Origin of the sequence: Huaxiibacter chinensis, from assembly GCF_022171985.1 — a bacterium.
In the GTDB taxonomy this organism is placed as follows: domain Bacteria; phylum Pseudomonadota; class Gammaproteobacteria; order Enterobacterales; family Enterobacteriaceae; genus Enterobacter; species Enterobacter chinensis_A.
On the sequence record NZ_JAJVHF010000009.1, the window covers coordinates 52,066 to 143,037 of the forward strand.

General features: G+C 54.2%; 79 protein-coding genes (1 of these 79 only partly in view). 32 read left to right on the forward strand and 47 right to left on the reverse strand.

All coding sequences use genetic code 11. The features are described from left to right. Positions 1–1,307, forward strand: partial view of a YccS/YhfK family putative transporter gene (locus LZP96_RS18015; protein WP_258926206.1) — the 3' portion only. It extends 781 nt beyond the left edge of the window; only the last 1,307 of its 2,088 coding nucleotides appear in the window; its start codon lies off the left edge, out of view; its stop codon occupies positions 1,305–1,307. Here LZP96_RS18015 and argD read toward each other — a convergent pair. The 5 genes from argD to ppiA all read right to left on the reverse strand — a co-directional run bounded on the left by argD (position 1,304) and on the right by ppiA (position 4,642). After that, positions 1,304–2,524: a bifunctional acetylornithine/succinyldiaminopimelate transaminase gene (argD, locus tag LZP96_RS18020; RefSeq protein ID WP_064327715.1), complete on the reverse strand. Its 1,221-nt coding sequence runs from the start codon at positions 2,522–2,524 to the stop codon at positions 1,304–1,306. The genes LZP96_RS18015 and argD overlap by 4 nt on opposite strands. An 86-nt stretch (positions 2,525–2,610) precedes the next feature. Next, positions 2,611–3,174 carry an aminodeoxychorismate synthase component 2 gene (pabA, locus tag LZP96_RS18025; protein ID WP_258926207.1) on the reverse strand — a complete coding sequence of 188 codons (564 nt, stop codon included), beginning with the start codon at positions 3,172–3,174 and terminating at the stop codon, positions 2,611–2,613. A 29-nt stretch (positions 3,175–3,203) separates the two neighbouring features. Next, the gene (locus LZP96_RS18030) at positions 3,204–3,806 is read right to left on the reverse strand and encodes a putative adenosine monophosphate-protein transferase Fic (protein ID WP_064327717.1); all 603 of its coding nucleotides are present in this window, start codon (positions 3,804–3,806) and stop codon (positions 3,204–3,206) included. Next, the gene (ficA, locus tag LZP96_RS18035) at positions 3,796–3,963 is read right to left on the reverse strand and encodes a FicA/YhfG family antitoxin (protein ID WP_064497023.1); all 168 of its coding nucleotides are present in this window, start codon (positions 3,961–3,963) and stop codon (positions 3,796–3,798) included. Before ficA ends, LZP96_RS18030 begins: the two co-directional genes overlap by 11 nt. A 106-nt stretch (positions 3,964–4,069) precedes the next feature. After that, positions 4,070–4,642 carry a peptidylprolyl isomerase A gene (gene ppiA / locus LZP96_RS18040; RefSeq protein WP_064327718.1) on the reverse strand — a complete coding sequence of 191 codons (573 nt, stop codon included), beginning with the start codon at positions 4,640–4,642 and terminating at the stop codon, positions 4,070–4,072. A 278-nt stretch (positions 4,643–4,920) separates the two neighbouring features. Here ppiA and tsgA point away from each other — a divergent pair, with 278 nt between their 5' ends. Then, a complete protein-coding gene (gene tsgA, locus LZP96_RS18045) occupies positions 4,921–6,105 on the forward strand; it encodes an MFS transporter TsgA (protein ID WP_258926208.1) in 1,185 nt (394 codons plus the stop codon). 4 nt (positions 6,106–6,109) lie between these two features. Here tsgA and LZP96_RS18050 read toward each other — a convergent pair whose 3' ends face one another. After that, positions 6,110–7,429: a cytosine deaminase gene (locus LZP96_RS18050; protein WP_258926209.1), complete on the reverse strand. Its 1,320-nt coding sequence runs from the start codon at positions 7,427–7,429 to the stop codon at positions 6,110–6,112. 240 nt (positions 7,430–7,669) lie between these two features. Here LZP96_RS18050 and nirB point away from each other — a divergent pair, with 240 nt between their 5' ends. The 5 genes from nirB to LZP96_RS18075 all read left to right on the forward strand — a co-directional run bounded on the left by nirB (position 7,670) and on the right by LZP96_RS18075 (position 13,123). Then, positions 7,670–10,213, forward strand: a complete 2,544-nt coding sequence (gene nirB / locus LZP96_RS18055; RefSeq protein ID WP_064327721.1) for a nitrite reductase large subunit NirB — start codon at positions 7,670–7,672, stop codon at positions 10,211–10,213. After that, complete coding sequence (gene nirD / locus LZP96_RS18060; RefSeq protein WP_064327722.1) at positions 10,210–10,536, forward strand: nitrite reductase small subunit NirD; 327 nt, start codon at positions 10,210–10,212, stop codon at positions 10,534–10,536. The genes nirB and nirD overlap by 4 nt, the downstream gene beginning before the upstream one ends. A 68-nt stretch (positions 10,537–10,604) precedes the next feature. After that, the gene (gene nirC / locus LZP96_RS18065; protein ID WP_258926210.1) at positions 10,605–11,414 is read left to right on the forward strand and encodes a nitrite transporter NirC; all 810 of its coding nucleotides are present in this window, start codon (positions 10,605–10,607) and stop codon (positions 11,412–11,414) included. A gap of 11 nt (positions 11,415–11,425) precedes the next feature. After that, positions 11,426–12,799: a siroheme synthase CysG gene (gene cysG / locus LZP96_RS18070; protein WP_258926211.1), complete on the forward strand. Its 1,374-nt coding sequence runs from the start codon at positions 11,426–11,428 to the stop codon at positions 12,797–12,799. A gap of 153 nt (positions 12,800–12,952) precedes the next feature. Continuing rightward, positions 12,953–13,123 carry a YhfL family protein gene (locus tag LZP96_RS18075; RefSeq protein WP_064327725.1) on the forward strand — a complete coding sequence of 57 codons (171 nt, stop codon included), beginning with the start codon at positions 12,953–12,955 and terminating at the stop codon, positions 13,121–13,123. A gap of 100 nt (positions 13,124–13,223) precedes the next feature. Here the strand turns inward: LZP96_RS18075 and trpS are convergent, their stop codons facing one another. The 12 genes from trpS to LZP96_RS18135 all read right to left on the reverse strand — a co-directional run bounded on the left by trpS (position 13,224) and on the right by LZP96_RS18135 (position 23,235). After that, on the reverse strand, positions 13,224–14,228 hold the full coding sequence (trpS, locus tag LZP96_RS18080) for a tryptophan--tRNA ligase (protein WP_064327726.1): 1,005 nt from the start codon (positions 14,226–14,228) through the stop codon (positions 13,224–13,226). Next, positions 14,221–14,982, reverse strand: coding sequence for a phosphoglycolate phosphatase (gph, locus tag LZP96_RS18085; protein ID WP_064327727.1), 762 nt, complete (start codon positions 14,980–14,982; stop codon positions 14,221–14,223). The genes trpS and gph overlap by 8 nt, the downstream gene beginning before the upstream one ends. Beyond that, on the reverse strand, positions 14,975–15,652 hold the full coding sequence (gene rpe, locus LZP96_RS18090) for a ribulose-phosphate 3-epimerase (protein ID WP_064327728.1): 678 nt from the start codon (positions 15,650–15,652) through the stop codon (positions 14,975–14,977). Before rpe ends, gph begins: the two co-directional genes overlap by 8 nt. Before the next feature lie 41 nt (positions 15,653–15,693). Beyond that, positions 15,694–16,509 (reverse strand): adenine-specific DNA-methyltransferase, encoded by an 816-nt coding sequence (gene dam / locus LZP96_RS18095; protein ID WP_064327729.1) that lies wholly within the window; start codon positions 16,507–16,509, stop codon positions 15,694–15,696. Between the two features lie 67 nt (positions 16,510–16,576). Beyond that, positions 16,577–17,878 carry a cell division protein DamX gene (gene damX, locus LZP96_RS18100; RefSeq protein ID WP_064327730.1) on the reverse strand — a complete coding sequence of 434 codons (1,302 nt, stop codon included), beginning with the start codon at positions 17,876–17,878 and terminating at the stop codon, positions 16,577–16,579. A gap of 92 nt (positions 17,879–17,970) precedes the next feature. Further along, entirely contained in the window at positions 17,971–19,059 is a 1,089-nt protein-coding gene (gene aroB, locus LZP96_RS18105) for a 3-dehydroquinate synthase (RefSeq protein ID WP_064327731.1), read from the reverse strand. Between the two features lie 55 nt (positions 19,060–19,114). After that, on the reverse strand, positions 19,115–19,636 hold the full coding sequence (aroK, locus tag LZP96_RS18110) for a shikimate kinase AroK (protein ID WP_064327732.1): 522 nt from the start codon (positions 19,634–19,636) through the stop codon (positions 19,115–19,117). A gap of 296 nt (positions 19,637–19,932) precedes the next feature. Next, on the reverse strand, positions 19,933–21,150 hold the full coding sequence (hofQ, locus tag LZP96_RS18115; RefSeq protein WP_064327733.1) for a DNA uptake porin HofQ: 1,218 nt from the start codon (positions 21,148–21,150) through the stop codon (positions 19,933–19,935). Next, complete coding sequence (locus LZP96_RS18120; protein ID WP_064327734.1) at positions 21,083–21,487, reverse strand: HofP DNA utilization family protein; 405 nt, start codon at positions 21,485–21,487, stop codon at positions 21,083–21,085. The genes hofQ and LZP96_RS18120 overlap by 68 nt, the downstream gene beginning before the upstream one ends. Further along, entirely contained in the window at positions 21,477–21,944 is a 468-nt protein-coding gene (locus LZP96_RS18125) for a HofO family protein (protein ID WP_064327735.1), read from the reverse strand. The genes LZP96_RS18120 and LZP96_RS18125 overlap by 11 nt, the downstream gene beginning before the upstream one ends. Further along, positions 21,941–22,456, reverse strand: a complete 516-nt coding sequence (locus LZP96_RS18130) for a PilN domain-containing protein (RefSeq protein WP_064327736.1) — start codon at positions 22,454–22,456, stop codon at positions 21,941–21,943. Before LZP96_RS18130 ends, LZP96_RS18125 begins: the two co-directional genes overlap by 4 nt. Next, complete coding sequence (locus LZP96_RS18135) at positions 22,453–23,235, reverse strand: hypothetical protein (protein ID WP_064327737.1); 783 nt, start codon at positions 23,233–23,235, stop codon at positions 22,453–22,455. Before LZP96_RS18135 ends, LZP96_RS18130 begins: the two co-directional genes overlap by 4 nt. Positions 23,236–23,354: 119 nt before the next feature. On the opposite strand from LZP96_RS18135, the gene mrcA reads away from it, so the two are divergent. Beyond that, positions 23,355–25,907: a peptidoglycan glycosyltransferase/peptidoglycan DD-transpeptidase MrcA gene (gene mrcA / locus LZP96_RS18140; protein WP_258926212.1), complete on the forward strand. Its 2,553-nt coding sequence runs from the start codon at positions 23,355–23,357 to the stop codon at positions 25,905–25,907. Between the two features lie 54 nt (positions 25,908–25,961). Here the strand turns inward: mrcA and nudE are convergent, their stop codons facing one another. Then, positions 25,962–26,522 (reverse strand): ADP compounds hydrolase NudE, encoded by a 561-nt coding sequence (gene nudE, locus LZP96_RS18145; protein WP_064327739.1) that lies wholly within the window; start codon positions 26,520–26,522, stop codon positions 25,962–25,964. 319 nt (positions 26,523–26,841) lie between these two features. On the opposite strand from nudE, the gene LZP96_RS18150 reads away from it, so the two are divergent. The 4 genes from LZP96_RS18150 to hslO all read left to right on the forward strand — a co-directional run bounded on the left by LZP96_RS18150 (position 26,842) and on the right by hslO (position 31,033). Then, positions 26,842–28,983, forward strand: coding sequence for an intracellular growth attenuator family protein (locus LZP96_RS18150; protein WP_064327740.1), 2,142 nt, complete (start codon positions 26,842–26,844; stop codon positions 28,981–28,983). Positions 28,984–29,049: 66 nt separating this feature from the next. Continuing rightward, on the forward strand, positions 29,050–29,733 hold the full coding sequence (gene yrfG / locus LZP96_RS18155; RefSeq protein WP_064327741.1) for a GMP/IMP nucleotidase: 684 nt from the start codon (positions 29,050–29,052) through the stop codon (positions 29,731–29,733). Beyond that, complete coding sequence (hslR, locus tag LZP96_RS18160) at positions 29,730–30,131, forward strand: ribosome-associated heat shock protein Hsp15 (RefSeq protein ID WP_064327742.1); 402 nt, start codon at positions 29,730–29,732, stop codon at positions 30,129–30,131. The genes yrfG and hslR overlap by 4 nt, the downstream gene beginning before the upstream one ends. A gap of 23 nt (positions 30,132–30,154) precedes the next feature. Next, complete coding sequence (gene hslO, locus LZP96_RS18165; protein ID WP_064327743.1) at positions 30,155–31,033, forward strand: Hsp33 family molecular chaperone HslO; 879 nt, start codon at positions 30,155–30,157, stop codon at positions 31,031–31,033. A gap of 39 nt (positions 31,034–31,072) precedes the next feature. Here hslO and LZP96_RS18170 read toward each other — a convergent pair whose 3' ends face one another. Then, on the reverse strand, positions 31,073–32,824 hold the full coding sequence (locus LZP96_RS18170; protein ID WP_064327744.1) for a DUF4153 domain-containing protein: 1,752 nt from the start codon (positions 32,822–32,824) through the stop codon (positions 31,073–31,075). Positions 32,825–33,203: 379 nt separating this feature from the next. Here LZP96_RS18170 and pckA point away from each other — a divergent pair, with 379 nt between their 5' ends. Then, entirely contained in the window at positions 33,204–34,823 is a 1,620-nt protein-coding gene (gene pckA / locus LZP96_RS18175; protein ID WP_064327745.1) for a phosphoenolpyruvate carboxykinase (ATP), read from the forward strand. Positions 34,824–34,917: 94 nt separating this feature from the next. Here pckA and envZ read toward each other — a convergent pair whose 3' ends face one another. Next, on the reverse strand, positions 34,918–36,264 hold the full coding sequence (envZ, locus tag LZP96_RS18180) for a two-component system sensor histidine kinase EnvZ (protein ID WP_064327746.1): 1,347 nt from the start codon (positions 36,262–36,264) through the stop codon (positions 34,918–34,920). Further along, positions 36,261–36,980, reverse strand: a complete 720-nt coding sequence (gene ompR, locus LZP96_RS18185) for an osmolarity response regulator transcription factor OmpR (protein WP_001157751.1) — start codon at positions 36,978–36,980, stop codon at positions 36,261–36,263. Before ompR ends, envZ begins: the two co-directional genes overlap by 4 nt. A 231-nt stretch (positions 36,981–37,211) precedes the next feature. On the opposite strand from ompR, the gene greB reads away from it, so the two are divergent. From greB to feoC, 5 genes are all read left to right on the forward strand, one after another. After that, a complete protein-coding gene (gene greB, locus LZP96_RS18190) occupies positions 37,212–37,685 on the forward strand; it encodes a transcription elongation factor GreB (RefSeq protein ID WP_064327747.1) in 474 nt (157 codons plus the stop codon). 87 nt (positions 37,686–37,772) lie between these two features. Beyond that, a complete protein-coding gene (locus tag LZP96_RS18195) occupies positions 37,773–40,103 on the forward strand; it encodes a Tex family protein (RefSeq protein WP_258926213.1) in 2,331 nt (776 codons plus the stop codon). Positions 40,104–40,439: 336 nt separating this feature from the next. After that, positions 40,440–40,667, forward strand: coding sequence for a ferrous iron transporter A (gene feoA, locus LZP96_RS18200; protein ID WP_064327749.1), 228 nt, complete (start codon positions 40,440–40,442; stop codon positions 40,665–40,667). A 30-nt stretch (positions 40,668–40,697) separates the two neighbouring features. After that, the gene (feoB, locus tag LZP96_RS18205) at positions 40,698–43,016 is read left to right on the forward strand and encodes a Fe(2+) transporter permease subunit FeoB (RefSeq protein ID WP_258926214.1); all 2,319 of its coding nucleotides are present in this window, start codon (positions 40,698–40,700) and stop codon (positions 43,014–43,016) included. Between the two features lie 13 nt (positions 43,017–43,029). After that, a complete protein-coding gene (gene feoC / locus LZP96_RS18210; RefSeq protein WP_064327751.1) occupies positions 43,030–43,266 on the forward strand; it encodes a [Fe-S]-dependent transcriptional repressor FeoC in 237 nt (78 codons plus the stop codon). Between the two features lie 31 nt (positions 43,267–43,297). Here feoC and LZP96_RS18215 read toward each other — a convergent pair whose 3' ends face one another. Then, positions 43,298–43,567, reverse strand: coding sequence for a YdgH/BhsA/McbA-like domain containing protein (locus tag LZP96_RS18215; protein WP_064328200.1), 270 nt, complete (start codon positions 43,565–43,567; stop codon positions 43,298–43,300). A 109-nt stretch (positions 43,568–43,676) separates the two neighbouring features. Continuing rightward, on the reverse strand, positions 43,677–44,450 hold the full coding sequence (gene bioH / locus LZP96_RS18220; RefSeq protein ID WP_258926215.1) for a pimeloyl-ACP methyl ester esterase BioH: 774 nt from the start codon (positions 44,448–44,450) through the stop codon (positions 43,677–43,679). A gap of 36 nt (positions 44,451–44,486) precedes the next feature. Between bioH and gntX the strand changes: the two genes are divergently transcribed. From gntX to gntT, 3 genes are all read left to right on the forward strand, one after another. After that, positions 44,487–45,170, forward strand: a complete 684-nt coding sequence (gene gntX, locus LZP96_RS18225; RefSeq protein WP_258926216.1) for a DNA utilization protein GntX — start codon at positions 44,487–44,489, stop codon at positions 45,168–45,170. A 60-nt stretch (positions 45,171–45,230) separates the two neighbouring features. Beyond that, positions 45,231–45,806 carry a Fe-S biogenesis protein NfuA gene (gene nfuA, locus LZP96_RS18230; protein WP_064327754.1) on the forward strand — a complete coding sequence of 192 codons (576 nt, stop codon included), beginning with the start codon at positions 45,231–45,233 and terminating at the stop codon, positions 45,804–45,806. 347 nt (positions 45,807–46,153) lie between these two features. Then, positions 46,154–47,470 (forward strand): gluconate transporter, encoded by a 1,317-nt coding sequence (gntT, locus tag LZP96_RS18235; RefSeq protein WP_064327755.1) that lies wholly within the window; start codon positions 46,154–46,156, stop codon positions 47,468–47,470. Between the two features lie 69 nt (positions 47,471–47,539). On the opposite strand, the gene malQ is transcribed toward gntT, so the two are convergent. Together malQ and malP are read right to left on the reverse strand one after the other, a co-directional pair. Beyond that, the gene (malQ, locus tag LZP96_RS18240; protein ID WP_258926217.1) at positions 47,540–49,627 is read right to left on the reverse strand and encodes a 4-alpha-glucanotransferase; all 2,088 of its coding nucleotides are present in this window, start codon (positions 49,625–49,627) and stop codon (positions 47,540–47,542) included. 9 nt (positions 49,628–49,636) lie between these two features. Next, positions 49,637–52,030, reverse strand: coding sequence for a maltodextrin phosphorylase (gene malP, locus LZP96_RS18245; protein WP_064327757.1), 2,394 nt, complete (start codon positions 52,028–52,030; stop codon positions 49,637–49,639). A gap of 584 nt (positions 52,031–52,614) precedes the next feature. Between malP and malT the strand changes: the two genes are divergently transcribed. After that, complete coding sequence (malT, locus tag LZP96_RS18250) at positions 52,615–55,320, forward strand: HTH-type transcriptional regulator MalT (protein ID WP_064327758.1); 2,706 nt, start codon at positions 52,615–52,617, stop codon at positions 55,318–55,320. A 41-nt stretch (positions 55,321–55,361) separates the two neighbouring features. On the opposite strand, the gene LZP96_RS18255 is transcribed toward malT, so the two are convergent. Genes LZP96_RS18255 through glpE form a run of 3 tightly spaced genes read right to left on the reverse strand, consistent with a single transcriptional unit; the run spans position 55,362 to position 57,347 of the window. Further along, a complete protein-coding gene (locus tag LZP96_RS18255) occupies positions 55,362–56,120 on the reverse strand; it encodes a DeoR/GlpR family transcriptional regulator (RefSeq protein WP_064328201.1) in 759 nt (252 codons plus the stop codon). 16 nt (positions 56,121–56,136) lie between these two features. After that, a complete protein-coding gene (glpG, locus tag LZP96_RS18260) occupies positions 56,137–56,967 on the reverse strand; it encodes a rhomboid family intramembrane serine protease GlpG (RefSeq protein ID WP_064327759.1) in 831 nt (276 codons plus the stop codon). Positions 56,968–57,014: 47 nt separating this feature from the next. Continuing rightward, on the reverse strand, positions 57,015–57,347 hold the full coding sequence (gene glpE, locus LZP96_RS18265) for a thiosulfate sulfurtransferase GlpE (protein WP_064327760.1): 333 nt from the start codon (positions 57,345–57,347) through the stop codon (positions 57,015–57,017). A gap of 750 nt (positions 57,348–58,097) precedes the next feature. Between glpE and glpD the strand changes: the two genes are divergently transcribed. After that, on the forward strand, positions 58,098–59,606 hold the full coding sequence (gene glpD / locus LZP96_RS18270) for a glycerol-3-phosphate dehydrogenase (protein WP_064327762.1): 1,509 nt from the start codon (positions 58,098–58,100) through the stop codon (positions 59,604–59,606). A gap of 253 nt (positions 59,607–59,859) precedes the next feature. Here the strand turns inward: glpD and glgP are convergent, their stop codons facing one another. The 6 genes from glgP to asd all read right to left on the reverse strand — a co-directional run bounded on the left by glgP (position 59,860) and on the right by asd (position 70,581). Further along, the gene (gene glgP, locus LZP96_RS18275) at positions 59,860–62,307 is read right to left on the reverse strand and encodes a glycogen phosphorylase (RefSeq protein WP_064327763.1); all 2,448 of its coding nucleotides are present in this window, start codon (positions 62,305–62,307) and stop codon (positions 59,860–59,862) included. Between the two features lie 19 nt (positions 62,308–62,326). Beyond that, complete coding sequence (glgA, locus tag LZP96_RS18280) at positions 62,327–63,760, reverse strand: glycogen synthase GlgA (protein ID WP_064327764.1); 1,434 nt, start codon at positions 63,758–63,760, stop codon at positions 62,327–62,329. Continuing rightward, positions 63,760–65,055 (reverse strand): glucose-1-phosphate adenylyltransferase, encoded by a 1,296-nt coding sequence (gene glgC / locus LZP96_RS18285; protein ID WP_064327765.1) that lies wholly within the window; start codon positions 65,053–65,055, stop codon positions 63,760–63,762. The genes glgA and glgC overlap by 1 nt, the downstream gene beginning before the upstream one ends. Continuing rightward, complete coding sequence (glgX, locus tag LZP96_RS18290) at positions 65,048–67,042, reverse strand: glycogen debranching protein GlgX (RefSeq protein ID WP_064327766.1); 1,995 nt, start codon at positions 67,040–67,042, stop codon at positions 65,048–65,050. Before glgX ends, glgC begins: the two co-directional genes overlap by 8 nt. Beyond that, positions 67,039–69,228, reverse strand: a complete 2,190-nt coding sequence (glgB, locus tag LZP96_RS18295; RefSeq protein WP_064327767.1) for a 1,4-alpha-glucan branching enzyme — start codon at positions 69,226–69,228, stop codon at positions 67,039–67,041. The genes glgX and glgB overlap by 4 nt, the downstream gene beginning before the upstream one ends. A 249-nt stretch (positions 69,229–69,477) precedes the next feature. Next, complete coding sequence (gene asd, locus LZP96_RS18300; protein ID WP_064327768.1) at positions 69,478–70,581, reverse strand: aspartate-semialdehyde dehydrogenase; 1,104 nt, start codon at positions 70,579–70,581, stop codon at positions 69,478–69,480. A gap of 178 nt (positions 70,582–70,759) precedes the next feature. Between asd and yhgN the strand changes: the two genes are divergently transcribed. The 7 genes from yhgN to LZP96_RS18335 all read left to right on the forward strand — a co-directional run bounded on the left by yhgN (position 70,760) and on the right by LZP96_RS18335 (position 76,340). Further along, on the forward strand, positions 70,760–71,353 hold the full coding sequence (yhgN, locus tag LZP96_RS18305) for an NAAT family transporter YhgN (RefSeq protein WP_003861574.1): 594 nt from the start codon (positions 70,760–70,762) through the stop codon (positions 71,351–71,353). A gap of 385 nt (positions 71,354–71,738) precedes the next feature. Beyond that, a complete protein-coding gene (locus tag LZP96_RS18310) occupies positions 71,739–72,212 on the forward strand; it encodes a hypothetical protein (RefSeq protein WP_064327770.1) in 474 nt (157 codons plus the stop codon). Between the two features lie 170 nt (positions 72,213–72,382). Then, positions 72,383–73,063, forward strand: coding sequence for a site-specific integrase family protein (locus tag LZP96_RS18315; RefSeq protein WP_064327771.1), 681 nt, complete (start codon positions 72,383–72,385; stop codon positions 73,061–73,063). A 91-nt stretch (positions 73,064–73,154) separates the two neighbouring features. Then, a complete protein-coding gene (locus tag LZP96_RS18320) occupies positions 73,155–73,673 on the forward strand; it encodes a site-specific integrase (RefSeq protein WP_064327772.1) in 519 nt (172 codons plus the stop codon). Positions 73,674–73,866: 193 nt separating this feature from the next. Next, positions 73,867–75,318: a PAAR domain-containing protein gene (locus tag LZP96_RS18325; protein WP_232462951.1), complete on the forward strand. Its 1,452-nt coding sequence runs from the start codon at positions 73,867–73,869 to the stop codon at positions 75,316–75,318. An 11-nt stretch (positions 75,319–75,329) separates the two neighbouring features. Continuing rightward, positions 75,330–75,737, forward strand: coding sequence for a hypothetical protein (locus LZP96_RS18330; protein WP_064327773.1), 408 nt, complete (start codon positions 75,330–75,332; stop codon positions 75,735–75,737). 201 nt (positions 75,738–75,938) lie between these two features. Continuing rightward, entirely contained in the window at positions 75,939–76,340 is a 402-nt protein-coding gene (locus LZP96_RS18335) for a hypothetical protein (protein WP_064327774.1), read from the forward strand. A 36-nt stretch (positions 76,341–76,376) separates the two neighbouring features. Here the strand turns inward: LZP96_RS18335 and LZP96_RS18340 are convergent, their stop codons facing one another. The 6 genes from LZP96_RS18340 to LZP96_RS18365 form a co-directional block, all read right to left on the reverse strand. Then, positions 76,377–76,721, reverse strand: coding sequence for an NAD(P)-dependent oxidoreductase (locus tag LZP96_RS18340; protein ID WP_082904955.1), 345 nt, complete (start codon positions 76,719–76,721; stop codon positions 76,377–76,379). A 643-nt stretch (positions 76,722–77,364) separates the two neighbouring features. Beyond that, positions 77,365–78,705 carry a gluconate transporter gene (gene gntU / locus LZP96_RS18345; protein ID WP_064327775.1) on the reverse strand — a complete coding sequence of 447 codons (1,341 nt, stop codon included), beginning with the start codon at positions 78,703–78,705 and terminating at the stop codon, positions 77,365–77,367. A gap of 3 nt (positions 78,706–78,708) precedes the next feature. Continuing rightward, positions 78,709–79,236, reverse strand: a complete 528-nt coding sequence (gntK, locus tag LZP96_RS18350) for a gluconokinase (protein WP_064327776.1) — start codon at positions 79,234–79,236, stop codon at positions 78,709–78,711. 126 nt (positions 79,237–79,362) lie between these two features. Then, complete coding sequence (gntR, locus tag LZP96_RS18355) at positions 79,363–80,358, reverse strand: gluconate operon transcriptional repressor GntR (protein WP_064327777.1); 996 nt, start codon at positions 80,356–80,358, stop codon at positions 79,363–79,365. Positions 80,359–80,458: 100 nt separating this feature from the next. Next, positions 80,459–81,154: a pirin family protein gene (locus LZP96_RS18360; protein ID WP_064327778.1), complete on the reverse strand. Its 696-nt coding sequence runs from the start codon at positions 81,152–81,154 to the stop codon at positions 80,459–80,461. 123 nt (positions 81,155–81,277) lie between these two features. Beyond that, a complete protein-coding gene (locus LZP96_RS18365) occupies positions 81,278–82,315 on the reverse strand; it encodes an oxidoreductase (protein ID WP_064327779.1) in 1,038 nt (345 codons plus the stop codon). Positions 82,316–82,738: 423 nt separating this feature from the next. Between LZP96_RS18365 and yhhY the strand changes: the two genes are divergently transcribed. Then, positions 82,739–83,227: an N-acetyltransferase gene (gene yhhY / locus LZP96_RS18370; protein ID WP_064327780.1), complete on the forward strand. Its 489-nt coding sequence runs from the start codon at positions 82,739–82,741 to the stop codon at positions 83,225–83,227. Positions 83,228–83,309: 82 nt separating this feature from the next. On the opposite strand, the gene ggt is transcribed toward yhhY, so the two are convergent. Continuing rightward, positions 83,310–85,055 (reverse strand): gamma-glutamyltransferase, encoded by a 1,746-nt coding sequence (gene ggt / locus LZP96_RS18375; protein WP_064327781.1) that lies wholly within the window; start codon positions 85,053–85,055, stop codon positions 83,310–83,312. A 122-nt stretch (positions 85,056–85,177) separates the two neighbouring features. Between ggt and LZP96_RS18380 the strand changes: the two genes are divergently transcribed. Continuing rightward, complete coding sequence (locus tag LZP96_RS18380; RefSeq protein WP_064327782.1) at positions 85,178–85,558, forward strand: DUF2756 family protein; 381 nt, start codon at positions 85,178–85,180, stop codon at positions 85,556–85,558. Here the strand turns inward: LZP96_RS18380 and ugpQ are convergent. From ugpQ to ugpB, 5 genes are all read right to left on the reverse strand, one after another. Next, the gene (gene ugpQ / locus LZP96_RS18385) at positions 85,539–86,288 is read right to left on the reverse strand and encodes a glycerophosphodiester phosphodiesterase (protein ID WP_064327783.1); all 750 of its coding nucleotides are present in this window, start codon (positions 86,286–86,288) and stop codon (positions 85,539–85,541) included. The genes LZP96_RS18380 and ugpQ overlap by 20 nt on opposite strands. Then, complete coding sequence (locus tag LZP96_RS18390) at positions 86,285–87,355, reverse strand: sn-glycerol-3-phosphate import ATP-binding protein UgpC (protein ID WP_064327784.1); 1,071 nt, start codon at positions 87,353–87,355, stop codon at positions 86,285–86,287. The genes ugpQ and LZP96_RS18390 overlap by 4 nt, the downstream gene beginning before the upstream one ends. Position 87,356: 1 nt before the next feature. Then, on the reverse strand, positions 87,357–88,202 hold the full coding sequence (ugpE, locus tag LZP96_RS18395; RefSeq protein ID WP_064327785.1) for a sn-glycerol-3-phosphate ABC transporter permease UgpE: 846 nt from the start codon (positions 88,200–88,202) through the stop codon (positions 87,357–87,359). Next, positions 88,199–89,086, reverse strand: a complete 888-nt coding sequence (gene ugpA / locus LZP96_RS18400) for a sn-glycerol-3-phosphate ABC transporter permease UgpA (RefSeq protein WP_064327786.1) — start codon at positions 89,084–89,086, stop codon at positions 88,199–88,201. The genes ugpE and ugpA overlap by 4 nt, the downstream gene beginning before the upstream one ends. A 139-nt stretch (positions 89,087–89,225) precedes the next feature. Beyond that, a complete protein-coding gene (gene ugpB, locus LZP96_RS18405) occupies positions 89,226–90,542 on the reverse strand; it encodes a sn-glycerol-3-phosphate ABC transporter substrate-binding protein UgpB (protein WP_064327787.1) in 1,317 nt (438 codons plus the stop codon). Positions 90,543–90,972: the final 430 nt, after the last annotated feature.

Here is a 90,972-nt window from a genome sequence, read left to right on the forward strand (position 1 = left end):
CCGAAGCCGTGATTCGCTGGAATGCCCAGACCGTCGCAAGCCGCCTGCGCGTGCTGGCGGATGACATTCTTTACCATCGCTATCCGACGCGTTTTAACATGGACAAACCACTCGGCGCGCTGGAAAAAATTGCCCGCCAGCATCCGGATAACCCTGTCGGCCAGTTCTGCGCATGGCACTTTAGCCGCATTGCCCGCGTACTCCTCACCCAGCGCCCTCTCTATCCCCGCGACCTGATGGCCGATAAGCAAAAACGCCTGCCGCTGTTGCCCGCACTGAAGAGCTATCTGTCGTTTAAATCCTCCGCGCTACGAAATGCGGCGCGAATAAGCGTGATGTTAAGCATCGCAAGCCTGATGGGAATGGCCCTCAATCTGCCTAAACCTTACTGGATTTTAATGACCATCCTCTTTGTGACCCAGAACGGTTACGGCGCAACGCGGGTGCGCATTCTTCATCGTTCCGGCGGAACCCTCGCGGGACTGGTGATCGCTGGCATCACGCTGCACTTCCACGTCCCGGACGGCTATACGCTGGCAGGGATGCTCGTGATTACGCTGGTCAGCTATTTGATTATCCGGAAAAACTACGGCTGGGCGACGGTCGGGTTCACGGTCACGGCGGTGTACACCCTGCAGTTGCTCACCCTCAACGGAGAACAATTTATTGTCGCCCGATTGATTGATACGCTGATCGGCTGCCTGATCGCATTTGGTGGCATGGTCTGGCTATGGCCGCAGTGGCAGAGCGGATTATTACGGCAAAACGCCCACGATGCGCTGGAAGCCGATCAGCAGGCGATTCGCCTGATTCTGAGCGACGACCCACAGCCATCTCCGCTGGCCTATCAACGTATGAAGGTGAACCAGGCGCACAACGCGCTGTTTAACTCCCTCAATCAGGCAATGCAGGAGCCGGGTTTTAATGCGCATTATCTGGCGGACATGAAACTGTGGGTCACGCACAGTCAGTTTATCGTTGAGCATATCAACGCGATGACAACGCTGGCGCGTGAGCACACGATGCTGACGCCGGATCTGGCCCAGCGTTATTTGCAGTCCTGTGAAATCGCCCTGCAACGCTGCCAGCAGCGACTGGAATATGACGCGCCTGGCGAGTCGGGGGATATAAACATTATGGAAGGACCAGAGACACTCACCTACGGGCCTATGAGCACGCTGGAGCAGCATTTGCAGCGTATACTGGGGCACCTGAACACCATGCACACTATTTCGTCGGTGGCATGGCGTCAGCGTCCGCATCACGGAATTTGGTTAACCCGTCGCTTAAAGCGCACGGCGTATTAGGCCTTAACGATCGTCGCGACCGCAGCGGCAAAACGGTTTAACCCCTCTTCGATATCCTTCTCTTCCACCACCAGCGACGGGGCAAAGCGCATGACATCTGGCCCCGCATTCAGCACCATCACCCCTTCATGGGCAGCGGCATGCAGGAAATCACGCGCCCGGCCTTTGTACTGAGGTTTCAGTTCTGCCCCCACCAGCAAGCCCAGGCCCCGCACCTCGGTAAAGACATCGAACTGCGCGTCAATCTGCTGAAGATGCTGCACAAACTGCTCGCGTTTCGCCGTCACGCCATTCAGCACTTCAGGCGTATTAATAATATCGAATGCTGCCCCGGCCACCGCGCAGGCCAGCGGATTACCGCCATAGGTGGAACCGTGAGAGCCAACGTGGAATGCCGAGGCGATATCCTGCGTGGTCAACACCGCACTCACCGGGAAACCGCCGCCGAGCGCTTTGGCGCTGGTCAGGATGTCCGGCGTGACGCCATAGTGCATATAGGCAAAGAGATCGCCGGTCCGCCCCATGCCGCTTTGCACTTCATCAAAGACCAGCAATGCCTGATGGGCATCACACAGCTCGCGCAAACCTTGCAGGAAGGCTGGCGTTGCGGCCGTTACGCCGCCTTCACCCTGAATAGGCTCAACCACCACGGCGCAGGTGTGATCGTCCATCACCGCTTTTACGGCGTGCAGATCGTTGAAAGGAACGTGAATGATATCCGCCGGTTTGGGGCCAAAGCCGTCGGAATATTTTGGCTGCCCGCCCACCGACACGGTAAACAGCGAGCGACCGTGGAAGGCGTTGTGGAAGGCGATAATTTTTGTTTTATACGGGCTGTGACGCGTGGAGGCATAGAAACGCGCCAGTTTGAACGCGGTTTCGTTCGCTTCCGTGCCCGAGTTCATAAACAGCACGCGTTCGGCAAAGGTGGCATCAATGATTTTACGGCCCAGGCGCAGCGCTGGTTCGTTCGTAAAGACGTTGCTGGTGTGCCAGAGGGTTTCCCCCTGCGTTTTTAACGCGTCCACCAGCGCAGGATGGCAGTGCCCGAGCGCCGTCACTGCAATCCCCCCCGCAAAATCGATGTACTCTTTACCCTGCTGATCCCAGACCCGGCTGCCTTTCCCTTTTACCGGGATAAACTCGGCCGGTGCATAAATCGGCAGAATGACTTCATCGAAAGTTGCGCGTGTGATTGCAGATTGTTCAGTAGCCATGTCATGCCCATCCATTTTATGTCACAAAGATTGTGAAAATATAATCACAAAATATGCATAAAAAATCAAAGCAAGGCAATTAAAATTCAGCGATGAAGAAAATTAGCCAGCAGCGCATGTCCCTGTTCGCTCAGAATACTCTCCGGATGAAACTGCACGCCCTCCAGATCCCACTCCCGATGACGGATCCCCATGATCTCTTGTGTTTCGCTCCAGGCGGTGACTTCAAAGCATGCGGGCAGGGTGGACGGGTCAATTATCAGGGAATGGTAGCGTGTCACCGTCAGGGGTTGATTAAGCCCGGCGAAAACGCCGGTACTGGTATGGGTCACCGGGGACGTTTTGCCATGCATCACGCGCGCCGCGCGGACGATGGTCGCACCAAAAACCTGTGCAATCGCCTGGTGACCCAGGCAGACACCGAGGATCGGCAGCCTCCCTGCGTAATGGCGAATGACCTCCAGAGAAACACCGGATTCAGACGGGGTGCAGGGGCCGGGAGAGATAACGATTTTTTGCGGCGCTAATGTTTCGATATCCTCCAGCGTTAACGCGTCGTTACGCCGAACCACCACCTCAACACCAAGTTCACAAAAGTACTGGTAAAGGTTCCAGGTAAAGGAATCGTAGTTATCAATCAGCAAAATCATGGCGGCTCCCGAAAATTAGCCGCCCTATTCTACTCAGTTTCCCGCGCTTCGCTCACTACTTTGGCAAAGATGGCATTCAGTGCCGACAGGTCGCCCATCGCGCCATTTTGATTGGCGGCCGCCCACTGATCCGGCGCAATATCCCGCCAGCTGAGCTGATAGCCGGCGTGGATCGCCAGTTGTTCAAAGAAGATGCGCTGAGCAATCCCATTCCCAATGCGGAACGGGTGCAGGACGTTAATCTCACAATAGTAATGGCTCAGTCGGGCAATGAACTCACTCTTCTCAAGCCCGACGAGATACCCCTCCTCTTCGAGATCCTGCATCAGGCTGTTGCCCTCTTTCTCGATATACGCGAAGTGGCAAAAGCGCGTATCCCCCTGATAAATATCCATCTCACGAATCTCGCCCGCCCAGTCAAACACATCCTGATAGAGGTGACGATGAATCGCGCATAAATGGGGTAAACCTCGCGCAGGGGGGCCCAGGTCAAGCGTCGCCGCACGCAGCGCGGTCAGCTCATAGGCCGCTTGCGCCAGCCTGTCTGCCTGGCGGATATCCAGCCGATTACGCATCACATTCAGCCCGGGATAGAGGTACGGGTCGCGGCCATCGCCATATTTATCGCTCATAGTGCCTCCTGAGTTCCTCAAGACGGCTCTGCGCCTCTTCGGCGTTTAGCGTAACAAGCGGGGTGTCGATCCCTTCAAGCCGTCGACTGGCCTGAAAATTGGCATTGCGTTGCTGCTCCCAGAGTCGGGCTTTTTGCTTGTCGGTGAGTTTTTTCACTTCACGCCTCCCTGAATGTGTCCGTTTGCCACAAGTATAAGCAGCAAAACGCGTTTTCGCAGGAAGGGTCAAACAACACGGGCGAGAATCGCCCGTGCAGAGGCGGTTACGGCAGGACTTTTGCGGAGAGGATAACGACCGGTTTTGTCGGCACATTCTGGTAGGGACCCACGTCATGGGTCTGGACCTGAGAAATCTTATCCGCCACATCCATTCCTTTCACCACTTTACCAAATACGGCATAGCCAAAGTCACGCTGACCATGGTCGAGGAAGGCATTATCGGCCACGTTCAGGAAGAACTGGCTGGTTGCACTGTCTTTGTCTGCGGTACGGGCCATGGAAATGGTCCCGCGGGTGTTGCGTAAACCATTGTCCGCTTCGTTTTTGATCGGCGCATTCGGCTGTTTTTGCTGCATCTGCTCGTTAAAACCACCGCCCTGCAGCATAAAGCCCGGGATCACACGGTGGAACGTGGTGCCGTTATAGAATCCGCTGTTCACGTAGTCGAGGAAGTTTTTAACAGAAACAGGAGCTTTCTGGCTGTTCAGTTCCAGCTCAATATTCCCTGCGGAAGTCGTCAGCAGAACGTGAGGGTCACCTTTAGCTGCCAGCGCAGCAGGGGAAACGGCAGAAAGAGCAAACACAGCTGCGACAGCCGCCAGTGTTGATTTGAGCATGAGAATTCCTTAACAAAGCGCAGAAAAGAAAGCGAGTGGCTTGATTCTAAAGAGCAGTATGGATGTAGACCAGCCTTTTACCTAATTTTACGAAATTGAAACAGTTGTAACCACGCAAACGGTTGGTTACGCCACATTTTTATGTGACTTAGATCACACAAAATCCTGCAATAAGAATCTAATTACCCATAAAAGATATGAATGGATCACTTTAATGTCTAAAATCTGCCCGCTCGAGCGCCGTCAACGCGCTTTACTTTTCTTTGAACAGGCCAGACATGACTAACAGCAATCGCATCAAGCTCACATGGATCAGCTTCTTCTCCTACGCCCTGACCGGTGCGTTGGTGATCGTCACCGGAATGGTGATGGGGAACATCGCAGACTATTTCCAGTTGCCCGTTTCCAGCATGAGTAATACCTTCACCTTCCTGAATGCAGGGATCCTCATCTCTATTTTCCTGAATGCCTGGCTGATGGAAATCGTCCCGCTGAAAACGCAGTTGCGCTTTGGCTTTGTGCTGATGGTCGCCGCCGTGGCGGGTCTGATGCTCAGCCACAGCATCGCCCTGTTCTCTGCCGCCATGTTCGTGCTGGGTCTGGTAAGCGGGATCACGATGTCTATCGGGACCTTCCTGATCACCCACATGTATGAAGGGCGTCAGCGCGGCGCACGTCTGCTGTTTACCGACTCCTTCTTTAGTATGGCCGGCATGATCTTCCCGATGGTGGCCGCCGCTCTGCTGGCTCGCAGCATCGAATGGTACTGGGTTTATGCCTGTATCGGCCTGGTCTACGTGGCGATCTTTATCCTGACCTTCGGCTGCGAGTTTCCGGTGCTGGGCAAAAAAGCGCCCAACGCGACTGAAACAGTCGTGAAAGAAAAATGGGGTATTGGCGTACTGTTCCTCTCCATTGCCGCGCTGTGCTACATCCTGGGCCAGCTGGGCTTTATCTCCTGGGTGCCGGAGTATGCCAAAGGTCTGGGCATGAGCCTGAATGACGCGGGTAAACTGGTGAGCGATTTCTGGATGTCTTACATGTTCGGCATGTGGGCATTTAGCTTCATTCTGCGTTTCTTCGATTTACAGCGCATTTTGACCGTCCTGGCAGGGGCAGCCACCGTGCTGATGTACCTGTTCATCAACGGCTCACCAGAACATATGCCGTGGTTTATCCTGACGCTGGGCTTCTTCTCCAGCGCGATTTATACCTCGATCATTACGCTGGGCTCGTTGCAGACGAAAGTCGCCTCGCCGAAGCTGGTTAACTTTGTTCTGACCTGCGGCACCATCGGTACCATGCTGACCTTCGTGGTCACCGGCCCGATTGTCGCCCACAGCGGCCCTCTGGCCGCGTTGCACACCGCGAACGCCCTGTACGCGGTGGTCTTTGTGATGTGCCTGGTGCTGGGCTTTGTGACCCGCCACCGTCAGCATAACGCGACCGCAGCAGGTCACTGATCCATTACGCCCCTTTGCGCTCAGCAAAGGGGCTGTTTTTCGTAAAGAGCACCGCCTCTCCCCCCGTGTCCATCTGCACCCACGTTTGCGGTAACTGCGTCATTGAAATGACCCGACCCTGGCGAATCGACCAGCGCACCGGCACCTGACAGCGCACGGCTTCAAATCCGTTTTCTGCCGGCAGAATAATCAGGTTCGCCGGATACCCCGTCTCAATGCCATAATCCTTCAGCCCAAAGGTTCTTGAACTGTTATGGGTGATCAGGTTTAAGCCACTATCAATTTGCTGAAAGCCCATCATCTGACACACGTGCAGGCCCATATGCAGAACCTGCAACATATTGCCCGTCCCCAGCGGATACCACGGGTCAAAGACATCATCATGCCCGAAGCAGACGTTGATCCCCGCCTCCTGTAACTCTTTTACCCGGGTGATACCGCGTCGTTTCGGATAATCATCAAAGCGGCCCTGCAGATGAATATTGACCAGCGGGTTGGCCACAAAGTTAATCCCCGACATTTTCAGCAACCGGAACAGCCGTGAGGTATAAGCGCCATTGTAGGAGTGCATCGCGGTGGTATGGCTGGCGGTCACCCGGTCGCCCATTCCGGTTTCGTACGCCAGCGTCGCCACGGTTTCGAGGAATCGCGACTGCTCATCGTCGATTTCATCGCAATGTATATCCAGCAGACGGTTGTATTTTTTTGCCAGCGTAAAAGCGATATGTAACGACTCCACGCCGTATTCCCGGGTGAACTCAAAATGGGGTATTGCCCCTACCACGTCGGCGCCCAGCTTTAGCGCCTCTTCCAGCAAGGCCGCGCCGTCAGGATAGGAAAGTATCCCCTCCTGCGGGAACGCCACAATTTGCAGTTCAATCCACGGGGCCACTTCGCGCTTAACGTCCAGCATCGCTTTCAGGGCCGTAAGTGAGGGGTCGGACACATCAACGTGGGTGCGGACAAACTGAATGCCGTTTGCCATTTGCCACTTCAGGGTCTTCCACGCCCGCGCTTTCACATCATCATGCGTGAGTTGCGCTTTGCGTTCCGCCCAGCGCTCGATCCCTTCGAACAGCGTGCCGGACTGATTCCAGCGTGGCTCGCCGGCCGTTTGGGTGGTATCGAGATGAATATGCGGCTCGATAAAAGGCGGAATGGCCAGACCGCCACGACCATTTAATACCTCATGGCTCTCATCATGGGTGTCCTCGCCCATGGGACGGATCTCGCCAAAACGCCCCTGCTCAATGGCAATTTGCCAGAGCCCTTCCCGATTCGGTAAACGAACGTTTTGAACCAGCCAAAGCGGTGTTGTCGACATAGTGTTCCCCTGAAAAAAGCCGCTGAAATTTGGGAGTACCGGATTTGAGCAATAAGCCCCCTATTTTGTACACAAAATCGCCGCTGACGAAAAGTGAGTCATTTCCGGTACTTATAAAAATCCTGACAAATCAGCAATCTACTCACTAAGGGGTAGTTGAAGGCGTATTTGATTTGCATCAATAAGTGCCTTTGCTGAATCGTTAAGGTAGGCAGTAATAGAAAAGAAATCGAGGCAAAAATGAGCAAAGTCAGACTCGCGATCATCGGTAACGGCATGGTCGGCCATCGCTTTATAGAAGACCTTCTCGATAAAGCTGACGCCGCCCAGTTTGATATTACCGTCTTTTGTGAAGAACCCCGCAAGGCGTACGACCGTGTGCACCTCTCCTCCTACTTCTCTCACCACACCGCTGAAGAACTTTCTATGGTGCGTGAAGGTTTCTACGAGAAGCATGGCGTAAAAGTACTGGTTGGCGAACGTGCGATTACCATTAACCGTCAGGAAAAAGTGATCCACTCCAGTGCCGGACGCACGGTTTTTTATGACAAGCTGATTATGGCAACGGGTTCCTACCCGTGGATCCCGCCAATCAAAGGGTCTGAAACTCAGGATTGCTTCGTTTATCGTACCATCGAAGATCTTAAAGCCATCGAGGCTTGTGCTCGTCGCAGCAAACGGGGCGCCGTGGTCGGCGGCGGTCTGCTCGGCCTTGAAGCGGCAGGCGCGCTGAAAAACCTCGGCGTTGAAACTCACGTCATCGAATTTGCGCCGATGCTGATGGCAGAACAGCTTGATCATATGGGCGGCGACCAGCTGCGCCGTAAGATCGAAAGTATGGGTGTGAAAGTTCACACCAGCAAAAACACCAAAGAGATCGTCCAGGAAGGCACAGAAGCACGCAAAACCATGCGCTTTGCCGACGGCAGCGAACTGGAAGTGGACTTCATCGTCTTCTCTACTGGTATTCGCCCACGCGACAAAATGGCGACCCAGTGCGGGCTGGCCGTGGCACAGCGTGGCGGGATCATGATCAACGACGCCTGCCAGACCTCTGACCCGGACATCTACGCGATTGGCGAATGCGCCAGCTGGAACAACCGTGTTTATGGGCTGGTGGCGCCTGGCTACAAAATGGCGCAGGTTGCCGTAGACCACATTCTCGGCCAGGAAAATGCCTTCACCGGCGCAGACATGAGCGCCAAGCTGAAACTGCTGGGTGTGGATGTGGGCGGGATCGGTGACGCACATGGCCGCACGCCTGATTCACGCAGCTACGTCTATCTGGACGAAAGCAAAGAAGTCTATAAACGTCTTATCGTCAGCCCGGATAACAAAACCCTGCTGGGCGCCGTGCTCGTTGGGGATACCAGCGATTATGGCAACCTGCTGCAGCTGGTACTGAATGCCATCGAACTGCCGGAAAACCCGGACGCGCTGATCCTGCCTGCTCATGCGTCTAACGGTAAACCGTCCATTGGCGTGGATAAACTGCCGGACAGCGCGCAGATTTGTTCTTGCTTCGATGTCACCAAAGGCATGCTGGTAGCCGCCATCAATAAAGGCTGCCACACCGTCGCCGCGCTGAAAGCGGAAACCAAAGCCGGTACCGGCTGCGGTGGCTGTATTCCGCTGGTCACACAGGTGCTCAACGCCGAACTGGCGAAACAGGGCATCGAAGTGAACAACAATCTTTGCGAGCACTTCTCGTATTCTCGCCAGGAGCTTTACCATCTGATTCGCGTCGAGGGCATTAAATCCTTTGACGAATTGCTGGCGAAACACGGTCAGGGTTACGGCTGTGAAGTCTGCAAACCTACCGTCGGCTCACTCCTGGCCTCCTGCTGGAATGAGTACATCCTGAAACCGGCACATACTCCGCTGCAGGATACCAACGACAACTTCCTGGCCAATATCCAGAAAGACGGTACCTACTCTGTTATCCCACGCTCAGCAGGCGGCGAGATCACCCCGGAAGGGCTGGTGGCGATTGGCCGTGTCGCACGTGAATTCAACCTGTACACCAAAATCACCGGTTCCCAGCGTATCGGCCTGTTTGGCGCGCAAAAAGACGACCTGCCGGAAATCTGGCGTCAGCTGATTGAAGCAGGTTTTGAAACGGGTCACGCATACGCCAAAGCACTGCGTATGGCAAAAACCTGCGTGGGCAGCACCTGGTGCCGCTACGGCGTGGGCGACAGCGTGGGCTTCGGCGTTGAACTGGAAAACCGCTACAAAGGTATCCGCACTCCGCACAAAATGAAGTTTGGCGTCTCCGGTTGTACCCGCGAGTGCGCTGAAGCGCAGGGTAAGGACGTGGGCATCATTGCTACCGAGAAAGGCTGGAACCTGTATGTCTGCGGTAACGGCGGGATGAAGCCGCGCCATGCCGATCTGCTGGCCGCCGATCTGGACCGCGAAACCCTGCTGAAGTACCTCGACCGTTTCATGATGTTCTACATCCGTACGGCTGACAAACTTACGCGTACCGCTTCCTGGCTGGACAATCTGGAAGGCGGCATCGACTACCTGAAGTCAGTGATTATCGATGACAAGCTGGGCCTGAATGAGCATCTTGAAGAAGAGATTGCACGCCTGCGTGAAGCGGTCATCTGCGAGTGGACTGAAACGGTTAACACGCCGGCTGCACAGGTACGCTTCAAACACTTTATCAACAGCACCCAGCGCGACCCGAATGTCCAGGTGGTGCCTGAGCGTGAACAGCATCGTCCTGCAACGCCTTACGAACGTATTCCGGTGATGCTGGTGGAGGAAAATGTATGAGCCAGTGGGTAAATATCTGCAAAATCAATGACATTATTCCAGGTTCCGGCGTGTGTGCTCTGCTGGGTAGTGAACATGTTGCCCTCTTCCGTCCGCGTCACGACGAACAGGTTTTTGCTATCAGCAATATCGACCCGTTCTTTGAAGCCAGCGTGCTTTCGCGTGGCCTGATCGCTGAACATCAGGGCGAACTGTGGGTCGCCAGCCCGCTGAAAAAACAGCGTTTTCGTCTGAGCGACGGGCACTGTATGGAAGATGAAAGTCATTCCGTGAAGCACTATGACGTACGCGTGAAAGAGGGTCACGTGCAGTTACGCGGTTAATTATTTTGAGGGAGGCGCAATGCCTCCCTTTTTAAACGTTTTCTTTTATTTTTCAGGATAATCAAACCATGTTTACAGACACCATTAATAAGTGTGCGGCTAATGCTGCGCGCATCGCACGGCTCAACCACACCAATCCGCTCGGCTTCTGGGTCAGCTCTGCCATGGCCGGCGCCTATGTCGGTTTGGGTATTATTTTAATTTTCACGCTCGGTAATTTACTCGACCCGTCCATTCGTCCGTTGGTCATGGGCGCGACGTTTGGTATTGCCTTAACGCTGGTGATCATCGCAGGCTCTGAACTCTTTACCGGCCATACGATGTTTCTGACGCTCGGTGTAAAAGCGGGCACCATCAGCCACGGGCAAATGTGGGCCATTCTGCCCCAGACCTGGGTAGGCAACCTTCTGGGTTCCGTCTTTGTGGCGCTGTTGTACAGCTGGGGCGGTGGGAGCCTGCTGCCGGTGGATACCAGCATCGTCCACACCGTGGCGCTGGCAAAAACCACCCAGCCCGCAATAGCGCTCTTTTTCAAAGGTGCGCTCTGTAACTGGCTGGTATGTCTGGCAATCTGGATGGCAATCCGCACGGAAGGTGCCGCGAAGTTTATCGCTATCTGGTGGTGTCTGCTGGCGTTTATCGCCTCCGGTTACGAGCACTCCGTTGCCAACATGACGCTGTTCGCCCTTTCCTGGTTAGGTCATCATAGTGATGCCTTCACCCTTTCGGGTATCGGTCATAACCTGTTGTGGGTAACGCTGGGCAATACCCTTTCAGGTGCAGTGTTTATGGGTCTGGGTTACTGGTATGCTACCCCTAAAGCGGAGCGTCCGACTCCGGCACACATCGCAACTGCTCAGGCGAAAGCCCATTCTTAAGAGGTAATGTCGTGGATCACCTGCCGATTTTCTGTCAATTACGTCATCGCGACTGCCTGCTTGTGGGCGGCGGCGATGTCGCTGAACGTAAAGCACGCCTGCTGTTAGACGCAGGTGCCCGACTCACCGTAAACGCCCTGGCTTTCGATCCACAGTTTGAAGTCTGGGCGCGGGAAGGCATGCTGACGCTGGTGCAGGGCGAGTTTGATGAAAGCCTGCTGGATACCTGCTGGCTGACCATCGCCGCCACGGATGATGACGCCGTGAACCAGCGCGTCAGCGACGCGTGCGAAACCCGTCGTATCTTCTGTAACGTGGTGGATGCGCCGAAAGAAGCCAGCTTCATTATGCCCTCGATCATCGATCGCTCCCCGCTGATGGTGGCGGTTTCGTCTGGCGGCACTTCGCCTGTGCTTGCACGCTTGCTGCGTGAGAAACTGGAATCGCTTTTGCCGCAGCATCTGGGTCAGGTGGCGCATTATGCAGGTCAGCTGCGCGCCCGGGTGAAAAAGACCTTTGCAACCGTCGGTGAACGCCGTCGCTTCTGGGAAAAGTTCTTTGTAAACGATCGTCTGGCACAGTCGCTGGCTAACGAAGATCACTCTGCCGTAGCCGAAACCACTGAACGTCTGTTAACCGAGCCGTTGGACCATCGGGGTGAAGTGGTGCTGGTCGGGGCAGGACCGGGTGATGCAGGTCTGCTGACGCTTAAAGGGTTACAGCAGATTCAGCAGGCCGATATCGTGGTCTATGACCGTCTGGTGTCCGATGAGATCATGAACCTGGTGCGCCGTGACGCTGACCGCGTGTTTGTCGGTAAGCGTGCAGGCTATCATTGCGTTCCCCAGGAAGAGATTAACCAAATCCTGCTGCGTGAAGCGCAGAAAGGCAAACGCGTCGTGCGCCTGAAAGGGGGCGATCCCTTTATCTTTGGTCGCGGCGGTGAAGAGCTGGAAACCCTCTGTCATGCGGGCATACCCTTCTCGGTAGTCCCCGGCATCACGGCTGCGTCGGGCTGTTCCGCCTATTCCGGCATTCCCCTCACCCACCGCGATTTCGCGCAAAGCGTGCGTCTGGTTACCGGGCACCTGAAGACGGGCAGTGAACTGGACTGGCACAATCTGGCCGCTGAAAAACAGACCCTGGTGTTTTACATGGGGCTAAACCAGGCCGCCACCATTCAGGGAAAACTGCTGGAGCACGGAATGGAAGCAGACATGCCTGTCGCGCTGGTGGAAAACGGCACGTCGATCAAGCAGCGCGTGGTGAAAGGCGTTCTGACGCAACTGGGCGAGCTGGCCCAACAGGTCGAAAGCCCGGCGTTGATTATCGTTGGTCGCGTCGTTGCCTTAAGAGAAAAATTGAACTGGTTCTCCAGCCACTAAACCCAATCCATACATATCTTCCGCTCTGTGAGTAGTCCTTAACCGGACTACTCCCTCGTAACACCTGCCGCTAACATACCGCCTGCGAAATGGAACTTTTCCATTTATTCCCTCGTATTACATCCAAAAGTTTATTGAAGACAAGGAATGAGTATGTTCAAACTGGCTAAAGCTGCCGTTCTGGTGGGCGTATTATCGACGCTGACTGCCTGTACCGGTCATGTAGAAAACACAAAGAAAAACTGCAGCTATGACTATCTGCTCCACCCGGCGATCTCCATTTCAAAGATCATTGGCGGATGCGGGCCAGCGGCACAGCAGTAAGCGTTTCAGACATAAAAAAACCGGGGATTCCCGGTTTTTTTATGCTGTCGAGCCAGATGTCCTCTCCCTGGAGAGAGGAGACCAACCCTGAAAAGTTTACCTACGGTTTGGCGACAAACCCAATGGCGGCATAGACGGCTTTCAGCGTTTCAGAAGCACGGGCGCTGGCTTTCTCAGCCCCTTCCTTCATCACTTTCTGCAGCAGAGCTTCGTCGTTGCGGAAGCGGTTATAACGCTCCTGCAGTTCGGTCAACATGCCAGAAACCGCATCGGCCACTTCACCCTTCAGATGACCATACATCTTGCCTTCAAAATGCTTTTCGAGTTCCGGGATGCTCTGACCGGTGACACCGGAGAGGATATCCAGCAGGTTAGAGACGCCTGCCTTGTTCTTGACATCGTAACGCACGACCGGTGGCTCTTCTGAGTCCGTCACGGCACGCTTCAGTTTCTTCACAACGGATTTTGGATCTTCAAGCAGGCCGATAACGTTGTTACGGTTATCGTCAGACTTGGACATCTTCTTCGTTGGCTCAAGCAGGGACATGACGCGCGCGCCCGATTTCGGAATAAACGGCTCGGGCACTTTGAAGACATCCCCATAAATCGCATTGAAGCGCTGGGCGATATCACGGCTTAACTCAAGATGCTGTTTCTGATCTTCACCAACCGGCACCTGGTTAGTCTGATAGAGCAGAATATCGGCTGCCATCAGCACCGGATAGTCGAACAGACCAGCGTTGATGTTTTCGGAATAACGGGCAGATTTGTCTTTGAACTGGGTCATACGGCTCAGTTCACCAAAATAGGTATAGCAGTTCAGCGCCCAGCCAAGCTGCGCGTGCTCGGGAACATGAGACTGGACGAAGATGGTGCTTTTCTCGGGGTCAATGCCGCACGCAAGATAGAGCGCCAGCGTGTCCAGCGTGGCTTTACGCAGCTTTTCAGGATCCTGACGGGCAGTGATCGCATGCAAATCCACGATGCAGTAAATGCAGTGGTAATCATCCTGCATGCCCACCCACTGACGCAGCGCCCCCATATAGTTGCCGATGGTCAATTCACCTGAGGGCTGGGCACCACTAAATACGATGGGCTTAGTCATTTTTCGATTCCTGATGTTCACTATGCGAAAGCCCGAGCGCGGGCAGTAGATCTTTGAAGTGGTCGAACACAACGTCCGGCTCACTCAACGTGATGGCTTCACCGTAGTTATAGCCATAGGTCAGACCGACGGAGAGACTTCCCGCCGCCTTAGCGGCCAGAATATCATTGCGCGAATCGCCCACAAAGAGTAACTCGGCTGGGGTTAAGGATAATTTTCCTGCCACCAGAAGAATGGGCTCCGGATGCGGTTTTTTATTTTTGACGTCATCGCCACCGACGACGACGGAAAAATATTTCGCGATACCCAGCGCGTCCAGCAGCGGCGCAACGAACGGCGTCGGTTTATTGGTGACCAGCGCCAGCGGCATGCCGCTGGCGTGCAGTGCGCTTAGCGTCTCGGTCACATCGGGGAACAGGAAGCTCCCTTCCTCAACGGTCTCTTCATAGAAGCGATGGAAGAGTTTACGCAAGACACGCAGCTGCTCATCCTGAGGAATATCAGCATGATCCACGCCCGGCTTACCCTGCGCGGCACGTTGAATTGCGCGCTCCTGGCGCGCCCAGGTCAACGCCCGTTCCATCAATACATCTGCGCCGTTGCCAATCCAGGTGATAACGCGATCTTCACCCGCGACCGGCAGTTCCAGTGCATACAGCGCCCGATCGACGGCGCTGGTTAAACCCGGCGCGCTGTCGACAAGGGTACCGTCGAGGTCAAACGCAACGCCCCGAATTGCCTGCATTTTATTCATGACTTACCTTTGCCAGTTCACTGCGCATTTCATCAATGACTTTTTTGTAATCCGGCTGATCGAAAATCGCCGAGCCCGCGACAAACATATCCGCACCCGCTGCAGCAATCTCGCCAATGTTGCTGACCTTCACGCCGCCATCCACTTCAAGGCGGATGTCATAGCCAGATTCGTCAATACGGCGGCGCACTTCACGCAGCTTCTCAAGCGTATGGGGAATAAAGGATTGACCACCGAAACCCGGGTTCACGGACATCAGCAGAATAACGTCGAGTTTATCCATCACGTAATCAAGGTAGCTCAGTGATGTCGCAGGATTGAAGACCAGGCCCGCTTTGCAGCCGTGCTCTTTAATCAGCTGTAAGGTGCGATCCACATGTTCAGACGCTTCAGGATGGAAAGTGATAATGCTGGCGCCTGCGGCGGCGAAATCCGGCACGATGCGATCGACTGGCTTGACCATCAGGTGAACGTCAATCGGTGCGGTGATGCCGTAATTACGCAGGGCTTTGAGGACCATCGGGCCGATGGTCAGATTGGGCACGTAATGGTTGTCCATCACGTCGAAATGGACAACGTCCGCGCCTGCGGCCAGAGCATTCGCCGTGTCTTCACCCAGACGGGCAAAGTCAGCCGACAAAATTGAGGGAGCAATCAAAAACTGTTTCATCCGCATCTCCTTGAAATGTGTTTATCGGCGGGCAAAACGGCTCAGGGTCGATAAAGAGCCAACAGTTCGTCCACCTTTTTACGTGTGCCACCGTTGCTGCTGATGCTGCGTCGTACTTTAACGACATGCAGTTTGGTCGCTAGCTGATACCACTCACGGGTCAACACCGTGTCATGGTTGGAAATCAGCACCGGAATACGTCTATTAACAAGGCCTTCGGCAATTTCAGCCAGATGCGCCTGCTCTTTCAAATTAAAGCTATTGGTGTGATACGCCGTGAAATTAGCCGTCGCGGTGAGCGGGGCATACGGAGGATCGCAATAGACAACCGAATTATTGTCCGCGCGCGCCATGCTATCGGCATAGGACTCGCAGAGGAAAAGGGCACGCTGCGCCTTCTCGGCAAAATGATACAACTCCGCCTGTGGGAAGTACGGTCGCTTATAGCGGCCAAACGGCACGTTAAATTCGCCGCGTAAATTATACCGGCACAGGCCATTGTAACCGTGGCGATTCAGATAGAGGAATAAAAGCGCCCGCCGGAAAGGGTCCTGGCTTTGGTTAAACTCCGTACGCAGCCCGTAGTAAACGTCAGGGTCATTCGTTTCAGGCGTAAAGAGCTTATGCGCCTCATCGACATACTCATCGGTACGTAATTTAACAATGTTGTAGAGACCGATAAGATCGCTGTTGATATCCGCGAGGATATAGCGAGAAAAGTCGGTGTTAAGAAACACCGACCCGGCGCCCACGAAGGGCTCGATAAGACACTCGCCGTCCGGCAGGTGCTTTTTAATATCGTCGAGCAGAGGGAATTTTCCCCCTGCCCATTTCAGAAAAGCGCGATTTTTTTTCATGCTGACTAACTGGTTACACCTTCTCCGGCTGTGGAGAAAGCTCCGACAGCATCCTGCGCTTTAAACGTTACTTCAAATCAGCCTGAACCTGATGAATCGGTTTCGCCCATGGGTTTTTCGCCTGGACATCCGCTGGTAACGCAGAGACCGCGCGTTTGGCTTCGTCTTTAGACGCATACACGCCGCTGACCAGCACATACCAGGGTTGCCCGTTACGGCTTGTCTGATAAACCACATAGTTTTTCAGATTCGATTTCTTCGCCCAGCTATTCAGGTTGTCGTAGTTAGAAGAGCTACTCAACTGCAGCGTATAGTTGTTTGATGGCGCAGATTTCAGTGAACCGACGTTACCCGCTGATTTACCTGCCGCAGCGCTGGACGCCGTGGCGGCAGGCGCTGGCGTCGCCGCTGGGGCCGTTGTGGCTTTCGGCGCAGTCGCGGTTGGGGTCGCCGCTGCGGCTGGCGCTTTCACAGGGGCACTGGCGACGGTCTCAGTCTGTTTTGGCTGAGCCGCTGGTTTGGTTTGAGGCGCTTTCGCGACGGTCTGAGGCCGGGTTTCACGCTTCGGCTCGATAACGGCCTGCTTACGTTCAGGACGCGGTGTGGCAGTCTGCGTTTGACGCGGTTTGGTTTCCGTTGCCGCGTTTTGCGCCTGGGCATTCCCACCGCGAATTGGTGCAACGGTTGCAGGTTCGGTTGGCAACGTGGAGTTGGCGACCACGCTGTTCACTTGTTCCTGATTCTGCGGCTGCGTCAGCGCATTATTCAGATCGCCCTGCACTTCTACGCGCTGCTGGCTGCCCGGTGCAACCGGAGACTGGCCCTGAGTAGGGGTAGAAGAAACAGGTGGCAGAGAAACATCCTGCGGAGCAGAAGCCGGATTACCCGCCGTTTGCTCAGCGGAGGTGGTGCCTGGCGCAGGCTGTGCACCATTGGCCTGATCGGCAGCATCATTACCGGAAAGATTTATGCTCTTCTCGGTAGAGGCAGTCGAATCAGTGGAAGGGGTTGAAGGAGCTTTCAGCGCGGAACCGATGCCGATAATCAGCAGCAACAGAACGAATACACCAAGGCCCATCATAATGTATTGACGGGAAGCGGGCTTTTTAGCCGCGACTTTCTTACGTTTGCGTGGGCGATGCTCTACAGGCTCTTCGTCCAGTGAATCCTCTTCGGATTCATATTTCTCTTCTTCTCGCTCATCACGCGCATTGCGGCTACGTGATGGACGACGATCGTCTGCATCCAGATCAACATCGTCAAAGTTGATCTGCGGCTCGCTATCACGTTCTGAAGATTGACGAGAACGACCAGTACGACGATCGCTGGGATCGGGTTTCAGCTCGTCTTCTGGTTTGAATTCATCCATTTAACACCCCACTCAAAGGCTTATGCTTACGACGTTGCATATTACCTGAAGCTAAATAGCTACCGTTGACGGTAGCCAGACCTTTCTAGTTTTTACGCCTGCTGGCAATCAGCAATCGCGCCAAGAACGACATCGTGCGACACTCCGCCGCGTACTTCACTCTTCCCTATTGCGAGCGGGAGTACCAGTCGCATCTCGCCCGCCAATACTTTTTTATCGCGCATCATGTGGGGTAAATAATCCTGCGCAGACATTTCGCGTGGCCCCGTCACCGGTAGACCCGCACGCTCAAGCAACGTTATCACGCGCTGCGTTTCTTCTTTACTGAACTGACCCAAACGTTCAGACGTACGTGCGGCCATCACCATGCCCGCCGCAACTGCTTCACCGTGCAGCCAGTTGCCGTAACCCATTTCCGCCTCGATGGCGTGACCGAAAGTGTGCCCCAGATTCAGTAAAGCACGTAAGCCCGTTTCGCGCTCGTCTGCCGCAACGACTTCTGCTTTCAGCTCACAACAACGACGAATACAGTAGGCCAGAGCCGGGACATCAAGGTTCAGCAACGCATCCATATTCTCTTCCAGCCAGCTAAAGAACGCGCTATCGAGAATAATGCCGTATTTGATCACTTCAGCCAGGCCCGAGGCCAGCTCACGCTTGGGCAACGTCTTAAGGCAATCGAGATCCACCACCACCGAAGCGGGCTGGTAGAACGCGCCAATCATGTTTTTGCCAAGCGGATGGTTGACGGCGGTTTTGCCACCAACGGAAGAATCGACCTGCGATAATAATGTGGTCGGAATTTGAATAAAACGAACGCCGCGCTGATAGCTCGCTGCGGCAAAACCCGTAAGATCGCCAACGACACCGCCGCCCAGGGCAAGCAATGTTGTGTCACGACCATGCGGTTTTTGCAGTAATGCAGTAAAGACGGTATCGAGCACCGTCAGGCTCTTATACTGCTCGCCGTCAGGCAGAATCACACTGTCGACCTTCACGCCTGCCTGCTCCAGCAGGTGGCGAACACGGTCAAGATAAAGCGGAGCCAGCGTCTCATTGGTGACCAGCATTGCCTGATCACCCGCTTTCAGTGGTAAGAAGGAAGCTGGATCGTTAAACAAACCAGCCGCGATGGTGATAGGGTAACTACGTTCCCCGAGAGTAACTGTAATCCTCTCCATTGCGCGACATCCACCTTAATATTTTACCCGCGGGCGAGTGTATAGAGAGCCAGAATCAGTTGCTTTCCAGCATATGAATAATCTGGTTTGCAACCACTTTAGCGCTCTGATCGTCAGTACGAATCGTCACATCCGCGATCTCTTCGTACAGCGGATTACGTTCACCCGCCAGTGCTTCCAGAACTTCACGTGGAGGCGTTTCAACCTGCAGTAACGGGCGCTTTTTATCGCGCTGCGTACGTGCCAGCTGCTTCTCGATGGTCGTCTCAAGATAGACCACAACGCCACGGGCGGAGAGACGGTTGCGAGTTTCGCGAGATTTAACAGAGCCGCCGCCTGTAGCCAGCACAATGCCCTGCTTTTCCGTGAGTTCGTTGATCACTTTTTCTTCTCGATCACGGAAACCGTCTTCGCCTTCTACATCGAAGACCCAGCCCACATCAGCTCCGGTTCGTTTCTCAATCTCTTGATCAGAATCGTAAAATTCCATATTGAGTTGTTGAGCTAACTGACGCCCAATAGTGCTTTTGCCGGCACCCATAGGCCCAACCAGAAAGATATTGCGTTTCTCTGCCATTTTTTCGGTACTACTAAGACTATTCGTTAATGGTAATTCCCACTTTGCAGACACCCAGCGTAGCAGGACATGAACTGAAACCTCATATGCGATAGTGCGAGAGTCAGACTGAAAATTATCTCAATAGTCTTGCTTGTTTGGCAACTGATTAAATCACTGCTGCCGATGCTTAACGCCACAAGAGGTTATTTTGAACGTGCTGACACTCAAATCGGTACTCCTTGTAAGCTAAATCATGCCTCACGTCAAACATCTGCAACAAACAGTGTGCAAAATCCTCATGGAATCGTCTCTCTTTACTCACCCCCTACCAAACGAGGCGTGATGAAGACCACCAGCTCTCGCCGTTCGCGATCGCGGCCATCGTGGCGAAAAAGCTGACCAAGCCACGGAATGCTGCTAAGCCCCGGCACGCTATCGCTGCCCGCTTTATTCTTTTGTGAGAAAATCCCCCCCAGCGCCAGCGTTTCGCCGCTTTTCACTTCCACCTGCGTCTCTATTTCCTGTTTATCGATCGCCAGCGTTTCCCCGTCCGCCTGCTGGAGCACCTGACCCGGCATATTTTCACTGATATGCAGTTTCAGACGCACGCGCCCGTTCGCCAGCACCACCGGGGTGACATCCATCCCCAGCACCGCTTCTTTAAATTCGACCGAGGTGGCGCCGCTTTCCCCACTGGAAACCTGATAGGGAATTTCACTGCCCTGCTTAATGCTGGCTGGCTGCATATGCGAGGCTAACAGCCGTGGGCTGGCGATGATCTCAAGCTGCTGTTTCTGCTCAAGGGCGGAGAGTTCAAGATCTAAGAGTCTGCCGTCGATTCGCCCGATGTTAAATCCGACATGCGTCGACGCCGTCGCCACCGACAAATCGGCGCCTAGCGTCGTGACGTGCCCCGGCGAACCGGCGCTTTGCGCCTCTGCCAGGCTCCACTTCACGCCCAGTTCACGCAGGCTTTTTTCATTGATAGTGACAATATGCGCCGCCAGTTCGACCTGCGCCACGGGCACATCCATCAGCTGTGCCCAGCGTTGCAGTGCATCGAGCACGGTGGGAACATCGCGAACCAGCAAACGGTTAATACGTTTGTCCACCGATAAGCTGCCCTTCGGACTTAACTGTTTTTCGGCCGCTTTTTGCAGCTCAGCGGCATCAGCATAGACAAACGGTATACTGCGCGTCGCCAGGGGAACGCTTAGCTGACGCCGGGTCTGCTCTTCTTCTTTTTGCGCCTGCCGATCGCGCTGCCAGGCCAGGGTGTTGACGTAAAAAATCCCGTTCTCTTCCCGTAGCACCAGTCCGGCACTGGCGACAACCGTTTGAATGGCCAGACGCCATGGAATGCCGGTAAGGTTTAAAGAAAGCGTGCCGCTGACGTCCGGCGATATAATCAGATTGCGATTCTCTAACTGCATCAGAGACTGCAAGACCTGCGCGACCGGGACCTCATCCACCACCAGCGAGACCGGTCGGGGCGTTGCGGCCCTGACTGGCAGGCTGAGTGTCAGCAGCATGACGACGATTGTTGTTCCCTTCACTTTTCATTCCCTCCCGCTTCCATCGCCACTCGTTTGGCTCACAGCCCTGGCCCACGTTAAGCACCAGCGTTTGTTCATCAATAGACGTCACTCGCCATCCGGCAGGCAATCGTTCGTTTTGCCTGACACGCCGCCAGTGCTTTTTTTCATCTGCTACCATGCCAACGATATACCTGCCGTTCACCATCCCGTGGTAGCGCCACTGGCTTAACAGACCGATAGCGCAGCGGTCATCCGGAGGACGAAAAGGATCGCGCATGCCGGTGAGCATCAACACAGCGCACACCAGGAGATAACGTCGCTTAGTTCTCATGGAGATCTTCAATCCTTGCGACAAACCGAAGCTGCGATTCCCCCGGCTCGACGGAGAATTCACTGATTTCCACCCCCGCCTGCGCCAGACGGGTAAAGAGTGCCGGGATCTGCGTCCATTCAGCACTCAGCGTGAGTGTTCCTCCCCGCGCGTGAGGTTGCCAGCGTACGAGCCGTATTCCGTCACGTTGAAACGCCAGTGGAGAAAAAGCGGCCTCTGTCGGTGCGACGCCCTCTGCGTCAGACGGCGGGCGTGGCAACGCGCCGACCCGCATTTGACGCAGCCGGGCGACGGCCTGTTGATGTTGTGCAGTCAGGCGATCGGTCTGCTGCTGGAGCGGACGCACCATGAGTAAATAGATACCTAACGTAAATAGTCCCGTTCCAAATACCCAGGCGATCGCGCGCTGGCGTGCGGGAAGTGCGCACCATCTTTCCAGAAAAAGCCCGCCGGTCATTCTTGCCTCTGGAGTGTAAAAGTGAACATCCAGCGCCCCTGGTTATCCTGCTGCATCTCGCCTGCGGGTCCTGGCGTGAATCCGGGAAGTGTTTTCAACGCTTCTGACAGCATCGTCAGCGCAGACAGCGTTGTGGCATACCCCGTAAGCGTGAGCGTGGGAGTCTGGTAGTGCAGTTGGGTAAGCCATGACTGTTCGGGGATCGCCGCCGAAAGCGACGCCAGGACAGGTTGCCAGGGCTGTGTTTTCGCCCGCGATATCAGCGCCTGTTGGCGTTGCTGGAATTGCGTGTTCAGCTCGCGCCACTGGGCATAGCGTGTTTCAGCACCTTTTAGTATCGCTTCCTCGCTGTTCAGGCGCATTTCAGCCCCGCGTGACAGCACCACGCAGCTCGCCCGCAGGCTACTCATCATGGTCAGCGAGAGCAAAAACGAGCCCAAAAAAAGCATGCCCCAGACGCGGCAGCAGCGCCGCTGTCTCTCCCTTCGCCAGGGTAAAAAGTTGGGTCTCATGCGTTTCGTTCTCCCATGGCAAGCGCCAGCGCAACGGTAAAGTCGGCCCCGCACGGCGGTAACGGCGGCTGGCTTAACGCGACGCAGCTAAAGGGATCGGGCCCCTCCCGCGTAAAGTGCACAATATCGTCAGGGCGCAAGGCAAGCCGGGCGGCCAGATCGGTGACGCTTTGCGTTTCAGTAATCCTTTGTCGCCCCCACTGATGGCGCATTGCCCACAGCCAGTGGGTCTCGTCCTGCCAGGCGATACACTGCGCCGGCGCTACCGCGAAGGGTAAGAGGTTTGCCAGTGCGCTGGCATCGGGCGTAATGGCCGCCAGCCGCAGCCGCAGCGTTTCTGCCAGCGTTAAAAGCGCCGACACGTCGTTGTGTTGTGCCGCCGTAACGTGGCAGGCGCGGCTGAAGGTATCCTGCGTATAATCAAAGCAGAGCTTTTCCGGCGGCATTTCCAGTTCACGCGCCAGGGCAGAAATCATCCATGTCGCCTGTTCGCTCTCGCGCAGTTGCGTCGCCGGGCCTGGAAACTGCTTTTGCAAAGTCCGACCTGCCGGGAACGCCAGAAAGATACGGTGATGACGCGGCAGCATCTGGCTCCATGAACTGAGCGAGTTCTCCAGTTGCGCCAGATTCACAATCACCCCGTCCTGAATAACCCCTGGCGTCAGGGGAATGCGCCACCATCGGCGTAAGCGCCAGCCAGACTTCTCTTTAGTGAGTGAAACAGCCAGCGCCTTATCTTGTTGAAGATGAACGCCTGTCCGCCAGGTTTTGAAAGTCATCCTTCACGATCTCCTTATCCCCGTCAGATTGACGGCTATATCAATGAATCAGGCTTGCATTTATACTACCGCCCGATTGTTTAGAAACTGCCCAAGTGGAACCAAATGGGAAATCGCCAGTGAAGTTCGTAAAGTATTTATTCATCCTTGCAGTCTGTTGCATTCTGCTGGGAGCAGGCTCGATTTATGGTTTGTACAAATATATTGAGCCGCAGCTACCTGACGTCGCCACGCTGCGTGATGTGCGTCTTCAAATCCCGATGCAGGTTTATAGCGCCGACGGCGAGCTGATCGCCCAGTACGGCGAAAAACGGCGTATTCCGTTGACCCTCAACGAAATCCCTCCCGTCATGGTTAAAGCGTTTATCGCGACCGAAGACAGCCGTTTTTATGAGCACCACGGCGTCGATCCGGTAGGGATATTCCGTGCCGCAAGCGTTGCGTTGTTTTCCGGCCATGCCTCTCAGGGTGCCAGTACCATTACGCAACAGCTGGCGCGTAACTTCTTCCTGAGCCCGGAAAAAACGCTGATCCGTAAAATAAAAGAAGTGTTCCTGGCTATCCGAATCGAGCAGTTGCTCTCTAAAGACGAAATCCTTGAGCTTTACCTCAATAAGATTTACCTCGGCTATCGCGCCTACGGCGTGGGCGCAGCGGCACAGGTCTACTTCGGCAAACCGGTGGCACAGCTGACGCTGAGCGAGATGGCGACCATTGCCGGTCTGCCAAAAGCGCCGTCAACGTTCAACCCGCTCTATTCGCTGGATCGCGCTACCTCGCGTCGTAACGTGGTGTTATCCCGTATGTTGAGCGAAGGCTATATCAGCCAGACTCAGTACGATCAGGCCCGTAACGAGGCGATTGACGCTAACTATCACGCGCCTGAAATCGCCTTCTCCGCCCCCTATCTGACCGAGATGGTGCGCCAGGAGATGGTGAGCCGCTACGGCGAACAGGCGTATGAAGATGGCTATCGTATCTACACCACCGTGACCCGCAAAGTGCAACAAGCGGCCCAGCAGGCCGTGCGTAATAACGTCATGGATTACGACATGCGTCACGGCTACCGTGGCCCGTCGAACGTGTTGTGGAAAGTGGGCGAACCCGCCTGGGATACGAAAAAAATCACCGACTCACTGCATACGCTGCCGACCTACGGCCCGCTGCGTCCAGCCGTTGTGACCGCCGCCAGCCCGCAGGAAGCCGTGGCAATGATGGCTGATGGAACCTCGGTATCGCTCGGCATGCCGGGTGTCCGCTGGGCGCGTCCTTACCGTTCTGATACCGCGCAAGGCCCTACGCCGCGTAAAGTGACCGACGTGCTGCAAATCGGTCAACAGATCTGGGTTCGTCAGGTAAACGATGCCTGGTGGCTGGCGCAGGTACCGGATGTGAATTCCGCTCTGGTGTCGATTAACCCGCAGAACGGCGCCGTGCTGGCCCTGGTCGGCGGCTTCGACTTCAACCAGAGCAAGTTTAACCGCGCCACCCAGGCGCTGCGTCAGGTCGGCTCGAACATCAAGCCATTCCTTTATACCGCCGCAATGGATAAAGGGCTGACGCTGGCCAGTATTCTGAACGACGTGCCGATTTCCCGCTGGGATGCTGGCGCAGGCTCCGACTGGCAGCCTAAGAACTCCCCGCCGGAGTATTCAGGTCCTATCCGCTTACGTCAGGGTCTGGGGCAATCTAAAAACGTGGTGATGGTCCGCGCCATGCGTGCAATGGGAGTGGATTACGCCGCAGAATATCTGCAGCGTTTTGGCTTCCCGGCACAAAACATTGTGCATACCGAATCACTGGCGCTGGGCTCGGCCTCCTTCACGCCTTTACAGGTGGCGCGAGGGTATTCGGTGATGGCGAATGGCGGTTTCCTTGTGGACCCGTATTTCATCAGCAAAATCGAAAATGACCAGGGCGGCACGCTGTTTGAAGCGAAACCCAAAATCGCCTGTCCGGAGTGTGATATTCCGGTGATTTATGGTGATACGCAGAAATCAAACGTGCTGGAAAACAAAAACATGGAAGATGTTGCCCAGTCGCAAGAGCAGCAGAATTCTGTCGTTCCTAAGCCGCAGCTGGAACAGGCGAACCAGGCGCTGGTGGCGCAAGTCGGCGCTCAGGAATATGCTCCGCACGTGATCAATACGCCGCTGTCATTCCTGATTAAAAGCGCGCTGAACACCAATATCTTTGGTGAACCCGGCTGGCAGGGTACAGGCTGGCGTGCGGGTCGCGATCTGCAGCGCAGGGATATTGGCGGCAAAACCGGGACCACCAACAGCTCGAAAGATGCCTGGTTCTCGGGGTACGGCCCTGGCGTCGTCACCTCGGTGTGGATCGGTTTTGACGATCACCGTCGTAACCTTGGCCGCACGTCGGCATCCGGCGCAATCAAAGATCAGATCTCCGGTTATGAAGGCGGAGCGAAGAGTGCCCAGCCTGCGTGGGATGCTTACATGAAAGCGGTGCTTGAGGGCGTGCCTGAGCAGCCTCTGACGCCGCCGCCGGGCATTATCTCCGTGAATATCGATCGCAGTACGGGTCAGTTAGCCAGCGGCGGGAATAGCCGTGAAGAGTATTTCATTGAGGGTACGCAGCCGACAACGCAGGCGGTACATGAGGTGGGTACAGAGTTGATTGATAACGGCGAGACGCACGAACTGTTCTAATCGCCCTTAACTGGCCTAAAAGCCCGGCGGCGCATAATGCGTGCCGGGTTTTTTTTACAACCGACCCTGCCCCTTCAGCCATTCTCTCACCAGGAACAACGCGCTCACGTTGCGTGCTTCATGGAAGTCAGGGTCTTCCAGTAAATCCATCAAATGCGCCAGAGGCCAGCGCACCTGCGGCAGCGGTTCGGGCTCGTCACCTTCCAGCTTTTCCGGGTAGAGATCTTCAGCGACGACGATGTTCATCTTGCTCGAGAAATAAGAGGGAGCCATGCTCAGCTTTTTGAGAAACGAGAGATCCTTCGCCCCAAACCCGACCTCTTCTTTTAGCTCGCGATTGGCGGCCTCGAAAACCGTCTCACCCGGATCGATAAGCCCCTTAGAGAAACCCAGCTCATAGGATTCCGTGCCAACAGCATATTCGCGAATCAGAATCAGATGGTCGTCTACAATCGGAACGATCATTACCGCTTCACGCGTGGACGGGCGCATACGTTCATAAACGCGGCGTACGCCATTGCTGAACTCAAGGTCCACGCTTTCGACATTAAACAGACGCGATTTAGCGACCGTTTCAACGTGTAAGATCGTGGGTTTTTGTAAGGGTTTACTCATTTTGGGGATCTTTGCTGGATGAACTCACTTCATTGTGCGATACGCCGCACGGTTTGAGCAATGTCAATTGTGCTTTATTTACATTTCCGCAACCTAATGCAAATCAATTACCATTTCAAAAGAAAAGTCAAGAGGTTGAAAAGTTTCCAGGAATTTGCTGATATCCCGTCCTGGTTGCCTTTGCTATCATCGTGAGTTACTGGGATGCGCTTCAAAATGCTCAAGTTCGACTCCATACTTGCCGATAGCCAACCACAGACACGCATTCATTATTTAAGGTGCAACTGATAACACCTGCAATAAGTAAGATGGGGAAAGCATGAGCACCATTTTGATCTTTATCGTTGCTATGCTGGCCTGCGCGATGGCTGCCGGATGGCTCTACAGGCGCAGATTAGAGCGTCGATACCGTCTGCCCTATTTGAACGCCTTCACGGGCGCGACGACCCGCAAACTGACGGCAGAAGAACGCAGTGCCGTTGAAAGCTATCTCGACACGCTCAACCGCGTTCAGTTGACGCCGGGTCCCACCGGTGCCAGCACGGGCCCCGTGTCCCTGAATCTGAACACCCAAAGCGATACCGTCCTGTGCGTGACGCGCTCAATTACCCGCTATGGCATCACCACCGACGATCCGAATAAGTGGCGTTACTACCTTGATTCCGTTGAGGTGCATCTCCCGCCGTTCTGGGAGCAGTACATCAATGACGAGAACAGCGTTGAGCTGATTCATACGGATTCTCTCCCGCTGGTTATCGCCCTCAATGGCCATACTCTGAGCGAATATGTTCAGGAAGTGCCGCGCTTTGCTCTGGAACGCACCAGTTCAACGCAGGCGTCCATTCGGGGGGAAGAGACCGAACAAATTGAGCTGCTCAACATTCGTCAGGAAACCCACGAAGAATATGCCTTGAGCCGACCGGACGGTATTCGCGAGGCCGTACTGATCGTTGCTTCTTTCCTGCTTTTTTTATGCTGCCTCATCACCCCGGATGTGTTTGTACCCTGGCTTGCGGGCGGCGGTGTGCTGCTGCTTGCGGCGGGCCTATGGGGGCTTTTTGCACCGCCCGCCAAAACGGCGCTGCGCGAGATTCATTGCCTGCGCGGCACCCCAAAGCGCTGGGGTCTGTTTGGTGAGAACGACCAGGAACATATCAATAATATCTCTCTCGGGATCATCGACCTCATCTACCCGCGCCACTGGCAACCCTGGATCGCCCAGGATTTGGGGCAAAAAACTGATATTGATATTTATCTCGACCGCCACGTTGTGCGCCAGGGCCGTTTTTTATCGCTGCACGATGAAGTGCGCAACTTTCCGCTGCAGCACTGGCTTCGCAGTACCATTATCGCCTGCGGTGCCGCCATCGTACTGATGCTGCTGATTTTCCTGGTTCCGCTGGATATGCCGATTAAATTTACCCTGTCGTGGATTAAAGGCGCGCAAACCATCGAGGCGACCAGCGTCAATCAGCTGGAAGATGCCGGTGTGCGCGTGGGTGACACCCTCAAGCTGCAAGGCACGGGCATGTGTAATATTCAGTCGCCAGGGGCCTGGAATACGACGCGTCAGAACTCACCGTTCTCCCCGTTTGACTGCTCTCAAATCGTCTGGAATGAGGCGCGGCCATTGCCGTTGCCGGAATCGGAAATCGTCACCAAAGCCACGGCGTTAACCCAGGCGGTCAGTCGACAGCTGCACCCGAAACCGGATGATGATTCCCGCGTCAGTCAGTCACTGCGCACGGCGATTCTGAAATCGGGGATGGTTCTGCTGGATGATTTCGGCGACATCGTCATGAAAACGCAGGACCTGTGTTCGGCCGACGATGACTGTGTCCGTCTTAAAAACGCGCTTGTGAACCTCGGCAATAGCAAAGACTGGGAAGCCCTGGTCAAGCGCGCCCAGTCCGGCAAGCTGGATGGAGTGAACGTGTTGCTGCGCCCGGTTAGCGCGGAATCGCTGGATAATCTTATCGCGACCTCTACCGCTCCGTTCGTGATGCGTGAAACTACCCGTGCCGCTCAGGCGTTGAATAGCCCGGCACCGGGGGGCTTTATCATTGTCAGCGAAGAGGGTAGCGATCTGGTCGATCAGCCTTATCCACCGGTGGCGTTGTATGACTATCCGGCACAGGAGCAGTGGGGCGAGTTCCAGCGCCTGGCGCAAATGCTGATGCAAACGCCCTTCAGCGCGGAAGGCATCGTGACCAATATTCGCACGGACGCCAACGGTACCCGCCATATCGACCTGCACCGAATCCCGGATAACTCAGGGCTATGGCGCTATATCGGTACGTCTCTGCTGATGCTGATGATGGTGATCTGTATGGTGTGGAACGGCGTTGCCGCTTTACGCCGCTATCAGCGCTCCCGTACCCGGCTGGCGGACATTCAGCAGTATTACGAGAATTGCCTCAATCCTAAGCTCATTCCTACCCCTGAAAGCCTGATCGGATAACGCCCCGGCGCGGCAGGTTATGCTACCCTGTCGCGCATGTTTCTACTGGCTGGAGAGTTCCCCCTCATGCATCCTGATATTGCCTGGCAGAATGTGGATACCGTCTTGCTCGATATGGACGGCACGCTGCTCGATCTCGCATTCGATACCCATTTCTGGCAAAAGCTGGTGCCTGAAGCCTATGGTGCACAGCAAGGGATCACGCCGCAAGAAGCCCAGAACGCTATTCGTCAGCAGTATCACGCCGTACAACATACGCTAAACTGGTATTGCCTGGATTACTGGAGTGAGCGCTTAGGCCTGGATATTTGCGCGATGACCACCGCACAAGGCCCTTATGCGGTATTACGCGAAGATACGGTGCCTTTCCTGGAGGCGTTAAAAGCGAGCGGAAAACGCCGCATTTTGCTGACCAACGCCCATCCGCATAACCTGGCGGTTAAACTGGAACATACCGGACTGGCGGCACACCTTGATTTATTGCTTTCCACCCACACATTTGGTTATCCGAAAGAGGATCAACGATTGTGGCAGGCCGTTGCTGAAGAGACCGGACTGCAGCCAGAGAGAACGGTATTCATTGATGACAGTGAACCCATTCTGGATGCGGCAGCCACATTCGGTATTCGCTATTGCGTCGGTGTAAAAAATCCTGATTCCGGTATGGCTGAGAAAGAATACCTGCGACATCCGGCGTTGAATGATTATCGCCGCATGATCCCCTCACTCACCGTGAAGGAGACGTCATGAAAGAAAAACCCTCTGAGGGGGTAAGACTGGACAAATGGCTGTGGGCCGCCCGTTTTTATAAAACGCGCGCCCTCGCCCGCGAGATGGTCGATGGTGGCAAAGTGCATTACAACGGCCAGCGCAGCAAGCCGAGCAAGGTCGTTGAACTGAATGCCATTCTGACGTTGCGTCAAGGGAACGATGAACGAACCATCGTGGTGAAAGGCATCACCGAACAGCGTCGCCCCGCGACCGAAGCGGTTTCGCTCTATGAAGAGACGGCTGAAAGCATAGAGAAGCGCGAGAAAGTGGCGCTGGCGCGCAAGATGAATGCCCTGACGATGCCGCACCCTGACAGGCGACCGGACAAGAAAGAACGTCGCGACTTATTAAAATTTAAACACGGCGAGAGTGAATAATCGTCGTTAAATGAGAGAAAAATATGGCCCAGCACGACCAATTACACCGCTATCTGTTTGAACAATTTGCCGTTCGCGGCGAACTGGTGACCGTCTCCGAAACCTGGAAACAGATTCTGGAAAATCACAACTATCCGCTACCGGTTAAAAACCTGTTGGGTGAACTGCTGGTCGCAACCAGCCTGCTGACCGCAACGCTGAAATTTGCCGGGGATATTACCGTACAGTTGCAGGGCGATGGCCCCATGACGCTGGCTGTGATCAACGGTAATAACCAGCAGCAGATGCGCGGCGTCGCGCGCGTGCAGGGTGATGTGCCTGAAGGCGCCGACCTGAAAACCCTGGTGGGTAATGGTTTCCTCGTCATTACCATCTCGCCGGAAGAAGGCGAGCGCTATCAGGGCGTTGTTGGTCTGGAAGGTGATACCCTCGCCGCCTGCCTGGAAGATTACTTCCTGCGCTCCGAACAGCTGCCGACCCGCCTGTTCATCCGCACGGGTGAAGTTGACGGTCAGCCAGCCGCCGGTGGCATGCTCCTGCAGGTGCTGCCTGCGCAAAACTCACAGGGCGACGATTTCACCCATCTGGCGACGCTGACGGAAACCATCAAAGCAGAAGAGCTGTTTACCCTGCCGGCGCGTGAGGTGCTGTGGCGTCTGTATCACGAAGAGGAAGTCACGCTTTACGATCCTCAGGCCGTGGAATTCAAATGCACCTGCTCACGTGAGCGTTGCGCCGATGCGCTCAGAACGCTGCCGGATGAAGAGATTGACAGCATCATGGCGGAGGACGGTGAAATCGATATGCATTGCGATTACTGCAGTTCTCACTACGTTTTCAACGCCATGGATATCGCTGAGATCCGCAACAACGCTTCACCAGCCGATCCACAGGTTCACTGAGCCTGACGAAACGGCTCCGAATGGAGCCGTTTTTAAACGTCATTGCGGGTTGTCGAACCTGCCGTAATGCATTTCAATCCGTTCTCCAGAGAGTGAAATATCCGCCCAGGGTTTAACAACAGCGCGGACTTTTCCTTGTTGTATTGCCCGATTCAGATCCTCCCGGGTCAACCCCTGCGGCATGTCGACAGTATCACCCGCCAACACCCAGCCCCCCGCGCTGTGGGTAAACACCAGTATTCCGCGATCGATAAACTGATACAGCACGGCTTCAGGGCTCCCATCGTTATTGAGATCCTGCGCCATCAGGACGCAGCCGCCTGTCTCATAGGTACAGCTCTCCAGACGATACTGATATTTCATGACCGCCTGCCAGAACGCTTTGTCTGGCGGTGCCATGCCCGGCGCAAGCTGGATCGCTTTCTCAAGCGTCGCGGCGGTGACTAATTGCGCTTTTGACTTTTCGCCTGCCAGTAAGCCGTCCAGTGTGCGCTTACGCGCCGCATCGGCGATGAAAGCCGGATCCTTTTGCAAGGTGAGCATCGCCTCGCGCCCCTTGCGGCCCGAATGACTCAGCATGTAAAGGCTCACCTGCGCTGCGTTGATTTTCCCTTCCTGATAGCGCGCCATATGGCTTGCCACCCCAATTCGCCACGGGTCCAGCAGGGGCGTGTTCAGTAAAAACAGTATGGCCAGTGACAGCAGCCCCACGGCAGGCGCTAACGAGCGGCGGATCCGCTGCGTGGTGCGACCACGGACGATAACGCTGATGCAGAAGCCAGATGCCCAGACCAGCGCAATCAAGGTAATGAGCGCCGCACAGACGCGTTCTGGGGACCAGCCATACTGACCGATCCGCAGCCACAAGGCCCACACGGCGAGCAACGCGTACACGGGAGAAATGAGAAGCGCAACACGTACCAGGGTGCGTAACGGTGAGTAATAAGGCGGCGTTTCGCGCCGGGGATGCCAGACCACGGTAACCAGCACGAGCAGCAACAGTACCAGCCCCACCAGCAGGCCCGCCACCGAAGTCCGCCGTGATATGGCCTCAAAGCCCACGAAGGGCAGTACGGCAATAAAGATCAGCGACAGGACGGCCACCAGCGGCAGCAGGCCGGTAGCGATAGGGGTCAGCAGATTTTGCAGCGCCTGAACCCGCCGCGCCTGCGTGCGTGCCAGCACCGCCGTGCAGGCAGTCACCACGCCAATGGCGACGGCGATAAACCAGTCCGTCTTAAAAAAGAGGGTATGAAACGCGTCAATACCGATCAGCTCGAAAAGCTCAGCCCACAGATATAACACCAGCCAGAACAGACCATTTGAAAGAAAAATAAGCAGGATAGTCAGGACATTCAGCCAGTTTTTGTCATGAAACCAGACCTCAAAAGCGTCTTGCGGGGTGACCGCCAGGCGACGCTGCAACCAGGGCAGGATGAGCAGGCTCATCAGTAAAAGATGGATGCCAAAAATAGTCAGCGCATCCTGCACGTTCCAGCGCTCCATTCCCTGAATTCGCCACTTCAACCAGACGCCCATCCCCCCCACTACCGCCGCCATCCCCAGCAGGACCAGCCACATAACAGGCTGCCGGAAGGAGGTGACGGAAAGCGACAGTGCGGTGGATACCACCACGGTCGCGGGTATCACGCACATCAGCCAGACGGTATCGGCGGGCAGGCTGGCCCAGGCCATATACCAGGTCACGAGGTAGCAGATAAAGCCCTGCAACGCGCCAACGACAATGATGCCTGCACGGGTAGCGGGCGATAATTCATCTGCATAATCCATATTTGAGTTCCTCTCATCTGAATGGCGCATTCTCTCATCAACGTCCCCCGACGCCCTCTCAACACAATCTGAATTGGGCTTGCTACCGGTGAGTTGAATCGAATCTCATCATGAAACTCATACGTAATTTTCTTACATGTATGCGATTACATTCACATTCCTCTGGTTAATAACACTAATACTTAACCTTTTAGGAACATTTTCCCCAACAAAAAAAGGAAAACTGCGATAATCCGCCCTGCTTCGTGACAGGAGTCACAGTGTTTTCCGTTTGTAAGGGTTTTATCCAGATACGCAATTCTATGAGCCCCGTCGCGGTTAACAACCCAAGAAAAACCCTACAATTTTAGGCAGTACATATTGGCTAAGGAGCAGTGATATGCGTGTTAAAGATTTAACCCCGCAAGATCTCAAGGCTTATGGTATTCACGACGTCCAGGGCATCGTCTATAACCCCGATTACGATACGTTGTATCAGGAAGAGCTTAATCCAGCACTGGAAGGATACGAGCGTGGGGTGTTAACCAGTACAGGTGCGATTGCCGTTGACACCGGTATCTTTACCGGCCGTTCGCCGAAGGATAAGTATATCGTCCGTGACGATACCACCCGCGATACGTTGTGGTGGGCTGATAATGGCAAAGGGAAGAACGACAACAAGCCGCTTTCCCAGGAGACCTGGCAGCATCTTAAAGGTCTGGTCACTCATCAGCTTTCCGGCAAGCGCCTGTTCATTATTGATGCTTTCTGTGGCGCTAACGCCGACACCCGCCTCTCCGTTCGCTTTATCACGGAAGTCGCCTGGCAGGCGCATTTCGTGAAAAACATGTTTATTCGCCCGACCGATGAAGAGTTACAGGATTTCGAACCTGATTTTATCGTGATGAACGGCGCGAAGTGCACCAACCCGCAATGGAAAGAGCAGGGTCTGAACTCTGAGAACTTTATCGCGTTCAACCTGACGGAGCGCATCCAGCTGATTGGCGGCACCTGGTACGGCGGCGAAATGAAGAAAGGCATGTTCTCAGTCATGAACTACCTGCTGCCGTTGCAGGGCATTGCCTCCATGCACTGCTCGGCGAACGTGGGTGAAGCGGGCGACGTGGCGGTCTTCTTTGGTCTGTCCGGGACGGGTAAAACCACCCTCTCGACCGATCCAAAACGTCGTCTGATTGGCGATGATGAACACGGCTGGGATGATGACGGCGTCTTTAACTTTGAAGGCGGTTGCTACGCGAAAACCATCCGCCTGTCGGAAGAGGCCGAGCCGGATATTTTCCACGCAATCCGTCGTGATGCCCTGCTGGAAAACGTCACCGTACGGGCCGACGGTACCGTTGATTTTGACGATGCCTCGAAAACCGAAAATACCCGCGTGTCGTATCCGATCTATCACATCGAGAATATCGTCAAGCCTGTCTCGAAAGCGGGCCACGCGTCAAAAGTTATCTTCCTGACCGCTGACGCCTTTGGCGTGCTGCCGCCGGTCTCTCGCCTGACGGCAAACCAGACGCAGTATCACTTCCTGTCCGGATTTACCGCGAAGCTGGCGGGCACGGAGCGTGGTGTCACCGAGCCGACGCCGACCTTCTCGGCGTGCTTTGGCGCCGCCTTCCTGTCGCTGCACCCAACGCAGTATGCAGAAGTGCTGGTGAAACGCATGCAGGCGGCTGGCGCGCAGGCATACCTGGTGAATACCGGCTGGAACGGAACGGGCAAACGGATATCAATAAAAGATACCCGTGCCATTATCGACGCGATCATTGATGGTTCGCTGGATGATGCTGAAACCTTTACCCTGCCGATGTTTAACCTGGCCATTCCGACGAGCTTGCCGGGCGTGGATACGCATATCCTCGACCCACGCAACACCTACGCATCTCCGGAACAGTGGCAGGAGAAGGCAGAAACGCTGGCGAAGCTGTTCATTGAGAACTTTGAGAAGTACACCGATACGCCAGCCGGCGAGGCGTTGGTGAGTGCGGGACCTAAGTTCTAAGTAAAAGCAAAACGGCAACCTGGGTTGCCGTTTTGGTATTTTCTCCCTCTCCCCGCGGGAGAGGGCCAGGGTGCGGTCATCAGGCCGCCCCTTTTTAACTCTCTTTCACCTGCCCACGCGTAACCGGCACGGGTAACCATGCGCGAATGCTTAATCCCCCGCGCTCGCTGGTGCCAATCTCCAGCAGTCCGTTATGGTTATCAACAATACGCTGCACAATCGCCAGCCCTAATCCGGTGCCGCTGGTGCTTCGTGCGCTGTCGCCGCGTACAAACGGCTGGAACAGGTGCTTGCGCTGCTCGGGTTTGATCCCCGGACCGTCATCGTCCACCTGGAACCATGCGCGGTTCAGCTCGGCGCCGCTGCTGACTTTGATCCAGCCATTACCGTACCGCGCCGCGTTGACCACCATATTGGCGACGGCACGTTTGATGGACAGAGGGTGCATACGCACCTGTATCTCGCCCGGTTGCAGGGCGGTCTCGATTTCACGCTCGTAGCCACTTTCCGCTGCTATCACTTCGCCCAGCACGCCGTTAAGATCCGCCATCTCCATCGGCATCTCTTGCCCTGTGCGCAGGTAGTCGATGAACTGCTCAATAATGGCATTACACTCTTCAATGTCTTTATTAATGGACTCGGCAAGATAACCATCTTCTTCGCCCATCATTTCAGTCGCCAGACGAATGCGCGTTAACGGCGTACGCAGATCGTGGCTGACCCCGGCCATCAGCAAGGTGCGGTCATCCGCCAGCTGCTTGACCCCTGCCGCCATATGGTTGAAGGCGCGGGTCACCGAGCGGACCTCAGAGGCACCGTATTCACGTAACGGCGGCGGGATAATGCCTTTCCCCACCTGCAAAGCCGCATGTTCCAGGTCGACCAGAGGACGGTTTTGTATGCGAATAAAGAGCCAGGCGCCGCCTATCGCCATTAACATAATTGCCAGGGTATAGCGGAACAGCGGCGAGAAATCGCCCTGATGGATTTCGGTCAGCGGAACGCGCACCCAGATATTGGGGGACAGCCAGGTTTTCAGCCAGACGACCGGCGAGCTTTTGTTGACCTCTACGCGCACTTCCGTCGGGCCGCCAAGCTGCTGCGCCATCTGCTGGCTCAAAAATTCATAGTGTTGCGCCCAGCGCAGACCCGCGTCTTCTGCCGCTTCGTTGGAGTAGAGCGAAATACCCAGCTCACGGTAAATTTCACGGCGAAAGGCAGGGGGGACAACCAACTGCGTGCCATCTTCCAGCTGCAGTTTATCGGTCATCAGCATACGCACTTCGTAGGCAAGGACCTTATTAAACTGCTGGAGGCTCGGCAAAATCGCAAAGTTCAGCACCACCAGATACGTCGTCACCAGGCTGACGAACAGCAAGGTGACAATCAGTAACAGCGTACGGGCAAACGAACTGCGCGGTGAGAAGCGCATTCGCCTCATGCTTTAGAACCGTCCGGCACAAAGACGTAGCCCAGACCCCAAACGGTCTGAATATAACGAGGATGAGCAGGATCTTCTTCCACCATGCGGCGCAGGCGAGAAATCTGCACGTCGATTGAACGCTCCATGGCAGAGTATTCGCGACCACGGGCGAGGTTCATCAGCTTATCGCGAGAAAGCGGCTCACGCGGATGGCTGACCAGCGCTTTCAGCACGGCGAACTCCCCGCTGGTGAGCGGCATAGGCTCATCTTCGCGGAACATTTCGCGGGTCCCCAGATTCAGCTTGAACTTACCAAAGGCGATAACAGCCTCTTCCTGAGACGGTGCGCCGGGCAGTTCATTCGCCTGGCGACGCAGGACGGCACGAATACGGGCCAGCAGCTCGCGCGGATTGAACGGTTTAGGAATGTAGTCGTCGGCACCGATTTCGAGGCCCACAATACGGTCAACTTCTTCCCCTTTCGCCGTCACCATGATGATCGGCATCGGGTTACTTTGGCTACGCAAACGGCGGCAGATCGACAGACCATCTTCACCCGGTAACATCAGGTCGAGGACCATCAGGTGGAAGGATTCGCGCGTAAGTAAGCGATCCATCTGTTCGGCGTTGGCGACGCTACGAACCTGGAAGCCCTGCTCGGTCAGATAACGTTCAAGCAGCGCACGCAGGCGCATGTCGTCATCGACCACCAGAATCTTATAATTCTCTTGCATTGTGTGTACTCCCAAAGGTCCGGATAGTGTTTCAGTACGTATTCTAAAAAAGTGCACGTATTCGACCAGCTAATTCTGGTATACATTCTAGTCGAAATTGTTACAAAGCATATTTAACAGCAGCTTATCTGCACATTTCATCACATAACTCATTATTAATCCTGTCTGTTAAGCTATGTGGTACGTAAAGTGCGAACGCAAGACAATCAAGCCCGATCTGAAGGTCATACCATGAAAACGCCGTTGATCACCCGTGAAGGGTACGAAAAACTCAAAAAAGAGATGGATTACCTGTGGCGAGAAGAGCGCCCGGAAGTGACAAAGAAAGTCACATGGGCGGCAAGCCTTGGCGACCGCAGTGAGAACGCTGACTACCAGTATAATAAGAAACGATTACGTGAGATTGACCGTCGCGTCCGCTATCTGACCAAATGCCTTGAGAATTTAAGGATCGTCGATTACTCCCCGCAGCAGGAAGGCAAAGTGTTCTTCGGTGCCTGGGTTGAAATTGAAAATGACGACGGTGACACCAAACGTTTTCGCATCGTGGGCTACGATGAAATTTTTGGTCGTAAGGATTACATCTCGATCGACTCCCCCATGGCCCGTGCCTTGCTAAAAAAAGAGGTAGGCGATTTGGCTGTCGTTCAAACCCCTGCCGGCGAAGCAAGCTGGTATGTGAACGAAATTGAGTACGTAAAATAGTCCGAGAGCGCCCTCCACGGCTGGCATTTTTGCCAGCCAGTCCGTATAACTATCCCCCTGATTTTTGATCCATTAGATGAAAAAGCCATGATGAAAGAGTCGCTCTGCCGCATTATTGCGGGTGAACTTCAGGCCAGGACCGAACAGGTAGAAGCTGCCGTTCGCCTGCTTGATGAAGGGAACACCGTGCCGTTTATTGCACGTTATCGTAAGGAAATCACCGGCGGTCTTGATGACACCCAACTGCGTAATCTGGAAACCCGCCTGGGTTACCTGCGCGAGCTGGAAGACCGTCGCCAGGCCATTCTCAAATCGATCGGCGAGCAGGGTAAACTGACCGACGCGCTGGCGGGTGCCATTAACGGCACGATGAGCAAAACCGAGCTGGAAGATCTCTATCTGCCGTATAAACCCAAGCGTCGCACGCGCGGGCAGATTGCGATTGAAGCCGGGCTGGAACCGCTGGCCGACCTGCTGTGGAACACGCCGTCACACGACCCGGAAAGCGAAGCCGCCAAATTTATTGATGCCGATAAAGGCGTCGCAGACACCAAGGCAGCGCTGGACGGCGCGCGTTATATTCTGATGGAGCGTTTTGCCGAAGACGCCGCCTTACTGGCGAAAGTGCGTGATTATCTGTGGAAAAATGCCCATATCGTCTCGCAGGTTGTGAGCGGCAAAGAGGAAGAAGGCGCAAAATTCCGCGACTACTTCGATCACCATGAACCGATCGCGACCGCGCCTTCACACCGCGCGCTGGCCATGTTCCGTGGCCGCAACGAAGGCGTGCTGCAGCTGTCGCTCAATGCGGACCCACAGTTCGATGAGCCGCCGAAAGAGAGCTATGGCGAACAAATCATCATTGACCACCTTGGCCTGCGCCTGAACAACGCCCCGGCAGACAGCTGGCGTAAAGGCGTGGTGAGCTGGACGTGGCGCATCAAGGTCCTGATGCATCTTGAGACCGAACTGATGGGCACCGTTCGCGAGCGTGCAGAAGATGAAGCGATCAACGTCTTCGCCCGTAACCTGCACGATCTGCTGATGGCTGCCCCGGCGGGTCTGCGCGCCACGATGGGGCTGGACCCCGGTTTGCGTACCGGGGTGAAAGTGGCTGTGGTTGATGGTACCGGAAAGCTGGTGGCAACCGACACGATCTATCCGCATACCGGTCAGGCGGCAAAAGCCGCGGTCGCCGTGGCTGCATTGTGCGAGAAGCATAACGTCGAACTGGTGGCGATCGGTAACGGTACGGCCTCACGCGAAACCGAACGTTTCTTCCTCGACGTGCAGCAGCAGTTCCCGAAGGTCACCGCCCAGAAGGTGATCGTGAGTGAAGCCGGGGCGTCAGTCTACTCCGCATCAGAACTGGCGGCGCTGGAGTTTCCCGATCTGGATGTCTCCCTGCGTGGGGCGGTCTCCATCGCCCGTCGCCTGCAGGATCCCCTGGCGGAGCTGGTGAAAATCGATCCTAAATCCATCGGCGTGGGCCAGTATCAGCACGACGTCAGCCAGACACAGCTCGCCCGCAAGCTGGACGCGGTAGTCGAGGATTGCGTGAACGCCGTTGGGGTGGATCTGAATACGGCATCCGTCGCCCTGCTGACGCGCGTGGCGGGCTTAACGCGCATGATGGCGCAAAACATCGTCTCCTGGCGTGATGAGAACGGTCAGTTCCAGAACCGCCAGCAGTTGCTGAAAGTGAGCCGTCTGGGACCGAAAGCGTTTGAACAGTGCGCGGGCTTCCTGCGCATCAACCACGGCGATAATCCGCTTGATGCGTCCACCGTGCACCCGGAAGCCTACCCGGTCGTGGAGCGCATCCTGGCAGCCACCCAGCAGGCACTGAAAGACCTGATGGGCAATAGCAGCGAGCTGCGTAATCTGAAGGCGGTCGATTTCACCGATGAACAGTTTGGTGTGCCCACCGTCTCGGATATTCTCAAAGAGCTGGAAAAGCCGGGCCGCGATCCGCGTCCTGAGTTTAAAACCGCGAAGTTTGCTGAAGGCGTGGAGACCATGAAGGATCTTCTGCCGGGTATGGTGCTGGAAGGGGCCGTCACCAACGTCACCAACTTTGGCGCCTTTGTTGATATCGGCGTTCATCAGGATGGTCTGGTCCACATCTCTTCGCTGGCGGACAAGTTCGTTCAGGACCCGCACACCGTGGTGAAAGCGGGTGATATCGTGAAGGTGAAAGTGCTGGAGGTCGATATGCCGCGTAAGCGTATTGCCCTGACGATGCGCCTTGACGAGCAGCCTGGCGAAACGAACAGCCGTCGCGGGAACGCAGGCGGCGGACGCGAGTCAGCGCGCCCTGCACCGGCCGCAGCCAAACCGCGCGGCCGTGAAGCCCAGCCTGCGGGTAACAGCGCCATGATGGATGCGCTGGCGGCAGCAATGGGTAAAAAACGCTAACCCTATGCAGGCCCGGTGGCGCTTTGCTTACCGGGCCTGATTTTTTTTGCCAGAAAACGCGCACCGATTAATTTAAATAAATAAAAATGTACTCACTCATTTATTTAAATTATGAAACCGATTGCATATCCATATTTAAACTACCGATTATCACTTCATTAACAATAAACCCTTTTCGTTGACCTCTTCTCATTCAGTAAATATTGAGCAAGGTCAAACAGGCCGTAAATTAATACAGTAAACAACATTCCGTCACAGTTTTATTATTGCTGATAGAAACCATTCTCATTATCATTGCATCTGTTGATTATTTAACCTTCGGTGAACGTGGTCGCTATGCAATTCACTCCAGACAGTGCGTGGAAAATTACGGGTTTTACTCACGAGATCAGTCCCGCTTATCGCCAGAAACTGCTGTCCCTCGGCATGTTGCCCGGCTCCTCCTTTCAGGTGGTTCGCGTTGCGCCTTTGGGTGACCCTATTCATATCGAAACTCGCCGGGTGAGCCTGGTATTACGGAAAAAAGACCTCGCCTTAATTGAAGTCGAATCCTTATCACAATAATTCGCCCGCAGTGACAATGAGTCTAACGCAATGAAAAAATTAACCATTGGCTTAATTGGCAATCCTAATTCCGGCAAGACAACGTTATTTAATCAGCTAACAGGCGCACGCCAGCGTGTGGGAAACTGGGCGGGTGTCACGGTAGAACGAAAAGAAGGTCAGTTTTCTACAACAGATAATCACGTCACGCTGGTTGACCTGCCAGGCACCTATTCGTTAACCACTATTTCATCGCAAACGTCTCTCGATGAACAAATTGCCTGCCACTATATTCTGAGCGGCGATGCAGACTTACTCATTAACGTCGTCGATGCTTCAAACCTTGAGCGAAACCTTTATCTGACGCTGCAGCTGCTGGAGCTTGGCATCCCCTGCGTTGTGGCGCTGAACATGCTTGATATTGCGGAAAAGCAAAAAATCCGTATCGATATCGACGCCCTTGCGGCACGTCTTGGCTGCCCTGTGGTGCCGCTGGTGTCCACGCGTGCACGCGGCATTGATGCCCTGAAGCTGGCCATCGATCGTCATACGGGTAATGACCCGATCGAGCTGGTGCATTACGCCGGGCCACTAATGCGCGAAGCAGAGATGTTATCGCAGGAGATGAGCGGCACTCTGCCGCCCAGGCAGCGTCTCTGGCTCGGCCTGCAAATGCTGGAAGGCGATATCTACAGCCGGGCGTATGCAGGCGATGCCGCGAAGAAGCTGAATAGCGCTCTGCAACGTCTGGACAGCGAGCTCGACGACCCGGCCCTGCACATTGCCGATGCGCGCTATCAAAGCATCGCCGCCATCTGTGACGTGGTCAGTAATACGCTGACCGCTGAACCCAGCCGCTTTACCGCCGCCGTCGATAAAATCGTACTCAACCGTTTCCTGGGACTGCCGGTCTTTTTGCTGGTGATGTATGTGATGTTCCTGCTCGCCATTAATATCGGCGGCGCGTTACAGCCGCTGTTTGATGTCGGCTCAGTGGCTATTTTTATTCATGGCCTGCAATGGCTGGGATATACGCTGCACTTCCCGGAATGGTTGACCATCTTCCTCGCCCAGGGCCTCGGAGGCGGTATTAACACGGTGCTGCCTCTGGTGCCGCAAATTGGCATGATGTATCTGTTCCTCTCTTTCCTTGAGGATTCCGGCTACATGGCCCGCGCGGCGTTTGTGATGGACCGCCTTATGCAGGCGCTGGGCCTGCCGGGGAAATCCTTCGTGCCGTTGATTGTGGGCTTTGGCTGTAACGTGCCGTCGGTCATGGGCGCCCGTACCCTGGATGCACCGCGTGAACGCCTGATGACCATCATGATGGCGCCGTTTATGTCCTGCGGGGCACGCCTGGCGATCTTCGCCGTCTTTGCTGCCGCCTTCTTCGGCCAGCAAGGCGCGCTGGCGGTCTTCTCACTCTATCTGCTGGGTATCATTATGGCGATCCTCACCGGCCTGATGTTGAAACACACCATCATGCGCGGCGAAGCCTCACCCTTTGTCATGGAGCTACCGGTTTATCACGTCCCGCACGTTAAAAGCCTGTTCATCCAGACCTGGCAGCGCCTGAAAGGGTTTGTTCTGCGCGCCGGTAAGGTGATCGTCATTGTGAGCATTTTCCTGAGCGCCCTGAACAGCTTTACCCTGAGCGGAGCCGCGGCAGATAATATTAACGATTCTGCACTGGCCTCGGTAAGCCGTACGATCACCCCGATATTCAAACCGATTGGCGTGCATGAGGACAACTGGCAGGCCACCGTCGGCTTGTTCACCGGTGCGATGGCAAAAGAGGTGGTGGTGGGGACGCTGAACACCCTCTACACGGCAGAGAATATTCAGGAAGAGGCGTTCAATCCTGCGGAATTCCATCCCGGTGACGAGCTGGCAAGCGCCGTGTCAGAAACCTGGCAAAGCCTGAAAGACACCTTTAGCCTGAGCGTGCTGGCGAACCCTATCGAAGCCAGTAAAGGCGACGGCGAGATGGCCACGGGCGCCATGGGCGTAATGAGCGAGAAATTTGGTAGCCCGTCTGCCGCCTACAGCTATCTGATCTTCGTGCTGCTCTACATTCCCTGCATTTCCGTCATGGGGGCGATTGCCCGTGAATCGAGCCGGGGCTGGATGGGTTTCTCCATCCTGTGGGGCCTGAACATTGCTTACTCGCTGGCGACCGTCTTTTATCAAACGGTCAACTACAGCCAGCATCCTCGCTACAGTCTGATCTGCCTGCTGGCGGTGGTGCTGTTTAACGTGGTGTTGCTGGGGCTGCTCCGCCGGGCGCGTAGCCGGGTGGATGTGAACCTGCTGGCTACCCGCAAAACCGCCGCGACCTGCTGTAGCAGCCCGGCTGGCGATTGTCACTAAGAGGTATAGACCCATGGCATCGATGATTGAGGTTCGTGATTTACTGGCGCTACGAGGACGCATGGAGGCGACACAGCTGAGCCATTCCCTCAATACGCCGCAGCCGATGATCGATGCCATGCTGGAAAGACTGGAAGCGATGGGCAAAGCCATACGCATTCAGGAAGCGCCGAACAGCTGTTTATCGGGCAGCTGTAGAAGCTGCCCGGAAGGAAAGGCCTGTCTCAGGGAGTGGTGGGCGCTTCGATAAGCTGAAGCGCCATCAGGTATTCAATAACGGATTACTTGAACACTTCTGCGGTTGCACGAATATCTTTCTCGTTTTTCGTGCCGCTGGTGATGACATAGTACGTGCCGCCCATTTCATCTGCTTTGTCAGAAAGCTCTTTTTTGGCATCCATCGGTGCGGTTTTATCCGATGTCGACACGTCCCCAACTTTCGTCAGATTCATTTTTTTAGCTTCATCACGCTGCAGTTCTTTTGCCGCAAAAGCACCAAAAGACAGTGACCCAATAACCAGTGAAGCGACAATTCCTGTGACAATTTTCATATCCATACTCTCCCTTTATTGGTAATCGTGTTTATCGCATGCGTACCGCCGAACGACATAAAGAGTATTGTTGCACTGCGCCACTTTTGCCAGGCTGAGCAGAAAACAATCAAGCGAGACGCTGGCGTAACCCGGTTAACGCCGCGCAAAATGTCTCAGGATGCGAGATAAACGGGGCATGCGCCGCTTTGGCTATCACCATCGATTCACTTTGCGGCCAGAGGTCATCCAGCAGCGGTACCACTTTGCGCGGCACCAGCCCGTCCAGATAGCCGTAAAGGCGCAGATGCGGCATCGTTAATGCGGCCAGAGGCTCACGCAGATCGGCTGTTTTGAGGATCTCCAGCCCGCCGTTGAGCACCTCCACCTCCGGCATAGGGAGCGAAAGCACCTTTTGCTTGAGAGTGCGGGCGTCCTGCCGCGCCGTCTCGGTCCCCATGGTTTGCAGCGCTAAGAAGCGCTCCACCGTACGCTGGAAATCTTCGCTCAGCTGCTGCTGAAAGCTGGCGAGCACCTCCTGCCTGATGCCCGGCCAGGCGTCATGCGCGCAAAAACAGGGAGACGACGCCACGGTAACCAGCGCCTGAACGCGTTCCGGGTGCGTTAATGCAATCTGGCTTGCTACCAGCCCACCCAGACTCCAGCCAAGCCAGATCGCGTTTTGCGGCGCCTGTTGCAGCACCCTTGTCGCCATTTCGTCGAGTGACATCGCCGGGAAATCGTGGCTGCGACCAAAGCCGGGTAAATCCACCAGATGCAGCGTAAATTGCGAGGCCAGTTCCTCCTGGACACCATGCCATACATCGGCATTCAGTCCCCATCCGTGCAGCAGCACAAGATGACAATTTCCCGTACCAAGGGTCTGCCACCAAAGATTCTTCATCGGTTATTGTTCTCTTTTCTGACAAGGAGGTTGTCTATGCTAACAGTGCCTGGCTTGTGCTGGCTATGCCGAATGCCCCTCGCGTTGAGCCACTGGGGAATATGCTCTGTCTGTAGCCACGCGTTCAGCGTACGCCTGCCGGGCTGCCCGGTGTGTGGTTTGCCCGCTCATGATAACCGCTCGCCCTGCGGGCGATGTCTGCAAACGCCGCCGCCCTGGCGCGCGCTGGTGTCGGTGGACAACTATATCCCGCCGCTGAGTAAACTCATCCATAAACTGAAATTCACTCGTCAGTGTCAGCTGGGACGGCCCCTGGCGCGACTGCTGTTACTGAATGTGCTTTTCGCAACCCGCACGCGGTCGTTGCCGAAGGTCGATTTGCTGGTGAATGTGCCGCTCTTCGCGCGCCGCCACTGGCGACGGGGCTATAACCAAAGCGATCTTCTCTGTCGCCCCCTCGCCCACTGGCTGAGCTGCGACTATCACCCCGGGGCGCTGCGGCGTGTTAAAGCGACGGCCATTCAGCATCAGTTAAGTGCGCGGCTGCGCAAAAGGAATCTCAAAAATGCTTTCCGCCTTGAAATCGCGGTGACGGGCCGCCATATCGCGATTGTGGATGATGTCGTCACCACGGGCAGTACCGTAGCGGAACTTTCCCGACTGCTTTTGCAAAGCGGGGCCGCGTCCGTTCAGGTATGGTGTCTGTGTCGTACCTTGTAGCCCTTTTCCGATGGGCGTATGATAAAACCTGGTATTTTAGTCAACTATTAGGCCGAACCTATGATCCGTATTTCCGATTCTGCACAAGCGCACTTTGCCAAACTGTTGGCAAATCAGGAAGAAGGGACCCAGATCCGCGTGTTTGTGATCAATCCAGGCACACCCAATGCAGAATGCGGCGTCTCTTATTGTCCTCCGGACGCTGTGGAAGCAACTGACACTGCCCTTAAATTCGAGCAGCTTACCGCCTATGTCGATGAGCTGAGCGCACCGTATCTTGACGATGCGGAGATCGATTTTGTGACCGACCAGCTGGGTTCTCAGCTGACGCTGAAAGCGCCGAACGCGAAAATGCGTAAAGTGTCTGACGATGCGCCGCTGATGGAGCGCGTGGAATATCTGCTGCAATCACAAATTAACCCACAGCTGGCGGGCCACGGTGGACGCGTAACGCTGATGGAAATCACCGAAGACGGTTTAGCGATTCTGCAATTCGGTGGCGGCTGTAACGGCTGTTCCATGGTCGACGTAACCCTGAAGGAAGGGATCGAAAAGCAGATGCTGGCTGAATTCCCTGAGCTGAAAGGCGTTCGTGATTTAACGGAACACCAGCGCGGCGAGCACTCTTACTACTAAGTTCCCGTCTGTCTTGCCCGGTGGCGCTTCGCGTGCCGGGTCTGCATAGCGCATCCCGGGCCGGGTTAAGCGAAGCCGCTACCCGGCTTTTCTTTGCCTGCAACCTTCCTGGATGTTGACCTGCGTCTCATAAATAAAATTTTGCCCCTCGAGGTGATTCTCAATCACCCGATGTTACCCGTATCATTGATATGGGCACTAAGCACACTCATAACAGCCGTCTAAACTACATAGTTTCACAGGCGATCGGTATTAGTGCCGTTAACACTCTGTTCCCAGTTGGGACTGTCGGAAATTGTCGTTGAAACAATGACGTTACCCATAACAATTCATAGGCCAGGTCAATCATGCCATTAGTCATCGTCGCTATCGGTGTTGTGTTATTACTGCTCCTGATGATCCGTTTCAAACTGAACGGATTTATCGCTCTGATTCTGGTGGCCCTTGCCGTCGGTCTGATGCAAGGAATGCCGCTGGTAAAGGTTATCAGCTCCATTAAAGCCGGCGTCGGCGGAACCCTGGGCAGCCTGGCGCTGATCATGGGCTTCGGCGCAATGCTCGGCAAAATGCTGGCAGACTGCGGCGGCGCACAACGTATCGCCACCACGCTGATTGCCAAATTTGGTAAGCAGCACATCCAGTGGGCCGTTGTGTTGACCGGTTTCACCGTCGGCTTCGCCCTGTTCTACGAAGTGGGCTTTGTGCTGATGCTGCCGCTGGTCTTCACCATCGCGGCGGCGGCCAATATCCCGCTGCTGTTCGTTGGTGTACCAATGGCGGCCGCACTGTCGGTCACCCACGGCTTCCTGCCTCCCCACCCGGGCCCAACCGCCATCGCGACCATCTTCCATGCGGATATGGGCAAAACCCTGCTGTTCGGTACGATTCTGGCCATCCCAACGGTGATTCTGGCGGGGCCGGTATTTGCTCGCTGCCTGAAAGGCATCGACAAACCGATTCCTGAAGGGCTGTACAACGCGAAAACCTTTACTGAAGAAGAGATGCCAGGCTTTGGCGTCAGCGTCTGGACCTCACTGGTACCGGTTGTGCTGATGGCGATGCGTGCCGTGGCTGAAATGATGCTGCCAAAAGGTCACGCCTTCCTCTCCGTTGCCGAGTTCCTGGGCGATCCGGTCATGGCGACGCTGATTGCCGTGCTGATTGCGATCTTCACCTTCGGTCTGAACCGTGGCCGTTCCATGGATCAGATTAACGACACGCTGACCTCAGCCATCAAAATCATTGCCATGATGCTGCTGATTATCGGTGGCGGCGGTGCGTTCAAACAGGTTCTGGTCGACAGCGGCGTGGACAAATACATCGCCTCAATGATGCATGACACCAACATTTCTCCGCTTCTGATGGCCTGGTCTATCGCGGCGGTTCTGCGTATCGCGCTGGGTTCTGCCACCGTGGCCGCGATTACGGCAGGCGGGATTGTGGCGCCACTGATTGCGACCACCGGCGTCAGTCCTGAACTGATGGTGATTGCGGTTGGTTCCGGTAGCGTTATTTTCTCTCACGTGAACGATCCCGGCTTCTGGCTGTTCAAGGAGTACTTCAACCTGACCATCGGTGAAACCATCAAGTCCTGGTCAATGCTGGAAACCATAATTTCCGTGTGCGGCCTGGTCGGTTGTCTGCTGCTGAATATGGCGCTGTAATGTAAAAAGGCCGGGAAGCAACGCTTGCCCGGCCTGATTTCTGTCCCCTCTCCTTCGTGAGAGGCAAAATCACCGCTTCTTCGTTATCGCCCTTCTGCGCTTATCCAGGTCTTTAATCAGCTTGTTCACCCCATCATCGGCAAACATCTTTTCAAGGCTGGTTGAGAGTTTGCGCCGCCAGTTCTTGTACTGATAGCTGGTGCCCGGGATGTTCACCGGCTCCGCCATGCCCAGCCAGTCTTCCGGTTGCAGGCCCAGGAGCGCACTGTTGCTGTCAGCGATGTAGCGCTGCATCCCGCGGTTTAAGGTGGCGGTCATCGTCATCTGTGAAGCTTTATGCCCGGCGCGTTTTGGCAGACAGCCATGCTTATGCAATGCGTCCAGCAAGCCCTGTTTCGCCAGCTCGCGATCCTGATATAACCCACGTAGCACCACTTCGTCCGGATAAAGCCCTAACGTTTTGCCAAGCGTGAGATCGCCACTTTCCCAATAGCCTCGCAGCGTAGGAAGATCATGCGTTGTCGCGACAGCCATTGATTGTTCAGGGTACGCTTTCGGCGCACGGAACGTCTTCTCATGATCGCTCTCGAAATAAAGTACTTTGTATGAATAAACGCCACTCTCGCGTAATTTACTCACGATTTCAACCGGCACGGTTCCAAGGTCTTCACCAATCACCATGCAGTTATGGCGCTTACTTTCGAGGGCCAACAGAGAAAGCAGATCATCAACGGGATACTGAACATAAGCTCCGTGATCGGCCGTTTCGCCGTAGGGGATCCACCACAGACGCAGCACGGACATCACGTGGTCAATACGCAACGCTCCACAGTTTTGCATGTTAGCACGCAGCAAATCGATGAAAGGCTGATAGCCACGTGCCGCCATCACATGCGGATCCATCGGCGGTAAACCCCAGTTCTGGCCCAGAGGGCCGAGAATATCTGGCGGTGCGCCGACGGAGGCTTTCAGGCAGTACAGCTCGCGGTCACACCAGGTTTCCGCCCCGCCTTCCGCCACGCCAACGGCGAGGTCGCGGTACAGGCCGATCGGCATCGTATAACCCTGGCTTTCCTGCCAGCATGCGGCAAACTGGCTGTACGCCAGCCATTGCAGCCAGAGGAAAAAGTCCACTTCATCAGCATGCTTCTGGCAAAATGCCTTCACTTCCGGTGAGTCTACGGATTGATATGCCTCTGGCCAGACCGGCCAGCCCCAGCGCATTTCGTCCTCTTTCACCTGATAAGCATGTATCGCGTCGAACGCGGCTTGCCAGTACAGGCTCTCGCCCTCCCGGGTGACGAACTGGCGGAACGCCGCCATCTGCTCATCGTCGCGCTTTGCAAAACCTGTCCAGGCCAGACGCAGCGCGGCCATTTTTAACGACGTGACGGCGGCGTAGTCGACCCACTCCGCTTCGCGGGCCTTTTTCAGCATCTGCTTTGTCGTGTCGAGCTTCCACCACGCCTGCGCCTCCTTGCTGTTTTTAAAATCGTCTAACGCGTTTACGTCGATGTAAATTACGTTCAGCCACCGGCGGGACGACGGGCTGTAAGGGCTGGCGCTTTCCGGATTCGCCGGATAAAGCGCATGGATCGGGTTAAGGCCAATAAAGGCTCCGCCACGTTTACCCACTTCAGCCAGCATCTTTTTCAGATCGCCGAAATCGCCAATCCCCCAGTTATCGTCCGAGCGCAGGGTGTAGAGCTGCACGCAGGCACCCCACAGCTTTTTACCGTCGAGCAGCGCCTGCGGCTCATAACAACGCTTCGGGGCGATAATCACACGGCATTCAAAACGCGCTTCGCCCTGGCTCAGCGTCAGGGTGTGATACCCCTCGGGCAGCTTCGCCGGAAGGTTGAGCGCTTTACCGCCCGCAACATGGCCTTTATGTTCCTGCCCCTGTTCGGTGGTCAGCAGCCACTGGAACTCACCCTGACCCTGCACCGGCAGCGGCATTTTTTTACCGGCGGTAAAAACCTTAACGACAGGGACCGGTGTGACCGCCGCTTTCGCGACGGTGGTGGTTTTGTGCATCGCATCCAGCAAACGTCTTTTGGTCTCAGCACCAATTGACTGCGGTTTGCCGTGAGCATTGATGTAACTGGGGCTGATCCCCGCCGCCAGCGCGGCATTATCCAGACGTTTGGTCTCCATCGCGCTTCCTTAGCGTTTTGCCTGCCAGATACGGGCCTGATAATCACGAATTGAGCGATCGGAGCTAAACATGCCGCAGCGTGCCGTATTCAGAATGCACGCGCGGGTCCAGGCGTCCCGATCGCGATAGAGCACATCGACCTGCTTTTGTGCTTCAACGTAAGCGGTAAAGTCAGCCATCACCAGGTACGGGTCACCGCCGTGTTTGTCCATGCTGTGCAGCATCTGGTCAAACGCGTGCTTATCGCCGTCGCTGTATTTGCCGCTTTCCAGCTCTTTTAATACCGCATCCAGAACTTTGTCTTTCTTACGCCATTTCACCGGATCGTAGCCTTTGGCTTTGATCGCTTTTACCTGTTCTACGGTATGACCAAAGATAAAGATATTTTCTTCGCCCACCTGCTCGGCAATTTCCACGTTCGCCCCGTCAAGCGTTCCCACGGTCAGCGCGCCGTTCAGGGCCAGTTTCATGTTGCCGGTCCCGGAGGCCTCTTTACCCGCGGTGGAGATCTGCTCGGAAACATCCGCAGCCGGAATCAGCAGTTCTGCTGCGGAGACACAGTAATCCGGCAGGAACACCACTTTCAGTTTGTCGCCAACTTTCGGATCGTTGTTTACCGCTTGCGCCACTTTGTTAATGGCCAGAATGATATTCTTCGCAAGGTAGTAACCCGGTGCTGCTTTCGCCCCGAACAGGAACACGCGTGGCACGCGGTCGGCCTGCGGGTTCTCGCGGATCTCTTTATACAGCGCCAGAATATGAAGCAGATTCAGGTGCTGACGTTTGTACTCGTGCAGGCGCTTAATCTGTATATCAAAAATCGCGTCCGGACTGATTTCAATACCGGTACGCACTTTCACAAATGCCGCCAGACGCACTTTGTTATCCCGCTTAATAGCGCGGTAGGTCTCGCGGAACGTCGCGTCATCCGCATATTTTTCCAGGTGGATAAGCTGGTCGAGATCGTTAGCCCACTCTTTTTTCAGCGTTTTATCCAGTAAGTTTGCCAGCGCCGGGTTGCACTGCTTGATCCAGCGACGCGGCGTGATGCCGTTGGTCACATTGTGGAATTTGTTCGGCCACAGCTGGTGGTATTCCGGGAACAGATCTTTGACGACCAGATCGGAGTGCAGCGCGGCCACGCCGTTCACCGCAAAACCACTCACCACGCACATGTTCGCCATGCGGACCTGCTTATCATGAACGACCGCCAGTTTCGCCCAGACCGCTTTATCGCCCGGCCAGGTTTTATCCACCAATTTTTTAAACTTATCGTTAATCGTGTTGATGATCTGCATATGACGCGGCAGCAAGGTTTTCACTAGCTTCTCATCCCAGCACTCCAGCGCTTCTGGCATCAGAGTGTGGTTAGTATAGGCGAAGGTACGGCTGGTGATAGCCCAGGCGGCGTCCCAGTCCAGCTGATGCTCGTCGAGCAGTACGCGCAGAAGCTCAGGAATGGCAATCGTCGGGTGCGTATCGTTAAGCTGAATGACCTCAAAATCAGGCAGCTCGGCCAGTTTACGGCCCGCCAGATGGTGGCGACGCAGGATATCGGCCACGGAACAGGCGCACTGGAAGTATTGCTGCATGAGACGCAGTTTTTTACCGGCCAGATGGTTGTCGTTCGGATAGAGTACTTTGGTCAGCTTTTCAGCGTCGATACCTTGCTGTTCGGCACGCAGGAAATCGCCGTCGTTAAATTTTGTCAGATTGAACGGGTGGGCGTGCGTGGCCTGCCACAGGCGCAGCGGCTGCGCGATTCCGTTGCGATAGCCCAGTACAGGCAGATCCCAGGCCTGCCCGGTAATCACAAAGCCTGGCTCCCAGTGCCCCTGTTTTGACACTTTCCCGCCGATACCGACGTTCACATCCAGCTGGGCATTGTGGCGGAACCACGGATAGCTGCCGCGATGCCAGTCGTCAGGGGCCTCAATCTGATGTCCCTCTGCAAAAGACTGACGGAATAAACCGTACTGATAGTTCAGGCCGTAGCCCGTGGCTGATTGCCCCACCGTCGCCATGGAATCGAGGAAACAGGCCGCCAGTCGCCCCAGCCCCCCGTTGCCCAGACCCGGATCGGTCTCTTCTTCCAGCAAATCAGTCAGATGAATGCTGTGCTCGTTCAGCACCTCGCTCACTTCCTGATACCAGCCCAGGTTCAGCAGGTTATTTCCCGTCAGGCGGCCAATGAGGAACTCCATCGAAATATAGTTAACGTGGCGCTGGCCTTTCACCGGTTTCGCCGCTGGCTGGGCACTCAGTAACTCAGCAAGGGCGCCGCTTACGGCCTGCCACCACTGATGCGACGTCATCTCTTTTGCAGCAGTTAAACCAAAGCGCTGCCACTGACGCGTCAGGGCAGCCTGAAATTGAGCTTTATCGAAGGTAGGCTGTGACATAGGGAATCTGCATCCTGTAGAGAAAGAAAACATATTGGCGCTAGTGTGCCTGGCTCATTACTCCTCTTCCTCCTCCTGCCGGGGATTAGACAGGGAGGAGTAGCGGGGATGAGCGTAAAAGTGTGATCAAGGCCACTCTGTAAACAGGTTGAGTGTGCCCCCTCCGACAAGGATTAAACGGGAAGAGTGTCAAAAAAATGAAATGCGGTTTCGGGTGTAATTAAACCATACGGAAATAATTACTTACGGAGAATAATATTTCTTATTATCAGGATTATCTGAGTACTTTATTCAGGCTGAATTACGCGAGGAGAATTTTAATAACTTTAGGGAATCTTTACGCAACTGAAACCCGTTTCATGATAACCACCTTAGAGGCAATCAAGCCAGTAACCATGCGGCATAAAGGCCCTTCTGAAAAGTTCCTTCCCTCTGAAAGATAATTTTGTGACAGAGTGCAAATTCGAGGACACAAAACCCGGACATAACTTGCAATACGTTTCGTTCTGGCCGACCTTATAACCATTAATTACGAAGCGCAAAAAAAATCAAATTCCTCGTTTCCCACAGTGAAGTGAAAAAATATGTTGATTCCGTCCAAATTAAGCCGCCCGGTTCGTCTTGACCATACTGTGGTCCGCGAACGGCTGCTGGCGAAACTTTCCGGCGCGAATAATTTCCGACTGGCGCTGGTGACAAGCCCTGCAGGTTATGGAAAAACAACGCTCATTTCACAATGGGCAGCCGGTAAGAGCGATCTGGGCTGGTACTCCCTTGATGAAGGGGATAATCAGCAGGAACGTTTCGCCAGCTATCTTATTGCCGCGATCCAACAGGCGACCAATGGCCACTGCGTCACCAGCGAAGTCATGGTGCAAAAAAGGCAGTACGCCAGCTTATCGTCTCTTTTTTCACAGCTCTTTATCGAACTGGCTGAGTGGCATCGCCCGCTTTATCTGGTGATTGATGATTACCATCTGATCACCAATACGGTGATACATGAATCCATGCGTTTCTTCCTGCGCCATCAGCCCGAAAATCTCACGCTGGTTGTCCTGTCGCGTAACCTGCCGCAGTTAGGCATCGCGAATTTACGCGTGCGCGATCAGCTGCTGGAGATTGGCAGCCAGCAGCTGGCGTTCAATCATCAGGAAGCCAAACAGTTCTTCGACTGCCGGTTAACCTCGCCGATTGAGGCCTCTGAAAGCAGCCGTCTGTGTGACGATGTGGCAGGCTGGGCGACCGCTCTTCAGCTCATCGCCCTTTCAGCGCGTCAGAATAATAGCCCCGCGCATCAGTCGGCACGCCGTCTGTCCGGCATCAATGCCAGCCACCTTTCCGATTATCTGGTTGATGAAGTACTGGATAGCGTCGATGCGTCAACCCGCCATTTTCTGCTGAAAAGCTCGCTTCTGCGCTCCATGAATGATGCATTAATTGTTCGCGTCACGGGCGAGGAAAACGGACAGATGCGTCTGGAGGAGATCGAACGTCAGGGGCTTTTCCTGCAACGTATGGATGACTCCGGCGAATGGTTCTGCTTCCATCCGCTGTTTGGCAGCTTCCTGCGTCAGCGCTGTCAGTGGGAGCTGGCGACAGAGTTGCCTGAAGTACACCGTGCCGCCGCTGAGAGCTGGATGGCGCAAGGGTTCCCCAGCGAAGCCATTCATCACGCCCTGGCCGCCGGGGATGCCAATATGCTGCGTGACATCCTGCTTAACCACGCATGGGGTTTGTTTAACCACAGCGAACTGACCTTACTGGAAGAGTCGCTGCGTGCTTTGCCCTGGGAAAGCCTGCTGGAGAATCCGCGTCTGGTGCTGTTGCAGGCCTGGCTGATGCAAAGCCAGCATCGTTACAGCGAAGTGAACACCCTGCTGGCCCGGGCAGAACAAGAGATGAGCGGCGAAATGGATGCCACGCTGCACGGAGAATTCAACGCCCTGCGTGCACAGGTTGCCATTAACGATGGCGATCAGGAAGAGGCCGAGCGTCTGGCGATGATCGCCCTGGATGAACTGCCGCTGGCAAACTTTTACAGCCGTATCGTTGCGACCTCCGTTCACGGGGAAGTGTTGCACTGTAAAGGCGATCTCACGCGTTCACTGTCGCTGATGCAGCAAACCGAACAGATGGCACGTCGCCATGACGTCTGGCATTACGCGCTCTGGAGCCTGATTCAGCAAAGCGAAATTTTGTTTGCCCAGGGCTTTTTACAGGCCGCCTGGGAGACACAGGAAAAGGCATTCCAGCTGATTCGCGATCAGCACCTTGAACAGTTACCGATGCACGAGTTTCTGTTGCGTATTCGCTCACAGCTGCTCTGGGCCTGGGCGCGGCTGGACGAAGCGGAAAGCTCTGCACGTCACGGCGTGGATGTGTTGTCAGCCTACCAGCCGCAGCAGCAGTTACAGTGTCTGGCCCTGCTGGTGCAGTGCTCGCTGGCGCGAGGCGATCTGGATAATGCCCGCAATCACCTGAATCGTCTGGAGAACCTGCTGGGTAACGGCCAGTATCACAGCGACTGGGTGTCTAACGCCGATAAGGTGCGGGTGATTTACTGGCAGATGATTGGGGATAAAAAATCCGCGGCCAACTGGCTGAGCCAGACGCCAAAACCGGCATTCGCCAATAACCACTTCCTGCAAAGCCAGTGGCGTAATATTGCCCGCGTGCAGATCCTGCTGGGTGATTTTGAACCCGCGGAGATCGTGCTGGATGAACTGAATGAGAACGCGCGCAGCCTGCGGCTGATGAGCGATTTAAACCGTAACCTGCTGTTGCTCAACCAGCTTTACTGGCAGGCGGGGCGCAAAAACGACGCCCAGCGCGTGCTGCTGGAAGCCCTGCAGCTGGCTAATCGCACCGGTTTTATCAGCCATTTCGTCATTGAAGGCGAGGTCATGGCTCAGCAGTTGCGCCAGTTGATTCAACTTAACACGCTGCCAGAGCTGGACCAGCACCGCGCCCAGCGTATCCTGCGCGAAATCAATCAGCATCATCGCCACAAATTCGCCCACTTCGACGAGAACTTTGTTGAACGTCTGCTGAATCACCCGGAAGTGCCGGAACTTATCCGCACCAGCCCGCTCACCCAGCGCGAGTGGCAGGTTCTGGGGCTGATTTATTCTGGCTACAGTAATGAGCAAATTGCCGGCGAACTGGCGGTGGCGGCGACCACCATCAAAACGCATATCCGGAACTTATATCAGAAGCTTGGCGTGGCGCATCGTCAGGATGCGGTACTGCATGCACAGCAGTTGCTGAAGATGATGGGGTATGGCGTATAGGCCACTTCAGCCCTCTCCCGGTGGAGAGGGCACATTTATTATCAGCACAGCTCCAGCTGAACGTTATGATCTTTAATCACCTGCAACACCCCTTCCGGCGGCAGCACATCGGTGTAGACCGCATTAACCATGCTAATACTGCCCATATTGACCATTGCGTTACGGCCAAATTTTGAATGGTCGACGACCAGCATGACGTGCCGGGAATTATCGATAATGGCGCGCTTGGTACGCACCTCGTGATAATCAAACTCCAGCAGTGAGCCGTCGCTGTCGATACCGCTGATGCCGAGGATGCCGAAATCCAGACGGAACTGTGAGATAAAATCGAGCGTGGCTTCGCCAATGATCCCGCCGTCACGGCTTCGTAGTTCCCCGCCGGCTAGAATGATGCGGAAGTCATCTTTCTGCATCAGCGTGTTAGCCACGTTCAGGTTATTGGTGACGATGCGTAAATTCTCGTGGCTCAGCAACGCATGAGCCACGGCTTCCGGCGTCGTGCCAATATCAATAAACAGCGTCGCGCCGTTCGGGATTTGGCTGGCGACTTTGCGGGCGATACGCTCTTTTTCGGCCGTCTGCGTGGCCTTACGATCGTGCCAGGAGGTGTTAACCGAGCTTGACGGGAGCGCCGCGCCGCCATGATGACGAAGAATGCGATTCTGATCGGCGAGATCGTTTAAATCACGACGGATGGTCTGCGGGCTGACGGCGAATTGCTCGACCAGCTCTTCCGTACTGACGTATCCCTGTTTTTTAACCAGCTCGATAATGGCGTCATGACGCTGTGTTTGTTTCATGAAATATCCCAGGAAATTATGTTCGTTTTCGCGCATTCAGCGTATCGGCCAGGGCCATAGCCAGCCCGACGGCCAGCCCCGTGACGTGTGCGCCATTGGCGATAGACATCCCAAACAGATCAAACCATCCGGCGATCAGCCAGACGACGGCAAAGATGATTAAACCCCGTTGTAAGAAGATGCCGCTTTCGGGATCGCGTTCGCCCCGAAGCCAGGCATAGCCCATCAACGCGTAAACCACGCCGGATAACCCACCAAACCATGGTCCACTAAATTTATGCTGCACATAGCCACTGAGCAGCGCACTGATAATGGTGATGACAATCAGCTTTCCACTGCCGAGGCGCTTCTCGACCAGCCCGCCGAGATACCACCACCACAGCAGGTTGAACAGAATATGCAGCACGGAGAAGTGCATCAGCGCATGGGTAAAGTAGCGCCAGACGTCAAATTGCAGCGAGGGATCGTAAGGCCAGGCCAGCGCCACCATCACGCTTTGATCGCCCACCACGTTCATGATGATGAACACCAGAATGCAGGCTGCCATCAGGAGTAGCGTAAAGGGTCCGGCTCGTTCGCGAATGGTGGCGAGAAACGGAAAACGACTGTACTGCAAACCGCTGTCCGTCTGGCCCGCGTGCCAACTTGCGGCCAGGTAACGGGGGTCGCCCGGGTTCTCAAGAAAGCGTGCCAGCTCCGCATTCACCCGGTTTGCCTGGCTTTCATCCGCCAGCCAGACATCAGTTTGCGTATGCTGTTGAATTGTCAGGATAACACCCTGCGTCGCCATATAGTCGACAAACGCCTGGGCGACGCGTGGGTTGGTAAAAGAGGTGATCATCAACATGGGCGGCGGTCGCTTATTTCCACACAAAAGGGGACAGTATAGTGATATTAACCGCCAAATGCGTGCTCAACTTCCGCCGGGAAATGGCGATGCCAGGCATCAAACCCGCCGTCCACGCTGTACACCGCGTCATAACCCTGTTGCAACAGGTACTGCGCAGCACCTTTGCTGCTGTTGCCGTGGTAGCACATCACCATGACAGGCGTGTCAAAGTCGTTATCGCGCATAAACGCGCCCAGAGTGTCATTGGTCAGATGAAACGCCCCTGGCGTATGGCCCATCGCATAGCTTTGCGGATCGCGAATATCCACCAGCACCGCAGTGCCCTGATGCATTTTCTGATGGGCTTCTTCAACGTTAATACATTCAAACTGATCCATGGCGTTCTCTTTGGTTGTTCAGGTTTAGTGCGGTTATTTCCCCTCACCCTACCCCTCTCCCGGGGGGAGAGGGAATGGTGTGGTGCGGTCTTTTAGCCCGTTCCCTGCCGGAAATTTTCCCCCTCTTCCGTGGGAGAGGGCCGGGGTGAGGGCATCAGCCCGCTCCCTGCTAGTAAGTGCTTAGTCTTTCCCCCTCTCCCGTGGGAGAGGGCCGGGGTGACGGCATCAGCCCGCTCTCTGCCGGTAAGGGCTCAGCCTTTCCCCTCTCCCGTGGGAGAGGGCCGGGGTGAGGGCATCAAACCGCTCTCTGCCGGTAAGGGCTCTGCCTTTCCCCCTCTCCCGTGGGAGAGAGCCGGGGTGAGGACATCAGCCCACTCCCTGCCGGTAAGGGCTCAGCCTTTCCCCCTCTCCCGTGGGAGAGGGTCGGGGTGAGGGCATCAGACCGCTCTCTGCCGATAAGGGCTCAGCCTTTCCCCCTCTCCCGTGGGAGAGGGTCGGGGTGAGGGCATCAGCCCACTCCCTGCCGGTAAGGGCTCAGCCTTTTCCCCCTCTCCCGTGGGAGAGGGCTGGGGTGAGGGCATCAGACCGCATTATGTTACCCCGTAGTGTACGTCCTGGCGGCAGGTATGCGCCATTATGTTATCTCTATCACTCAAAATTGTTTTTTTGATGTTACCAAAAACGCGTTCCTTTGCTATTATGAGCGATATCGAACATTTATGAGCTTTAACGAAAGTGCATGAGGGTGACATGGAAACCAAAGATCTGATTGTGATAGGCGGTGGTATCAACGGTGCTGGTATCGCGGCAGATGCCGCAGGACGCGGGTTATCCGTACTGATGCTGGAAGCCAACGATCTCGCGTGTGCGACCTCATCTGCCAGTTCTAAATTAATCCACGGTGGCCTGCGCTACCTTGAACACTACGAATTCCGCCTGGTCAGCGAAGCGCTGGCTGAACGTGAAGTGCTGCTTAAAATGGCCCCTCACCTGGCGATCCCCATGCGTTTTCGTTTGCCTCATCGCCCGCATTTACGCCCGGCCTGGATGATTCGCATTGGTCTCTTTATGTACGACCACCTGGGTAAACGGACCAGCCTGCCGGGTTCTGCCGGTTTGCGTTTTGGCGCAGAATCGGTTCTGAAACCGGAAATCGTGCGCGGATTCGAATATTCCGACTGCTGGGTGGATGATGCCCGTCTGGTGCTGGCGAATGCCCAGATGGTCGTGAAGAAAAACGGTGAGGTGAAAACCCGCACCCGCGCGACTGCAGCGCGTCGTGAAAACGGGCTGTGGATTGTAGAAGCAGAAGATATCGATACGGGCGAAAAATTTAGCTGGCAGGCGCGTGGTCTGGTGAATGCTACCGGCCCGTGGGTCAAAGAATTCTTTGATGATGGCATGCACTTGCCTTCTCCGTACGGCATTCGTCTGATCAAAGGCAGCCACATTGTGGTGCCGCGCGTACATACGCAGAAGCAGGCCTACATTCTGCAAAACGAAGATAAACGCATCGTTTTTGTGATCCCGTGGATGGACGAGTTTTCCATTATTGGCACCACCGACGTGGAGTACAACGGCGATCCGAAAAGCGTTGAGATCGACGAGAAAGAGATTGGCTATCTGCTCAACGTGTATAACGCCCACTTTAAAAAACAGCTTGGCCGTGACGATATTGTCTGGACTTACTCTGGCGTGCGTCCGTTGTGCGATGACGAATCTGATTCACCGCAGGCCATTACCCGTGATTACACGCTCGATATTCATGACGTAGACGGCAAAGCACCGCTGCTCTCAGTATTTGGCGGTAAGCTGACAACGTATCGCAAGCTGGCGGAGCATGCGCTGGAGAAACTGACCCCGTATTATAAGGGCATCGGTCCGGCGTGGACGAAAGAGGCGACGTTGCCAGGCGGCGATATCGGCAGCGATCGTGATGATTACGCGGCTAAATTGCGTCGTCGTTACCCGTTTATTACTGAATCTATGGCACGCCATTTTGCCCGCACCTATGGCAGTAACACGGCGCTGATTCTTGGGGAAGCACAACAGCTGACGGATTTGGGCGAGCATTTCGGTCATGAACTTTACGAGGCGGAACTGCGCTACCTGGTTGAACACGAGTGGGTGCGTCGACTGGACGATGCGATCTGGCGTCGCACCAAGGAAGGTATGTGGCTGGATGCAGAGCAGCAGTCACGCGTGGCGCAATGGCTGGTCCGTAACGCACGAAAGGGTGAGCTGTCGCTGGCGTCGTGATGTTTTGTGCGGTCTGATGCCCTCACCCCGGCCCTCTCCCACGGGGAGAGGGAGAAAATACATCGTGCGGTCTGGTGCCCTCACCCCAGCCCTCTCCCACAGGGAGAGGGAGAAAATGCATCGTGCGGTCTGATGCCCTCACCCCAGCCCTCTCCCACAGGGAGAGGGTGCAGACATTAAAAAAGGCAACTTACGTTGCCTTTTTGCTTTTACCTCGTTGCCTTTTTGCTTTTACCTCATTGCTTTTTTGCTTTTATAAGCGCACGGGGTCGATATGCCAGATTTTGTCGGCGTACTCTTTAATAGTACGGTCAGACGAGAAGTAACCCATATTAGCGATGTTGTGCATCGCTTTGGTCGCCCACTCTTCCTGATGACGATACAGTTCGTCCACCTTCTCCTGGCAATCTACGTAGCTACGATAATCAGCCAGTACCTGATAGTGATCGCCAAAGTTAATCAGCGAATCGACCAGGTCACGATAGCGGCCAGGCTCGTCAGGATTGAATAAGCCGGTGGCAATTTGCGTCAGCACCTCACGCAGCTCTTCATCCTTCTCGTAGTAATCACGGGGTTTGTAGCCCTGCTTACGCAGCTCTTCCACCTCTTCCGCCGTATTGCCAAAGATAAAGATGTTATCGGCTCCAACGTGCTCCAGCATCTCGACGTTCGCGCCATCCAGCGTGCCGATGGTCAGCGCGCCGTTAAGGGCAAACTTCATATTACTGGTCCCGGACGCTTCGGTTCCCGCCAGCGAAATCTGTTCGGACAGATCCGCCGCCGGTATAATCAGCTGCGCCAGGCTGACGCTGTAGTTCGGGATAAAAACAATCTTCAGCTTGTCGCCAATCTGCGGATCGTTGTTGATCACCTTCGCGACATCATTGATGAGGTGAATAATGTGCTTCGCCATGTAATAGGCAGAAGCCGCCTTACCGGCAAAAATATTTACCCGCGGCACCCAATCCGCCGTAGGGTCGGCTTTGATGCGGTTATAACGCGTAATAACATGCAGCACGTTCATCAACTGACGTTTGTACTCGTGTATGCGTTTGATTTGTACGTCGAACAGCGCTTTCGGGTTAGCGACAACGTTCAGATGCTGCGCCATATATACCGCTAACCGTTTTTTATTCAGCAGCTTGGCATCACGCACCGCTTTGTTGACCCGCGGGAAATCAGCATGTTGTTGCAGTTCACTCAACTGGCTCAAATCGGTACGCCACGTACGGCCGATATTTTCATCCAGCACTTCTGCTAACGGCTGATTAGCCAGCGCCAGCCAGCGGCGCGGGGTGACGCCGTTAGTCACGTTACAAAAACGCATCGGGAAGATTTTCGCGAAGTCCGCAAACAGGGACTGAACCATCAGGTTGGAGTGCAGTTCGGATACGCCATTCACTTTATGACTAATCACCACCGCCAGCCACGCCATGCGCACGCGTCGGCCGTTCGACTCGTCAATAATCGACGTACGACTGAGCAGCCCGGTGTCCTGCGGATATTGTTCCTGCAAGGTTTTCAGGAAGAAGTCGTTAATTTCAAAGATAATCTGCAAATGACGCGGCAGGATCTTGCCGAGCATATCGACCGGCCAGGTTTCCAGCGCTTCGCTCATCAGCGTGTGGTTAGTATAGGAGAAGACCTGACAGGTAACCTCGAAGGCTTCATCCCAGCTAAATTTGTGCTCGTCTATCAGCAGGCGCATCAGCTCCGGAATCGACAGCACCGGATGGGTGTCGTTCAGGTGGATAGCCGTTTTCTCTGCCAGATTGCTGTAGGTTTTATGCAGCTGGTAGTGGCGGTTGAGAATATCCTGGATGGTGGCAGAGACCAGGAAATACTCCTGGCGCAAACGTAACTCACGCCCTGAATAGGTCGAGTCATCGGGATAAAGGACACGCGACACGTTTTCAGAGTGGTTTTTATCTTCGACCGCCGCAAAATAATCGCCCTGGTTAAATTTACCCAGGTTGATTTCGCTACTGGCCTGGGCATTCCACAGGCGCAGCGTATTGGTCGCATCGGTGTCGTAACCGGGGATAATCTGATCGTATGCCACGGCCAGGATCTCTTCGGTTTCGAGCCAGCGGCTTTTCTTCCCTTCCAGCTGAACGCGTCCGCCAAACCGCACCTTGTAACGCGTGTTATGGCGTTTGAATTCCCACGGGTTGCCGTACTCCAGCCAGTAGTCAGGGGACTCTTTCTGCCGCCCGTCGACGATGTTCTGTTTAAACATACCGTAATCGTAGCGAATGCCATACCCGCGCCCTGGCAGCGCCAGCGTCGCCAGCGAATCCAGGAAGCAGGCCGCCAGACGACCAAGGCCGCCGTTGCCTAAACCGGGGTCATTCTCTTCGTCAATCAGCTCTTCTAAATCTAACCCCATCTCTTCCAGTGCGTTTTTAACATCGTCATAAATACCGAGCGACAACAGCGCGTTGGAAAGGGTACGGCCAATCAAAAACTCCATCGACAGGTAGTATACCTGTCGGGTTTCCTGCGAAAGTTGAGCGCGATTCGAACGCAGCCAGCGCTCGACCAGACGGTCACGTACGGCAAACAAAGTGGCGTTAAGCCACTCGTGTTTATTAGCAATCACCGGGTCCTTCCCGATGGTGAACATCAGCTTATACGCTATCGAATGTTTTAACGCCTCTACGCTGAGCGTTGGGGATGCATAACTAAAAGGTGCATTCATATTCAGTGACTCCGCCTTACTACCTCAAGCGTTGATAAAGATCGCGGTATGACTGCGCCGCAACGTGCCAGCTAAAATCCATCGCCATCGCCTGACGTTGCACGAAACGCCATAAAGAGGGACGCGACCACAACACAAATGCGCGCCGAATCGCCCTTAACAGCGACCAGGCATTGCTGTCCTCAAAGGAAAACCCTGTCGCCACACCGTCGGCCAGATTTTCAAGGGAGGAATCGGACACCGTATCCGCCAGCCCGCCAGTACGACGCACCAGTGGCAGCGTGCCATATTTCAGACCATACAACTGCGTCAAACCGCACGGTTCAAAGCGACTCGGGACCAGAATGACGTCCGCGCCGCCCATAATGCGGTGTGAGAAGGCTTCGTGATAACCAATCTGCACCCCAACCTGACCGGGATGTTCCGCCGCCGCCGCAAGGAAACCTTCCTGAAGAACCGGATCGCCTGCACCCAGAAGCGCCAGTTGTCCACCCTGCTCCAGTAAACCCGGCAACGCTTCCAGCACCAGATCCAGCCCTTTCTGGCTGGTCAGGCGGCTGACCACCGCAAACAGCGGCACCTTGTCGTTGACCTTCAGCCCCATCGCAATCTGCAGCTGCCGTTTGTTCTCTGCTTTATCTTCTACCGAATCGCGGTTATAGCGCGAGGCCAGCAGGAGGTCCGTTTCCGGATTCCAGATTTTCTCATCCACACCGTTTAAAATGCCCGACAACCGCCCTTCGCGCTGGCGCTGACGCAGCAGCCCTTCCATCCCGTACCCAAACTCAGGCTCGGTGATTTCGCGGGCATAGGTTGGGCTGACCGCCGTAATATGATCGGCATAATACAGCCCGGCCTTCAGGAAGGAGATCTGCCCGTTGAACTCCAGCCCGTGCATGTTATAGAACGACCATGGCAGATCGATTTCATTCATGTGATGGGCATAATACATTCCCTGGTAAGCCAGGTTGTGTACGGTAAAGACCGACTTTGCCGGATGGCCACGCGCAGCAAGATAAGCAGGCGCAAGCCCGGCGTGCCAGTCATGCGCATGCACCACTTCCGGACGCCAGAAAGGATCTAACCCGGTCGCCATTTCTGCGCCCACCCAGCCGAGCAGCGCAAAGCGGTGCACGTTATCGGTATAGGCAAATAAATTCGTATCGTGGTAAGGGCTCCCTGGGCGGTCATACAAATGCGGTGCGTCAATGAGGTAGATACCCACCCCATTGTAATGACCAAACAGCAGCGTGATGCGTCCTGCAAAGGTATCCCGGCGGGTGACGACCTGTGCATCAGGTATGCCACGACGAATATCCGGAAAAGCAGGTAACAGCACGCGGGTATCAATACCTTCAGCGATTTGCGCCGCCGGTAATGCGCCAAGTACATCCGCCAACCCGCCCGTTTTCAGCAGCGGGAACATCTCTGAACATACATGTAAAACCTGCATTATCGCTCCTGTTTGACCTGCAGTTTACGCAGCATTTCACGCGTCACCAGCACGATGCCTTCCTCAGAACGGTAGAAACGGCGGGCATCTTCTTCCGCGTTCTCCCCAATCACCATGCCTTCCGGAATCACGCACGCGCGGTCAATGACGCAGCGGCGTAAACGGCATGAACGCCCTACCCACACATCGGGAAGCAGCACCGATGAATCAATATTACAGAACGAATTGACCCTCACCCGCGGGAAGAGGACGGACTGCACGACCACCGATCCAGAAATAATGCAGCCGCCCGAGACCAGCGAGTTCAGCGTCATCCCATGGCTGCCAGAGCGATCCTGGACGAACTTCGCGGGCGGTAACGATTCCATATGCGTGCGAATCGGCCAGTTTTGGTCATACATATCCAGTTCAGGGGTGACAGAAGCCAGATCCAGGTTCGCCTTCCAGTAGGCTTCAAGCGTACCGACGTCACGCCAGTAAGGTTCAGCATCCTTGTCCGACTGCACGCAGGACAAGGTGAAGGGGTGAGCATACGCCTCGCCCGTGGTCGTAATTTTTGGAATGATGTCTTTGCCGAAGTCGTGGCTGGAGTTTTCATCCTTGTCATCTTCTTCCAGCAGTTCGAACAGGTAATCCGCATCGAAGATATAGATCCCCATGCTGGCGAGCGCTTTGGTGTCATCATCAGGCATCGTCGGCGGGACGGCGGGTTTCTCCACGAAATCGATGATTTTATCGTCGCTGTCCACGTGCATTACGCCAAACGCGGTTGCCTCGGCGACCGGCACCGGCAGGCACGCCACGGTACAACGCGCCCCTTTTTCGACATGGTCGATAAGCATGTGGGAGTAGTCTTGCTTGTAGATATGATCGCCCGCGAGGATCACGATGTATTCCGCGTTATACCGGCGAATGATGTCCAGGTTCTGTGTTACCGCATCCGCCGTTCCGCGATACCAGTTTTCACCGTGAACGCGCTGCTGGGCAGGAAGCAGATCGACAAATTCATTCATCTCTTCGCTGAAAAATGACCAGCCGCGCTGTATGTGCTGTACCAGCGTGTGCGACTGGTATTGGGTGATCACGCCAATACGACGAATACCCGAATTCAGGCAGTTGGACAGCGCAAAATCGATGATGCGAAACTTACCACCAAAGTGAACGGCCGGTTTGGCGCGCTTGATGGTCAAATCTTTCAGTCGGGTACCACGTCCGCCCGCAAGAATCAGGGCAACCGTTTTTAATGGTAGCTGGCGTGCCAACATTAAGGGATCGTTCTTCTCTAATCTAACCATGACTAACTCCTTTTTTATCATCCTGGAACACGCACACTCCGTGCGCAGGTCCATGCCAGACAGCCATTACTACCGGATTATCCGCTCCGGCAAAGGGAGAAATGGCACGCCATTCCCCGTCAGGTAAAACAATCTCAGCGACGTTATCCGTCGCGTTAAACGTGATAAGCCATCTGCCCGAAAGCAGGATTTGCAGACGTGGTATACCCTGTTGCCACTCTTGCGCGCTCAGAGGCTGCGCGCGGTCATTCAGCCAGAGTACGTTGCCGTCACCCTCTTCCCACCACTGATTCGCGGTGAGCGCCGGGATTTGCTGGCGGAGATGAATCAATGCGGCGGTGAAATGAATCAAGCCGTTGTTCGCTTCACGCCAGTCAAGCCAGGTCAACGCGTTGTCCTGGCAATACGCATTGTTGTTACCGTGCTGGCTATGACCGTGTTCATCCCCTGCCAGTAACATCGGTGTCCCTTGCGAAAGCAATAACGTGGACAGCAACGCGTGTACGCTGGCCCGGCGGCGTTCGATAATGTCCTGACTGCCGCCTAGCCCTTCTATACCATGGTTAAAGCTATGGTTATTGTTAGTCCCATCGCGATTTTCTTCACCGTTTGCCTCATTGTGTTTCTGATTGAAACAAACGCAGTCGCGAAGGGTAAAACCATCATGTGCCGTCACCAGATTGACGCTCGCCGACGGCAATCTGCCGTCGTGCCTGAAAACATCGCTGGAAGCCGCAACCCGCCCGGCGAATTCGCCGAGTGAGAGGTTCTTTTCCAGCCAGAAGCGTCGCACCGCATCGCGAAAATGGTCATTCCACTCCGCAAACAGCGGGGGAAAATTCCCCACCTGATAACCGCCTTCACCAATATCCCAGGGCTCAGCGATCAACTTGACGCGCGAAAGCACCGGGCAATTTTTAATGGCTTCAAAGAGCGGAGCCTGCGGGCTGAATTCTGGCGTACGCCCCATAACCGACGCTAAATCAAAGCGGAAACCGTCCACGTGGTAGGTTTCGACCCAGTATTTCAGGCACTCATATGCGTAGTTCATCACCTCAGGATGGCTGAGGTTGAGCGTGTTACCGCAACCGGTCCAGTTGTGGTAATCACCATCTTCCCTGATCCAATAATAGCTACGGTTATCAATTCCGCGCTGTGAAAGCGTGGGCCCTTCAACCTCCAGCTCAGCACTGTGGTTCAGCACGATATCCAGAATGACCTCGATGCCGGCCTGGTGGAGTGCTTTTACCGCATCACGAAATTCGTCCCGGGCTTTATCCGGATGCGAGGCGTAGCGCGGGTCGAGGGCAAATATCGCCAGCGGGTTATAGCCCCAATAGTTGGTTAACCCCAGCCGCAGCAGACGAGGCTCCGAGGCAAAATGTGCCACGGGAAGGAGCTCAAGCGTGGTAATGCCAAGCTGTTTTAAATAGGCGATCATCACCGGATGACCAAGCGCTTTATAGGTCCCACGAATCCCTTCAGGGATAGCGGGATGAAGGTATGTCAGCCCTTTGACGTGAGCTTCGTAAATAACGGTATTGCCCCACGGGATGGCGGGCGGGGCATCGTCCTCCCAGTCGTAGGTATCGCTGACGACGACGCTGCGCGGTGCGACACCTGCACTATCGCGGGGATCGGGTTCATGCTCGCCATCCTGAAGCAGGGGATCGTCTCTGACCTCTCCCTCCACGCGCAGCGCGCAGGGATCGATCAGCAGCTTCGCGGGATTAAAACGCAGCCCCTTTTCAGGCTCCCAGGGACCATAGACGCGATATCCATAACGCAGCCCTGGCTTTGCCCCCTCCAGATAGCCATGCCAGCGATCGCCGCTGCGGGCTGGCAGCTCATAGCGCTGCTCGTTGCCTTTACTGTCAAATACGCAAAGATCGACGCGCTCTGCATCGGCAGAAAAAAGGGTGAAATTCACGCCTTTACCATCGAAATGGGCGCCAAGCAGGGCTGGATTACCCGCGATAATTTTCATTCGTCACCCTCCCGAACAAACCAGACGGTCGCCAGCGGCGGTAATGTCACGCTCAGGGAGTTTGGCCGGCCATGGCTATCCTGGGCATCGCTTTGGACGAGGCCGCCGTTACCCGCGTTACTGCCGTGGTAATGGCTGGAGTCGGTATTCAGGATTTCACGCCATCTGCCGGGCTGGTTGATCCCGAAACGATAATGCTCGCGCGGGATAGGGGTAAAATTGCTGGCGACGATGATCTCGTTACCCGCTTTGTCACGACGCACAAATACAAACACCGAACGTTCATGGTCGTCGACGACCAGCCATTCGAACCCGTAGGAGTCAAAATCCATCTCGTGCAGCGCCTTATGCTGACGATAGGTCAGGTTCAGATCGCGCACCAGCCGCTGCACGCCGTGGTGCCAGTTATCGCCGCCTTCCAGTAAATGCCAGTCGAGACTGGTGTCATGGTTCCACTCGCGGCCCTGGGCAAATTCATTGCCCATAAACATCAGTTTTTTACCCGGGAAGGCGAACATCCAGCCGTAATAGGCGCGCAGGTTGGCGAATCGTTGCCATGCATCGCCTGGCATGCGGTCAAGGATGGATTTTTTACCGTGCACGACTTCATCGTGAGAGAGCGGCAGAACAAAGTTTTCGGTGCTGTTGTAGAGCATTCCGAAGGTCAATTTGTCGTGGTGGTACTGGCGGTAGATGGGATCCAGCTTGAAATAGTCCAGCGTGTCGTGCATCCAGCCCAGATTCCACTTGTACCAGAAACCCAGCCCGCCCATTGACGGAGGCCGTGATACGCCAGGGAAATCGGTCGACTCTTCCGCCATGGTGACCGCACCGGGCACCTGCTCGCCCAGCACGCGGTTGGTGGTTCGCAGAAACTCAATGGCCTCGAGGTTTTCACGACCGCCGAACTCGTTTGGGATCCACTCCCCCTCTTTTCGGCTGTAGTCGCGATAAATCATCGACGCCACCGCATCCACGCGCAGCGCGTCGATGCCGAAACGCTCTACCCAGTAAAGCGCGTTACCCACCAGATAGTTGGTCACTTCACGTCGACCATAGTTATAAATCAGGGTATTCCAGTCCTGATGATACCCTTCGCGCGGATCGCTGTGCTCATAGAGATCGGTGCCGTCAAACTCGGACAGCGCAAAGTCGTCTGACGGGAAATGGCCCGGCACCCAGTCAAGGATGACGCTTAACCCGGCGGCATGGGCGGCCTGGATGAAATAGCGGAAATCATCGCGCGTGCCGAAGCGGCGCGTCGGCGCGTACAGCCCCGTAGGCTGATATCCCCAGCTGCCATCAAAGGGGTGCTCATTGATCGGCAGCAGTTCGAGATGGGTAAAGCCCATCCATTTCGCGTATGGCACCAGCTGGTCCGCCAGTTCGCGATAGCTGAGCCAGAAGTTGTTGTCCGTATGACGACGCCAGGAGCCTAAGTGCACCTCATAGATTGAGATGGGCGCATCGAAGTTATTCGCCTGTTTACGCTCCTCGCTCTGCTCGATTTTTTCCGGCAAGCCGCAGATCAGCGAAGCCGTGTCAGGACGCATTTGCGCTTCAAAAGCGTAAGGGTCGGCCTTCACGCGCAGGTTGCCGTTTGCGTCGATCATTTCATATTTATATAACTGCCCGTTGTGTGCACCGGGGATAAACAGCTCCCAGATACCTGACTCACGGCGCAGACGCATTGGATGACGGCGGCCGTCCCAGTAGTTGAACTGCCCGACGACGGAGACACGCTGAGCGTTTGGGGCCCATACGGAGAAGCGTGTGCCGGTGACGCCATCCATGGTATCAGCATGGGCGCCCAGGGTTTCGTAGGGGCGAAGATGGGTCCCTTCAGACAGCAGCCAGGCATCCATCTCCTGGATAAGCGGCCCAAAGCTATAAGGATCGTCGATCAGATTTTCATGACCATGCCAGTTAACAGCAAGCTGATAACGGAACACATTTTTACGGCGGGGGATGACCCCGGAAAAGAATCCTCGTGAGTCGAGGCATTCCAGTTTGCCCACCTTACGCCCGGTTTTAGGTTCAATCACCCATACTTCCGTGGCATCAGGCAGCAGTGCGCGGACTTCCAGTCCGCTCTCTGTACGGTGCATGCCCAGTACAGAAAAGGGGTCGGCAAAGTGACCTGCAATTAGCGCATTTATCACGTCTCTATCTACTCGATCGGACATGGTATTCATCCTGTTTTTTTTATGTCGCCCTATTTAAGCGCTCCGGTGCGACTTTTAATGTGACCTGAACGGTGCAGCACAATGTGCATCCTCTCTGCTCCGTCCTACCCTCAGGTAAGAAGTAATTCTTCCTTAAAGCATAGCCAACGCTCTAAATGACTCCTGATAAAAAATAAGACATATGCGTTTTACTCCATGTTATACGCGTAAAAAGGGGGTGAAATTCACCCCCTCTTTGTTTCAGATATTTTAGGCCAGCTGGCGGAGCATGCGGCGTAGCGGCTCGGCCGCGCCCCAAAGTAGCTGATCGCCGACGGTAAACGCCGACAGATATTCGGGCCCCATATTTAATTTACGCAGGCGACCAACCGGGGTCGTCAGCGTGCCGGTGACGGCAGCCGGGGTCAGTTCGCGCATGGTGATATCCCGATCGTTTGGCACCACTTTCGCCCACGGGTTGTGTGCAGCCAGCAGCTCTTCCACGGTCGGAATAGACACATCTTTTTTCAGTTTAATGGTGAAGGCCTGGCTGTGGCAGCGCAGCGCGCCGATACGTACGCACAGACCGTCAACCGGAATGGCATTCGCGGTGTTGAGTATTTTGTTGGTCTCAGCCTGACCTTTCCACTCTTCGCGGGTCTGACCGTTATCCAGCTGTTTGTCGATCCACGGGATCAGGCCACCGGCCAGCGGGACACCAAAATTATCCACCGGCAGTTCGCCGCTGCGGGTCAACTCGGTGACTTTACGCTCGATATCGAGAATAGCGGAAGCCGGGTTGGCCAGCTCGGTCGCAACGCTGTGGTGCAACTGGCCCATCTGTGCCAGCAGCTCGCGCATATGACGCGCACCGCCGCCGGACGCGGCCTGGTAAGTTGCCACGGAAACCCACTCCACCAGGTCCTGTGCAAACAGGCCGCCCAGAGACATCAGCATCAGGCTGACGGTGCAGTTACCGCCGACAAAGGTTTTCACGCCGTTGTTCAGGCCATGGGTGATCACGTCCTGGTTAACCGGGTCGAGAATGATGATGGCATCGTCTTTCATGCGCAGTGAAGACGCCGCGTCAATCCAGTAGCCCTGCCAGCCGCTTTCACGCAGCTTTGGATATATTTCGTTGGTATAATCGCCGCCCTGGCAGGTGACAATAATGTCGAGTGCCTTCAGCGCATCCAGATCGAAAGCGTCCTGCAACGTACCGGTGTTGCCACCAAATGAAGGCGCCGCCTGGCCGAGCTGAGAAGTGGAGAAGAAGACCGGGCGGATAGCGTCAAAATCGCGCTCTTCAACCATGCGTTGCATGAGTACAGAGCCGACCATACCGCGCCAGCCGATAAAACCAACGTTTTTCATAGCATTTATTTCCTGCAAAGGGTGTGTGCTGTTTGTGCAAACCAGTATTCACTTGAGATATGCTTCACATTACAAAATGCTGCCAAAGTCGCAAGCGAAATTAATCGATGATCGCGCGGCAATCAGAAAAGCAGCTAATCATGAAAATAAACATACAAAGATTCAGGGATAATTAACAATGAGTGAAATCATTTCCGCGGCGGTTTTATTGATCCTTATTATGGATCCACTGGGGAACCTGCCCATCTTCATGTCGGTGCTCAAACACACCGAACCCAAGCGCCGCCGGGCGATTATGATCCGCGAGCTGCTCATCGCCCTGCTGGTAATGTTTATCTTTCTTTTTGCCGGGGAAAAGATCCTCGCGTTCCTGAATTTGCGCGCCGAAACGGTCTCCATATCGGGCGGGATTATCCTCTTCCTGATTGCCATTAAGATGATTTTTCCGAGCGCCGAAGGCAGCAGCAGCGGCCTGCCGGCAGGCGAAGAGCCGTTTATCGTACCGTTGGCTATTCCGCTCGTTGCGGGTCCGACAATCCTTGCGACGCTGATGCTGCTGTCACATCAGTATCCCAATCAGATGAGCCATCTGGTTATCGCCCTGCTCATCGCCTGGGGCGGGACGTTTATCATTTTGCTGCAATCGTCGCTGTTCCTGCGTCTGCTGGGTGAGAAAGGGGTAAACGCGCTGGAACGCCTGATGGGGTTGATCCTGGTGATGATGGCGACGCAGATGTTCCTGGACGGGATACGGGCGTGGATGAAGGGCTAGATAAACGCAATATGGCAGCGTAAGGTTTTCTCCCTCTCCCGTGGGAGAGGGCCGGGGTGAGGGCATCAGGCCGCACTCCTCAAAAATAATCCTTCATTTTGCGAGCCGCCTTCCAGAGCCTCTCTTGCCACCCAATCGGCAAAGCAGAATCTTCTTGCGGCGCCTGCAAAATCAGGCGTCGGGATTAGCCTCCTGCCTAACTTCTTCGGTGACACAAGTATTTTTGTGTCGCGCGCTTCGCTACACTCCAAGGGTGGGCCGAGCGGGGGCGTCGCAAGACGCGCCGGTATCCGAAGAGGCCGGTAAGGCTAACCCTGCTCGGTTCCGCCACCAGCGAGATTAGCCTCTCCAGTGGTGGATAAAACAACTCTTTGGAGAAGGTCATATGACTACTTCCCCTGGCTTTTCACACGCTTTATTCACCACCCCGCTCGATCACACCACCAACTTCACCGAACTGGCCGATAACTGCGAGCGGTTCGTGGAGGTGCTGATCGAATGCGACGATCCGGTACACAAGCTGGCGCTGTGTGGTCGGCTCTCGGCCTGCCTTGCCCTGCTCCAGCCAACGCTGATGGACCCTGTACCTGACCATTTAAAAGAAAGCCTGACGGTGGATGAACTGCCGCTGGACGTGCCGGTCTTCGAGCCGGAAAGCGATGGGCTTGGGCGATACTGCCAGCTGGTAACGCAGTTGCTGCTGAGCCGCACGTTGTCGGCGCGTGACGAGAGGATCGCGGGAGATTTGCTGCAGGATTTGGTTGGGTTTTACAGCGGCACGCTGAAAGCACCGCGCTGGCTGCGGACTAATGCCCTCACCCCAACCCTCTCCCACAGGAAAGGAGTTCAAAATAATTGAACAAAGAGTGGGATAATCTAATTTAGAACACGTTGATTTAATTACGTTTTGTTGCATTGCATGAGTAACTTTTAGTCACTACGCTATAGTTTAAGAAACAGTTTTTTTGAACCAGTTTTTGAACTTGAACCGTGAATAAAAAATCACTCATAATGCAAAGGAAATGAATAATGCAAATCAACTTTACTACGAAAGCGCTTGAAAATCTGACACCAAAAGCCGCCGCTTACATTGCGTATCATGCAAGCGGCGAACGGGGAACCGGGCGTGTTGGTGTGCGCGTCTATCCGTCAGGTCGTAAAACGTTCGTCTACCGTCATTTTGTGGGTAAAACTGCAAAATTTCAGACGCTGGGCGAGTATCCCTCTATGTCTATCAGCAGTGCTCTGGAGAAATTCGAAAGCCTTTCTTCATGTCCCGACGTTATCAAAGTCTCAACAAGAAGTGGCACACTGGCGGATCTGTTTGATGCCCATAAAGCAGATTTTATCGCGTCGGGTAAACGAACTTATCATCATTTCGAATCTCTGCGATCGACGATTACAGCAAGTGCCCTGTTGCCCGAATCCACTATCGCTAAAAAAATTACTACAAATGATATTCGCGCAGTCCTCAACTTCGTTTATCAGCGCACTCAAAAACGAGCATGGGTTAATCAGGTACGCACTTACATGCATACACTTTTTGCCTGGGGTGTTAAATGTGATAAGTCGCCATTGCTTGATAAGCCAAACATTATGTTTGATATTCCTTTTAATCCGGTTTCAGCTATACCAGTGCTTGAGGTTTCAGAAAAAGAATCTTATGTCGGCGAGCGTTATCTCTCGTTTGAAGAACTCTCTATATTGTAAAAAACCACTCAACAAGAATTCTTTAATCCGGATGTTGCTGTTCTTATACAGCTAATATTTTTTTTGTGGGGGCCACCGTCCCTATGAAATAATGGCATTGCCTAAAAAATATTATGACAAGAAAAATAAAATACTTTCTGTGCCTCCACATATTTCAAAAACTAAAAAGTGGTATCATTTTTTACTCTGTGAAACAGCAATAGAGTTGATAGAAACAATGATGTCCCGTCATCCGGAAAATGAGTTTTTATTCCCTAATCACGGATATGAACAAAAAATTAAACGTTGGGAGGGAAAATTAGCAGAAGGAAACACCAGTAAATACGCAAAAGAACCTACGAAATATATGTTCAGCGAAATGTTACTGGATAACGTTGAAAGTTTTTGTCTTAAATACAAAGTTGAAAAATTTCTTCCACGGGATTTTAGACGTACATTTAAAACACTGGCAGGACAACTAAAAATAACAAAAGAAATTCATGACAGAATCCAGCACCATTCTTTACATGATGTTTCATCAGTTCATTATGACAGGTATGATTATAATGAAGAAAAGCTGGAAGCTCTATTGAAATGGGAATGTAAACTCCATGAATTGATTAATAGTTAAATCGTTAATTATAACCCCTTCATTCATAACTGCTATGCATGGTATACAGAATGCTATGTGTGGCAGTTATGCTTTAGAGTAAAACCATTCAATTAATTTCACTTAATTTGAGGTGAAACATCTTTTTGGTGTCTGAATTATATGATGATTCAAGCCCAACTATAGCAGTTAAATGGTATGTAACTGATGGGAAATGGGTAATAACGAACCCAAACAATTCAATAAATTAGAGGTGAATGAAATGCCAAGAGGATATTTTCATGTAAAAGGTAATAAAACCACGTGTGGAGGTAGCATTTTAAGTGGATGCCCATATCATAGCATTCATGGAATCCCTACAGCACGTGTAGGTGATACATATATTTGTGGTGTAGACAAAAAAACATACACGATATCAGGCGGTATCCCTAATTACTTAATTCATGGTGTCCTCGCCGCAGGAACGTTACACAGCAAAGGTTGTTGCGCTTGTAAATGTGAATTTATTCCATCATTTTTTGATGTTACATATGGTTATGAGAGCGAGAAAGTAACAACAGTCAAAGCTCGTCCACAAACACCAAACAATATAGCGGAGACATCCCAACCACCAGCCCGTGAGACTCCTCAACCGATTCCACCTGTCATGGAAGAAAAAGAAGAACCCCGCGAACCTGTTGATGCCGGGTACTGCATAGTTCCATGGAATGGTTCACCTATGGCATACGAACCATATCTCTTCAATGGAGCAAGTAGTGACGTAACTGACTTATATAAATCCCTAAATTCAGAACAGAGATTCAAAGCTGGTTCCATTCTTTTAGTTGTCGATCCTCTAAAGCAAGACCAAACACAAATAAAACACATGCAGCAAGCCAAAGAACGTATTAATGTTGCTTTAGAACCGCTGACAGAAGAAGAAGCAAGCTTTTTATACAAAAACAAGCATGTAATTGATTTATTTTCATCAGTAGGATCAGAATACGGAGGATTAGTTACCGAGGCTGCAAATCAATATTTTACTGAAATTGAACGAACACTTATTCAAATCCAAAACACATACCAAAATCAATTAATTACCCACGGGACATTAATTGGTGAACAGTTCTACATTGAACGTGCCGCATTATTTAAAAAATTAGATAGTATTTTTGCAAAAATTTTCAGGAAACCAATGGGTCTGGCTGATTATGCTGATATAAAGAAAGCATTGCGATTATCAAGCCATTCAATAATGCATCGTTGGAATGAAACAGGAATAGCGGATATAGAGGGGTATGCAACATACATAGAGCGTTCTGCAAAGATCGTAAAAATTATGAAAGGATTAGGTTATGCTGGCATTGGCCTTTCTGCCCTGAATGGTGCAAACACGATTTATGATGCATGTACAGTGGGTGCAGAATGTGAAAAGACGGCTTTCATTGAAGTAGGTAAGTTTTCTTTAAGTACAGCTATTACAGTGGGCGCAGGTGATTTGATAGTGGCAGGTTCAGGGGCTGCATGTGTCGTTGCCCTTGGTGCTCTGAGTGCGCCAGTAGGGGGGGCGGGAGCATTAGCGTGTACTATCATAGTTTCAAGTGGTGCAGTATATGCAGCAGGTAAAAGCATTGAAGCTTTTGGCGGTTTCCTAGGGGAAAAAATATATAATGTATTTTATAAATAGGAGGATCGACCATGAAGGAGCTTACGCTAACGTATATTGCAATCGCTTTATCATTAGTCTTTTTTATCTTATGTATTAGCATGATACCCTTTAAGATAATTAATGATCGAAAGGTTAAAAAAATCTGTGAGCTATATGAGAAAAAATTTAATTATTTACCATTGGATGTTAGAATCTTCAAAAATTCAACGTGGTATACACTTCCATACCATAATGGGCTAAAAAAACAATTCATTATAAGACCACTTTTAAAGGGAAAGAAAAGTCATTTTAGTAAAAATGAGAGCGATGTGGAATTTATGAAGGGATTACCATCAAAACTAACCAGGAGTTTCATAATTGAAGTCTATATGGGCCGTGCAGTAGTTGTATTATCAATCCTTATGCTTTCATTGATGTGGATTGATAAAAATATATAGGCCGCTGGAAAGGGGGGCGCCCCCCCTTTCTGAACATTCAATTTACTAAGTTTCTAATCAAATAGAGAATGAAGCATGTTATATCTTCTACTTAAGCATTATGCAATAAGTGTCGTGATTTTAACGTTGATAAATTTAACATTACTCATGATATGTAAATTCTTTAATGAAAAGAAATTTATTGAATAGAAAGGATGTCATATGAGCGTACTAGCGATCATTTCAATCGGACTATATTTGATATTCTTTATTATGGGAATTGTAATGATATATTTCAAGATAATAAATGATCGAAAGGTTAAAACAATCTGTGAGCTATATGAGAAAGAATTCAATTACTTACCGTTAGATGTTAGAATCTTCAAAGATTCAACATGGTTTACACTCCCATATCATAATGGACTGAAAAAACAATTTATTGTAAGACCACTGTTAAAGGGTAAGAAAAGTTATTTTAGTAAAAATGAGGGTGATGTGGAGTTTATGAAAGGATTACCATCAAATCTAACTAAAAGTTTCATAATTGAAGTCTATATAGGTCGTGCAGGTTGTATATTGTTTTTAATTATGCTTGCGTTAATGTATATTGAAAAAAATATGTAGATAGTTATAAAGGGGCATATGCCCCTTTCTGAACATTCAATTTACTAAGTTTGTAATTGCTTTACCTTCAAAAAAATCAATAATCGTTTGTGCTGCATGAATTCCAGTGTTTTTATAATTTTCTACTGTCGCCGCTGCAATATGATGTGTAGCAATTACATTCTGAAGTGAAAGAAGTGGGTGTTCAGTAGGTAGGGGTTCAACATCAAAAACATCAAGGGCAGCATAAATGTTTTTCTCATGAACAAGATCATATAATGCAATTAAATCAATTAATCTTCCCCTTGCTGCATTAATTACCAAAGAACTATTATGCATAAATGAAAGCAAACGCCTGTCAATGCATTTATCTAACTCCGAATAGTATGGGAGTAAGATAATAACAACATCTTATTCTACAGATATATGTCCATGAGGCTTTTCTTGGGCATTTTAAAAACAGGCATGTGATTTATCAAAATGCTTTTCGAAAGCCGAAATAGTTACCTTCAAACCAGTAAGCAAATGGCATAGCCTCTTTGCAATGTTTCCAACACCAACCATGCCAATTTTTTATTTAGTAACCCTCTTCCCTGAGGATGTTGCGATTGCTCTTATTTAATTCGTCTGTATGTTGGGGGTTTTTCTTAAACTCAATAAAATTGTACCCTGATGCCCTCACCCCAACCCTCTCCCACGGAGAGGGAGCAAACACAACAAAAGGCAACTATCGTTGCCTTTTTGATTTGAGCTAATGCGGCCTGATACCCTCACCCCAACCCTCTCCCACGGGAAGAGGGCGCAAACACAACAAAAGGCAACTATCGTTGCCTTTTTGATTTGAGCTAATGCGGCCTGATGCCCTCACCCCAGCCCTCTCCCACAGGGAGAGGGAGCAAACACAACAAAAGGCAACTATCGTTGCCTTTTTTGATTTGAGCTAATGCGGCCTGATGCCCTCACCCCAGCCCTCTCCCACGGGGAGAGGGGGAATAAACAACAAAAAAGGACAACTCACGTTGTCCTTTTTTCTACCTGCCTTGCCTTAGCTCAGCAGCGTAAACGCAATCATCCCGACAATGGCACCCGTTGTGCCGAGGATGGTTTCCATCAGCGTCCAGGTTTTCAGGGTCTGCGCTTCCGTTGCGCCGGTAAACTTACCGAACAGCCAGAAGCCGGCGTCGTTAACGTGTGACACCACAATCGAACCGCCCGCAATACAGATAGACAGCGCGGCCATCTGTGCACCGGAGTAGTTCAGTTGTTCAATCACCGGCATCACCAGACCGACGGCGGTTAAGCATGCTACCGTTGCCGAACCCTGAATGATGCGCACCGCGGCAGCGAGCACGAAGCAGGTCACCGCAATCGGTAAGCCCATGCCGGTCAACGCTTCACCCAGCGCAGGCCCCACGCCGGAATCGACCAGTACCTGCTTAAACACGCCACCGGCGCCAATCACCAGTAGAATGATACCCGCCGGCTGCAGCGCGTGGCCGCAGATTTCCATCACTTTGTCTTTCGGCATGCCCTGACGCATCGCCAGGCCGTAAATCGCCACCAGACAGGCCACCAGAATCGCCGTGAATGGATGACCGATAAACTCAAACCACTCGTACGTCGTCGACCCTACCGGCACAAAACGCGCGGCAATCGTTTTCAGACCCACCAGCACCAGGGGGAGCAGAATCAAGGACAGACTGAACGCGAACGACGGCATTTTACCTTCGCCAAGGTGTGGCTCAGTCACGTCATCCGGAATGTGCAATTCGACGTAACGACTGATGAAGTTGCCCCACAGCGGGCCGGCAATGATCATCCCGGGGATCGCGGCGCACAGGCCAATCAGGATCATCCAGCCAAAGTCGGCGTGCATCTGAGACGCCAACAGCATCGGCGCAGGTCCTGGCAGCAAGAACGCTGCCGCTGCCGCCACGCCCGCAAACAGCGGAATCACCAGCTTCACAAGGTTAGTGCCGGTGTGACGGGCCATAGAGAAAGCCACGCTAATCAGCAACACGACCGCCACTTCGAAGAACAGCGGCAGCGCACAGATCAGACCGGCAAGGCCAATCGCATAGTGTGCGCGGCTGTGACCAAAGGATTTCAGCATTTTGACGGCAATCTGATCGACCGCGCCCGTTTCATGCAAAATCTTGCCAAACATCGCGCCCAGTGCGACGACAATCGCCAGGAAGCCCAGCGTGCCGCCCATCCCTTTTTCCATGGTCGCCGCGATTTTATCGAGCGGCATACCGGAAAAGAGACCGGCACCAATAGACACCACCATCAAAGCCACGAAAGCATGCATACGCGCCTTCATGACTAAAAACAGCAGCAGCAAAACGGAACCGACTGCTGTTAAAACTAACGTTAATGTACTCAAAACTTACTGCCTTTTATTAATAACCTCGATGGTGCTGGCGACAACACCTTCCAGTGACTGATCGATATCAACCACTAATACATCCTGCTCGTCCGTGCCCGGCTCCTGTAAGGTGTCGAACTGGGTAACCAGCATCTGGGTCTTAAAGAAATGGCCTTTACGCGCTTTCAGACGGCTTTCAATTACGCCGAAATCGCCTTTCAGGTAGATGAAAGAGAGATTTGGGTTACCGTCGCGCAGCAGGTCGCGGTAGGTTTTTTTCAGCGCGGAACAGACAATCAGAGAGACTTTATTGGTGCGCTGCATCGCAAAGGCGGCATCATTCAGCGCCTGCAACCAGGGTTTACGGTCTTCGTCATTCAACGGTTCGCCAGCAGCCATTTTATTGATGTTGCTGCGCGGGTGAAGAAAGTCGCCATCCAGAAACGCGGCCTGAAGTTGGTGTGCGACTTCGCTTGCAACTGCAGATTTACCGCTACCGGAAACGCCCATCAGGACGTAAACGTGGTGATCGTGATTCGTCGTGCTCAAAGGGAGTCCCTCAGTCTATTGTTACGGGTAACAGTTATCGGTAACATTGTCCTGCCGGGGCTAAAGAGAAGCAATATCCAAACGTGGATGAAGTGAATAAGTGTGAGCTAGCTCAAACTTGTCAGACTAAATTGATCCACCTGGTGACAAGGTGAAACCTAAATCTAACATTTTGGGCGTCACCACCTCGCCACGAATACGCGCCAGCAGGCGTTCTGCACCGATACGGCCCATGCGCTCACGCGGCGTCAGGACGCTCGCCAGACGCGGCTCCATCACCTGGCCGATATCGTGGCCATGGAAACCTGCAATGGCGATGTCATCCGGGATTTTCAGCCCCAGACGCTGGCACTCAAAGGCGGCGCCGACCGCAAGGTCATCGTTGGTACAGAAAATACCATCAAGCTGGGGATACTCGCGACGCGCCTGACGCATCAGCTCAATACCGGACGAGTAGGAGGAAGACTGCTCCACCATAACGCTGTACGGCGTTAAGTTGGCATCGAGCATGGCCTGCTCATATCCCTTTTGTTTGATGATAGTACGTTCATCCAGACGCGCACCCAAATAGGCCACGTGGCGATGCCCGCGCGCCAGGATGGCCGCCGTCATTTGACGTGCTGCTTCGTAGTTATCAAACCCGACCGCGATATCAAGACAGGGCGACTGGCTGTCCATCAGCTCGACCACCGGGATACCGGCCACTTCAATCATTTTCAAGGTTCGTGGCGTGTGGGTACGCTCGGTCAGGATCAGCCCGTCAATGTTCCAGGAAAGCATCGATTCCAGACGTTCCTCTTCCAGTTCCGGCTTGTACCCGTAGTGCGCGAGCATGGTTTGATATCCAAACGCATCGGTCACGCTTTCGATACCGCGCAGCACTTCGGCGAACACCTGGTTGGTTAAGGAAGGTAACAGGACGCCCACCGCACGGCTGGTCGCATTTGACAGGATATCGGGTGCGCGGTTGGGGATATAACCCAGTTCATCAAGAGCAGCGGCAATCTTGCCACGCAACGCCAGGGAAACCTGTTCCGGGTTACGTAAGAAACGGCTGACCGTCATTTTGGTCACACCGACGCGATCGGCTACATCCTGAAGTACGGGTCTTTTCTTTTTCATCGTCCTGAGAAATCTGTGGGGGGAGATTTGCTCAGTTTATCACGGACAAAGCCCAACCTTCCCCTTTCAGAGGGACGGTTGGGCATTTATTTATGATTTATTAGACCGGTGGCAGATCAAACAGCAGAATTTCGCTTTCACTGTCGGCATGCACGGACAGCGCCTGCTCATCCCAGATTGCCAGACCATCCGCCGTGGTGGCTTTGGTGCCGTTAATGGACACATTACCTTTCACCACCTGGATCCAGACGCGACGGTTAGCCGCAATCTGATGCACGGATTGTTCGTCTTTCGCCAGCGCCCAGCGGTACAGTTCCATATCCTGATGCACTTTCAGGGAACCGTCACGCGCATCCGGTGACAGCACCAGCTGTTTGCCTTGCTCCGCATCAAAGCGACGCTGTTCATAGCGTGGCGTGATGCCGGTTTCTTCCGGAATGATCCAGATTTGATACAGGTGCAGTTTTTCCGTATTGCTCGGGTTGTATTCCGAGTGACGCACACCGGTACCCGCGCTCATAATCTGGAACTCACCGGCCGGAACCTGCTCTTCGTTGCCCATGCTGTCTTTGTGCGCTACGGCGCCCTCAAGCACATAGGTCAGGATTTCCATGTCTTTGTGCGGGTGAGTGCCAAAGCCCTGGCCTGCGTCGATCACATCGTCGTTAATCACGCGCAGTGCAGAGAAGCCCATAAAATTCGGGTCGTAGTAATCGGCAAACGAAAAGGTATGCCATGAGTCCAGCCAGCCATGATTCGCGTGACCACGTTCGTTTGCTTTGCGTAAGAAGATCATTGTTTTCCACTCCAGTTCGTTTCGATGGAGTAAGTGTGGACGTAAACCTTCGGGGATGATAGTGGGTGAAAATTGACTCCTCTGTTCAAAAATTATGAACAAGTCCAGAGGAGCCATTAAACCTTACTTAGCAAGGGTTACCGTGGCAGGAGAAGCTTGCTCAAAGCCGCGTTCCAGGATTTCCAGATTGGTGAGAACGTCAGTTTCCTTGACGTAATTCGCCGTGCCGTCAGTGAGGGTGTCATACAATGCATCATAGACACGGCCATAGTCGCCGGTTTCAGGCAGCCACTCTTCCCGCACCGTCACACCCTCTTCGTTGACATACTCCAGTATCCCAACCGTATCATCTGCCGCAAAGCCCGGCTCACCCGGCATGATATTGGCCTTGAGGCTGGTCTCCTGCTGGTCGATACCGTATTTGATAAACGAGCCTTTGGTGCCGTGTACGATAAATTTCGGGTAGTCGATTTTGACGTAGTGGCTGGTTTTAACGATGGCTTTCAGGCGACCATAAAACAGCTGAGCTTCAAAGGTATCGTCCGGGTTGGCTTTGTTGCGCAGGCTGCGGATGTCATACGCTACGTGGTCCGGGCGGCCAAACAGAGAGATGATCTGATCCATCGTGTGTACGCCGAGCCCATAGAACATGCCGTCCTGCGGCAGGCCGGGTTTGGTTTCGGCAACCGGACGGTAATAGTCAAAGTGGCTTTCAATCTCGACGATATCGCCGAGCTTACCGCTCTCAATCGCCTTTTTCGCCGTCAGGAAGCAGCTGTCAAAGCGACGATTTTGATACGGGGTAACGGTCAGCCCGTTACGTTTTGCCAGCGCGAACAGCTCTTTCGCTTCGGCGAGGGTCGGGGTGAAGGGTTTTTCCACCAGCACGTTTTTACCCGCCTCCAGCGCCTGCTTCGCATAGTCGAAGTGGCTGTCGGCGTGCGTGCAGACGATTACCAGCTTCACCTGCGGATCGTTAAGCACTTCCGCCAGATCGCTGGTGAAATGAATATGAGAATACTGGGGAGACTGCTCCTCCGGCTTCGCACTGCGGCGGTAGATGTGGGCGACGTGCCAGCTGTCTTTGCGGTTGAGAACGTAGGGGAGATGGTAACGGGTGGTGCTTTTGCCGAATCCAATAAATGCGCAATGTAGTGTCATGGTTCAGTCCTTTTTAAGGTTACTAAGAGCAACCATAGCGCAACTTTTGCCCTCACCCTAGCTTTCAGATGCTCGCGCATCAGCCGTTAGTGTCACTGCCAGTTTGCTCACGGCAAGCGCGCAGCAACCGGTGCGTACACAGAGCACGTGCGGATTGCGAGCATTTCCAGGGGGCAACATGGCAAGAAAGCCAGGCTGAAAAAAGGTAAAAAAAAGCCAGCAAGAAGCTGGCTGAAATAATACTGGAAGCAATGTGAGCAATGTCGTGCTTTCAGGTTTCCGTAGAGGTCTTCCTGAACGCAGAGCAATAATAATCATTCTCATTCGCAGTTGTCCAATCATTTTTTGCAAAAATTAGCAGTTGACTCAAATTTTAATCTCACTGATGTTGGAATGGACGTTTAACTGACTGAGGATGAAGGAATGAGTGAGATTGTGATACGCCATATCGAAGCCAGCGATGCAGAAGCTTTACGTGACATTATGTCGCATCCTGGGGTGTATCATGACACGCTACAAGTTCCCCATCCTTCAATGGATATGTGGCATGACCGGGTTGCGGCGAAACCGGGAAGACGTCATCTCGTCGCCTGTCTGGACCAGCGAGTGGTCGGCCATATGGCACTTGATGTGATGGAAAATCCGCGCCGCAGCCACGTTGCAACATTCGGCATAAGCGTGGCCGCTGACGTGCAGGGACGAGGCGTAGGTCGTGCGCTCATGCGCGAGATGGTCAACCTGTGCGACAACTGGTTGCGTATTGACCGCATTGAACTCACCGTTTTTGCTGATAACCCTGCTGCAGTGGCGCTGTACAAGAAGTTTGGATTTGAAATTGAAGGGACCGGCAGGAACTTTGCCCTGCGTAACGGCGAATATGTCGACGCGTATTATATGGCGCGGTTGAAGTAATGTGTTGCCCTCACCCTCTCCCACAGGGAGAGGGAATTGAAACGCAGGCCGGGTAAGGCGCAGCCGCCACCCGGCAACACAATCAGTACCCCGCCGTCAAATCATCGACCGAACGTGGGTCCGATGCACCATAGAGCGCGCCATCCGGCCCGACCATAATGCTCTGGGTACTGCCCATCGCCTCTTTCACCGCGATTTTTTGCCCCTTCTCTTCGAGGAGTTTAAGCGTATCCGGGCTGAAGCCCTTCTCTACGCGCAGCTCATCCGGCAGCCACTGATGATGGAAACGCGGGGCATTCGTCGCTTCGGCGACGTTCATTCCATAATCAATACTGTTCACCACCATTTGCAGCACGGTGGTAATAATACGGCTACCGCCCGGGCTCCCCGTTACCAGCCAGGTTTTGCCGTCTTTAACCACGATGGTCGGTGACATAGACGACAACGGACGCTTCTTCGGCCCTACCGCATTTGCATCCCCGCCCACCAGCCCGTAGACGTTTGGCACGCCCGGTTTGGCAGAGAAGTCGTCCATCTCGTTATTGAGCAGGATCCCGCTGTTGCCCGCCACAATGCCGGTACCAAAGGTGGTGTTGAGGGTATAGGTCACCGCCACCGCATTACCGTCTTTATCCACCACCGAGAAGTGGGTAGTCTGGTTGCTCTCATACGGGGCCAGCTTGCCCGGGCGGATCTCGCTCGACGGTTTGGCCTTGTTGATATCGATCTGCTCAGCCAGGGATTTGGCATAGGCTTTATTGGTCAGCGCCTGCCACGGCACCTTCACAAAATCCGGGTCGCCAAGGTATTCCGAGCGGTCGGCGTAAGCACGTTTTTCTGCCTCAGCCATGACCTGCATCGCATCGGCGCTGCCAAAGCCATATTTGTGCATATCGAAGTTTTCAAGAATGTTGAGGATCTGCACGATGTGAATACCGCCGGAAGACGGTGGGGGCATGGAGAAGACGTCATAGCCACGGTAGGTTCCGCTAATCGGCTCTCGCTCAACCGCCTTATACTCCGCCAGATCGGCTTTCGTGATAAGGCCGCCGTTCTTTTGCATCTCTTCGGCAATCTGATCGGCTATCGCTCCTTTATAGAAAGCATCCGGTCCGTTTTCCGCAATCAGCTCAAGGCTTTTCGCCAGATTCTTCTGCACCAGCTTATCGCCCTTCTTCAGCGGTTCGCCCTCTTTCCAGAAGATAGCCTTACTGTTTTCGTGCTGGGGAAGAACCTCGCTGCCGTAGGTCTTCAGATCGTCGGCCAGCGCGTCGTTCACCACAAAGCCGTCACGCGCCAGCTTAATAGCAGGCTGTACCACTTTGTTCAGGGGTAAGGTGCCATATTTTTCCAGCGCCAGGGAGAAACCCGCTACGGTGCCGGGAACCCCGGTTGCCAGATGGGAAGTAAGTGATTTTTTACTGTCCGGATTCCCCTGTTCGTCAAGGAACATGTCGCGGGAAGCTTGCTGAGGCGCCATTTCGCGGAAGTCGATGGCCACGGTTTTACCGTCTTTGGTTCGCAGCATCATAAAGCCGCCGCCCCCCAGATTACCGGCCTGCGGATGCGTCACGGCCAGCGCATAACCTACCGCCACGGCCGCATCTACCGCGTTACCGCCCCCTTTAAGAATATCGACCCCAACCTGGGTCGCCATCGCGTCCACCGAGGCCACCATACCCTGCGTGGCACGGACAGGATGAAAAACATCCTCTTCCACGCCGTAGGATACGGGCGGTGCCGCAGGAGGATTAGCCGCCACAGTGAAAGTCCCGCCCGCCATCAACGCGGCGAGGGCAACCCAGCGCAAAAACGTTGGTTTTATCATTGTTGTTCTCCAGGTGATGGGATCCATATTCCCGCTTAAGCCTGGTTCACAACTCTTAAAAAATCATCGTTATGTCGGAATCAGGATAAACTTAAGAGAAGCCTCAGAAGGAGGAAATACCCATGAAACGTCTCTTAATCCTTACCGCGCTGCTCCCTTTTGCCGCGCTCGCACAGCCTCTGAATACGATGAATAACCCGAACCAGCAGGGTTACGTCATCCCCAGCCAGCAGCGAATGCAGACTGAAATGAGCAGTCAGCAACAGCAGCAAAAAGGGATGTTGAATCAACAGTTGAGGACGCAGACGCAGCTTCAGCAGCAGAATCTGCAAACGCAGATGAACACCAATACCCAGCGTATCCAGCAGGGTCAGGTTCGTGAGCAGCCGTTACCCAACGGCAACGGCGGAATGCTAAACGGGAGCGTGTCGTCTGATAGCGGCCAGCAGCATATGCTCCAGCCGCGTACCAATGGCGATATGCTTAATAATCAGCAGAATTAAACTGCGGGCCAATGACGTCAATCGCATCGGTGCAGATACTGTCAACGCCCCAGCGCAGCAGCTCTGCGGCGCGCTGGGGTTTATTGACGGTGTAGACCAGAATATACAGCCCGGCCTCTTTTAACCGCCTTACGCGCGCCTCATCCAGCAGCTTATGATTGAGGTGAATCGAAACGCAGTCGAGCCGCGTGGTCAGCGCTTGCCAGTCATCCCGCCAGGCATCCAGCAGCAGTCCGCGAGGCAGCTCCGGCACCGCTTTTTGCGCGGCTTCCAGCGCGTCGATGTCAAAAGAAGAGAGCAGAGGTGCAGTCATGCTTTCCCACAGCTCACGTGCGGCCAGGGCTATCATTTTGCCCGTCAGCGGCCCTGTGCCCGTGGTGGGTTTGATTTCGATGTTCGCCATCATCCCGTACTGACGGCATCTGTCGGCGACTTCTGCCAGCAGCGGCAGCGGTTCACCCTTGAAGGCGCTGCTGTACCAGCTTCCGGCATCCACGTTCAGCAAATCACGCCACGGCAGATCGCCCGCCACGCCCCAGCCGTTGCTGGTGCGCTCCAGATTATCGTCGTGCAGCAGAAAAATTTCGCCGTCCTTCGATAACTTCGCGTCAAACTCAATCATCGTGTGGCCGTAATGCGCGCCAGCGTCGATTGCCGCCAGGGTGTTTTCCGGGGCCAGTTTACCGCCGCCACGGTGGGCGACGATGTGGGGATAGGGCCAGTTGCTCATACACGTTGTCCTGTTTCGCCATCAAAAAGGTGCAGATGGTTTTCGGGCAGATGCAGCCACAGCGTGCTGCCTGCTTTTGGGCGCTCCTGATGAGCCAGACGGACCACCATTTTTTGATCGCCCCAGCGCCCGTGTGCCAGGTTATCCGCCCCCAGCATCTCCAGCGTGTCCATCACCAGCGGCACGCCGCCATCAGCCTGCGAGCTTAACGCAATATGCTCCGGGCGGATACCGAGCGTCATTTTTCGTCCGGCGTACCCGCGATAGAACCAACTGACCGGCAATGCCATACCGCTCTCCAGCTCAAAGTGCGTGCCTGCGCTGCTGATCCGCCCTTCCAGCAGATTCATCGCCGGGCTGCCGATAAAGCTCGCCACAAAGCGGCTGGCGGGTTTTTCATAGACCTCAACCGGGGTGCCAATCTGTTCGGCCACCCCTTTATTCATCACCATTACCCGTTGCGCCAGCGTCATGGCTTCTACCTGATCGTGGGTGACGTACAGCGACGTCGTTTTCAGACGACGATGCAGATGCTGCAGCTCCAGACGCATCTGCACGCGCAGTTTGGCATCCAGGTTAGAGAGCGGTTCATCAAACAGGAACACCGCAGGGTCACGTACGATGGCGCGCCCCATCGCCACGCGCTGGCGCTGCCCGCCGGAGAGTTCGCGAGGACGGCGCGTGAGCAGACCATCCAGCTCCAGAATACGTGCGGCCTCTTTCACCCGCTCTGCAATATGGCCTTTGCCCATGCCACGGATTTTCAGCCCCCAGGCCATGTTCTCTTCCACGCTCATGTGCGGATAAAGGGCGTAGTTCTGAAATACCATCGCGATGCCACGATCCTTTGGCTCCATCTCGGTCACGCGCTGGCGATCGATCCAGATATCGCCGCTGGTTACACGTTCAAGCCCGGCCACCATGCGCAGCAGCGTCGATTTGCCGCAGCCAGACGGGCCCACCATCACGATAAATTCCCCGTCCGCCACGTCGAGCGTTAACGGCTGAATAACCTGAGTTTTGTTGTCCCAGCTTTTGGTTACTGCCTGTAATTTAAGTCCTGCCATTTTATTTCTCACTGTCGACTAAACCACGCACGAACGCACGTTGCATGGCTAAAACGATTACGACCGGGGGGATAAGGGTGAGCAGCATTGCTGCCATCACCTGGTTCCAGAGCGTGGTGCCTTCGCCAGTGGCGATCATGCCTTTGATACCCGCCACGGCGGTGCCAAGGTTGACGTCCTGGACAATCAGCAGCGGCCACAGATACTGGTTCCAGCCGTAGATAAAGGTGATGACGAACAGCGCCGCGAGATTGGTTTTCGACAGCGGCAGTACGATGTCGCGGAAAAAGCGCATCGGCGACGCACCGTCAATACGCGCGGCCTCAATCAGCTCGTCCGGCAGCGTCATAAAGAACTGGCGAAACAGAAACGTCGCGGTGGCCGACGCCATCAGCGGCAGGGTTAAACCCGCGTAGCTGTCCAGCATCTTCAGATTGGCGATCACCTCCACCGTCGGGAAGATACGCACTTCCACCGGCAGCATCAGGGTGATGAAGATCATCCAGAAGAACAGGTTGCGCAGGGGAAAGCGGAACCAGACGATGGCGAAAGCCGAGAGCATCGACACCGTAATTTTCCCCACCGTGATGCCGAACGCCATGATGAAGCTGTTAAGCATCATCAACCAGAACGGCGCACTGTTAGCGCCCACGCCCTGGGTCCAGATCGTTTTCATGTTCTCGAAAAGATGCCCGCCTGGGATCAGCGTCATCGGCGTCTCAAACACCGCTTTGGTGTCCAGCGTGGCGGCAACAAACGCGATATAGAGCGGAAAGAGAATGACGATAATGCCCAAAATCAGCATGGTGTGGCTGAAAATTGTCAGCCCGGGGCGGTTCTCAATCATTGGTAACGCACCTTACTTTCGACATAGCGGAACTGAACCACCGTGAGCACAATCACCAGGAACATCAACACCACTGACTGAGCGGCAGAAGCGGAAAGGTCGAGTCCGGCAAAGCCTTCGCGGTAGATTTTATAAATGAGCGTGGTGGTTGCCTGCACCGGCCCACCGGCGGTGGCGGCGTCGATAACCGGGAAGGTATCGAAGAAGGCGTAAACCAGGTTAACCACCAGCAGGAAGAAACTGACGGGCGCGATCAGCGGCAGCGCCAGCTTAAAGAAGCGGCGTATCGGGCCTGCGCCATCAATTGCGGCAGCTTCTACAAGCGATCGTGGAATCGACTGTAACGCGGCGAAGAAGAACAGAAAGTTGTAGCTGATCTGTTTCCACACGGAGGCAAACACCACCAGGAACATGGCCTGGCCACTGTTCTGAGCGTGATTCCAGTCGTAGCCCATCTCAGCCAGGAAATGGGTAATCAGCCCGCGTCCCGGGTTAAACAGAAAGATCCACAGCACGGCGGCGACGGCAGGCGCCACGGCGTAGGGGAGCAGCATCAGCGTCTGATACACGCGACTGCCGCGCACGACGTAATCCACCAGCGCGGCGAAAAATAGCGACACGAGCAGACCGCTCACGGTGACCATGGCGCTGAATTTCATCGTGGTCCAGAAAGAGTCGATGTAGTAGCTGTCATGCATCAGCGCGACAAAGTTATCCAGCCCAACAAACTGGCTGGAGAGCCCAAAGGGATCGACGCTTTGTACCGAGTACCATAGCGCTTCGCCCGCGGGCCAGATAAAGAAGATAACGGTGATGATCAGCTGCGGCGCGACCAGCAGATAGGGCAGCCAGCGGGAGCGGAACACCGGACGGGATGAGGACATTGAGATTAGGTTCCTGAACATTGCCGGGTGGCGGTTTGGGTTTTCGCCCTCTCCCTATGGGAGAGGGTTGGGGTGAGGACATCAGGCCGCATTAACCCGTAGGCCCGGATCCGCTGCGCATCACCGGGCAAATCACAGATTACGATTTCGTTGACTGCTCGAAGCGGCGCAGCAGCTGATTACCGCGTTCCACGGCGGAATCCAGCGCCTGCTGTGGTGTTTTCTTACCGGTCCAGACGCTTTCCAGTTCTTCATCCACAATGGTACGAATCTGTGGCATGTTGCCCAGACGCAGGCCTTTGGTGAACGGCAACGGCGGCTTGTTCATCATCTGACGCGTTGCGATATCCGCGCCTGGGTTCTTCTCATAGAAGCCCTGCTCACGGGTCAGGTCATACGCGGCTTTGGTGATAGGCAGGTAGCCCGTTTTCTGGTGCCATTCGGCAGCGTTTTCAGGTTTTGCCAGGAAGTCGAGGAACTCCGCCACGCCTTTATAGGTGCCGTTGTCTTTGCCCTGCATGACCCACAGGCTCGCCCCGCCGATAATGGCGTTCTGCGGTGCGCCTTTTACTTCGGCGTCGTAAGGCATCATGCCCACGCCGTAGTTGAATTTGGCGTAATGACGGATATCTGCCAGCGAACCGGAAGAGGCCGTGGTAATGGCGCAGTCACCGCTATAGAACTTCTCGGTGGATTCGTCTTTACGCCCGAAGTAGCTGAAATCGCCTTTCTTGTTGAGATCGGCAAGCAGGGCGATGTGTTTCACCTGCTCTGGCTTGTTGAACTCCAGTACCGCGTCAGTGCCGTCAAAGCCGTTATTTTTCGTGGCGACCGGCAGGCCATGCCATGCGCTGAAGTTTTCAATCTGGATCCAGCCCTGCCAGCCGCTGGCGTAGCCGCACTTCATGCCGGCTGCTTTCAGCTTCGCCGTGTACGCTGCCAGATCCTGCCAGGTTTTTGGCGGCTGTTCCGGATCTAAGCCTGCTTTCTTGAAGGCATCTTTGTTGTAGTACAGCACCGGCGTAGAGCTGTTAAATGGCTGGGACAGCAGATGCCCGGTTTTAGAGTCGGTGTAGTAGCCCGCGACCGTCGGCACGAACTGTGATTCGTCGAATTTAATGCCTGCATCTTTGAACACTTCGTAGACCGGTTTAATGGCTTTCGAGGCCATCATGGTCGCCGTGCCCACTTCGTAAACCTGCAGCAGCGCAGGCGCATTGCCGGTACGGAAGGCCGCAATCCCGGCGCTCAGGCTCTGCTCATAGTTCCCTTTGTATACCGGCACAATTTTGTAATCCGGGTGGGTGTCGTTGAAACGCTGCGCCAGGGAGTCAACCTCTTTACCCAACTCCCCTTCCATGGAATGCCAGAACGGAATAGTGGTAACGGCCATCGCGTTGCCCGCAAAAGCCAGACCCAGTGCCAGTCCCAAAGCTGTGTGTCGTAACGATGTCATTGTCATCTCTCTTATTGTGCCGGATGCGCGATATCACGCGTTTTTATGCTCGCGAGGTAACATGACATGCTCGAATGACAGAAAAATAACTGTTTGTTTACAAAAAGGTGACAGCCAGACGTCAGGGGGATGATGGTTGTGTGAAGGGGGGGTGCGCTCTGATGCCCTCACCCCTGCCCTCTCCCACAGGGAGAGGGAGAAAATAGTGCGTTGCCTTTTGCTTTGACCTTCTGCGGTCGGGTGCCCTCACCCCGGCCCTCTCCCACGGGGAGAGGGGGAATACAGTGCGTTGCCTTTTTGCTTTGACCTTGTGCGGTCGGGTGCCCTCACCCCGACCCTCTCCCACGGGGAGAGGGGGAATACAGTGCGTTGCCTTTTTGCTTTGACCTTGTGCGGTCGGGTGCCCTCACCCCGACCCTCTCCCACGGGG

Bases quoted from the DNA above. Each gene is read 5' to 3' on its own strand.
- argD (WP_064327715.1), bottom strand. From the start codon at position 2,524: ATGGCTACTGAACAATCTGCAATCACACGCGCAACTTTCGATGAAGTC.
- pabA (WP_258926207.1), bottom strand. From the start codon at position 3,174: ATGATTTTGCTGATTGATAACTACGATTCCTTTACCTGGAACCTTTAC.
- LZP96_RS18030 (WP_064327717.1), bottom strand. From the start codon at position 3,806: ATGAGCGATAAATATGGCGATGGCCGCGACCCGTACCTCTATCCCGGG.
- ppiA (WP_064327718.1), bottom strand. From the start codon at position 4,642: ATGCTCAAATCAACACTGGCGGCTGTCGCAGCTGTGTTTGCTCTTTCT.
- tsgA (WP_258926208.1), top strand. From the start codon at position 4,921: ATGACTAACAGCAATCGCATCAAGCTCACATGGATCAGCTTCTTCTCC.
- LZP96_RS18050 (WP_258926209.1), bottom strand. From the start codon at position 7,429: ATGTCGACAACACCGCTTTGGCTGGTTCAAAACGTTCGTTTACCGAAT.
- nirB (WP_064327721.1), top strand. From the start codon at position 7,670: ATGAGCAAAGTCAGACTCGCGATCATCGGTAACGGCATGGTCGGCCAT.
- nirD (WP_064327722.1), top strand. From the start codon at position 10,210: ATGAGCCAGTGGGTAAATATCTGCAAAATCAATGACATTATTCCAGGT.
- nirC (WP_258926210.1), top strand. From the start codon at position 10,605: ATGTTTACAGACACCATTAATAAGTGTGCGGCTAATGCTGCGCGCATC.
- LZP96_RS18075 (WP_064327725.1), top strand. From the start codon at position 12,953: ATGTTCAAACTGGCTAAAGCTGCCGTTCTGGTGGGCGTATTATCGACG.
- trpS (WP_064327726.1), bottom strand. From the start codon at position 14,228: ATGACTAAGCCCATCGTATTTAGTGGTGCCCAGCCCTCAGGTGAATTG.
- gph (WP_064327727.1), bottom strand. From the start codon at position 14,982: ATGAATAAAATGCAGGCAATTCGGGGCGTTGCGTTTGACCTCGACGGT.
- rpe (WP_064327728.1), bottom strand. From the start codon at position 15,652: ATGAAACAGTTTTTGATTGCTCCCTCAATTTTGTCGGCTGACTTTGCC.
- dam (WP_064327729.1), bottom strand. From the start codon at position 16,509: ATGAAAAAAAATCGCGCTTTTCTGAAATGGGCAGGGGGAAAATTCCCT.
- damX (WP_064327730.1), bottom strand. From the start codon at position 17,878: ATGGATGAATTCAAACCAGAAGACGAGCTGAAACCCGATCCCAGCGAT.
- aroB (WP_064327731.1), bottom strand. From the start codon at position 19,059: ATGGAGAGGATTACAGTTACTCTCGGGGAACGTAGTTACCCTATCACC.
- aroK (WP_064327732.1), bottom strand. From the start codon at position 19,636: ATGGCAGAGAAACGCAATATCTTTCTGGTTGGGCCTATGGGTGCCGGC.
- hofQ (WP_064327733.1), bottom strand. From the start codon at position 21,150: ATGCTGCTGACACTCAGCCTGCCAGTCAGGGCCGCAACGCCCCGACCG.
- LZP96_RS18120 (WP_064327734.1), bottom strand. From the start codon at position 21,487: ATGAGAACTAAGCGACGTTATCTCCTGGTGTGCGCTGTGTTGATGCTC.
- LZP96_RS18125 (WP_064327735.1), bottom strand. From the start codon at position 21,944: ATGACCGGCGGGCTTTTTCTGGAAAGATGGTGCGCACTTCCCGCACGC.
- LZP96_RS18130 (WP_064327736.1), bottom strand. From the start codon at position 22,456: ATGAGACCCAACTTTTTACCCTGGCGAAGGGAGAGACAGCGGCGCTGC.
- LZP96_RS18135 (WP_064327737.1), bottom strand. From the start codon at position 23,235: ATGACTTTCAAAACCTGGCGGACAGGCGTTCATCTTCAACAAGATAAG.
- nudE (WP_064327739.1), bottom strand. From the start codon at position 26,522: ATGAGTAAACCCTTACAAAAACCCACGATCTTACACGTTGAAACGGTC.
- LZP96_RS18150 (WP_064327740.1), top strand. From the start codon at position 26,842: ATGAGCACCATTTTGATCTTTATCGTTGCTATGCTGGCCTGCGCGATG.
- yrfG (WP_064327741.1), top strand. From the start codon at position 29,050: ATGCATCCTGATATTGCCTGGCAGAATGTGGATACCGTCTTGCTCGAT.
- hslR (WP_064327742.1), top strand. From the start codon at position 29,730: ATGAAAGAAAAACCCTCTGAGGGGGTAAGACTGGACAAATGGCTGTGG.
- hslO (WP_064327743.1), top strand. From the start codon at position 30,155: ATGGCCCAGCACGACCAATTACACCGCTATCTGTTTGAACAATTTGCC.
- LZP96_RS18170 (WP_064327744.1), bottom strand. From the start codon at position 32,824: ATGGATTATGCAGATGAATTATCGCCCGCTACCCGTGCAGGCATCATT.
- pckA (WP_064327745.1), top strand. From the start codon at position 33,204: ATGCGTGTTAAAGATTTAACCCCGCAAGATCTCAAGGCTTATGGTATT.
- envZ (WP_064327746.1), bottom strand. From the start codon at position 36,264: ATGAGGCGAATGCGCTTCTCACCGCGCAGTTCGTTTGCCCGTACGCTG.
- ompR (WP_001157751.1), bottom strand. From the start codon at position 36,980: ATGCAAGAGAATTATAAGATTCTGGTGGTCGATGACGACATGCGCCTG.
- greB (WP_064327747.1), top strand. From the start codon at position 37,212: ATGAAAACGCCGTTGATCACCCGTGAAGGGTACGAAAAACTCAAAAAA.
- LZP96_RS18195 (WP_258926213.1), top strand. From the start codon at position 37,773: ATGATGAAAGAGTCGCTCTGCCGCATTATTGCGGGTGAACTTCAGGCC.
- feoA (WP_064327749.1), top strand. From the start codon at position 40,440: ATGCAATTCACTCCAGACAGTGCGTGGAAAATTACGGGTTTTACTCAC.
- feoB (WP_258926214.1), top strand. From the start codon at position 40,698: ATGAAAAAATTAACCATTGGCTTAATTGGCAATCCTAATTCCGGCAAG.
- feoC (WP_064327751.1), top strand. From the start codon at position 43,030: ATGGCATCGATGATTGAGGTTCGTGATTTACTGGCGCTACGAGGACGC.
- LZP96_RS18215 (WP_064328200.1), bottom strand. From the start codon at position 43,567: ATGAAAATTGTCACAGGAATTGTCGCTTCACTGGTTATTGGGTCACTG.
- bioH (WP_258926215.1), bottom strand. From the start codon at position 44,450: ATGAAGAATCTTTGGTGGCAGACCCTTGGTACGGGAAATTGTCATCTT.
- gntX (WP_258926216.1), top strand. From the start codon at position 44,487: ATGCTAACAGTGCCTGGCTTGTGCTGGCTATGCCGAATGCCCCTCGCG.
- nfuA (WP_064327754.1), top strand. From the start codon at position 45,231: ATGATCCGTATTTCCGATTCTGCACAAGCGCACTTTGCCAAACTGTTG.
- gntT (WP_064327755.1), top strand. From the start codon at position 46,154: ATGCCATTAGTCATCGTCGCTATCGGTGTTGTGTTATTACTGCTCCTG.
- malQ (WP_258926217.1), bottom strand. From the start codon at position 49,627: ATGGAGACCAAACGTCTGGATAATGCCGCGCTGGCGGCGGGGATCAGC.
- malP (WP_064327757.1), bottom strand. From the start codon at position 52,030: ATGTCACAGCCTACCTTCGATAAAGCTCAATTTCAGGCTGCCCTGACG.
- malT (WP_064327758.1), top strand. From the start codon at position 52,615: ATGTTGATTCCGTCCAAATTAAGCCGCCCGGTTCGTCTTGACCATACT.
- LZP96_RS18255 (WP_064328201.1), bottom strand. From the start codon at position 56,120: ATGAAACAAACACAGCGTCATGACGCCATTATCGAGCTGGTTAAAAAA.
- glpG (WP_064327759.1), bottom strand. From the start codon at position 56,967: ATGTTGATGATCACCTCTTTTACCAACCCACGCGTCGCCCAGGCGTTT.
- glpE (WP_064327760.1), bottom strand. From the start codon at position 57,347: ATGGATCAGTTTGAATGTATTAACGTTGAAGAAGCCCATCAGAAAATG.
- glpD (WP_064327762.1), top strand. From the start codon at position 58,098: ATGGAAACCAAAGATCTGATTGTGATAGGCGGTGGTATCAACGGTGCT.
- glgP (WP_064327763.1), bottom strand. From the start codon at position 62,307: ATGAATGCACCTTTTAGTTATGCATCCCCAACGCTCAGCGTAGAGGCG.
- glgA (WP_064327764.1), bottom strand. From the start codon at position 63,760: ATGCAGGTTTTACATGTATGTTCAGAGATGTTCCCGCTGCTGAAAACG.
- glgC (WP_064327765.1), bottom strand. From the start codon at position 65,055: ATGGTTAGATTAGAGAAGAACGATCCCTTAATGTTGGCACGCCAGCTA.
- glgX (WP_064327766.1), bottom strand. From the start codon at position 67,042: ATGAAAATTATCGCGGGTAATCCAGCCCTGCTTGGCGCCCATTTCGAT.
- glgB (WP_064327767.1), bottom strand. From the start codon at position 69,228: ATGTCCGATCGAGTAGATAGAGACGTGATAAATGCGCTAATTGCAGGT.
- asd (WP_064327768.1), bottom strand. From the start codon at position 70,581: ATGAAAAACGTTGGTTTTATCGGCTGGCGCGGTATGGTCGGCTCTGTA.
- yhgN (WP_003861574.1), top strand. From the start codon at position 70,760: ATGAGTGAAATCATTTCCGCGGCGGTTTTATTGATCCTTATTATGGAT.
- LZP96_RS18310 (WP_064327770.1), top strand. From the start codon at position 71,739: ATGACTACTTCCCCTGGCTTTTCACACGCTTTATTCACCACCCCGCTC.
- LZP96_RS18315 (WP_064327771.1), top strand. From the start codon at position 72,383: ATGCAAATCAACTTTACTACGAAAGCGCTTGAAAATCTGACACCAAAA.
- LZP96_RS18320 (WP_064327772.1), top strand. From the start codon at position 73,155: ATGGCATTGCCTAAAAAATATTATGACAAGAAAAATAAAATACTTTCT.
- LZP96_RS18325 (WP_232462951.1), top strand. From the start codon at position 73,867: ATGGGTAATAACGAACCCAAACAATTCAATAAATTAGAGGTGAATGAA.
- LZP96_RS18330 (WP_064327773.1), top strand. From the start codon at position 75,330: ATGAAGGAGCTTACGCTAACGTATATTGCAATCGCTTTATCATTAGTC.
- LZP96_RS18335 (WP_064327774.1), top strand. From the start codon at position 75,939: ATGAGCGTACTAGCGATCATTTCAATCGGACTATATTTGATATTCTTT.
- gntR (WP_064327777.1), bottom strand. From the start codon at position 80,358: ATGAAAAAGAAAAGACCCGTACTTCAGGATGTAGCCGATCGCGTCGGT.
- LZP96_RS18360 (WP_064327778.1), bottom strand. From the start codon at position 81,154: ATGATCTTCTTACGCAAAGCAAACGAACGTGGTCACGCGAATCATGGC.
- LZP96_RS18365 (WP_064327779.1), bottom strand. From the start codon at position 82,315: ATGACACTACATTGCGCATTTATTGGATTCGGCAAAAGCACCACCCGT.
- yhhY (WP_064327780.1), top strand. From the start codon at position 82,739: ATGAGTGAGATTGTGATACGCCATATCGAAGCCAGCGATGCAGAAGCT.
- ggt (WP_064327781.1), bottom strand. From the start codon at position 85,055: ATGATAAAACCAACGTTTTTGCGCTGGGTTGCCCTCGCCGCGTTGATG.
- LZP96_RS18380 (WP_064327782.1), top strand. From the start codon at position 85,178: ATGAAACGTCTCTTAATCCTTACCGCGCTGCTCCCTTTTGCCGCGCTC.
- ugpQ (WP_064327783.1), bottom strand. From the start codon at position 86,288: ATGAGCAACTGGCCCTATCCCCACATCGTCGCCCACCGTGGCGGCGGT.
- LZP96_RS18390 (WP_064327784.1), bottom strand. From the start codon at position 87,355: ATGGCAGGACTTAAATTACAGGCAGTAACCAAAAGCTGGGACAACAAA.
- ugpE (WP_064327785.1), bottom strand. From the start codon at position 88,202: ATGATTGAGAACCGCCCCGGGCTGACAATTTTCAGCCACACCATGCTG.
- ugpA (WP_064327786.1), bottom strand. From the start codon at position 89,086: ATGTCCTCATCCCGTCCGGTGTTCCGCTCCCGCTGGCTGCCCTATCTG.
- ugpB (WP_064327787.1), bottom strand. From the start codon at position 90,542: ATGACATCGTTACGACACACAGCTTTGGGACTGGCACTGGGTCTGGCT.